Origin of the sequence: Polynucleobacter sp. CS-Odin-A6 (assembly GCF_018882095.1) — a bacterium.
Lineage (GTDB): Bacteria > Pseudomonadota > Gammaproteobacteria > Burkholderiales > Burkholderiaceae > Polynucleobacter.
Genome location: NZ_JACVPD010000001.1, coordinates 509,694 through 623,506 on the forward strand (window position 1 = coordinate 509,694; position 113,813 = coordinate 623,506).

Consider the following 113,813-nt stretch of genomic DNA (forward strand, 5'->3'; position numbering starts at 1 on the left):
GCTGCCTACCCCTCGTGAGATGCGTCGATAACTGAGGGGGTTGGTCCAGAAGGTGCGCTCAATGGATTCTCCGGTACTGGTATAGAAGCCTCCCGGAATGTCATTGCGCTCAACCCAAAATGCGCTGGAAAATACTTCCTTAGATGCGGGATCAATAATTTCTGCTGCCCAAATTTGTGCCCAACGCTCTTTGTCACCAAAATCAACAATCAGGCGAACAATGCTATTCGTATTTTCAAGGGCATTATTTTCTTCCGGATAAATTTGTTTAATCACGGAATTTAATTCCCAAATTAACTCTACCGGTAATTTATCTCCTACCTTTTTAGGGTCATATAACACATCACTGAGCTTTAGCTGTACTTCAGTAAAACGCTTGGATTCGTCTTTTAAGTAGTCTTGCTGAAGGAGGAAGCTACCTGCAGCCGAAGGAGTAAATGTCCAAACCTCTGTCTTGGCATCCTGTAAGGGACCATTCATTATGCTCAGTGATTCAAAGCGATTGCGACTGCCTAGGGCTAAGGCGAACGGAATACAGCTACCACGCATACGTTCAAAAAAGCCTTTCGTCTGGGCTCTGAAAAAGTCGCTGAAATTACGATCTTCTAAGCCGATATTAGCCGGTAGATTTTCTTCATTGAAACTACGACGGATGCAACCTCGTTGAACGCGGTAGTCGAGATTTTCTCCGCTGTCATTGGTATGTTCGCCATCGAGCCTTTTGAAAAGATTGGGATCAAGGCTCAGATTCTTTGAGGCTTTATTGATTAAGCTGTCTTTAAACTTAATGCCAGACTGATTGCTGCTTGTAGCAGTAGTCTTTTGTTTGACCTTTGGCGTCTTATTCGTTTTATTAATTTGACTAGCTTGTTGCGCTTGTGTGTTTGAGGTGAAAGAAAGCACTGTTAATACCATTAGCGTAATCAGGGAGAGCCCAATTAATTGCTTGGCTTTATTCAGCCAGTAAGGCTGTTGGCTTGATTTTTTCTTCACAGCCCAATTATCCAATATTGTTGCCGGGTAATTCGATATTTATGTTGTAACGCAGCAATGTTCTATTGAAGTGGGTCAAGAAAAGTGACAAAAGTTCTAGATACAATCATTTTTTGAGTTAAGGAGGTCATATGCCCATAATTGAATCAGTATCCGTCGCAGCAGTCGCAGTTCCTTTAGACAAGGTCACCTCTTTTTCTACTCGCACCGTTTCAGAGCGACACTATTGCTTAGTAAAGGTACGCGGCAAAGATGGTAATGAGGGTGTTGGTTTCTGCTATGTTGGGAGTGCTGGCGGAGACATCGCCAAAATCGCTGTAGAGCAATTACTCGCACCAAAACTCATTGGTCAAAATAGCCACCGCAGCGAAGGTTTGTGGATGGAGATGTATAACGAGTCAATTCTGCAGGGGCGTGCAGGTGCGGTCATGCGCGGAATTTCGATTTTGGATACGGCGCTTTGGGATTTAAATGCCCGTGCCGCTAATTTACCACTGCATCAATACTTGGGATCGGTTGTGGATGATCGCGTTCCAGCCTATGCCAGTGGTGGCTACTATCTAGATGGAAAAACACCTGCTAAGTTAGGTAAGGAGATGGAGTCTTACGTTAAACAGGGCTTTAAGGCCGTCAAAATGAAAGTAGGACGTCTCTCGCCAAGAGAGGAAGAGGCACGCGTCAAGGCTGCCCGTAAGGCGGTAGGCGAGGATGTTTTGCTAACGTTAGATGCAAACAATGCTTGGCGGGATTTACCTACTGCTCTGGAATACATTCGTCGCTTTGAGGCCTACAACCCTTATTGGATTGAGGAGCCTTTTTCTCCAGACGCTATTGATTTGCATGCAGCATTAGCTCGCCAAACCAAAATCAATGTGGCGACTGGTGAGATGGAGGCGGGGCGCTGGCGTTTTAGGGAGTTAATCGATGCTGGCGGCGCAGCCATTCTGCAATCAGATGCAGCAGTATGCGGCGGCATAACAGAATGGCGCCGCATCTCAGCTTATGCAGACCTAAAGGGTGTGATTGTTTGTCCGCACTGGATGCACGACTTACATGCTCCTCTGGTAGCCGCCACTCCGAATGCCCGTTTTGTCGAGTTTTTCTTAGATGATCAGGTCTTGAACTTCCGCAGATTGATTAACAAGCAGCTCACCTTCAAGAATGGTGATTTAATCTTGCATCAAACTCCAGGTTTAGGCTTTGAATTTGATGAGGCAGCGATTAAGAAATATGCAGGTAAGGCAGCTTGGACAAAAATTGTCTAGAGGATTCATTTAATGACTGAGTAGCTTCTAGTGAAAAATAATCCCGCTCATGTGCGGGATTATTTTTTTTGGTTCGTTTGCCTTACTGCTTTAACAGTAGTGCCTCAACAGCACTTAACTGGATCGAGGATGTAATTTGAAGTGGGTAATGGATTGGGTGATCAGCACTAAACCAAAGCCAACAAACCCAATCAGATCTGCCTCAGTCGATGGGTAGGCAAGTGCAACACCTGCGATCACCATAATGACGCGCTCAAAGGTTTTTGTTTTCTCAATAAACCAACCTTGAAGACCGCCAGCTAAGCAGATAATGCCAATCACCGCTGTAAATGAAACCCAAGCAATTTGCATCCAATCAGCATTCTCTAGAGCGGTTGTTGAGCCCATCAAGAGTAGGCTAACGCCCGACTTATCGAGCACAAACATGAAGGGCACCAAAATGGCAGGAGCTACGTACTTCCAAGTTTGTAAGGTTGTTTTATAGGGATTGCCTTTACAAATCGCCGCTGCCGCAAAAGGGGAGAGGGCTGTTGGAGGGGACACCTCTGAGAGTACGGCGTAATAAAAGATGAACATATGGGCGGCAAATTCTGGCACACCGAGGTTAATCAGGGCAGGCGCTGCGATCACGGCACAGATGATGTAGGAGGCGGTGACAGGAACCGCAAGACCGACTACCCAGACTACCAATCCGGTAAAAATCGCCGTGAGTAATAGTGAGCCACCCGCATATTGAATCACGATAGAACTGAACTTCAAGCCCAGGCCAGTCAAGGTCACTGTGCCTACGATTAGCCCTGCACCGGCACAGGTGACGGCAATCGCCAGTACGCCAGTAGATCCGGATGCAAGGGCTTTAGTGAGATTGGAGTTATAGAGGCCTGAAAATATTTTCTCTTTGCCTTGGAACCATTCCCAGGGAATGATGGCAGTATCACGGCGTAGCATGCTGGACAGCGCTGACACCACAGTTGCCCAGAACACTGACATCACTGGCGAGAAACCAAATAGCATAAATACGACGATCGAAATCAGGGAGAAGAAATGGAACCAATATTTTTTAGTGAGTTGCCAAGCACTTTCGGCAGCCTTGAATTGGATATTCTTCATGCCATATTTGCGCACGTCGATTTCTACCATGACCAGTAAGCCAAGGTAAAACAGAATCGTTGGGATCGTTGCCATCAGCAACACATCTAAGTAAGAAATCTTCAGGAAGTCAGCAATCAAGAATGCTGCTGCACCTAGAACGGGAGGAGAGATGATGGCGCCTAAACCACCAGCCGCCAATAAACCACCAGCCGCATTTTTCTCGTAACCCACTTTTTCAAGCATCGGCGCTGCTACAGAGCCGACAGTGACCGTAGTGGCGACACCAGACCCTGAAGGACCACCCAATAAAAACGAGGAGAGCACAATGGTTCTGCCAACACCAGAGGATTTACCGCCCATGGCGGCAAAAGAGAAGTCGATAAAGAATTTACCTGCCCCAGTGAATTGTAGAAAGGCACCAAAAATAGTAAAGAGAATGATCAGGGTTGCTGAAACATCCACCGCCGTGCCATAAATGCCCTCAAGGGTCATGTACATATAGCCCACTAAGCGGTCGAGACCATAGCCTTTGTGCGTCCATGGTGCTGGCAAATAGTTACCAAACAGGGCGTATAGCAAGAATAAAGCGGTTACGACAACTAAGACCATGCCATTAGTTCTGCGAACACTTTCTAAAATCAAGGCAATGAGGAAGACGCCAACCATCACATCGGTTGAATTTGGGGCAGTATTGCGATCAAACAGATCATCCCCACCGCTCAAGATGTAATAGGCAACAGCGACAGATCCTATTGCAAACAAGATATCCCACCACATCAAGCGGTTTTTAAACCGGGCTGCAATTGGAAAGCTGAGGAAAACTAAGAACAGTACTAAGGCGACGTGGATTACACGTAGCTGCTGGGTTGGAACAATGGAGTACGCGGCATATAGGTGAAAGAGTGACATGCCAACAGCCACTAGGGTAATAAACTTCGCCAGGAGACCTTTGTAGTCATTGGAGTCGCCCTCTTCTTGCTTAATGAAGGCATCTAATTTTTCTTGAGTTTCGTTGTCAATTACCGCTTGCGTCATGTCACTGCCTATGGTTATTTACTGCTGTAAATAAAAACTCAGGAGTGCTTTGCAGGCACCCCTGTTGTTGCTATTAATTTACTTTAATATTTTTTTCTTTGAAATACTTCAGTGCACCCGGATGGTATGCGATCGGAGTGGACTTCTGCTTTTGATTCTCAAGGGTAACGTTGATGTATTCCTTGTGAGTGCGAACCAATTCCAATTTGTTATCAAATACTGCTTTGACAATCTTATAGGCTTCATCGTTCGGCATGTTCGCGTTCACCACTAGGATGTTCGCTACACCAGATACTTTGTTGTCTTTAGTCATACCGCTGTAGGTTTCTTTGGGGATATCAGTAGCAAAATAAAGATTGCCATACTTTTTATTCATGGCAGCGACTTCTGCGGCATTATCGATCATCACAATTTTCATGCCAGGACTATTAGCAAGATCAGTAACCGCAGCAGTTGGCAAGCCACCAACCCAAAAGAACGCATCGATTTTGCGATCCTTAACAGCATTAACGGATTCAGCAACGCTCAAGCGCTCGCGCTTCACATCTTTGTCTTTATCAAGGCCAGCGGCTTCTAGCAAGCGAAAAGCCATCACTTCAGTTGCGCTACCTGGGGCACCAGTGCTAATACGCTTACCTTTTAAGTCCTTCATAGACTTAATGCCAGTAGACTCTACAGTGACAACGTGCATCAGATTTGGATAGAGCACCAATAGCGTGCTGAGATCTATTTTCTTATTAACAAATTTACCTTCACCGTCTTTCGCGTCTTTGGCAGCATCGGCCATAGAAAAGCCAACATAAGGCTTGCCTGTACCGATGAGGTTGAGGTTGTCCACAGAACCGCCAGTTACTTCAGCGGTAGCAGACATTCCAGGTACTTTGTTAGAGAGCACAGAGGCAAGTCCACCACCCATAGGGTAGTAAACGCCACCAGTACCGCCAGTTGCAATAGAAATGTTTTGCGCTTGTGCTGCGCCGAACATCATGGCGAACGATACGGCAATTATTTTGATTAGTTTCATTGAGTTATCTCCTCTGATGCGTCTATTAAATTAAAGGCCCGGCATACTAAAATTCATTTTTTGCAATTCACCTAATAACTTCGCTTGCTGATCTGCACTTAGCTGCATGAGTGGTGGCAGCACGCGCAACCACTCAGCATCTTTGCTGTAATGTGCAACAGCAGTTTTCATACCAGCAATCATTTGATATTGAGCAAAAACTGAGCGTACTTGATCTAGCGTAGCTTGGCGTTGATCTGCGTCAGATTCCCTCCAATGGGCGGCTAATTCTGCAATCGCCCTAGGGTTTACGTTAGCAGTAGCTGAGATACAGCCAACACCACCCGCACGGAGGGTGCGCATGAGGAACACTTCACTACCAGCGTAGACTCGGAAGCCTGAGGGCGCCAAGAGTTTAATTACGGACTCGGTATATGCCCAATCACCAGAGCTATCTTTTATACCAACCACAGTCTTTGAGTACTCTTTATGAAGTCGCTCCAATAAAGACAGGCTCAGATTAATTTTGGTCACTGGTGGGATGTTGTAGATGTAAATCTGTAATCCTGCATCACCCACTTTTTGGATTACTTCTGAGAAAAAGGCGAAGAGACCATCATCAGTCACATCTTTGTAGTAGAACGGTGGCAACATTAATACCCCGGCGCATTTGTATTGCAAGGCATGTTTAGTCATTTGCACAGTGCCATGAATAGAGGTTGTCCCAGTTCCAGGCATCATGTGCGCTGGGTTTAAACCACCCTCGATGAGAGTGCTTAATGTAGCCATCTTTTGTGAATTAGACATCGAGTTTGCTTCAGAATTCGTGCCATAGATAGCTTGGCCAACACCACTTGCTTCAAGCCACTGACATTGCTTTAGTAATTTTTGGGCATCTGGGCTGCCATCTTCCCTAAATGGAGTCAAGACAGGTGAAAGCACTGCAGGTAGCGTGGATGGGTGTTGGGAAATTGTCATGCTTACTCCGGTTTAATTGATAACTTCGGTCAGAAGTGGCTGTTGATTATAAAAAGCTTCTAGATTATCTATTGCTAAATTAGTCATTAATTGTCGCGTTTCGGTAGTTGCACTGCCAATATGCGGTGTTAGTAAGACATTATCAAGAATTAAGAACCCCGGGTTTGGATTTGGCTCATTTTCGAATACATCGAGCGCTGCACCAGCAATCTTTTTTTGCTGCAGTGCAACTAAAAGTGCGCCTTCATCTACGACGCTTCCTCGAGCAATATTGAGGAGGTAACCTGATGACCCTAGAGCATCTAAGACTTCAGCATTGACCATCTTGTCAGTCTCTGGAGTAGCAGGGCACGCGAGGATAAGAACATCAGATGCGTTTGCCAAGGACTTGAGATCGGGGTAATAGTCATAAGTAAGTGCTTTTGGGGATGGCCCCGTATAGGCGATTTTGACTTTAAAGGGTTCAAGGCGCTTTGCGAGGTCCTGTCCAATGCGACCCATTCCGGCAATTCCAACCCGTTTTCCTGCCAAAGTGCTTGTCACTGTGAATAAGCCTTTGGACCAAGCCTTATTCTGAACGAACGCATGAGCCTCAGGGATACGGCGAACCAGGCTAAACAGCATGCCTATCGCTAGTTCACAAACGGCATCATTGAGAACACCCGGAGTATTGCTGGCTTTAATCCCGCTTGCCTTTAGATAGTCCAGGGGGAGGTTGTCATAACCAACCCCACAAGTAGCGACCAGGCCTACAGAGGGCAGTTGCTCCAATAAACCTTGGGGTATTTGGGTGTTTGAGCGAGTAATGATGGCAGTGAAGCTTCCCTCAGGAGGCTTACTCTTGGGGTCTGGCATTTTGGTGGCGCTTAGTCGCTTATCAATCTCCATCTGCATGATGTCTGGAAATTGACCGACCTGCAGCACCGAATTGACTGGGATCATGAGTCTCTTACTTTTTTATTGGAATAATGGAAGCATTGTAAGAGGATTTGTAATCCGTATCTTGCCCCCTAAGGAGAAATCAGATGTTGTTTACCCCAGCAGAAACCAAAGTCGTCATCGTCGGTGGCGGTACTATGGGCGCCGATGTGGCAGCCGTATGCGCGCGGGGTGGCTGTGCAGTTCAAGTCGTAGAACCCACTACAGAACGCCTTGCGCTCCTGCCAGATTACTTTGCCAACACGATGATTGAACTGGGCTATGAACACCGCCTGCATTTGCTCACCACTGCTGGCTCCTTGGAAGAGGTCGACTGGTCGGAAGTGGATTTGGTGATTGAATGCGTGCCTGAGCGTTTGGACATTAAGCAAGCGTTATTTGCTAAGCTCGAGCAATATGCCAAACCAGAAGCAGTCTTAGCAAGTAATAGCACTAGCTTTCCGATTAGCGACATCGCAAGCGGTTTAAAAACACCGGCGCGCATGATTGGATTGCATTTCTTTATGCCTGCGCATTTGGTGCCTTGCGTAGAGGTAGTCTACGGAAAGAAGACATCGCCCATGGTGGGTGAAAGTCTCTCGCGCCTGATGACCGCCTGCGGGATGGTGCCAGTGACTGTGAAAAAAGATTTACCGGGTTTCTTGGCGAATCGTTTACAGCATGCTTTATCGCGCGAAGCTTTTGCTATGGTCGACGCCGGTATAGCTAGCTTGGAAGATATTGATAAGGCAGTTCGTTTTGGTTTTGGCTTTCGTTACATCGCAGCTGGGCCGATCATGCAGAGAGAGCACGCGGGGCTAGATGTGCATGGCGCTGGTGGAACGACGATTTATCCAACCCTGAATAATTCATCCGAGATTGCCAAATGCTTAAGCGAGCGTGTTGCTAGCGGTAAGCTCGGCATGAAAACCGGTGAAGGTTTTTATTCTTGGACTCCCGAGACAATAAAAGCAGAGCGGGAGCGCTATCAAGAAGCTCTTCGCGCTGGCTTAAAAATTATCCAAAAAGATATTCCAAAGATTCAATAAGCCAATCTTGAGTTAACTCAGCCAAACCTAATTTAAGTCAGATCCTTAAGATGGAGTTTTCGTAGTTGGGGAGCGAGTTGATACGTGAGTAGAACAACAGCAATCGTTGCAGCTCCACCAAACACAATGGACGGCACAAGCCCAATGAGGCTGGCAGCAATCCCTGACTCAAGCGCACCTAATTCATTGGAAGAGCCAATGAATATGCCATTGATGGCACTAATTCTGCCCCGCATTTGATCTGGAGTCGTGAGCTGCATGATGCTGCCGCGGATCACGACTGAGACTGAGTCGCAGCAACCTGAAATAAACAGAAAAAGAGCGCAAAGCCACAGATTGTTAGAGAGTCCAAAGGCAATAATCGCAAGGCCGAAGCCGCCTATCGATAAGAGTAAATATTTTCCAGAGTTTTCTAATAGGGGGCGACGTGCCAAATAAATGCCGATGATGACTGCACCAGCTGCAGGAGCCGCTCTTAAAATCCCCAGAGTTTCTGGACCCGCATTGAGTACTTCTTTAACAAACGCAGGCAAGATCGAGACAGCGCCACCGAAGAGTACGGCGAACATATCGAGCGCCATAATACTGATAATTAATTCATGCTTGCGCACATAGTGAAAGCCTTCTAAAAAGCTTTTTAGAAAATTAGGATTTAAAACTGCTGGTGTTTCCTGCTTGATCTGAATGAAGGTAATCCCATATAAACCAATGGCGGCACTAAACGCTGCTAAAGCATAGGTCCACTCTAGTCCGGCAAAGCCAATCATCAGGCCGCCAAGACCTGGACCCGTGACGACGCAGATCTGAAATGCAGAAGAGGCATAAGCCGTGTATTTGGTGAGTTGATCTCGGGGAATGATTTGACCAAAGATGGCTTGATAGGAGGGGCGTAATAGGGCGCGTGCCAAACCTAAAAAAGCCACTGCGGTATAAATTAAAGGTACTGGGGGAGCAAGCCAATTCAAAGCGATGGCCACCAAGAACAATCCCACGCCCACATGAAGTAAGCAGGCAATGGCCGCAATCAACTTACGAGAATGGTGATCTACTGCATGTCCCGCATATAGCGCTAGGATGAAATACGGAACAAGCTCTGCTAGCCCGATTAAGCCAAGCGAAATCACGCTGTTGGTGATCTCATATAAATGCCACCCTACGGCAACCATCATGATTTGGTAGCTCAGAGTCGCGCCGATACGGTAAAGCAAGAGGGTTCTAAAGGCTTGACTGGTTTTCATGAATTTGTCTCATTTTAAGGGCGTGAGTGATTTATCCTTATGGAATGAAAAAAATCATTCGCGTTTGGGATCTACCTATTCGTTTGTTCCATTGGCTTTTAGCCGTCTGTATTCTGATCAGCTTTATTACCGTCAAGATTGGCGGTAATGCTATGGAGATCCATGCGCGAGTGGGTTATTGCGTGCTAGCTTTAATTATTTTCAGGATTTGCTGGGGTCTGATGGGCTCTTACCATGCCCGTTTTATCAATTTTGTGCCCAGCCCCCAAAGTTTGTTTAGCTATGTATTGGGTAAATCTCAAGGGGGTATTGGACACAACCCTTTGGGCGCTTTATCTGTTATTGCCTTAATTTCCTCGGTTGGCGTGCAGGCGGTTACTGGTCTGTTTGCAAATGACGACATTTCCTTTGAAGGCCCCTTCGCAAAGTATGTTTCGAATAGTACGGTTTCTCTCTTGACTTCAATCCACCATTTCAATGAATACGTGCTCCTGATCTTGATCGCACTCCACCTCTGCGCCATCTTGTATTACTACAAATTTAAAGGTGAAGATTTGGTCAAGCCGATGATCGTGGGCGATAAAGAAATCGACCCAAGCAAGGAGGCGAAAAATCTGCCTGCTGACTTGGGTCTAGCCTCCAAGGATGGAGGTCTACAACGCGGCCTTGCTTTATTGCTGCTGAGCCTAATTGCAGCAGTTCTAGGTTACTTGATTACGGCCTAATTACTTTTTCTTGAAGTCATCATGGCAACCTTTGCAGGTCGCTCCTGTTGCACCAAAGGCTTTCTTAATAGCCTCTAAATCGCCAGACTGCGCAGCAGTATTGAGATTAACTGCAGCTAGTTGTAATTTTTCTGAAGCTGCTTTGAATTTAGCATTCTCTGACCAGACAGCTGGTAGTGCATTGCCACCCTCAGTGCCCGGACCAAATGCTTGCCATGGCAAGGTGGAGATCATTGCAACAACTGCTGCGTTCTTGGCCACATCATCTTTGTTAAAAGATGCTTCACCTTTAACTACTGCATTAATCTTTCCGAAAGAGTTAGCCATTACGGTAAACGCACTCTGACGATACTTGATTGCGTCTTCTGGTTTTTGGAATTGGGCAGAGGCTACGCCTGCACTTGCGAGTAATGTGGGTGCAAGAACGGTCAAAACAATGTGCTTGAGTTTCATTGGGACTCCAGTAGTTTTTGTGGATTAAGTAAGGGGTAAAACCATATTGGTGAGCATACACGCGAATAATGACTTTTGCAGGTTGGAAGTCCTCAGAAAATCATCCTCAAAGGGCTGGTGATCAGTAGGATAAGCCACTCAAAAAAGGCTATCAAGGGGGTCATCCAAAGGCTGCCAATAATGCCGGTAAATACCAAGCCGAGCACGATAAAAAAGCCCCAGGGCTCCAGTTTTCCGAGTGCGATGGATTGGCGAGCTGGCAATAGTCCTGCTAGGATCCGGCCCCCGTCTAGGGGAGGTAGAGGGAACAGGTTGAACACAAGCAGTCCTAGATTCCAGGTAATACCAGCTTGAGACATTGAGATTAAAAACTGTTCTTTAATGCCAAGTCCAACCAGCCCTATCAGCAGGGTGAGCCAAATCAAAGCCTGAATAAAATTAGACCCTGGCCCAGCTAAAGCTACCCAAATAGAGTCAATACGGGGGTTACGAAGGCGTCCAAAGTTGACGGGTACGGGTTTGGCGTAGCCCACTAAAAACGGGGATCCGGTCAAAATCAACAACAGGGGGATGAGGACCGTACCTACAGGGTCTATATGTTTAATGGGATTCAGGCTGACTCGACCCAGCATATAGGCTGTATTGTCACCCAATCTGCGGGCGGCGTAGCCATGGGCTGCCTCATGGATCGTAATAGCAAAAATCAAAGGAATCGCATTAATGGCTACAGCTTGGATAGAATAGTCAGTAATCATGGCAATATGATATCTATAGGAGCAAAAAAGTGACTGAAGACAAGAAACCTGAATCAAAAACCCCAGCTAAGCCGGTAGTTGCCAAACCTGTGGCCCGTCCCCCAGCCCCTAAGGGTCCATCAGGTCCTGGTGGAAGGCCTCAAGCGGGCTTTGGCGGTGGAAAAGCCATGATGCGTAAGGCCGGCCGCGGCCGATAGTGGATAATTACTCTATTGCAATGTATTCACTAAGGATTGACCATGAACGAATGGCATAAAGAGTCGAAAGAAGAAATTAATAAAAAGATCATCACCTTGACCGTGATGTTGGCTGGCGCCACCAGCCTGGCTATTTTATTTGCATTAGTTGCAGCTCATATTGGTTACGTATTTGGTTAATCGGTATCAATGACCAGCCATCGCCAACCTGCAGTATTTGCTGGCCATGGCAGTCCAATGTTCGCCATTGAGCCCAATCGTTACACGGCTGCTTGGGCAACACTCGGTAAATCGTTAAAACGACCCGACGCTATTTTAGTTATCTCGGCTCATTGGGTCACCCGTGGGGTTTGGGTGACTGCAATGACTAAGCCCAAAACAATTCATGACTTTGGCGGATTTCCGCAAGCCTTGTTCGATATTCAATATCCTGCACCAGGAAGTCCTGCGCTTGCGGATCGCGTAAAAGAATTGCTTGATGTTCCTGTAGTGCTTGAAGAGAACGAATGGGGCATTGACCATGGCGCTTGGTCTGTTCTGAAATACCTCTATCCGGATGCTGATGTCCCTGTGGTGCAACTCAGTTTGGACGGTTCCCTATCTGCGAGTGAGCATTATGAGTTGGCGAAAAAATTGCGCCCCTTACGTGACGAAAATATTTTGATTCTGGCCAGTGGCAATGTTGTCCATAATTTACGAACGATTCACTGGGAAGAGGGCGCGACACCCTATCCTTGGGCTAAAGAGTTCAATGATTTTTTTGTTTCTGAGATGAGTGCAAATCACTATGAGAATTTAGTGCATTGGGAACAAATGGGCAATTCCGCTCATTTATCCATCCCGACCCCTGAGCATTATTGGCCCGCCTTGTATACGCTTGCCCAGCAAGAGTTTGGGGAAGAACCCAGAGTGTTGGTTGATGGCTTAGAGATGGGTTCCATTAGTATGCTGACATTCTCAATTCAATAAATATCTATCTATGTGGCTATCTATTTTTGCAATTTTCTGTGGTGCTGGTCTCGGCGCATTATTGAGAGCGGGATTTAATCTTGCAACGGTCAACATTGTCTCAACACTCCCTCTCGGGACCTTCATCGCAAATATGGTGGGTGGATATATGGTGGGTATTGCTGTAGCATTTTTTGGCAATAATCCAAGTCTATCTCCCGAGTGGAGGTTGTTGGTAGTTACTGGTTTTCTAGGAGGCCTCACTACATTCTCTAGTTTTTCAGCTGAGGTGGTGGGATTTATGCAGCGTGGTGAAGTCACTTGGGCGCTGGGAACTGCACTCTTACATTTAGTCGGCTCCCTAGTCCTCACCTTCTTAGGTATTCTGACTTACCAGGCCCTTAAGTAAGCCCTTAAGTTAGCACTTTAGTTCAGATTACTCAGGCTTGATTATTCAGGTTTAATGTTTCCGGCTTTGACTACCGCACTCCATTTGGTAGCTTCAGATTTAATCAAGGCCGCGAAATCAGCTGGTGTGCCACCTCCAATTTCATTTCCTTGGGAAAGCATGAGCTCTCTGAGTTGGGGATCTTTGAGAGCCTCATTAGCTGCTTTATTGAGTTTCTCAATAATGGGCTTGGGTGTCCCCGCTGGCGCAATGAATCCCTGCCAATTTAGAACTTCAACTTTCGGGTAACCTAGCTCCGCAAAGCTAGGCACATTCGGGAAGAGGGGAGACCGCTTCTTACTAGTAATCGCAATGGGACGTAACTTATCTGCTCTAATGCTGGGGACAGCTGAGTACATCTGATCAAACATCATATCGACATTACCAGCCATTAAATCCGTTAGCGCTGCAGAGCCACTCTTATAAGGCACGTGAATCATTTGGATTCCGGTATTTTGCATAAAGAGTTCTGCTGAAAGTTGATGGCTGCCTCCAATACCACCCGAAGAAAAGGTGAGTGTGCCTGGCTTTGCCTTGGCTGCAGTCACAATATCTTGAATCGTTTTATATTGTGAATTCGGGTTTACTACCAACATCAATGGACCCTTTTCAATCAATATGATTGGGGCGAGATCCGTTTCTGGGTCATAACGTAGCGTGCCAAAGAGTGTTTTGTTCACTGCCAATGGCGCAAAATTTCCCATGCCAATGGTATAGCCATCTGGAGCAGCTCTGGCTACAAATTCTGTGCCAATATTACCGCCAGCACCTGGTTTGTTATCGACAATAATCGGTTGCTTTAGCAGCACGCTCATGCGGACCGCTAGTTGCCTACTCCGAGAATCAGCGCTACCACCGGCGCCATACGGCACGACTAAATTAATGGGTTTATTAGGGTAGGTCGTTTGTGCTTGCAGGGTTGGCACCGATACTAGCGCCAAGCCTATCATCGACCTGCTGAGAAGTGTAGAGAGTTTCATATGAATCCCATGGTTCCAAGGGCTGCGCCCAGTGCAATTAAGTATAAGGGGTGCCAGCGAGTAAACACTGTCAATCCAATGGTGAGTATCGTGAGTCCATAGGCAGCATAACTATGATTGATTTGCAATGCAATCTGCCAGGCTGAAGAAAGCACTAGGCCAATAGCCAATGCAGCTGCCGCATATTGGATCATCCTCTTTTTATGTTCGTCGGTCATGCTCAGAATCAGCCGTTGCAAAAAGTACACCAAAATGGAAGATGGCCAGGCAATCGCAAAAGTAGCGAGAAGAGCCCCAATGACACCTCCAACATGCCAGCCAATTAAGGTGACAGTCATGAAGTTTGGACCAGGAGCGGCCTGAGCAATGGCAAAGTAATCTGCAAACGTTTGCAGGTCAATCCAATGCTCTTGGTAGACAGATAAATTTAAGAGGCTAGGAAGTAGCGCATTAATACCACCAAAGGCAATCAGAGAAAAGGCTGAGAGCTTTAGAAATAAGCTGATCAGGATGCTCATCGTTTGCGCGCTTTTTGGTGGGCTAAAAACAAAGCAAGTGGGGAGATCATGAGCACTACCCAACCCAGATCCAGGTGAAAGTAGCTTGCAGCGATCACTGTAGCAACCACCACCAAAAGCATTGCGGGATATCGAAACTCATCGCGCATCATTTTGATACCAGTAGAGGCAATTAGGCCTACGCCAACTGCAGAGATGCCTCTGAGTAAGCCTTGCACGCTCTCTAAATTACTGTAATGTTGGTAAAGGACTGCGAGCAACATGACAATACAGATAGGTCCGAGTGTGAGACCAAGTGCTGCAGCAAAAGCTCCCTTGGCCCCGCAGAGACGAGAACCAATACATACAGCAAGATTCAGAATATTCGGCCCCGGAACAATTTGACATATCCCTAGAATGGCGCTGAATTCTTCAGAGCTGAGTACCTTATCTTGCTCTACTAAAGTACGGCGAGCCCAAGGGAGAACTCCACCAAAACCGGACATCCCAATTTTGCTAAAGCAAATAAATAACTCCGTTGGGGTGAGTGCTTTCAAAAGAATTAGATCTTAAAGGGGTGTGGTACAGGTTTTTGATCGAGCCACGCTTCTAAAGTTTGGGTAATACCTTTTGAGAAAGCTTCAAAAATAGGTTCTGCAATAAAGCCCAAATGAGGAGTGGTTAATAGATTCGGAGTATTGCGCAGTGGATCATCTTTTGGCAATGGTTCAATATCAAAGACATCAATTGCAGCTTGTCCAGGACAGCCCTTTTTAAGTGCAGCACTTAAATCTGTCATATTAATGAGCGCTGAACGGGAAGTGTTTACTAAAATAGAATCCGCTCGCATCAAAGCAAGTTGATCGGCGCTGATAATTCCCTTAGTGCCTGGTCCAGCTACTAAATGCATCGTCACTACTTTGGAAGTGCTGAGTAATTCATCAAGGCTAACGGATGTCGCATTTTCTGCGGCAGCGCGTTCGGGTGTCATGCGTGGACTCCAAGTCACCACCTCCATACCAAAAGCGTGACCAACTCTAGCAACTCGGCTACCAATTGCACCTAAACCCATGATGCCGAGCCGCTGACCAGAAAGCATTGGAAGTACGGAGAGCTCATCACGCCAGCCACCTGAGGCAATCAGTTTGTGCTCTTCAATTAAACGCTTGGATGCGCCCAAGATTAAAGCCCAAGTCAGTTCGGCAGTGGTTTCTTTAGATGGACCGCCGGGCGAACAAGCTATGGGGATATTTCGTGCGATCAATGCAGCTGCATCCAAGGTGCCATTACGCTCGCCTGTGAACATCAGGAACTTGAGCTTTGGCAATCTAGCGATCATGGCTTCATTAAATGGAGCCCGATCACGCACGATGGCAATGGCATCAGCATCTTTTACGGCTTCATACAAGGCCTCGTCACGAAGGGGCTCGTGGTGAAAGGTGAGGTTAGCGCGCTGTTCCAGATTCTCCCACTGGGAGAAACGACGCAGAGCACATTCGTAGTCACCTAAGATAACGATATTGGATTTTGTATTCATAGTCTTTTCTTTGGAGTGGGTTTAATCTGGCGTGCAAAGGCTCAAGATCTTCTTGAGGTCAGGCGCACTTCCGATACTCCACAAAGCAGAAATTAACTGGCGAGTTTTTTCTTTGCCAATGACTGGCTCAGTCAAGCCAATAAATTTCTGTTCTAAATTGCTATCGCTCATAGGGTTCTCGACAGATCCAATCGCATTTTGAATGAAGATATGAACCTCTTGGCCATCTTTCAGAATTGCCTTAACGTCAATAGATGCTTCGCTGATAGAGGTATCCGTTGTAGCGTTTACTTTGGCGCGCAAAGCAACGACATCAGGACGGTTCACAATCTCATCAGCATATTCACCTTCGCCAGCCTGACCAAAAATCAGACCAACGGCACAACCATGGTAGACACTAAACTTGCCTTCTAGGCCATCTTTGGGTGTTTTTTTACCGGTTAATTCAAGTACTAGCGGGTGAGCGCGTAATTCAATTCGCTCAACCTCTTCTGCCTTAACCCCTTGTGCACGTAATTGAGCACAAGCATCAATAGCTGGATGAATCACAATTCCGCAAGCAAATGGTTTATAGGTATTTAAGGAAATCTCAAATGATTTACCAAGCTCTCGATCAATTTCTGACCAATCACATTTGGTGGAGACGGTTTGCATATAGCCACGACCAGCTTCCAGGGCTTTAGAGCTAGCAGTAAAACCATGTTTAGCTAATAGCGCAGAGAGTTGTCCGGCGCGAGCTGCGCCTCCTGGGTGAAAGGGTTTGGTCATGGTACCAAATTGCTCGCGCATACCCACTGGCTGAGAAGCGGCAATACCTAAAGCCATGGTAGTTTTCTGCACATCAAGCCCCATGAGACGTGCGCAGGCTGCAGCAGAGCCTAGCATTCCGGTAGAGCCGGTAATATGCCAACCACGATGGTAGTGGTCGGGATACATCGCATTACCAACACGACATGCAACATCAATTCCTAAAACGAGTGAGTCAATAATTTGACGGCCAGTGACATTCGTATGTTCGCCTAAGGCGAGGATGGCGGAAGCTACGGGTCCCGCTGGGTGAATGACGGTCTTCAGATGAGTGTCATCAAAGTCAAAAGTGTGTGAGCTGATACCGTTAATGAGTGCTGCACCGCCCATATCAACTCGGTCCTTCCTGCCCAAAATGCTGGCTTGAGGTGCCGGCTGAAACTCGCGAATGGCAGCTAATGAGGATTCAACACTTTCATGGTTTGCTGCACCAATTGCACAGCCTAGCCAATTTAAAAACGTACGATGCGCCTCATGATCTACTTCCGGACTCCAACCTTGACTGGCATGTGAGGTAACAAACTCTGCCAGTATTTTAGTCACCGGTGGTGCATTCATATCCGCTGCTGCTTGTATCGCTTGTGACATAGTATTTCCTGTTTTTATAAGTATTGAATGTAATCAGAATGGGTTAAAGAATTTATTCCAGCTCAATATTGCGTACCTTGGCAACCTTGACCCAGCGTGCAATATCTTCTTTTATGTAGTTAGAAAACTGCTCAGGCGTCATTGGCATCAGGGTCATCGCCTCGTTTGTCATCTGCTCAGAAAACTCGGGCATTGCTAGTACTTTGTTTAATTCGACATTCAGTTTTTTTACAATGGCATCTGGCATATTGGCTGGGCCTGAAAGACCGTACCACTGTTGACCATCAAATCCTTTGTAACCCAATTCTTTAAAAGTCGGGATATTCGGTTCTGCTGAACTCCGCTTATCACCAGTCACAGCTAAGGCCCTCACTCGATTCGACTTGAGGTAGGGCATCGCAGCATACAAGGTAGGTAACATTGCTTGAGTTTGACCTGCGAGGAGATCGGTATAAGCAGGGCCTATGCCACGATAAGGAACGTGAACCATAAAGATGTTCGCTGCTAATTTAAATTGTTCCATGCCGAGGTGGGTTAATGTTCCTGGTCCAGCTGAACCATAACTTAACTTGGCAGGATTTTTCTTGGCGTACTCTACAAATTCTTTTAGATTCTTAATCGGCAAATCTGGGTTAATGACGAGTGCATTCGGTGTAGCACCGATCATGCCAATTGCGGTGAAATCTTTGATGGCATCGTAGGGTAGTTTGCGTACAGCTGGGTTGGTGCCGTGGCTTCCTACATAAGAAATCATCAGAGTGTAGCCATCTGGAGCTGCCTTTGCAATGGCTTGGGACGCAATTACACCACCCCCGCCCCCAATGTTTTCAACAATAATGGTTTGACCTAGATTTTTGGATAGCCGTTCGGCAACCTTACGTGCTAAGTTATCAAGCCCCCCTCCAGCCGCCACTGGAGCAACTAATTTAATGGGCTTGTTAGGATAGTTTTGCGTTGATTGCGCGGTAGCATTTAAGCTCACAATGAAACCCAGACTTAAAAAAATGAGGGTAGATAAAAAAATCGGCACTTGCCGATTGAGGGTATTAGACATGTCTGGAGTCCAGAGGAGATTTAAGATTAAGTTTCTTTGATGGATGGATTTTACTATTGAATCGACCCAAGTCAGCATGCTGGGTTTGGTGGATAAGTCAGCTTAAGCCCCCTTATTTAGGCAGTGAGCTTTTTTCTGATGGAGCGTTCCATGGGAATGGTATCCAAACTAGGTTCTAAAGCTTCTCGTTCATCAAATACAAAGCAGCTGCCGGTGTAATGCGCTGAGCCCACTTCCTCGAAGTATTTTAGGATGCCCCCTTCTAATTGATAGCTGTGTTGCATGCCAATTTCACGCATGTAGAGCCCAGATTTTTCACAGCGGATTCCGCCAGTACAAAAGCTCACCAAAGTTTTATCTGCTAATGTTTCTTTTTGTGCCGTAATAGCTTCAGGAAATTCGGTAAATTTATTGATATTGAAGTGCAGGGCATTTTCAAAAGTGCCATACTCCACTTCAAATGCATTGCGTGTATCAATCATGACAACGGGGCGACCTAAATCATCGGTGCCACGGTCAAGCCACTCTTGTAATTTCTTTGGAGAAATGAAATTCGCGCGACCTTCTTCTGGTCGAATCATCGGGTGATTCATGCGAATAATTTCATTCTTGATTTTGACCAACATCTTTTTGAATGGCTGGGTTTCAGACCAGCTCTCTTTGACTTGAATTGGTTTAAAGCGAGGGTCATCACGTAGCCAATCTAAGAAGCTCTGTAACTCTAATTCCTGACCAGCTAGAAATAGATTAATGCCTTCGCCGGTTAGCAAGATTGTCCCTTTGAGTTGGTGAGAGTGACATTGATCCAATATGTTGGTACGTAGCTCTGTTAAGTTGTCTAAGCTGACAAATAAATAGGCGGCTATGTTCAAAATGGGCTTCATGTTCAATCTTTTTTGGCTATGGGCTCTATTATCAAACAAGCCGCCGAGAGGGTGGTAATCTTGCACTCTTAAGCGAAGGAGACCTAGCAATGCAGATTCTATTGAAAATGGCTAAAAAAGCCTTGTTATTAAGCATATTGTTCATGACTAGTTACTCTATTGTGAGTGCTCAAACAGCTGGAGCTGGAGCTTGGCCTACCCAGAAGCCGATTCGCCTCATTGCGGTATTCCCGCCTGGCGGCTCTGTCGATCAAGTGGCGCGCACTTTAGCCCCAGCCTTGCAGGCGGAATTGAAGCAAAACGTGATTGTCGAGAATATTGGGGGCGCATCAGGCGTCATTGGCACTGCAGCCATGACTAGATCAGACCCAGACGGTTATACCTTTGCAGTGGTATTTGATACTCACGGAGTCAATCCAAGTCTAAAAGATAAGCTCCCCTACGATACGATTAAAGATATTGCGCCGGTCACTCTGATTGGTACCTCCCCGATGGTAATCGTTGCCAGTAAAAACTCTGGGATCACCAGCTTTAAGCAACTGGTAGAGCAATCGAAGGCTGGTAAGCAATTTAGTTACGGCTCTATCGGGGTTGGCAGTCTCGGACATTTAGCGATGGCTCGTTTGGCTAAACAGGCTGGCTTTGATTGGAATCACATCCCTTATCGCGGCGGCGGCCCTTTGATGCAAGATATTCTTGGTGGTCAAGTCCAGCTAGCCATTGGCTCAGAATTCCTGGTTAAGCCCCATGTTGAAAGTGGCGGCATTATTCCTTTAGCAATCACTACTACCAAAAGATCTGCTGAGTTACCCAATGTTCCCACGATTGCTGAAAGTGGCTATCCTGGATTTAATGCGCCAGCGTGGTGGGCAGTATTGGCACCAGGAAAAACGCCCCCTGCCATTGTGAATGCCATGAATGCAGCAGTAATTAAAGCACTTAAGACGCCTGCTGTTTCAGCGAAATTAAAGACCCAAGGAATTGAAATTATTGCTGGTAACCCAGAGACTTTGCGCGATTTTATCGGCAAGCAAATCGGTATCTGGGGTAAGTTTGTGATTGAAAACAATATTAAAGAAACCCAATAAAGGTGAAGTATGACTGAGCGTTTAATTCCTTATCAGCCAATGGATCTAGCGGAGCCCGCCGAGCTGGTGGCAGCAATCCGCAAAAGGCGCGGTGGTCAATTTATTAACTTAGATCGGATGTTGTTGCACAGTACCCCTATTGCAGAGGGCTGGAATCATTTCATTGGTGAGATACGCAACAACCTCTCTTTAGATCCGAAGTTGCGCGAGCTCGCCATGTGCGGCGTTGCTGTTCTCAATGGCGCTGAGTATGAGTTCTTTCATCATGCCCCTCCTTTTATCAAGGCTGGCGGTACCGAGGAGCAGGTTCAGGCGCTACGTTTAATTGGTCAAGATAGTTTTCCTGCTCAACTTTTTAGTCCGGTGGAAAACGATGCGGCAGCATTGACATTTCAGATAACGCGCAATATTCAAGTGGATGGTGCTTTGATGAAGCGCTTACAACTTCTTTTAGGTAATACGGATACGGTTGAGTTAGTAACAGTCATCGCTGCATATAACATGGTCTCTCGATTTTTAATTGCGCTCGATGTCAATCCTGAGGAACATCCTCCCGGATAAGTCATGATCCAAAATACTTCCATTCATTGGAATGAGAATGATCAACCCCGTGAAGCAATTTGGCATTCTGAAAATGGCATCGCTCCACACAAAAAAGTAGTGACTGGAGATGACACCCTGACAGCGGATGATGCGTATCATTTGGCATGCGAAGGTACTGCGATTCTGTGGAAGGGTGATTTTCAGAATGCGCGCCAGTTATTGCAGGCATTGGTTCGGCGGATTGATAAACCCTCAAAAAAATCAAAACGTGCAGGTAAGAGGGCTGTTAAAACAGATGAAGTTGCTGTCCAAAAAACGGCCCAAGATATTTTTAATCAACATCGTCTCGCACAATCCCAGCGAGCACGAACGCTGGGTATGTTGCTCATCCAGTGCAACCCTGATCACACTATCCCCTTACGTCGTGCACCAGATATTACTCAGGCTTGCCAAGAGGCGTATGGAATTGTCAGCGAGTCTTATGTAGTTTCATTGCGTGAGCTATTGGGGGTGATCAGTGCTCATGAATGGCGTAAGAATGGATTGCCTATTTTGGCTGATGGTGATGGCGAACCTATTTTTGTTCATCCTCATTACGGTGTTTTTTCGCCCGTTCGAGGTGAGTATATTGAGTTGGTTTGTAATGCGCCATTGCCAAAGTCATGGAATAAAGACTCTGTTGCTTTTGATATCGGCGCTGGCACCGGCGTGCTGTCTATTATTTTGGCCATGCGGGGTGTGCAGAAAATGATTGCTACCGATCTAGATGATCGCGCACTTGCTTGTGCCAAAGAAAATATTGCGCTATTAAATTTAGGTTCTCAAATAGAAGTGCTTAAGGCCAATTTATTTCCACCAGGCAAGGCCTCCTTGATTATCTGTAATCCACCTTGGATACCCGCCAGACCCAGCTCACCTTTGGAACACGCGGTATATGACCCCGAGAGTCAAATGCTCAAAGGATTTTTATCTGGGTTACGAGATCACCTTTTACCTCAGGGTGAGGGCTGGCTGATTCTGTCAGATCTAGCTGAGCATCTTGGACTCAGAACTCGACCAGAATTGCTTGCGTGGATTGAAGAGGCTGGCTTAGAGGTAGTCGGTCGCATGGATACTAAGCCTAAGCATCCTAAAGCGTTTGACGAATCTGATCGGTTGCACTTCGCAAGAGCAGCTGAAATTACATCGCTATGGCGCTTAAGCTCAAAGTAAAGCTTGCTTAGGAGCAAACCTTACTTTGCAAATAATTGGCTTGGGTCTTCAAATGCTTTGAACTCTAAAGCATTGCCAGCCGGATCTAAAAAGAACATCGTCGCTTGCTCGCCCACTTTTCCCTGAAACCGGATCTGTGGTTCTATGATGAATTTCATGCCGCTGTTACGCAAGCGATCTGCTAAGACATGCCAATCTGGCATGGTCAGAACAACCCCAAAATGTTTTACGGGAACTTGATGCCCGTCAACCTCGTTTGAGGCTGCATGACCGCATTCTTGAGGGGCAAGATGGGCAACCAATTGGTGTCCAAAGAAATCAAAGTCAATCCATTCATCCGAGCTTCGTCCTTCGGCGCAACCTAAAGTGCTACCGTAAAAACTGCGGGCTGCTTCCAAATTGTCGACTGGAAATGCGAGATGAAAGGGTTGAATGGTAGACATGACGTTCCTTGGCAATGATCCTAGACTGAGCTTAGCACGCTCAAAGGTGTGTATTGCTAAAGTTTAGTATATTGAGACCATCAAAATAAAGCTGTTTAACGGAGACAACATGATTACTTTTCAATTCAAGCTTTGGCATTCTATTGCTCGGGCGTTAATCATTCTGAGCTTTTCTGGTTTAGTTCATGCCGCTTATCCAGATCGACCCATCAAGCTGGTTGTTCCTTACCCTCCAGGTGGCGCTACGGATGTGATTGGTCGTATTTTGGCTAAGAATTTAGGTGACTCTTTGGGGCAGCAAGTGTTAGTTGAAAACCGTGGTGGGGCTGGTGGCAATATTGGTGCGGAAGCAGTAGCCAAGGCTACGCCGGATGGCTATACACTCTTAATGGGTGCGGTGACATCCCATTCCACTATGGCAACCCTTGAAAAAGGAAAGTTGCGTTATGACATTTTGAAGGATTTCACGCCAGTCATGATTGTGGGCTCGGTACCGTTGGTGGTAGTTGTGAATCCCAATGTTCCAGTGAGAACCTTGAAAGGTTTGGTTGATTATGCAAAAGCCAATCCAGATAAATTAAATTACGCCTCTTCTGGTGCTGGCGCTCCTCAAAGAATGGGCGCAGAAATTTTCCAAAAAGAAGCAGGCATTAAAATCACGCATGTGCCCTATAAAGGGAGTGGACCAGCCATGACCGATTTAGTTGCCGGTCAAGTGAACATGATGGTTGAGACTGTTCCAGCAGCACTACCGTTCATTACCGCTGGTCAGTTACGTCCTTTAGCGGTCACAACGGCAAAACGGATTTCGATGTTGCCAGATGTACCGACTACGGCTGAATCGGGCATGCCCGCTCTCGAGGTGAGTTCAACATTTGGCGTTCTTGCCCCAGTGGGTACACCCATGCCCATCATTGATCAATTAAATAGCGCTATCGCTAAACTATTAGTTAATCCGGAGGTAAAAGAGGCTTTTCTAAAGCAAGGTGTCTATGCCGCAACGCCAACAAAGCCTAAGCAATCCGCCGAATTGCTAGCTGGTGAAGTAAAGCGCTGGGAAAAAGTCATTAAAGAAGCCGATATTAAAGCTGAGTAATTACCATTTAATTTTTAAGTTAAAGAATTTTCATGACCAACAAAGACAAAAAACCCGCTGCCGAAACTGGCTTGCGCAAAGGCTTAACGAGTTACGGTGATAAGGGCTTTTCTTTGTTTTTGCGTAAAGCATTTATCAAAGGGGCTGGCTATACCAATAGCGCCCTAGATCGTCCTGTGATTGGCATTATTAATACGGGAAGCGCCTACAACCCTTGTCACGGCAATATGCCGCAGTTAATCGAAGCGGTTAAACGGGGTGTGATGTTGGCTGGTGGGTTGCCGATGGATTTCCCTACGATCTCAATACATGAAAGCTTTGCTGCGCCAACCAGTATGTATTTGCGTAATCTGATGTCGATGGATACCGAAGAGATGCTGCGTGCACAACCGATGGATGCGGTGGTCATGATTGGCGGTTGCGATAAAACGGTTCCTGCACAGATGATGGGCGCTGCTTCAGCAGGTATTCCTGCGATTCAGTTAATCACTGGTTCCATGTTAACGGGTTCGCATCGCAGTGAGCGAGTTGGCGCCTGTACTGACTGTCGTCGTTATTGGGGGAAATTCCGTGCCGGTGAAATCGACGAAATTGAAAAAGATGAAGTGAATGACCAATTGGTAGCCAGCGTTGGGACTTGCTCCGTTATGGGAACTGCTAGCACGATGGCCTGTATATCTGAGGCATTGGGACTGACCGTACCGGGTGGCGCAACTCCACCAGCAGTCACGGCTGATCGAATTCGGGTCGCGGAAGAAACGGGTACACGCGCTGTACAAATGGCTAAAGATGGTTTGACGATCGATAAGGTGTTGACTGCCGATGCTTTTGAAAATGCAATGCGAGTACTGTTAGCGATTGGTGGATCAACCAATGGGATTGTCCACTTAGCAGCGATCGCTGGACGAATGGGTCTTGAGATTGATTTAGATGCCCTGGATAAGATGGGTGATGAGACTCCAGTCCTAGTTGACCTCAAGCCATCAGGGGATCATTACATGGAGAACTTTCATGATGCTGGTGGTATGACAACCTTATTGCGTGAGTTAAAGCCCTTACTAAAACTCGATGCAATGACAGTGACAGGTCGTACCTTGGGTGAAGAAATTGATGCCGCTCCACCAAGCTTTCCGCAAGAGGTAGTGCGTAAGTTTGATAACCCCATTTATCCCCGCGGCAGTATTGCGGTCCTGCATGGCAATTTAGCTCCTGGCGGCGCCATCATTAAGCAATCTGCAGCTAATGAGAAATTAATGGAGCATGAAGGTCGAGCAGTGGTCTTTGAAAATAGCGAAGATCTTGCAAATCGTATTGATAGCCCTGACCTTGATGTCACTGCTGATGATATTTTGGTATTAAAAAATATTGGCCCCAAGGGCGCACCGGGTATGCCAGAGGCGGGATATATTCCGATTCCCATGAAGCTGGCTCGAGCAGGGGTGAAAGATATTGTGCGCATCTCCGATGGTCGTATGAGTGGTACCGCGTTTGGAACGATCGTGTTGCACGTCACCCCAGAAGCTGCAGTGGGCGGCCCACTGGCGCATGTCCATAACGGTGACCGCATTCGTTTGAGTGTGAAAAATCGGGAGATCAGTCTGCTTGTCTCGGATGCGGAACTAGCAAAGCGTGCACAAGAAAATCCGGTAATCGAACCTACTGCAGAGCGTGGTTATCTCAAACTCTTTTTAGATACTGTGACGCAGGCAGATAAGGGTGTGGACTTTGATTTCTTAAGAGCAGCCAAGATGGTGGGTAAAACACCTAAACGTTGATGCAGTCAAAGTAAAAAAAGAAAAAGAAATAAAGAAAAAGAAACAAAGAAAAACGCCACCTGAAGAGGTGGCGTTTGACTATTGAGCGTATCAATTTACTTCAAAATGGTGGAGTCGGCGGGAATCGAACCCGCGTCCGCAAATCCTCTACAGCAAGTTCTACATACTTAGTCATATCATTTAATTTAGCTAGCTAGGCACAGACTGACATGTTCCACGCTGGCGATTCACTTAGTTTTCGAATCATTCCCCGTGACATGAAATGATCTTATCTCTTGTAAATGACCCTGACCTAGCTTTCGCTAGCTGACCCAAGAGAGAATCAGTTCAGGGGCAACCGCAATTAAGCGGCTAGTGCGAAACGTTCGTCGTTTGCAGTTATTACATTCCCATTGATTTACGAGATAACGGGTCCTCGGTATGCCCTTGATGCTTTGTAATCCACGTCGAAACCATGTCGACCCCGGAGTTCATGCATTGGAGGTCCTATTTTAAGGCTCTTAGGCTTAAATTGTTAAATATCTTCCGAGTGACGAATTAAGCCCTACTAGGAAAGATGATTTCCAGTAGCTCAAGGGGGTGGCTTACTAGGTAATCTGCGCCCCAAGACTCTGGAGGCTCTTCACAACCACAATAACCATATGCAGCTGCAATGGTTTGCATGCCTGCCGCCTTACCCGCCACAATGTCTCTCATATCATCACCAACATAGAGCGATTTGGCCGGGTCAATATTGGCGATTCTGGCAGCATGCAAAATCGGCTCAGGATGAGGTTTTGAGTAAGGAGTGGTATCGCCAGAGACTGTCGATATTGCTCTCTGACGCAACCCCATCAACTCCGTTAAGGGGTTAGCAAAGCGCTCACTCTTATTGGTCACGATGCCCCAAGGCAGCCTTGCGCTATCCAACTGATCTAGTAAGTGATCAACACCTTCAAAAAGGACGCTGTTTACCAGTAAAGCATTCTCATAGTTGAGATAGAACTCATCTCGCAAGGCAATAAAGTCAGGATGCTCAGGGCTCATTCCAAAAGCGCAGCCAATTAACCCTCTAGCACCAGCAGATGCATGTGGGCGAAGTAGCTCATATTGCTTGGGAGCAAGATTACGGGTAATCAGGAGCTGGTTGGCAGCCGCTACAAGGTCAGGGGCGGTATCCGCAAGCGTGCCATCCAGATCAAAAAAGACCCCCTTGTAAGGGCTTACTAGCCCACTACTCATTTATGTACGGCAATCATGTAATTCACGTCCACATCTTCACCAAGGCTATAGATCTGGGTGATCGGGTTGTAAGTCATTCCCTTCATACCAATCATTTCCAATCCAGCTTCGCGGGTAAATGCCACTAATTCAGATGGCTTTATGAATTTAGCGTATTCATGAGTCCCTTTGGGAAGTAGTCGGAGGATGTATTCAGCACCAATAATCGCAAATAAATAGGACTTGGGGTTACGATTCAAGGTGCTAAAAAAGAGGGTGCCTCCAGGCTTGCACAAGGTTGCACAGGCACGCACGACGGAAGCTGGGTCAGGCACATGCTCAAGCATCTCCATGCAAGTAACCACGTCATATTGCCCCGGCTCTTCCTCTGCTAGCGCTTCAGCTGAGATGGATCGATATGTGAGAGATGCGCCTACCTCTAGTGCATGTAATTCAGCAACTTTGAGGGCTTTTTCAGATAAATCGATGCCACAGGTATCGGCGCCAGAACGAGCTATGGATTCAGCGAGAATGCCACCACCGCAACCGACGTCCAAAACCTTCTTGCCATTGAGGTCAACAATAGACTTGATCCAATTGAGGCGCAGGGGATTAATGGCATGCAAGGGCTTGAATTCACTATTGGGATCCCACCAGCGGTGGGCTAGAGCGCTAAATTTAGCGATTTCGGACTGATCAACATTCATGGTTTTTGCGGTCAAGTAGATTGCTTGTGGATGATTAAGTTACAAATATAGCGGAAATAAAAAAGCCCGCCAGAAGCGGGCTTTTTTACAAGTAAAAAGAATTACTTAACAGCAGCTGTACCAACTACTTCGATGTCAGTGCGGCGGTTCTTAGCGCGGCCTTCATCAGTTGCATTGCTTGCAACTGGATTGCTCTTGCCTTTTGATTCTGTGTAAATACGGCTACCGTCAACACCTTTGCTTACCAAGTAAGCCTTAACGGACTGAGCACGACGCTGGCCAAGAGCCATGTTGTAAGCATCAGTACCAACGCTATCGGTGTTACCAACAGCAATAATCACTTCTAATTTGATCTTATTCAGGTCATTAGCAACTTTAGCCAAAGTAGCCTTGCCTTCTGGCTTCAAGTCAGACTTGTTGAAGTCATAAAGTGTGTCAGCTTGCAATGTGATCTTGCTTTGGCTAATAGAAGGAGTAGCAGCCTTAGGAGCTAACCAGCCATCGCAGTTCTTAGCTGCAGTTGCTGGAGTCCAGCTATTGTCACGCCAGCACAATGTGCCGTCATTGTTTTTCCAGTTAAGGGCGCCATCGCCGTTTTGCCAGTTATCAGAAGCCATTGCTGCAGAAGCAGAAACAGTAACAACAGATGCGAGCAACACTTTTAGGGTTTTGTTCATTTTTAGTCCTCAAAAATCTCTTTTTTAATTAAAGTCAAACTTAAATGTAATTCGCCCTACCTTGAAGCAAAAACTGCAAAGCGACACATCTCAATTTCATACAAACTGACAGAATATTAGCATAGGGGCTATCAGTCATCAAAATGATATTATTTCTAAATGGAACAAGCCGCTAAAGAAACACTACCAATATCCCTAGAAGACGAAATGCGACGGTCCTATTTGGACTACGCAATGAGCGTCATTGTCGGCAGAGCCCTGCCAGACGTGCGTGACGGCCTCAAACCGGTTCATCGACGGGTCTTATTCGCGATGTATGAATTAAACAACGATTGGAACCGAGCTTACAAAAAATCTGCCCGTATAGTTGGCGATGTGATCGGTAAATATCACCCGCATGGCGATTCTGCGGTGTATGACACGATTGTTCGTATGGCCCAAGATTTCTCTCTGCGCTATATGCTGATTGATGGTCAGGGCAACTTTGGCTCTGTAGACGGCGATAACGCTGCTGCGATGCGATATACCGAGATCCGACTCCGCAAGATCGCCCATGAGTTATTGGCCGATTTGGACAAGGAAACCGTCGATTTTGGGCCAAATTACGATGGTAGCGAGAAAGAACCCCTGATTCTTCCTGCAAAAGTGCCTAATCTATTGATTAATGGTAGTTCTGGCATTGCGGTGGGTATGGCAACCAATATCCCGCCACATAACTTGGATGAGGTTATTACGGCCTGTTTGCATGTACTCCACAACCCAGAGTGCACGATTGATGAGCTCATTGAGATCATTCCTGCGCCGGATTTTCCGACCGCCGGCATTATTTACGGGGTTCAAGGCGTTCGTGAAGGCTACCGCACCGGCCGCGGCCGAGTAGTAATGCGTGCCAAAACCCACTTTGAAGATCTCGATAAAGGGGCTCGTCAGGCCATCATCGTTGATGAATTGCCCTATCAAGTAAATAAAAAGAACTTGCTTGAGCGTATTGCTGAGTTAGTGAATGAGAAAAAAGTAGAAGGTATTTCTGATCTGCGCGATGAGTCTGATAAGTCAGGTATGCGGGTGGTAATCGAGCTTAAGCGTGGCGAAGTGCCAGAGGTTGTCTTGAATAATCTCTACAAGAGCACTCAGCTACAAGATAACTTCGGTATGAATATGGTGGCCTTGGTAGACAACCAGCCGCGCCTCCTGAACTTAAAGCAAATGCTCGAGTACTTCTTACAGCATCGCCGCGAAGTAGTCACACGTCGCACGATTTTTGAATTACGCAAAGCACGCGAGCGTGGCCATGTCCTTGAAGGTTTAGCTGTTGCATTGGCGAATATTGATGAATTCATTGCCATCATTAAAGCTGCTGCGAATCCAGTAGTCGCTAAACAAGAATTAATGAGCAAGGCATGGGATTCCTCTATGGTGCGTGAGATGTTGGCACGTGCGGAGACTGATACTCCCGGTGGTCGCAATGCGTATCGTCCTGAAGGTTTATTGCCAGAGTACGGCATGCAAACTACGGGTTTGTATCGCTTATCCGATAGCCAGGCGCAAGAAATTTTGCAGATGCGTTTACAACGCTTGACTGGCCTTGAGCAAGACAAGATTGTGAATGAATACAAAGACGTAATGGCAGAAATTTCTGACTTACTCGACTTGCTCGCTAAGCCAGAACGAGTCACCCAAGTGATTGAGTCCGAGTTAAAAGAAGTTCAAGCAGAGTTTGGCATTGCTGGTGGTGACAGTGGTCGTCGTTCATTCATTGAGATGAATGCCACTGAGCTGTTTACGGAAGATTTGATCACGCCGCAAGATATGGTGGTGACGCTTTCTAATACGGGTTACATGAAGAGTCAGCCTCTAAGTGAATATCGTGCCCAAAAGCGTGGCGGTCGTGGCAAACAAGCTGCAGCCACCAAAAATGAAGATTGGATTGAAACACTCTTTGTTGCAAATACACACGACATCATTCTGTGCTTCTCTGATCGCGGCCGAATGTATTGGCTCAAGGTATGGGAAGTGCCGCAAGGTAGCCGTAACTCACGCGGTAAACCAATCGTCAATATGTTCCCATTGATCGAAGGTGAAAAAATTACCGTCATTCTCCCGATCAAGGGATACCAAGATGATCATTACGTCTTCATGGCAACAAGTTTAGGTACAGTGAAGAAGACGCGTTTATCTGACTTCTCCAATCCTCGTAAGGCCGGAATTATTGCGGTGGACTTGAACGAAAACGACTTTTTGGTTGGCGCTGCCATTACCGATGGTCAGCATGATGTCATGTTGTTCTCTGATGCGGGTAAGGCAGTTCGCTTTGATGAGAATGATGTGCGTCCAATGGGTCGTACAGCGCGCGGTGTGCGTGGTATGAATTTAGGCGTAGGTCATCAAGTGATTGCGATGTTAGTTGCGCCAGCTGAGGCTGCTGAAGGTGCTGAGGCAGCAGTGGTTGACGAGAATGGCCTAGCTATTCCAGCTATCCCAAGCAGCGTTCTCACTGCAACGGAAAATGGTTTTGGTAAGCGCACTCCGATTGGTGAATACACCCGTCATGGTCGCGGTACTAAAGGCATGATTGCGATTCAGACAACGGAGCGAAACGGTAAAGTAGTTGCTGCCTCATTAGTATCTCCTGAAGATCAAATTATGTTGATTACGACTGGTGGCATTTTGGTCCGTACCCGTGTTTCAGAGATTCGTGAGATGGGACGCGCTACTCAGGGTGTTACTTTGATCAACGTTGATGAAGGTACCCGTTTATCTGGTTTACAGCGGATTGCTGAAAGCGATTCTGATGATGAAAACGATCTTGATGAGGGCGAGGAAGTTGAGGGTGGTGATGTCTCCGCTGATCCAGCAGTCGACTCAAGTTCTAATGAAGCTGGCGATGCCTAATTGGCATTCATACAAGGTCGATTAACACGCCATGATGTTTGACCGCCGCATTTTTAATTTCGCTGCGGGGCCTGCTACTGTTCCTGAAGAGGTATTGAAGCAAGCTGCTGCAGAGATGTTGAATTGGCAGGGTTTAGGTGCTAGCGTCATGGAGGTCAGTCATCGTGGCAAAGAGTTTATGGCTCTTTATGAGGAAGTGTTGCAAGACCTCCGAACGCTGATGAATATCCCTGAAACGTATGAAATTTTGCTACTGCAAGGCGGTGGTCTCGGCCAGAACGCAGCTATTCCGATGAATCTCATGGACCTCGGTAAGAATGGACCTAAGGCAGACTTCTTGGTGACTGGCATTTGGTCCGAAAAATCCTTCAAAGAAGCGGATAAGTACGGCGTTGCCCATCTAGCGGCATCGTCTGCGGCAGAAAAATTCAATACGATTCCAGCGCGATCGACTTGGCAATTATCGGATGATGTAGCCTATGTGCACTACTGTGCCAATGAAACGATTGGTGGCGTAGAGTTTCCCGATGTACCAGAGGTAAACGGCAAGCTTTTAGTAGCCGATATTTCCAGCAATATTCTTTCCAAAGAAATGGACGTCACGAAATGTGGTGTTTGGTTTGCTGGTGCCCAAAAAAATATTGGCCCTTCTGGCGTGACGATTGTGGTCGTGCGCAAAGATTTAATGGGTCATAGCATGAAGATCACCCCTTCCATTTGGGATTGGGCTAAGCAAGCAGCAACGCAATCGATGTTAAACACCCCGCCAACATTCTCCATTTACATGGCTGGTCTTGGATTCAAGTGGTTACTCAAGCGCGGGGGCGTGAAAGCGATTGAGAAAGTCAATCAAGAGAAATCAGCCCTACTTTATGACTTCTTAGATCAAAGTAGTTTGTATGAGAGTCGCGTCAACAAAGCATATCGTTCTAGAATGAATGTGACTTTCTTCTTGAAAGATGAGAACCTAAACGCAGAATTTTTGGCCCAATCGAATGACGCTGGATTGGTTGCATTGCGGGGCCACAAGGCGGCGGGTGGAATGCGTGCGAGTATTTACAACGCAATGCCACTCGAGGGTGTCAAAGCCTTAGTGGAATTTATGCGTGACTTTGAAAGGCGTGCCTAATGAGCTCCAAAGACCCGAGTACTGAAGAACAGCGCTTAGCGCCAATACGCGACAAGATTGATGCACTGGATGCAGCAATTTTGGACTTGCTGACTCAGCGTGCCAAGGCTGCGCAAGAGGTAGGTCACATCAAAGGTGGTTTCGCCTCACCGGTATTTAGGCCGGAGCGTGAGCGTCAAGTTGTTGCCAGGCTTCAGGAAATTAGTCAGGGCCCATTGTTGCCGGATGGGATTGCCGCAATTTGGCGTGAAGTGATGTCAGCATGTAGGGCGCTTGAAGCGCGTCAGACGATTGCTTATCTTGGGCCTGTAGGTACATTCTCAGAACAAGCAGCCCAAACCTATTTCGGTCACTCCATCGCGGGCTTGCCTTGCAACAGCCTCGATGAAGTATTTAAAGCTGTAGAGAAGGGGGCCGCTCAATTTGGCGTGGTTCCCGTCGAAAATTCCAGCGAAGGTGCGATATCCAGAACATTGGACTTGCTTCTGGATTCTTCCATGCGCATTAGCGGCGAGATCGTTCTTCCCATTCGACACCATCTCTTAACTAAGAGCGGTAATTTAGATGGTGTGACTACGGTATGTGCTCACGCCCAGGCTTTAGCGCAATGTCAACAATGGTTGAGCTTGCATGCCCCGCAACTCAAGCGTCAAGCTGTGAGCAGCAATGCTGAAGCCGCTCGGATGGCATCAGTGGATTCGACTTTGGCAGCGATTGCTGGCGACCCTGCACAAGAGGCTTATGGCTTACAGGCAGTTGCTGTGCAGATTCAGGATGATCCTCACAACCGTACTCGATTTGTAGTGGTTGGGACTTATGAATGTCAGCCTACTGGCAAAGACCAGACTTCCTTGGTACTTTCCGTAGATAACCAACCTGGTGCCGTACATCGCCTCTTGGAGCCGCTAGCAAAGCATGGTGTCTCAATGAATCGTTTTGAGTCTCGCCCTGCACGTAAGGGAACTTGGGAGTATCACTTTTATATTGATGTGGCTGGTCATGCTGAAGATGCAAAAGTAGCCAAAGCATTGGTAGAGCTGAAAGCAAGTGCAGCCTTTTATAAAAATCTGGGTTCATACCCCCATTCAGCATGAGTGCTCGGATTGGTTTAAAGCATATTCAAGCGATAGCGCCTTATGTTGGTGGGCGACCTATTGGCGAGGTTGCACGCGAATACGGTCTAGACGAAAGCAAGATTGTGAAGCTGGCATCCAATGAAAATCCTTTGGGAATACCACAGTCTGCTAAAGAAGCGATGCTCAAGGCTGCTAGTGATTTAGGGCGTTACCCTGATTCCAATGGCTTTGAGCTCAAACAGGTTTTATCTACCCGCTTAGGTGTCCCAGTGGACTGGATTACTTTGGGTAATGGTAGCAATGACATCTTAGAGCTGGCAGCACGGGCAGTGGCCCAATTTGGTGACGAGGTCATTTTTTCTCGCCATGCATTTGCTGTTTATCCCTTGGCTACCCAAGCTGTTGGGGCTAAGGCGATTGAGGTTGCTCCCACTGCTACTTATGGCCATGACTTAGCTGCGATGTTACAAGCGGTTAAAGCATCCGGCGATAAAGCAAAGTTAGTCTTTGTTGCCAATCCCAATAATCCCACTGGTAGTTATTTGTCGGCAAAAGAGATCGAAGATTTCTTGATGACTGTTCCTGCTCATGTGGTGATAGTACTGGATGAGGCTTACAACGAGTACCTTGCCCCTGAACAGCGTTATGACGCCATTGCCTGGATCAAACGTTTCCCGAATATGATTTTGTCTCGTAGCTTCTCTAAAGCCTATGGTCTGGCTGGCCTACGAATTGGTTACGGTGTAGCGCAACCACCGTTAACGGATCTACTCAATCGTATTCGTCAGCCTTTTAATGTGAATAGTCTGGCTCAAGCCGCAGCCATTGCTGCATTTCAGGACTCCGCTTTCTTGCAGCAAGGTTTTGAATTGAATCGTGCGGGGCTTACTCAGCTCACTCAAGCATTTGATAGTCTCGGCCTGACATATTTACCTTCCGCTGGTAACTTTGTCTTGGTAAAAGTGGGCGATGATGATCAAGCGGGCGCACGCATCAATTTAGAGTTATTGAAGCACGGCATTATTGTTCGTCCGGTAGGTAATTACGGTCTGCCACAGTGGCTTCGAATCTCCATCGGTTTGCCAGAAGAAAACGCGGCTTTTATTGGGGCTTTAAAAGCAATTCTGGCGCAACAGTAATTACAGAATAAAAAAGAATCATCAATGACCATTATTAATCCAAGCAGTAATTACGGTACCGTCACCATCGTGGGTGTTGGACTGATTGGCGCTTCATTGGGATTAGCGCTCAAGCAAGCTGGGGTGGTAACTCAAGTTTTAGGCGTTGGTCGTAGCAAAGAAAATTTAGATCAAGCGCTGAAGATGGGCGCGATTGATGGTGTGGTGGATTTAGTTGAGGCTGCCAAGCAATCGGACGTGATTGTTCTTTGCATCCCGGTAGCGCAAATGCGCGCCGCATTCGAAACGATTGAGCCACATCTTGAATCTCGCACCATGATCACGGATGCTGGGAGTACTAAGGGAGATGTGATTTTGGCGGCCAAGGAAGTGTTGGGCAAGAAGGCCTGTCAGTTTGTACCCGCTCATCCTATTGCTGGCGGCGCGCAACATGGTGCTAGCGCCGCTAAGGCCGATTTATTTCAGGGCAAGCAAACCATTATTTGTCCTCTGCAAGAAAATTCTCCGCAAGATACCGATTTAATTGAAGGTTTCTGGCAGTCTGTTGGTTCTATAGTGAAGCAGATTTCTAATGTACAGCATGATGCTATTTATGCTGCCGTATCGCATTTGCCGCATATTTTGTCTTACGCATTGATGGCTAGCGTGGTGAATTCCGAAGATGCCGATCAAAAGCTAAGTCATGTGGGCGCAGGATTTAAGGATTTCACACGCATTGCGGCCTCAAGTCCTGAGATGTGGCGTGATATTTGTTTGGGTAATCGCACTGCGGTTCTCAAGGAGTTGGATCAATATCTCTTAATCGTGACTCACATGCGCAAACTCATTGCTGAGAATGATGGCGCCGGCTTAGAGAAATTATTTAACAAGGCAAGCAAAGCACGTCAAGATTTGGATGTGTTGTGATGGGTGGAACGCCTGATATAAAAGTAGGGCCATATAAGCGAGCACAAGGCTCGATTGTATTGCCAGGCTCCAAGAGTATTTCCAACCGCGTTTTGTTATTAGCAGCGCTATCTAGCGGAACTACGACTCTTAAAAACTTACTGGATGCTGATGACACGCAGGTGATGCGCAATGCTTTGCGAAAACTGGGTCTGACGGTAACCGATCAAGCAAATAATGTGTGTGTGGTGCAAGGTTGTGGTGGCAAATTTCCGGTGAAAGATGCCGATCTCTTTATGGGTAATGCCGGTACAGCCATTCGTCCGCTGACTGCAGCGCTGGCGATGCAGGGTGGTAACTATCGTTTATCGGGCGTGCCGAGAATGCATGAACGCCCAATCCGTGATTTGGTGGATGGCTTGCGTCAGGTTGGCGCAAAAATTGATTACGAATTACAAGAAGGTTATCCGCCCATTCAGATTCTGGCATCTGATATTGAAATCAAAGATGTTGTTCAGGTTCGCGGGGATGTGTCTAGTCAGTTTCTGACGGCCTTGCTGATGGCTTTACCTTTAGTGGCTAAAGAGCCTGTCAAGATTGAGGTCATCGGTGAATTGATTTCTCGTCCATATATTGAGATCACTCTGAAGCTCATGGCTCGCTTTGGTGTAAATGTCACCTGCCCTGACAATCAGTTATTCATTATTCCTGCAAAGACCTCTAATGCTGTTTACAAGAGCCCAGGCTCATTGTCTGTAGAAGGAGATGCCTCTTCGGCTTCTTACTTCCTTGCCCTTGGCGCTATTGGCGGCGGTCCCGTGAAAGTATTGGGTGTTGGCAAAGATAGCATTCAAGGTGATGTTGCCTTTGCCCATGCGCTGGCGCTCATGGGTGCCAACATCACTACGGGCGAGGATTGGATTGAAGTTGCTGGCGTGAAGAATGCCAATGGCAAGCTTAATGGCATCACGCTGGATTGCACAGAAATCCCTGATGCAGCGATGACTTTGGCTGCCCTCGCTTTATTTGCCGAAGGCCCAACGCGCTTAAACAATATTGCCAGCTGGCGCGTGAAAGAAACAGATCGTATCGCCGCAATGGCAACAGAGTTAAAAAAGTTAGGCGCTAGCGTTGAAGAGGGTGCTGACTATATCGAGGTTCAAGCGCCTCAATCACTTGCCGATTGGAAATCACCCAGTGAAGGTATTGATACTTATGATGACCATCGCATGGCGATGTGTTTCTCATTAGCGGCTTTTGGCCCAAACGCGTTGCAGATCAATGATTTCAATTGCGTAGCAAAAACCTTTCCAACTTACTTTGCTGAATTTGCAAAGATTGTTTCCTAGAATCCTCTTTTAATGAATTTTCCTCCAGTTATCGCTATTGATGGACCTACTGCCTCAGGCAAAGGGACTGTGGCCTCATTGGTGGCGGAAAAGTTAGGCTTTCATTACCTGGATAGCGGGGCGCTTTATCGTTTAGTGGCTTTGGGCAGTCAAAAAGCGTCCATTGACCCTCAAAATGGCTCAGAACTCGGTATTTTAGCTAAAAACCTCGTGATTTCCTTCAAAAATGGCCAAATTCTGCTGAATTCTGAGGATGTAACTGAGGCTATTCGCACTGAAAGTGTTGGTTTATGTGCCTCAATCATTGCGGCTCATCCAGAGGTTCGGCAGGCTTTAGTAGGGGTTCAACGCAGTTTTCGTCAATCTCCAGGTCTGGTGGCTGATGGCCGAGACATGGCCAGCGTCCTATTTCCAGATGCAGCGCTGAAGGTTTTCTTGACGGCGACAGCAGAAGCGAGAGCCGAGCGTCGGTATAAGCAATTGATAGCTAAGGGAATTTCTGCTAAACTAGTTGACTTATTGCATGATTTGCAGGTGCGCGATGCCAGAGATAGTAGTCGAGGCGCAGCGCCCCTGATAGTTGCAGCAGACGCCAAAGTGCTAGAAACATCTGAATTATCGATAGATCAAGCAGTTAAGACGGTTTTAGATTGGTATCAATCAAAAGCAGCTTAGTTTTATTTGGTGGGAAGTCAAAAGCAGGAGTAGAAGTAGTTTTGGTGTCTTGAGGAACTCTACAACGCGATTTTCTAATTGAGCGTGTTTCTTGGGACTTTTTTAACCTAACCCGTCGGGCCTTCTGACGGCACAAAGTGAATATATAAAATGTCTGAATCATTTGCAGAATTATTTGAAGAATCATTAACCCGATCGAATATGAAGACCGGCCAAGTTATTTCGGCTGAAGTCCTTCGCATCGACCATAACTTCGTCGTTGTTAACGCTGGCTTAAAGTCTGAAGCGTTTATTCCTGTTGAAGAATTCCATAACGACGCTGGCGAGATTGAAGTCGCTCCTGGCGATTTCGTTTCTGTTGCGATTGACGCTCTTGAGAACGGCTATGGCGACACCATCCTTTCCCGTGACAAAGCAAAACGCTTGGCATCATGGATGAATTTAGAGAAAGCGCTCGAGCAAGCTGAAATCGTTACTGGTACTGTTACCGGTAAGGTTAAGGGCGGCTTGACTGTCATGGTTAACGGTATCCGCGCATTCTTGCCTGGATCACTCGTTGATACACGCCCAATCAAAGACACCAGCCCTTACGAAGGTAAGACGATGGAGTTTAAGGTTATCAAGTTGGATCGTAAGCGCAACAACGTGGTGTTGTCACGTCGTGCGGTAGTTGAAGCTAGCCAAGGTGAAGAGCGTGCGAAGTTGATGTCTAACCTCAAAGAAGGTAGCGTTGTTCAAGGTATCGTGAAGAACATCACTGACTACGGCGCGTTCGTAGATCTCGGTGGTATCGATGGCCTCTTGCATATTACCGATTTGGCATGGCGTCGTGTGCGTCACCCAAGCGAGATGTTGACTGTTGGTCAAGAAGTAACAGCAAAGATTTTGAAGTTTGATCAAGAGAAGAACCGTGTGTCACTTGGCGTGAAGCAACTTGGTGATGATCCATGGGTTGGTATCGCACGTCGTTACCCACCGAATACCCGTTTGTTCGGTAAAGTAACTAACCTGACTGACTACGGTGCGTTCGTAGAAATCGAATCCGGTATCGAAGGTTTGGTACACGTTTCTGAAATGGACTGGACCAATAAAAACGTTGCTCCAAGCAAAGCTACTGCATTAGGAACCGAAGTTGAAGTCATGGTTCTCGATATTGATGAAGACAAGCGCCGTATTAGCTTGGGCATCAAGCAGTGCAAAGCCAATCCATGGGAAGAGTTCTCACGTGGCCAACAAAAAGGCGATAAGTTAACTGGCGCAATTAAGTCTATTACTGACTTTGGTGTATTCATTGGCTTGCCTGGCGGTATCGATGGTTTAGTTCACCTCTCAGACCTCTCATGGAATGAGCCTGGTGAAGAAGCGGTTAAGCGATACAAAAAAGGCGACGAAGTGGAAGCCACTGTATTGGCCATTGATGTTGAGAAAGAGCGTATCTCTCTCGGTATCAAGCAATTGTCTGGTGACCCATTTAATAACTACACATCGGTTAGCGACAAGGGTAGCCTCGTCACTGGTACTGTGAAGGCTGTTGATGCCAAAGGTGCAACGATTCACTTAGCTGATGAAGTTGAAGCTTACTTACGTGCTTCTGAGATCTCAACAGATCGCGTTGAAGATGCACGCAATGTACTGAAAGAAGGCGATAGCGTTACTGCCATGATCATTAACATTGATCGTAAGTCACGTGTTATCAATCTTTCAATCAAAGCAAAAGACAGCTCTGACCAACAAGATGCAATGAGCAAGCTCCAAGGTGATGCGCAGTCTGGCACGACCAACTTGGGCGCTTTGTTAAAAGCCAAGATGGATAATCAAGGTTAAATCAATATCGCCGCTTTCCACTAGGAGAGCGGCGGTTATTTATTGATAGATCATGTCAGATCAAGAGCAACAAGCAATTACTCGCTCCGAACTTGTGGAGAGCTTGGCGGAACAATTCCCCCAACTTCTTCCGAGGGATGTCGAGTTAGCAGTAAAAACATTGCTAGATACAATGACTCACGCTTTAGCCGAAGGTAAGCGAATTGAGTTGCGTGGGGTTGGAAGCTTTGTTTTGCATCACCGTCCTGCACGCGCTGGTCGTAATCCAAAATCTGGTGAGAAAGTATTGATTCCGGAGAAGCGGGTCCCGCATTTCAAGCCTGGTAAAGAATTACGTGAGCGGGTTGATTACAAGCCTTTAAAGCAAGTGAGCCCTAAAGAGGGTTCAGGTGCCTAGTCACATAGCGCACATCCATTGGTCCATTCGGACCATTTTTTTATTGAAGTTCTGCACATCATGATTCAGATTGCAACTTCCTGGTTACTCCTATTGCCAGTGATGTTCGGCATTGGCTGGTTAACCTCGCGTTGGGATTTGCGTCTAGAGAGTCGGACGGATGAGCTTGAGCGCATGCAACAACAGCGTTCTACATTCAAAGGCTTAAGCCTTCTGTTGAATGAGCAGCCAGATCAAGCGATTGAAACTTTGGTCAAAATTGCTCAGCTTGATCCTGAAACGATTGAACTCCATTTCGCCCTAGGCAGCTTATTCCGTCGCCGCGGTGAAACTGAGCGCGCCATTCGGGTGCACCAGCATTTAGCTAATCGCGATGACTTAAAGTCACGAGATCGAGATCATGCCGCCTATGAGTTAGGCCGGGATTTTCTGCGTGCTGGTTTATTGGATCGCGCCGAAGCTTCTTTAAATCGTGTTGGAGAAGGTAAATTTGCTGCGCCCGCCAAAGAGAGTCTGCTCGAGATGTATCAAGTTGAACGAGACTGGAGTAAGGCGATCACTGCCGCTAGTGAGCTAGAAACCTTGCAGGGTAAATCTCATCGTATTGAGATTGCACAGTTTCATTGTGAGCTGGGTCAGGAAGCCCTGTATCGCAAAGATTTACCTGCAGTAGAGCAGTCTATCCAATTAGCGCTCCAGGCTGTTCCAAATCATGCGCGAGCACTAATTTTGCAGGGTGACTATTTGATGGCGATGGATAGTCCCGCTCAGGCGATTGAGGTTTGGAGTGTGATTTCTAAAACCCATCCTGCGTATATGCATCTACTTGCCGACCGTTGGATGGCGGCGCATTCTGCATTAGATAAAGCGGATATCGGCCTGAGTGCCCTGTGTGAGTTGTTAAAAACCCAGGCCTCTGGTGAGCTGCTTGATATTGTGCAAAAGCAGATGACCCAAATTCGTGGGGCTCAAGCTGCAGAAGCCATGTTGGTTGAGGTCATGCAGCACTCGCCCAGTTTGAGTGCACTCTCGAAGTTGGCAGAGACCCGCTTGGTACTGGCGGAGAGTAACGGTACGCCGGAGAGGGTGTCTGATTTGCAGGCAACGCTGAGTTTATTGAAGCAAAGAACCACGGCTCTAGCCCGTTACACATGTGGCAATTGCGGTTTCCGGGCGCGACGTTTTTATTGGCAGTGTCCAGGATGTAATCATTGGGAGGCTTATTCCCCACGACGAACTGAAGGTGCAGTACCTAGCGGTCCATCGATGTAGATAAATAAATTAACTAAACCGTCATCAAATAGTTTTCTAATGGTGGTGTTGAATAATAGATATTTGGAGATCCTTTGAAAGTTACGATTATTGGCAGCGGTTACGTAGGTCTTGTCACAGGCGCTTGCCTAGCAGAGCAGGGTAACAACGTCTTTTGCGTTGATGTCGATCCTAAAAAGATTGAGATCCTTAATTCTGGTGGCGTTCCCATCTACGAGCCTGGCTTAAAAGAAATGATTGCGCGCAATCGCGCAGCAGGGCGATTACAGTTCTCCACTGATATTGCTGCTTCTGTGGCCCATGGGGATATTCAATTTATTGCTGTTGGCACTCCCCCGGATGAAGATGGTTCGGCAGATTTGCAATATGTCGTCGCTGCTGCGCGCAATATTGGTCTTCATATGACGACTCCTAAAGTGATTGTTGACAAATCTACGGTACCCGTAGGCACGGCCGATAAAGTTTCTGCAGCAATTACGGAAGAGTTGACTAAGCGAGGCCTTGCTCCAGAGCTGTGCTCAGTAGTCTCTAATCCCGAGTTCCTCAAAGAAGGCGCTGCGGTAGAAGACTTTATGCGTCCTGATCGGATTGTGATTGGAACGCAGAACACGCCAGCAGGATTGCGGGCTAAAGAGCAAATGCGCAAACTCTACACTCCGTTTAATCGCCATCATGAGCGTACCTATTACATGGATGTCAAAAGCGCTGAGCTCACTAAATACGCTGCTAATGCGATGTTAGCAACCCGCATCTCCTTTATGAATGAATTAGCTAACTTGGCCGATTTGGTGGGCGCGGATATTGAAGCGGTACGTCAAGGCATTGGTTCAGACTCTCGTATCGGCTATGGCTTTTTATACTCTGGTACAGGTTATGGTGGTTCTTGCTTTCCAAAAGATGTGTCCGCCTTATCTAAGACTGCCATTGAACATGGTCGGGATCTGAAAATCCTTGATGCTGTAGAAGCGGTCAATGAGGCTCAAAAATACATCCTCGTTGAGAAGATTGAAAAACGCTTTGGCAAAAACCTGTCGGGCAAAAAGTTTGCCATATGGGGTCTTGCTTTCAAACCCAATACCGACGATATGCGTGAAGCCCCTAGTCGGGTGATTATTCAAGAGTTGGTTCAGCGTGGCGCACAAGTCATAGCCCATGATCCTGTAGCAATGCCTGAGGCTAAGCATTGCCTAGACATGGACTTTAAGGATAATCCCGAGGGTCTTAAACAGGTCAGCTTGGTCGATGATCCCATGTCAGCAGTCGATGGCTGCGACGCTCTGGTGATTGTGACCGAGTGGAAAGCCTTCCGTAGTCCTGATTTTGATTTACTTAAGACAAAGTTGAAGAACCCAATCATTTTTGATGGCCGTAATCTGTACGAGCCCCAAGCGATGCAAGAATTAGGGATTGAGTATCAGGGTATTGGTCGTCATAATTAAAAAAGTACTGCAAAAAAACTAAACAAGAATCCCTTAGAGAGATCAGTGCCCTGTGGAAAAAGCGAATCGAGAACAATTTTCTAAAGCCCGCTTGTTGGTGGTGGGTGACGTCATGCTAGATCGCTACTGGTTTGGTGACACTCATCGGATTTCTCCAGAAGCACCGGTACCAGTAGTTCAGGTCAGTAAGATGGATGAGCGTTTAGGTGGTGCTGCTAACGTGGCTCGTAACGTAGCAGCCTTAGGTGCTAAAACGACTATTTTGGGCGTGATTGGTGACGATGAAGCAGGTCGTCATGTCTCTGAGTTGCTTGAATTGAGCGGGGTCAATAACCAGCTTGAAATAGATGGAAAAGTTCCTACTACTGTAAAGTTGCGTGTCATTGCAAGACAGCAGCAACTCATTCGCTTGGATTTTGAAGAAGCGCCTAGCGAAGCTGCTCTAGCGCATAAACTGGAGCGTTATGAAAAGCTCATCAGTGATGCCGATGTTGTGATTTTGTCGGATTATGGCAAAGGTGCATTGGGTCAGGTGGCTTTAATGATTGAGCAGGCTCGAGCCCAAAATAAAATGATTCTGGTTGACCCTAAGGGTGATGACTACGCTAAATATCGTGGAGCTACTGTCCTCACCCCAAATCGCAGTGAACTACGCCAAGTAGTGGGTCAATGGACCAGCGAAGAAGATTTGATTAAGAGAGCGCAAGATCTGAGAAAGTCACTCAATATAGAAGCTTTACTTCTGACTCGCTCTGAAGATGGCATGAGTTTATTTACTGAAGCAGGTGTGAGTCATGTAAAAGCCCAAGCGCGCGAAGTATTTGATGTTTCAGGTGCGGGTGACACGGTGATTGGCACTCTAGCAGTTGCATTGGCAGCAGCATGGCCATTAGAAAAGGCAATGGCTTTAGCTAATCGTGCTGGCGGCATTGTGGTGGGTAAATTAGGTACTGCCACTGTTACTTCTGAGGAGTTGCAATGACTATTATCGTAACCGGCGCCGCTGGATTTATTGGTGCCAATCTCGTTCAAGCGCTCAATGCGCGAGGTGAGAAAAATATTATTGCCGTAGATGATTTGCGTCCTGCGGATAAATATCGCAATCTAGCTGATCTCGACATCATTGATTACCTAGATAAAGATGAATTTTTAGAGGCTTTTAGAAGCGGTCGTTTTGGCAAAGTAAGGGCAGTGTTTCATGAAGGTGCTTGCTCCGATACGATGGAAACGGATGGCATTTTCATGATGGCGAATAATTATCGCTACAGCATGGATTTACTGGATATTTGCACAGAGCAAAAAGTGCAATTACTCTATGCCTCTTCTGCAGCGACTTATGGCGGTTCAGATGTCTTTGTTGAGAGTCGTGAGCATGAGAAGCCTTTAAATATTTACGGCTACTCAAAATTCTTATTTGACCAAGTAATGCGTAAACGCTTCACTGGAAATGCCAATTCCGCTCAAGTTATTGGTTTTCGTTATTTCAATGTCTATGGCCCACGTGAGTCCCACAAAGGCCGTATGGCTTCAGTAGCTTTTCATCAATATCACCAATACAAAGCCAATGGCAAAGTAAAGCTCTTTGGTGAATATGGTGGTTATGGTCCAGGAGAGCAAAGCCGTGACTTTGTTTCTGTTGAGGATGTGGTTAAAGTGAACCTCTATTTCTTAGATCATCCTGAAATCAGTGGCATCTTCAATCTCGGTAGTGGCCGTGCACAACCATTTAATGATGTTGCTCATGCGGTAACTAATGCGATGCGAAAAGTCGATCATGCTGACCCCTTAAGTCTAAAAGAATTAGTAAAAGAAAAGGCGATTGAATACATCCCATTCCCGGAAGCACTCAAAGGCAAGTACCAGTGCTTTACTCAGGCAGATTTAACCAAGCTCCGCGCTGCCGGCTATACAGAACCCTTCTTGGATGTAGAGCAGGGTGTCAGTCGTTATATTACTTGGCTATCAGCTAATACTGATTTCTTAGCAAGCCCACTTTAGGCTAATATAAACAGTCAACCAACAGGATTTCCATTCGTTGTAACTAATCCACTTGCACTTTGTGTCAGTGGATTTTTTATTAACCAATGGAGATCATATGAATCATTTATTAAAGTCTTTGTTATTTTTGGCAGTAGTCGCTGTTTCGGGCTTGGCTATCGCCTCTCCGATTAATGTCAATACTGCTACCCAAACGGAGTTAGAGAGCATTAAGGGTATCGGTCCTTCTAAGGCAAAAACCATCATTGCTGAGCGTTTGGATGGCGGCCATTTTCAGGATGCGAATGATTTACAAAAGCGGGTGCGCGGCATTGGGATGAAATCCGTAGAAAAGATGGTGGATAACGGTTTGACGATTGAGGCCCCCAGTTCTTTTCGTGAGCCCAATGGTCGGACCAATAAGGAGGGTTCCAGTGCTAGTAGACGCAGTTCGCGTGGTCAAAGCAGTTCTCGTAATAATCCGGACCGTGCGGGGCCAAATCGCCGAAATTAAGCCCTTTTACGTTTAGCTTGGCTTATGGCTAAAATAGTTTCATGAGCATACCTTCTTACTTGACTATTTCGCAGACCGTGGGTAATACGCCCTTGGTTCGTTTACAACGCATTCCTGGTGCTGATAACGATTCCAAAAATAATCTGATCTTAGGAAAGTTAGAAGGTAACAATCCAGCGGGGTCAGTAAAAGACCGTCCTTCGCTGTCGATGATCCTGCGCGCTCAAGAGCGAGGTGAAATCAAGCCTGGCGATACCCTGATTGAAGCGACCAGTGGCAACACTGGTATTGCTTTGGCAATGACCGCCGCGATGTTGGGCTACAAGATGGTTTTAGTCATGCCTGAAAACCAAAGTATTGAACGCAGACAAAGTATGGCTGCCTATGGGGCAGAGTTAATTCTCACGGCAGCTTCTGGTGGCATGGAGTTTGCACGTGACTATGCATTGCAGCTACAAAAAGAAGGTCGTGGTAGATTGCTAGATCAATTTGCCAACCCAGATAATCCACGGGCTCACATTGAAACCACGGGACCAGAAATCTGGCGTGATACCGATGGCCAAGTAACCCACTTCGTTTCATCGATGGGTACCACTGGGACGATTACTGGAGTCTCTACTTACCTCAAGTCGATGAACCCCAATATTCAGATTATTGGCGCACAACCAGAAGAAGGTTCGCAGATTCCTGGCATTCGTAAATGGGCTCCTGAGTATTTGCCGAAGATTTACCAGAGTGATAAGGTCGATCGCATTGAGTACGTGAGTCAAGCGGATGCCGAAGAGATGGCTCGCAGGCTTGCTGCTGAAGAAGGGATCTTTTGCGGTATCTCTGCCGGTGGCGCCCTAGTGGTTGCTTTACGTATTGCTCGCCAGGTAGAAAACGCCACGATTGTCTTTATCGTTTGCGATCGTGGGGATCGTTATCTCTCTACCGGAGTTTTCCCAGCCTAAGACTTTAGTTTATTGAGGTCTACGGAGATTTTTTCTTGCGAGTAGATTTCTTAGGTTTGGTTTTGACGGGCTCAACTGAATTTTTTTCTAATTTTGTTTCTTTAGTGTTTGCTTGGGATGATGTTGGTGGCACTACACTTTGGTTTTTATAGCCTAAGGCCTCTGCAAATTCGGCAACACTTTGTGCGTAAAAATAGCTACGGTTGTATTGCACAATGGTGAGAAAGTTATTGAGACCCACTACGTAGCGCGCTTGATCGTTGCCATCTTTATCGGGGTAGGGGAGATCAACAATGAGTGCTTTGCTTTGCGGTTCAACGCCCCCCATTTGAAGATCGCCCTGATCTTTAGTCAGAATGCCTTTTTCAATGAGTTCTTGAATAGTGTATTTCAGCTGAGGCTCGCCATCAGCCAGCGCTTTTGCTTCACTTACTGCGACTTCTTGTACTGGGAAGTAAATTGGCATACCCGGTTGCCAGCCGTGCTTACGCATAAAGTTGGCAACACTGGCTATAGCATCTTTAGGACTTTGTTTTAAGTCAATATGACTATCTCCATCTCCATCGACAGCAAAGCTACGAATACTGCTTGGCATAAACTGCGGCAACCCGATTGCACCGGCATAGGAGCTATTTTGATTTAGGCAGGCATTGAAGCGGACGGTATTCAAATCTTGACTACTATTGTTAGCCGGTAACTTCCCGCCACCTTCTGACCAACATAAGAGAATTAAATCTTGCAACTGATCCTTAAATAGCTGTTCACGAGCTACTTTGTTGGCTGTCTCCGGATAACTAAAGGCAAGGGTAGCGAGTACATCTTTCGCCCGAAAGTTCCCGGTTTGACGACCATAGATGGTTTCAATACCAATAATGGCCACAATAATCTCCGCTGGGACCCCAGATTCCTGTTCCACTTTACTGAGGAATGCTTGGTTTTGCTCCCAAAAGACCTTCCCAGCCTTGAGTCGAATCGGCTCAACAAAGCGCTTACGATAGGCAATCCAATTCTTCTTAAAGTTGCCCGATGGGGGTAACACCAATTTTCGAATGGAGGGAATCGTTTTAGCATCAAGGAAGGCTGCCTCAAGCGTCGCCTGAGGAATCCCTTGGGTTTGGGCTATTTGTATGATGAGTTGTTCAAGATTTTGGCTAAAACGGACTTCTGTGGCGGCATCCTCGGACTGGTTTACGATAGGCTCAGGGCTTACTGGCTGAGTCGGGGTGCTCGAGCAGGCGCTTAAAAGTAGCGCACAGAGCAGTATTAAAGTGAGGTTGGAAATACGAAAATTCATGAATTAAAGAATGGGTTTTTAAGGGTTTGGCGGGTTTTATTAAATTATAAAAATAATCGTTTTGTTATTGAGGATTACTAGTAATGACAACAGGATACATAACTCACCCCGATTTTCTCAAACATGAGATGGGGGGTCACCATCCCGAGTGCCCAGAGCGGATTCAGGCTATCAATGATCAGTTAATCCGCAGTGGTGTCGATCGCTTTTTGCATCATCTAGATGCGCCCCTTGCAACCGAAGAGCAGCTTGAGTTGGTTCATAGTCCGGATCATATTGCTTTCGTTAAAGAACGCTCTCCAGAAAGTGGTTACTTCATGCTTGATGGTGACACTATTATGAACCCCCATACTTGGAATGCTGCGCTCCGTGCAGCTGGTGCGGCTATAGCCGGCGTTGATGCTGTAATGAAGGGCGAGGTTGAGAATGTGTTTTGTGCAGTTCGTCCACCTGGACATCACGCTGAGCCAACGCGCTCAATGGGCTTTTGCGTCTTTGATAGTGTGGCAGTAGCAGCGCGTTATGCAATTGAAGAGTATGGCATCCAGCATGTAGCCATTATTGACTTTGATGTTCATCACGGGAATGGTACTGAGGCTGCATTCTTTAATGATCCAAATGTGCTGATGTGTAGCTTCTTTCAGCATCCGTTTTATCCGTATAGCGGCTTGGATGGGGCAAATAATATGGTGAATGTACCCCTTCCCGCTTCTACCCGCGGAGATGTAGTGCGCTCGATAGTAGAAGAACAGTGGTTACCCCGTCTACGTGATTTTGAGCCGGAACTGATTATTATCTCAGCCGGATTTGATGCTCACCGTGAGGATGATTTGGGGCAGATGGGCTTGGTAGAGGATGACTATGCTTGGATCACCAAGCAGCTCAAGACAGTCGCAAACCAATATGCCCAAGGTCGTATCGTCAGCTGCCTAGAGGGTGGATATAACCTATCTGCTCTGGGCCGAAGTGTGGTCGCGCATGTCAAAGCACTTGCGGATATTTAAGCGCAATCAGAAATATCGATTTTAAGAGATCAAGATCAAGGAACACATGAGTAATATTTTTGAACAAGGTTTAGATCGTAATCCAGCAAACTTCACTCCGATTACGCCACTCTTGTTTATAGAGCGGTCCGCCGAAGTGTATCCGGCACGCTTGGCTATTGTGCATGGCAAGTTACGCCAAACTTGGGGTCAGACCTACGAACGTTGCCGTCGCCTAGCAAGCGCGCTGCAACAGCATGGAATCGGTTTTGGAGATACGGTGGCTGTGATGTTGCCTAATACTCCTCCGATGGTGGAAGCGCATTTTGGTGTTCCGATGGCTGGAGCGGTATTAAATGCCTTAAATACGCGTCTTGACCCAGAGTCGATTGCTTTTATGCTGAACCATGGCGAAGCCAAGGTGGTGATCGTTGATCCTGAGTTTTCTAAAGTCATGAAGGCAGCACTCGAGATCGCTAAAAAAGAAAGTGGCCGTGAGTTCTTGGTAATTGATGTTGAAGAAAAAGAGTTTGATGTGCCTGGTGAACGGCTCGGTAAGCTAACTTATGAACAGCTTTTAGTCCAAGGAGATCCTCAGTTTGCATGGCAAGTACCAGCGGATGAGTGGCAGGCGATTTGTTTGAACTACACCTCGGGCACCACCGGAAATCCAAAAGGTGTGGTGTACCACCATCGTGGTGCAGCGATGAATGCGATATCAAATATTTTAGATTGGGATATTCAAAGGCATCCCACTTATCTTTGGACGCTCCCTATGTTCCATTGCAACGGCTGGTGCTTTCCTTGGACAGTAGCGGCGCGCGCGGGCGTGAACATTTGCCTACGTCGTGTGGATGCACAGCATATCTTTGCTGCAATCAAAGAGCATGGTGTGACGCATTACTGCGCTGCCCCTATTGTGCACAGCCTATTAGTGAACGCCCCCGATGAATTAAAAGAGGGTGTACCCAAAGGCGTGAAGGGCTTAATCGCTGGTGCTGCGCCTCCCGCAATGATTATTGAGGGAATGGAAAAACTGGGTTTTGATCTCACGCATGTCTATGGATTAACAGAGACTTACGGACCAGCAGCAGTCTGTGTCAAGCAGGATGAGTGGGATGAGTTGGATATTGGTGAGAGAGCTCGTCTCAATGCACGTCAAGGTGTTCGCTATCACTTACAGCAAGCGATTGCCGTTCTGGATCCCGTAACTCTTGAGCCGGTTCCCGCTGATGGTGAGACTATGGGTGAGATTATGTTTAAAGGCAACATCGCCATGAAGGGCTATCTCAAGAATGAGCGGGCGACCCGAGATGCATTTGAAGGCGGCTGGTTTCATTCGGGTGATTTGGCGGTGATCAACCCCGATGGTTATGTAAAGATGAAAGATCGGAGCAAAGACATCATTATTTCTGGCGGAGAAAACATTTCCTCAGTAGAGGTAGAGGATGTGCTCTATCGCCATCCAGCAGTAATGGCGGCTGCAGTGGTTGCTAAACCCGATCCCAAATGGGGCGAGACACCGTGTGCCTTTTTAGAAATCAAGCCAGGCATGGCAGTAACACCAGCCGAAATCATCACCCACTGTAAACAGCATCTTGCTGGATTCAAGGTGCCCAAGGCAATTGTGTTTTGTGAGCTGCCAAAGACCTCGACTGGCAAGATTCAGAAGTTTGAACTTCGCAAGCAGGCTGGCTCGGCTTCAGCAATCGACGTTTAACCAGAGATGCCCCTAGGCGGATAAAATAGTAGAGTTACTCAAAAAAATAGAGAATGAAGCATGAAAATCTTGGTGGCTGTAAAACGGGTAGTTGATTACAACGTCAAAATTCGGGTGAAATCAGATCACTCTGGCGTTGATCTCGCAAACGTCAAAATGAGCATGAACCCCTTTGATGAAATTGCGGTAGAAGAAGCAGTGCGTTTAAAAGAGGCCGGTGTTGCCACTGAAGTCGTGGTGGTTTCAGCGGGTCCTACCCAATGCCAAGAAACACTCCGGACTGCTTTAGCAATTGGCGCAGATCGCGCTATCTTGGTAGAGTCCGATGCTGAATTACAACCTTTAGCAGTGGCAAAAATTCTGCAGGCGCTTTGTGAAAAAGAGCAGGCGCAAATCGTGATCTTAGGTAAGCAGGCAATCGATGACGATAGCAACCAAACAGGGCAGATGTTGGCTAGTTTGATGGATATTCCACAGGCAACCTTTGCTTCAAAGGTGGTGATTGCCAATGGCAAAGCCAATGTGACGCGTGAGGTTGATGGTGGCTTAGAAACGATCGCGATAACATTGCCAGCTGTCATTACAACGGACTTGCGTTTGAATGAACCACGCTATGTGACTTTACCCAACATCATGAAGGCGAAGAAGAAAACGCTGGAAATATTGAAGCCTGAAGAGCTTGGCGTTGACATCACACCACGTCTTAAAACAATCAAAGTAGAAGAGCCTCCGAAGCGCTCTGCTGGTGTAATGGTGGCAGATGTAGCGGCCTTGGTAGATAAACTTAAAAATGAAGCGAAGGTGATTTAAATGACCGCACTTGTCATTGCTGAACACGATAATCAATCTTTAAAAGGGGTCACGCTCAATGTGATTGCGGCTGCCTTGCAATGCGCTCCCGAGGTGGATGTATTAGTAGCTGGTAGTGGCGCCGATGCCGTTGCTGCCTCAGCGAGTCAAATTGCTGGCGTTCGCAAAGTAATCCAAGTGGATGCCCCAAGTTTGGCAGATCAACTGGCTGAGCCCTTAGCGGCTCAAATTCTCGCTTTGACAAGTAGCTATAGTTACATATTGGCAGCAGCAACTGCAAATGGTAAGAATGTGCTGCCTCGTGTTGCTGCCAAGTTGGATGTCGCTCAGTTATCGGACATTACCAAGGTGGTTAGTGCGGATACCTTTGAGCGTCCAATTTATGCTGGTAATGCCATTGCTACTGTTCAATCCAGCGATCCTATCAAAGTCATTACAGTGCGGACAACAGGTTTTGATCCTGTTGCTGCAACTGGTGGCTCCGCAACAATTGATAAGCAAGCCATTGCTGTCGCTGCGGGTAATTCTGCATCGTCTGCCTTTGTGGGCCGTGAACTGACTAAATCAGATCGCCCAGAATTGGCTGCTGCCAAAATTATTGTGTCTGGTGGGCGCGGTTTAGGCTCTGGTGAAAAGTATCAAGAGATCATTACTCCCTTAGCGGATAAGTTAGGCGCGGCATTGGGTGCATCACGCGCAGCTGTCGATGCTGGTTACGTGCCTAATGACTATCAAGTAGGTCAAACTGGCAAGATTGTGGCTCCACAACTTTATGTCGCTGTTGGTATCTCTGGTGCTATTCAGCATTTAGCAGGAATGAAAGATTCTAAAGTGATTGTGGCAATTAATAAAGATCCTGAGGCCCCAATCTTTAGTGTGGCTGATTATGGCTTGGTGGCTGATTTGAATACTGCTGTGCCTGAGTTAATCAATTCACTGCCGTAGGGCTTTTGCTTGCATTACCTTGCCTGATTAATAGGAGTCTTATGCCGTATGTAGCCCCCGTGAAAGAGATGCTATTTGTGATGAACGAATTAGCGGGGTTATCTGAGCTTGTTTCTTATCCATCCTATGTTGAAGCCGGTGCAGATGTGGATTTGGCATCAGCCATTTTGGAAGAGTCTGCTAAATTCAATCAAGATGTTGTGGCGCCGCTAAATTGGCCTAGTGATCAAAACCCAAGTTCATTTAAAGACGGCGTGGTCACTACCAGCCCAGGATTTAAAGAAGCATTTCAACAGTTTGGTGAGGTCGGCTGGCAAGGCGTCATGCATCCTACAGAATTTGGTGGTCAAGGATTGCCAAAGTTGATTGCCACCGCTTGCTTTGAAATGGTCCATTCCGCAAGTCTCTCATTTGCCTTGTGCCCCATGTTGACGGATGGCGCAATTGAAGCTTTATTGACTGCAGCTAGCCCACCATTGCAAGAGCGCTTTGTTCCCAAGATGATTTCTGGTGAGTGGACTGGTTCAATGTGCCTCACCGAGCCTCAAGCAGGTTCAGATTTGTCGATGGTCCGTTCACGGGCTGTGCTGGAAGATGCGGGTGTATACAAGATTTTTGGCACTAAGATTTATATCACTTACGGTGAGCACGATATGGCAAAGAATATTGTCCATCTCGTATTGGCCAGAACGCCAGATGCACCGGAAGGTGTCAAGGGCATCTCTTTATTTGTAGTACCCAAGTTTTTAGTCAATACAGATGGTTCTTTGGGTGAGCGAAATGATGTTCATTGCGTATCCATCGAGCACAAGCTGGGTATTAAGGCCAGCCCAACAGCAGTCTTGCAGTTTGGTGATCATGGCGGCGCTATTGGCTATTTGGTAGGTGAAGAGAATCGTGGTCTGGAATACATGTTTGTCATGATGAATGCCGCCCGCTTTGCAGTGGGTATGCAAGGCGTCGCCGTTGCCGAGCGCGCCTATCAAAAAGCGGTGCAGTATGCAAAAGATCGCGTACAAAGTCGGGATCTTGCTGGCTCCCCAGACCCCGTAGCGATTATTCATCAACCAGATGTGAAGCGGATGTTGATGACGATGCGAGGTTACATAGAGGCGTCTAGGGCCTTGGCTTATTACGCTGCCGCTGCCGCTGATACACAGCATGCCTCTCCAGATGAAACGGCTCGTCAACAGAGTCAAGCTATTTATGAATTTCTAGTGCCGATCGTAAAAGGCTTCTCCACCGAAATGTCAATTGAGGTTGCCAGTTTGGGTATCCAGATTCATGGGGGAATGGGTTTCATTGAAGAGACTGGTGCTGCGCAACACTATCGTGACGCACGCATTCTGACGATCTATGAAGGTACAACAGCAATCCAAGCAAACGACTTGCTTGGCAGAAAAACGGTGCGTGATGGCGGTGCAACTGCTAAGGTGTTCGCTGAAAAGATCAAGCAAACTGAAGCAGATCTTGCTAGCAGCGGTAGTGCCGATGCAAAAGCGGTATTAAAGCAATTGACCTTTGCACGTGAAGCATTTGAGTCCGCTGTGACTTATATTGTGGCCAATGCTAAAATGAATATCAAAGCCGTCTATGCAGGAAGTGTGGCCTACTTGCGTTTGTGTGGCTTAGTGTTCAGCGCATGGCAAATGGCTCGCGCATTATTGGCTGCCCAAGCATTGCGTGCCAGCGATCCCAGTTTCTTTGATGCCAAGATTACGACCGCACGCTTCTTTGCAGAAAATCTATTGCCACAATCTCAGGCATTAGCAATTTCGATACTAGAGGGCGGTCAATCTACCAATGCACTGACCGTGGAGCAGTTCTAGCAGTATTTATTGAGACAGCTTTTTCGCTTCTTGCAGTTGCGAGATAAAGAATTGCTCAAATGCAATCGCTAAGAATGTCATCATCACCCCCGCACCCAATACCAGTGAAAAAATCACGGTGAGCACTACTGGCCACCCAGATCTGGTGGCTCGACTAGGATCTATCCCGGGATTAAATTGCGCATCCCATTTTTCATCGGCACGTAAGCCATAAGTGATGGTGGTTAGCCAACTAGCCTCCAGCGTAATGAAGCCGAAGGTGATGAGAACCCAGCCAGGTGCAGAGTGAAAGTGTGCATCTTTGAGAATCATCCAGCCAGCAATGCCGCCAATAAAAGCCAATAATTGCGCCCATCCCCAAAAGGATTTCAATCCCTGTAAGTAAAAACAATTCAAACCGGTACCTGGAAAAAATAATCCCAGTGAACAGAAAAGCAGTTTGTATTTTTTCATTCAGACTTTCGATAAGGAATTTTTTAATATTGAAATTGTTTATTTTGCGGAATTACTTTTTTGCATAAAGCTCAATACTTCACGATCGGCACCAATCATGAGTAGCTGATCGCCATTACGCACAATCGTGCGGTAATCATTGAGTTCATAAAGGAAGTCATTTTCTAACTCCATGCGCTGTGGAGCGCAGGCCATCCTGGTGCTCACAATTTGATCCAGGGTAAAGCCTCGGGCATCCTCGGTAATGCGTGCCGTAAAACGATTACAACCTGTTGATCCACTGAGGCGTTCACCATTGGCATCAAACACCATTTGAATGGGGTTGCTGTTCTCACCTTGGGGAATTTGTCGGGAGCGCACCTCGCCCCTAGCATTGGGTGCCAGATTCCAGCGAACCAGCTCCCATTTGGTATTGCGGAATTCGCTGCTGGGAGGACTAGTTTTGGCAGCGCAGGGCGGAATCACATTGGCGCAGGCTGTCAAAAATCCCAATCCAAGGCAAGAAATCAGTAGAAATAAGCTGTTAAAGGGACGTTTAGAGGATCTGAAAATGACTAATTTAGCGTGCATATTTCTATAAGTAACTGTTTTTAATGGTTATTTTTTAACCTACTGCACTCCATTCTACTGTTGAAGCTAAATACGCGGGCGCTTAAATAGGTGGATCAAGTAGGGGTTTTCGTCTAGAATATGAGGTTTTCCGCTACACCGTGCATTTGTTTTGAATGTCCAGTGAGTTGGAGCCCAATACTTTTTGTAGTAATTTCATTGGGTTGAAATCAACCTGTTTTCATTTTAGATTTTAAGGAATAAGTATGGTCGTCATTCGACTGGCACGCGGCGGTTCAAAGAAACGCCCTTTTTATAGCATCGTGGCTACAGACAAGCGTAATCGTCGCGACTCGAACTTTATCGAGCGCATTGGTTACTTCAATCCACAGGCAGCAGAGACAGAGCAAGCCATGCGTATTGCTCAAGATCGCTTGACCTATTGGACTGGTGTTGGTGCACAGATCTCTCCAACAGTGGTTCGTTTGATCAAAAATAATCCTGCAGTCTAAAGACGTCAAATCCAAAGACTTTCTCTTCACGACAAAGTCTTTGGTAGCAGAATTTTTCTGTAGCGTTTTCTTTAGCATTACTTAGGGAATCGAGGTCGCTTCAATATGAATACGCCTTCCCTAGATGATTTGATTGAGCTCGGCGCAGTCCAAGATGCTCAAGGTTTACAGGGTCAGATTAAGGTTCGCCCTCACTCATCCGATCCCGTAGCCCTCCTATCTAGTAAAGCACTTTGGCTATCGCTCATTCCTCGTCGGAGTGCGGGTGTCGCTAACTCTGTCGAGCAGGCTTCGCTCACTCTGTATCAAGTGAAGCAAGCAAAGATGCATAGTGGTACCGTAGTCATCGCCTTAGAGGGCATTACTGATCGTGATCAGGCAGAAGCTTTAAAGGGTGCACGCATTCTCGTTGGTCGTGATGTATTTCCAAAGACGGATACTGATAGCTACTACTGGGTTGATTTGATCGGTTGTAAGGCAGTCAATCTTCAAGGCGAGAGTTTGGGTGAAGTGATTGACGTCAACGATAACGGCGCCCATGGGATCATTACGCTTGGTGACCTAGAAACTAAAACAGTGAAGCAGTTGGTCCCTTTTGTAAAAGAAGTGGTGCAAGACGTGGACTTGCCAAATAGGCTCCTGACGCTGGACTGGCAAGCTGACTGGTAGTCTGCACTAACGGTAAAAAGTAATTGATCCTTCATTTCCAATATGCGCTTTGATGTAGTCACTTTATTCCCTGAAATGTTCTCCGCACTAACGCAGTGGGGCATTACTGGTCGCGCCTGTGAGCAGGGACTTACTAGCGTCAATCTTTGGAATCCCCGCGACTATTGCTCTGATCCTCGGAAGACGGTTGATGATCGTGCCTATGGAGGCGGCCCAGGCATGGTGATGATGGCAAAACCCCTGGAAGATACGATAGCTGCTATCAAGGATGGCCATCAAAGTCAGAATGTCGTTTCTGGACCAATATGCCTATTAGCACCTCAGGGGGAAATTTTTTCACAGAAAATCGCAAAAGAAATCCTTCAACATGGAAATATCACCTTCATTTGCGGTAGATATGAGGCGGTAGACCAACGTTTTATCGACCGAAATGTGGATTTACAGCTTTCTATGGGCGATTTTGTCGTTTCTGGCGGTGAATTGCCGGCCATGACCATGATGGATGCCGTCATCAGACTCATTCCAGGGGTCCTTGGCGATAGCGAATCTGCCGTCCAGGATAGCTTTATTAACGGTCTTTTGGACCATCCGCACTATACCCGTCCGGAAATATATGAAAATTTATCTGTCCCGGACGTGCTTTTGGGCGGACATCACGCTAAAATAGCGGATTGGCGTCGGCAGAAGTCTTTAGAGCTGACGCTAAGGCTTAGACCTGATTTAATTAAATCAGCAAGGGCCAACGGGTTGCTAAGTAAAGAAGATGAGCAGTTTCTTCGTACTCTGTGAGTAATTACAGTTTCGAATAGATGTTGATGTTCTGATTTAGTGAAATGGTTTTAACTGCATCCTCTGTCTGGTCCGTCGATGAAAATCTCGGGATTAAACGCTGACAAGATGCTTAAGGATGAATAATGAATTTGATCGAAAAAATTGAGCAAGAAGAGATTGCTCGCCTAACAGCCAACAAAACACTGCCAAGTTTTGCTCCTGGCGATACCGTAGTAGTTGGTGTCAACGTAGTTGAAGGTACACGTAAGCGTACTCAGGCCTTTGAAGGCGTGGTGATTGCAAAGCGCAATCGTGGACTGAACTCTAGCTTCATCGTTCGTAAGATTTCATCTGGCGAAGGTGTAGAGCGTACATTCCAAACATACTCACCATTGATCGCTAGCATTGAAGTGAAGCGTCGCGGTGATGTCCGTCGTGCAAAGTTGTATTACTTGCGTGATCGTTCAGGCAAGTCTGCACGTATTAAAGAGAAGCTTCCTGCCCGTAAGGTCAAAGCAGTTGCCGAGATAGCAGCGGAATAAGGTTTGCTTTAATGCAAAAAGAAGGCGGCCTAGGCTGCCTTTTTTATTACCTTAAAATCACTCTATGACTCAGCAAGAAAACCCTCAAGACCAGGCATTGAGTGTTGCTGCGCCTGTTGGTTTTGATGCGCAAGCCATTCCTATCCATCGGGTATGTGCTGACCAACCTAAAGTAGCAAGACAGCATCTCAATCCCCTGAATTTAAAGGCGCGTTTTCAGAATCCGCCTGCTTGGGGACCAGAAATCACGGATGAGAATCGACACGTCATCGCCGCGGACATCATTTTTAAACGGCAAGCCGCCGGTAAAGTGACACGCGCTGCCGTACTCATTCCTCTTCTTCTCAAGAGCGATGGTCTCTCGGTGTTATTGACTCAAAGGACAGATCATTTACATGATCATGCTGGCCAAATCAGCTTCCCAGGAGGGCGGATGGATCCTGGCGACGCCGATCCCAATGACACCGCTTTGCGAGAAAGTGAAGAGGAGATTGGCTTGGATCGGCGAGGTGTGGAGATCATTGGTCATTTACCTCAGTATTTAACCGTTTCGGGCTATAGTGTGACGCCGGTTGTGGCATTGGTGCTTCCTCAGGCAGAATATGTTCTAGATACTTTTGAAGTGGCAGATGTTTTTGAGGTGCCGTTACATTTTTTAATGGATCCTGCCAATCATCAAGTCAGGGTTTGGGAGAGTGATCAGGGCGGTCGCCAGTTTTATTCAATGCCCTATGAGGGCCGCTTTATTTGGGGTGCAACTGCTGGAATGTTACGAAACCTATATCATTTATTAAAAGTATGACTTTCTTTTCTATTCTCTTCGCCCTTATTGCTGAGCAATATCGCCCAGTAACTTCTACGCATTGGATTGCGCGGATGAGTGCTCGCTGGTTAGATTGGGTTGCTGGTGAATTCGGTGGCAAAACTGAGCAGGGAGCTAGTCCGATCGGTGCGCGTATGGCTTGTTTGGTTGCTTTCATTCTGCCAACCTTCCTGGTATTTGTAATTTACGTTGTTTGCATGGTGACCTATCCGATCCTGGGCTTTTTATGGAATGTATTGATTGCCTATTTATTTTTTGGTTTTCGGCAATTTAGCCATTCATTTACAGTGGTGCATGAGGCCATTGCCAATCATGACTTACCAGCAGCGCGCTTGGCGATAGCGCAATGGTATGGCCCAGAATTAGATGCTTCCAATCTCACAGAGACTGAAGTGATTTCCTTAGCTTTGGAGCGTGCAATTATCGGTTCACATCATCACGTATTTGGTGTGCTGTTCTGGTTCTTAATGCCAATGGGGCCTGCAGGAGTTGTGTTGTATCGCCTGGCCGATACTGCTGCTCAGCGCTGGTCAGACAAAGGTGATTTCAATTTAAGTGAAGCAGCACGCCATTTCTTCTATGTATTGGACTGGATTCCTGCGCGTATTACCGCGATGGGCTTTGCAATTGTGGGTAACTTTGAAGGCGCAGTCTATTCATGGCGCTATCTTTCTGGTAAGTGGTCAGACTCCTTGTCGGCAGTGATCTTGGCATCCGGTAGCGGCGCCTTGGGTGTGCGCTTGGGTGAACCCATGAGCGAGCCTGATAGCAGTGAAGCCTTGCGCATGGCTGAAGCTGGTGAGCCAGTCATTTACGAAGTGGGTCTTGAGCCTACCGAACGCACAATGCGCTCTGCTATTGGCTTAGTGTGGCGCCTAGTTATCGTTTGGATGGCTTTATTGTTAATGCTGACCATCGCTCTTTGGCTTGGCTAATTCCCTGAATCTGCGTATCGGCGGTTTTGGAGTCCGAACGCAATTGCCTAAATAGCGCCAGTCTTTCTGGCGCTATTTCATTTCTGTCTACCGCTGCGCGAATTGCGCAGTCTGGTTCAGACTGGTGCGCGCAATTATGAAAGCGACACTGGCCCAGCAAGTCCTGAAACTCTCTAAAGGCATGTTCTAGTTCACTGACTGACATATGTGCGAGACCAAACTCCTGAAAGCCTGGGGAATCAATTAAAGCACCCAATTTACCGTTAGCATCACGACCCCAGGCTTCTGGCAATTCAAAGTAGCGACATGCGGTTGTCGTGTGCTTACCGGTATCTAAACGCACTGAGTATTCTTGAGTAATCGCTGCTGCATTCGGAACCCAAGCATTGAGTAGGCTCGATTTCCCCATCCCGGATTGACCCACAAATACCGATACCTTGCCGCAAATAGCAGGCCGCAAGGCTGCGATAGAGTCTGCATCAAACTTCGCTGATACCTCGGTGACGGGGTAGCCCATGCGTGCATAGGGCGCGATGATTTTACGAGCGTGTTCTAGATTGTCCTTGAGGTCGCATTTATTGAGCAGAATATGTAAGCCAATTTGATTGGTCTCTGCTGCAACCACAGCCCTACCCAAAAGATCTGGTGAGAAAGCCGGCTGAGTCGCGAGTACGACCAAAATTTGATCGACGTTTGAAGCAATCAATTTGCTCTTAAAAGCATCGGAGCGGTAGAGTAAATTTTCTCTAGCCTCAATGCGAATAATGCGTGCTTGATCGACTGAAGTCATTTCTAGCAGCATCCGATCACCAACCGCTCCAATATGTTGCTTAGCTGGCGTGCTGACTTGGATTAATTCACCACCGGGGGATTCATTTCCGCGCTCGTCCGTGATTAAGCGCTGCGCTAAGTAATGCCTTCCATAGGAAGCAGTCAGTAGCGCATGAAATTGTTCCATTGACTAGATTAGAAACTAAGGTTCTTAGTTAAAACGTTTGAGATTGGCAATGCGTAATGGAGCAGGCGGATGCGAGCTATAAAAAGCGGTGTAGATTGGATCAGGCGTTAAGGTAGATGCATTGTCTTGATAGAGTTTGACTAAGGCGGAAATCAAGTCAGTGGCGGAGGATTTATCTGCTGCAAATCCATCTGCTTCATATTCATGCTTACGTGATGCCAAGCTAGACAATGGGGTCAGGAAGAAACTAAATACCGGCGATACCAGTAGGAAGAGCGCCAATGCTAAGCCACCGTTATAACCATTTGGGTTGGGCATTACACCCAGATCGTTATAGAACCAGGGCTGCGTGCTGACCCAGCCTAAGAGTGCAAATGTCACAAAACTCAGACCAAAAGAAACGATTAAGCGCTTACGAATATGGTTGCACTTGTAATGTCCCAACTCATGCGCAAGTACAGCCTCTACTTCACCGGGATTGAGCTTTTCAATCAAGGTATCAAAAAAGACAATGCGTTTCGCCTTACCCATTCCGGCAAAAAAGGCATTGCCATGAGCGCTACGTTTGCTCCCATCCATGACAAAGAGGCCTTGGCTTGCAAAATCACAGCGGCTTAACAGCGCCTCGATTTGGATTTTCAATGGACCCTCATCTAGGGCTTTGAACTTATTAAACATGGGGGCGATAAATGTGGGGAATATCCACTGCATGAGCAGACTGAAGCCGGTAAGAACTCCCCAAGCCCAAAGCCACCAGAAATCACCTGCTTGTGCCATGAGACTCAGGATGATCCAAAGTAGGGGGACGCCAATAGCGCCGCCAATACCCAAGCCTTTGAACATATCACTGAAGAAGAGTTTCGCATTCATCCGGTTAAAGCCAAAACGTTCCTCTAGATAAAACTGTTTGTACCAAGAGAAAGGTAAATCAATGATTCCGGAAATCAAAACAACAGAGACGAGTAGGGCGATTTGCTGGGCAATCCCTTCTCCTAGTAATTGTAGGAGGCTGATATTCAGAATCTGTAACCCGCCCAAGAGAGTGAAGGTAATCAAAATAATGGCGCTGACCCCATTCTCTAAAATACCGAGGCGAAGTTTGGCAATCGTATAGTCGGCAGCCTTTTGATGCTCTGCCAAGGTGATCTGAGAACTAAACTCTGCAGGCACTGCATCGCGGTTGATGGCGACGTGACGAATTTGGCGTTGGGATAACCAGTGGCGTAGACCAAAGCTGGCGATGAAGGCGATTAGAAAAACAATTGTGAATGTCATGAGATGATTATAGATATGAGTGAAAAAACAGTTCCCCCAGCAGTAAAAACCCCGCCAGCCAATGAACACCTTATTTGGGTGGATATGGAGATGTCAGGCCTAGACCCTGAAAAAGAGCGCATTTTAGAAATTGCCGTGATTGTGACCGATGCGCATCTCAATACCATCGCAACTGCCCCAGTTTGGGTGGTTCACCAGGATGATGTCTTATTAGATGCGATGGATTCCTGGAATAAGGGTACGCATGGACGCTCAGGCCTGATTGATAAGGTCAAGGCCTCAACAACCAGTGAGGCCACAGCAGAGGCAGAATGCATCGCCTTTCTAAAGCAATACATCAAACCTGGGATTGCTCCCATGTGTGGCAATACGATTGGTCAAGACCGACGCTTTATGGCCAAGTACATGCCACAACTAGAAGCCTTTTTTCATTATCGGAATATTGACGTTTCTACTCTCAAAGAGCTTTGTAAGCGTTGGCACCCTGAGTTGATCAAAGGATTCACAAAGAACCAAGCCCATACCGCTTTGGCTGATATTGAAGAATCGATCGAAGAGCTCAAGTACTATCGCGACAAATTTATTGTTCCCTTGCCGGAGTAATCCTAGTTTTTATTTCTTCAGGGCGCTCTTGGGTCTAAAAACCTTGATGATGGATTCATCAGTCTCAATATAAGGTCCGCCAATCAAGTCAATGCAATAGGGAACGGCAGCAAAGATGCCGGGCACAAGGGAATTACCTTCAGCATCTTTCAAGCCCTCTAAGGTTTCTTTGATTGACTTTGGCTGGCCTGGGAGGTTAATAATGAGGGCGGCATGCCCCTCGATTTCTCGCAAAACTGCCGTCTGACGAGACAAAATGGCGGTAGGCACAAAGTGCAGGCTAATTTGACGCATTTGTTCGCCAAATCCGGGCATTTCACGGGTTCCCGAGTCTATTGTTGCCTCAGGGGTCACATCTCTGCGGGAAGGGCCCGTACCGCCTGTAGTGAGGATTAAATCGCATCCAAGCTCATCACAGAGCTCTACGATGGTCTCAGTAATGACCTCCTGTTCATCCGCAATCAAGCGCTCATGAAAGACGCAAGGGGTACTAATAGCGGTCTTTAACCATAATTGCAAGGCTGGAATGCCCTCATCCGAGTAAACGCCCTTGCTCGCTCTATCCGAGATGGATATTAGGCCGATCTTAGTTTCGTTCGGGGAGGATCTTTTCCAAGCTTCGGTATGGTTCATATTTATATTCTAGCTATTATTAGGGTATGTTTACATACACATCAAACCAGTTTCAAGAAATCATTGATTTCATGCTCAAAGAGGCCAAAAGAAGAGGTGCCTCAGATGCTGTGGCAGAGATTTCTGAAGGCCAAGGACTATCGGTCACCGTGCGCAAGGGTGAAGTCGAGACGATCGAGCAAAGCTTGGACAAACAAGTCGGAGTGACCGTCTTTTTAGGCCATCATCGCGGTAATGCCAGCACTAGCGATTTTTCAAAAGAATCTTTGAAGGCCACCGTCGAAGCTGCTTATCATATTGCTCAACACACGGCAGAAGATCTCTGTGCTGGTCCTGCCGAAAAGGCGCTCCTTGAAAAGCACCCACTCGATCTTGATTTATTTCATCCATGGGATTTAGATTCTGCGACGGCGATTGAAATTGCTCGTAGCGCAGAAGGTGCTGCCTTTGCGGTTAGCAAGCAAATTCAGAACAGTGACGGCGCCTCAGTCTCTGCACATCATGCGCATTTCATGATGGGGACAAGCCTTGGTTTTATGGGAGGCTACCCATTTTCACGCCACTATATTTCTTGTGCACCAATAGCTAATGAAGGTGGCAAAAAAGCCCGCATGCAAAGGGACGACTGGTACTCCAGCTCACGTATTCCCGAAGAGTTGGCTAACCCAGCGGCGATTGGTAAGTACGCAGCGGAGCGAGCGCTCTCTCGCCTTAAAGCACGATCCTTAAGTACGCGTCGTTGCCCCGTTATTTTTGAGGCTCCCTTGGCAGCTGGCATATTAGGTGGATTAGTGCAGGCAGTATCTGGAGGCGCCCTGTATCGTCGCTCTAGTTTTTTATTAGACAGTTTGGGCAAGCAAGTACTTCCAAGGCATCTCAGTCTGTTTGAAAATCCCCATTTAAAGTCCATGACGGGAAGTGCCCCTTTTGACGAAGAGGGTGTGAAGACCTCGGCTAGAACGGTGGTTGATAAAGGGATATTGCAAGGTTACTTCTTATCTACTTATTCTGCTCGTAAGTTGGGTATGAAGACAACCGGTAATGCAGGTGGTTCACATCACTTAACCCTACAAAGCAAAAGGACGCCAAAGGGTGGATTGCCTGCGCTATTAAGAGAAATGGGGACTGGTCTGCTAGTCACTGAGCTCATGGGCCAGGGAGTGAACTATGTTACGGGCGATTACTCTCGTGGTGCCTTTGGTTACTGGGTTGAAAACGGTGAGATTCAAAATCCGGTTGAAGAAGTGACTATTGCTGGTAACTTACGCGAAATGCTGCTGGATATTCAGATGATTGGTAGTGACACGCTGATTCGGGGTACGAAAGAAATAGGATCTATCTTGATTGGATCTATGACCGTTGGCGGTAAATAAAACAGAAACAGTTTATTTCGGAGGAAAAAAATGCAAAGACGTTCCTTTTTAAAGAAAGCCACTGTTGGCGTAGGCGCTGCTGCATTGGCTGCCCCATCCATTGCGCAGAGCTTACCCACATTGAACTGGCGCTTAGTCTCCAGTTTCCCCAAATCATTAGATACCTTATTTGGTACCCCAGAAGTATTTGCTAGCGCTTTGCGTAAGGCAACGGATGGAAAGTTCAATGTCAAAATATTTGCTGCTGGCGAAGTGGTGCCGGCGTTGCAGGTATTAGATGCAGTTCAAAACGGAACAGTAGAGTGTGGGCATACCGCCAGTTATTACTACCTAGGCAAGAACAGTGCATTTATTTTTGACACGGCCGCACCATTTGGTATGACAGCACGTCAGCAATCTGCTTGGATGTTGCATGGCAATGGCATGAAGCTCATGCGAGAGCTCTACGCTAGCTACAACATTGTGAATTTCCTAGGCGGCCAAACCGGTACCCAGATGGGGGGTTGGTTTCGTAAAGAGATTAAGTCGCCTGAAGATCTAAAGGGGCTCAAATTTCGGATTGCTGGCTTTGCAGGACAAGTACTCGCTAAGTTGGGAGTGGTCCCGCAACAGTTACCTGCTGGTGAAATTTATTCCGCTCTAGAAAAAGGAACCATTGATGCCGCTGAATTTGTTGGCCCTTACGATGATGAGAAGTTGGGTTTAGCCAAGGTCGCAAAAAATTACTATTACCCGGCTTTTTGGGAAGGTGCCGCTGGCCTCTCATTTTTAGTCAATAAGAAGCAATGGGATTCTTTGCCACCGTCCTATCAGGCAGCATGGGAAGCCGCTTGCTTCGAAGCGCATACGGATATGTGCGCCAAATACGATGCTTTGAATCCACCAGCATTACAGCGTCTACTTCAAAATGGAGCTGTGCTGCGTAAGTTCAATACTTCGGTAATGGACGCCTGCTTTAAAGCAAGCCAAGAGACATATGCAGAAGAGTCAGCAAAAAATCCCCAGTTTAAGAAAATCTTCGAAGACTATCGGGCTTTCAGAAACATGGAGGCTCAGTGGTTCAGTGTCGCTGAACAGGCATTTGCTCAATACAGCTTTGCAAAGAAGCTGTAATGTTTCGCTTTAAAAAGTCTCTTTAGCGCAGCTGATCTTCCCTGATTTAATAGAGCGCAAAAAGGTATCGTAGTCCACTTCATTTTGCTTGCTATAGGCAATCGAGAATTTGACCAGCGCATCATCGAGTGCCTCACCTCTTCCGCAGTATCCTGCAAGCACAGCAGGATCTCCAGAGCGTGCATGGGCATTTGCTAGGGCCCAACCAAAGAGTTTTGCAAAATCAGGAAATACCTCAGTATTAATACCATCACCACCTACTGAAATCCCTCCCTTCATGTCGCGTAACTGTCTGATATAAAACTCTTGTTCAGATGTTTTTCCAAAGCCTAAAAAGAGATCTGGCGCACCTTGAATTAAGCATTGACCATGCACAACCCGCTCTCCTTCTGAGCCAAATTGCGTATTCGGAAAAAAGGGCGCTAGAACAGATGGTTGCGCTTGTTTGGCTTGCAGAAAAAGGGGGTCATTCACATCATGACCTTCAAGGTAAATAACTGAGCAAGAAGTGCCTACGCTACCTACCCCAACTATTTTTCGTGCCCAGTCAATCCATTTATAGCGTAATAGTAAATTGACTCGATCGGGTGACAAAGACTTTATGTAAGAATTTACACCTTCATCATTGAGTTCTGATATCTTTCCTCCGTGATAAGAGCGTTCGAGATGCTCTACAAACGGAGGATTGTTGATGAGTCGAATCCCTGCGGAAGTCACCTCTGTTAACTTACCAAGCACACCTGAATTATTATTTTTTCGTGCCTTATCCAATAATTTTTGTAAGTATTTTTGACTTACCGGGTCGCCGTACTGGAGTGTCGCACTTTTTAAAACTTTCTCATCAATATAAGTGCGTTTCAGGTCAACATAGGGAAGAGTCGAGTAAATGTGCAGTTGATTTCGATAGATCCTAACAATATTGCGGACAATCATTTCTCCATAGGCTTGATCTTGTCCTAGTTGCTGAGCGGCAATCATCGCACTCGCCGTGAGCCGCTTTAGATCCCAGTCAAAGTTACCGGGAAGGGTTTCATCAAAATCATTAATGCCGAAGACCAATTGATGCTCAGACGTAGAGAAGAATCCGAAATTACTCACATGCATATCACCGCACAGTTGGACGCTAATAGGGGGGCTTGGAATGCCGGCGAGGTCTTTTGCCATCATTGCAGCGCCCCCGCGAAAAAATGCAAATGGATCAACTGCCATACGCGCATGACGAATCGGGACGTATTCTGGAATTCGAGTTTTTCCTTGCGAAATTAAGATATCAATGGGGTCTTGACGCTTACCCTTGATCTTGAAATCACCTATTGAAGTTCGGCTGACCTCTTTGCGTACTGATTTACCAAGCTCTTGGCGTTCTTTGGGGCTGAGGTTTTTGCTAAGAAAAGATTGGTATAGATCACTTGCCATGGCTTGATGATGCTCTAATTCTATTTCCGCTCAAGCGTAATGAAGTTAAACGTGATGTCTCCCTCAGAGGCAGGGGTACGTTCCACCTCTTTCCATTCGGATGGATTAGGTACCTCAAAAAAGGTATCACCACCTGCTACGTCGATATCGATTTCGGTAAGGTAAAGGCGGTCTGCTTTTGGGAAAGATTGAGTGAAGAGTTGCTCTCCACCAATCATAAATACGCGAGGAAAATCGCTCAGAGCACTAAGTGCTGCATCAAGCGAGTGAACTACTTCAGCGCCTATCAGTTGCAAGTCAGTATTACGACTCACGACGATATTGCGACGTCCTGGTAGGGGGCGGCCAATGGATTCCCAAGTCTTGCGTCCCATGATGACAGGATGACCCATCGTCACTTTTTTGAAGAACTGCAAATCTGCAGAAATCTTCCAAGGCATTTGATTATCTTTGCCGATGACGTGATTGCGTGAGCGGGCAACAATCATGGAGATGGCGGGGTGTGTTGCTAGAGTCATAAAGGAATCGATTGTTTTAAATTGCTGTTAAATTGCCACAGGAGCTTTGATGGCTGGATGAGACTCGTATCCAGCAATTTCAAAATCTTCGAATTCATAATCAAAGATCGAGTCTGGTTTGCGTAAAATATTGAGCTTAGGCAGAGGATAAAAGTCTCTCGACAACTGGAGATCGACTTGCTCTAAATGGTTGCTATAGAGATGGCAGTCACCACCGGTCCACACAAAGTCACCCACTGCTAGATTGCACTGTTGCGCCATCATATGTGTCAATAAAGCATAGCTAGCGATATTAAAAGGCACGCCTAAGAAAATATCGGCACTGCGTTGATACAGTTGGCAGGATAATTTGCCATCGGCCACATAAAACTGAAAGAAAGCATGGCAAGGTGCCAAAGCCATGCGGGGGATATCCGCCACATTCCAGGCTGAGACAATCATGCGACGAGAGTCTGGATTCTCTTTAAGAGCCTTGATGACCTCGGCAATCTGATCGATATGCTCACCATTAGGGGTCGGCCAAGAACGCCACTGATAGCCATAAATTGGGCCCAGATCACCATCTTCCGCTGCCCATTCATTCCAAATGGAAACACCGCGCTCTTTAAGCCAATTGTTGTCGGTACTACCTTTAAGAAACCACAGCAATTCGAGAATGATGGACTTGAGGTGCAGTTTCTTGGTAGTCACCATTGGAAAGCCATCGGCCAGATTAAAACGCATCTGGTGCCCAAAGATGGAGAGAGTGCCGGTCCCGGTTCTGTCGGCTTTGTGGACGCCCTTTGCAAGGACTTCCTTCATGAGATCGTGATATTGATGCATCAGTTTATTTAGTCAAATAATTCAGTGATAAAGAGAGCTTACTCGAATGTTGCAGGACTCACCCCGAGTGCTTTATGAAGCTTAGGGGAGGTGGTGGTGTACTGGAGTTGAATCTGCTTTTCTGGAGCTAAGTAAGCTGCTGCAGCAAAAGCGGCCAAAGCTGCCTCATGAAAGCCCGACAAAATCAGTTTTTTCTTGCCGGGGTAGATATTGATATCCCCCACAGCAAAGATACCGGGGGCACTGGTTTGAAAGCAGGCAGTGTCCACAGCGATTTGTTTACGATCAATTTCTAGACCCCAGTCTGCAATCGGGCCTAATTTGGGCGAGAGACCATAAAAGAGTAAGAGTGAATCTAGTTCAATCTGATGAACTTCGCCATCAATATTAGTGACGGCAATCCCAGTGAGAAGCCCATAATCCGATTCTAGGCCAGTAATTTGGCCAATCAATAATTGCATTTCGCCTGCAGCACAAAGGGCGCGCATCTGAGCAACGGATTGAGGTGCTGCTTTGAAATCATCCCGACGATGGATGAGGGTGACACTGGCGGCAATGCCAATAAAGTGCAATGCCCAATCAAGTGCTGAATCTCCACCACCACAAATTACAATACGTTTGTTTTTGAATTGCTCTGGGTCTTTAACTCGATAGAACACCTGCTGATTTACAAAAGCCTCAATCCCCTCCAGATTCAGAGTTCTTGGTTGAAATGCACCAACTCCAGCTGCAATGAAGACGGTTTTAGTGAGGAACTGTTGATCCAGGGATGTGCCAATCAGAAAGCGCCCATCCGCTTGCTTCTCCAGGGTGGAGACCTCTTGGTTTAGATGAAACTGTGGCGCAAATGGCTTGATTTGTTTTAAGAGATTGCATACTAACTCTCGGCCCGTGCAAACTGGTATTGCCGGAATGTCGTAGATTGGTTTATCTGGATAGAGCTCAATGCATTGCCCCCCAATTTCAGGGAGGGAATCAATAACATGCGTTTTAATGTCAAGGAGCCCAAGCTCGAAGACTTGAAAGAGCCCCACTGGACCGGCACCAATAATGATTGCATCGGTTTCAATGGGAGAATGCAATTTACCTTACCAGTTGATCAAGTTTATTTTTGACGTCTTTCCATTCTTCCGCTTCCGGTAACGAAGCTCTGGACTTGGTGATGGATGTCCATGAGGCTGATAAATCCGCATTTAATTGAATAAATGCTTGTTGATCGCCAGGCACATCATCTTCTGCGTAAATAGCGTTGACTGGGCACTCTGGAACGCATACGGCGCAATCAATACATTCATCAGGATCGATCACTAAAAAATTAGGACCTTCGCGAAAACAGTCGACAGGGCAGACATCAACACAGTCAGTGTATTTGCAGCGGATACAAGCTTCAGTAACAACGTAAGTCATGATGGTTTAAAGGTGTAGAGCCCAGATAAATGGACTTCAGGTTGTAAAAGGACGATTTTAGCTGAATCAGCTCCTTTTTTCAGGCATAAAGTTCAATTTAGTTGAGGTAAAGTCTCGTTATGACTACCCAACACAACACCACCAATCCAGCCCATAAACCCAAAATTCTGGTTGCTAGAGCCATATTTCCTGAGGCGCTAGCTAAACTAGAGGAATCTTTTGAGGTGCGCTCTAACCAGTCCGACAAAATTTTCACCCCCGAAGAGCTTCAAAAGGCACTTTCAGATGTGGAGGGTGCCCTTGTTGCCGGTAGCGAACGAATTGATGCCATCGCCCTCTCCGAGGCTAAAAATTTAAAGATAGTGGCCAATATCTCAGTGGGATACAACAATTTTGATGTTCCGGCTATCACTGCCGCTGGGGTGATGGCTACTAATACTCCTGATGTTCTTACCGACACTACTGCTGATTTTGGGTTTGCTTTACTGATGGCCACCGCCCGACGGATTACTGAATCTGAGCATTGGGTGAGAGCGGGAAAATGGGATCAGTGGTCGATTGTGAATAACCCATTAGGTATGGATTTGCATCACAGCACTGTGGGCATTATTGGCATGGGGCGGATTGGCCAAGGCATTGCAAAGCGCGCACTTGGTTTTGGTATGAAGGTGGTGTATCACAATCGTAGCCGCTTATCTCCCGAGGATGAAAAAGCATGTGGAGCAAGTTATGTCTCCAAGGAGGAATTACTCCGTACCGCGGATCATGTTGTCTTAGTTTTGCCTTACACCCCTCAAAATCATCATACGATTGGTGCATCAGAAATTGCCCTGATGAAGCCCACTGCGACCCTGATTAATATTGCTCGCGGTGGCATTGTGGATGATCTCGCCTTAGCCAACGCATTACAAGGCGGTAAGATCTTTGCTGCTGGCTTAGATGTTTTCGAGGGCGAGCCTCAGGTGCACCCAGAATTACTCAAGTGCAGCAATATCGTGTTGGCCCCTCACATTGCGAGCGCTACAGAGAAAACCCGCAGAGCGATGGTGGACCTCGCCATTGAAAATTTACAAGCCGCGTTGGCAGGCAAGAAACCCCCAAGCTTAATTAATGCGGAAGTGTTTCAGGATTAAAAGCGGACTACAGAAACCAATCGAAGTCGACTAAAAAATTAGTCAGCTTCGATTTCTTCTGGAAGCTCTCTCAGGGCGAGTTCGATGCCACCAAATCTGCCCGCAACCCAGTTGTAGACTTTACAAGCAATCCAGAGCAAAGCAAAACCGAGTAGGGCATTGAGTATCAATGCTGAAAGTACTGTAAATCCCGGGATAGAGCCATCACGAATGAAGGCTACAAATAGGGCTAACAAGACAATGGGAAAAGAGAAGCAGAGATAAACCAAAACCAGGGTTTTGGCGGTATGCATTGGATCTACGAAGGTAATTTCTTTTTTGGTGAGTTTCATGGAGTGCAATCTTAAAGCAGTCCGTCAAAAAGTGCTACATCTACCCACTCTCCCTCAGCAACATTGCCTTGGTCATGAGGCAGGATGACGAAGCAATTTGCTTCACTCATTGATCGCAGAATTCCAGCACCCTGACTACCAGTGAGTTTGACTGTGGGCTTTCCGTCTATCCCGCGACCCAAAATAGCCCGCTGAAATTCCGTACGACCGGGCTTTTTGCGAATCGCCACCTCAGAAATGGCCTGGGTCAGCGGTGGTTCGGTCTGATTTGCACCATTCAGCTGTAACAGGGCGGAGCGCACAAATTGGTAAAAGGTCACCATCACTGCTACTGGATTTCCAGGTAAACCAAAGAAGAGGGTTTTTCGGCCGGAGGGTTGGGCTGGCTTCAACATTCCGAAAGCCATAGGGCGTCCCGGCCGCATCGCAATTTTCCAAAAACCCACATCGCCCAGTTCTTGCATGATTTGCTTAGTAAAGTCTACCTCACCAACCGACACACCGCCTGACGAGATGAGCACATCTGCTTTGGAAGCTGCCTCTAAAAATGCCGCCTTAAGAGAGGCAGGGTCATCGCGCACAATGCCGCAGTCTATGATTTCTAGATTCAGTCGGTTGAGAAGGCCAGTCAGACTGTAGCGATTGCTGTCATAAATGCTGCCCGCATCTAAGGCTTGCCCTAGAGGGCGCAATTCATCTCCTGATGACAGAATGGCTACCTTGAGTTTGCGGCGTACTTGAAGTTTGGCAATACCTAAGGAAGCGGCGAGACCAAGATCGGAAGGTCGCAATAGCCGACCTGCAGTAATGGCTGCTTTATCTCTGGTTAAATCTTCGCCGCGTAAACGTCGGTTTTCACCGCGCTTCACTTGATTTTGTTTGAGGCTGACAATTGAATCATCTGCAGATTTGGTTAATTCCTGAGGAATCACGGTATCGCAGCCATGAGGCATGAGTGCGCCAGTCATGATCTTAAGGCATTCGCCCTGAGCAATTTTTCCTTCATAGGGCTTACCGGCATAGGCAGTGCCCACTACCTTGAGGGTCATGATGTTCTCACTCTCACTCAGGCAATCCCCATTCAATGCAAAGCCATCCATCGCGGAGTTATCAGCTGCAGGGACGTCGATAGGGGAAAGCAAATCTTCTGCCAGAATGCGGTTAATTGCCTGGTCAAGCGGAATAGATTCAATGTCACTCGCATGATTGAGTTTGCAAGACTCTTGCAGTATTTCATTGACGAGATTAGAGATGGCCTTGCGAGCTTCATCGACATGAAGTGAGGCTGTCAAGAGAATCGGGCTATTCGGAGAGTGTTTGATTAAATCAGTCATGACGATACTTCTTCTAGGGCGGCTAACTCTTCTGGCGTATTCACATTCGCAAATGCTAGTGGATGGTCGAACACCACCGTTCCAGACTGCACTGTTTTAAACCAGCGATCAATCTTTAGATCACCCTTGCTTAAAAAAGCATTCAAGGAATCTTGAAGATCATTGCGCATTAAACAGAAAACCGGTTGAGCCCAAATCTTTCCATCAGCCTCTCTTGAGGATGCGTAAACTAATTCTAAATTCTGTTGTTCTAGTTCCGCTGCCATCTTTTCTGCAAGATTAGTTGGCAATAAAGGGGAGTCACAAGGGGAGGTTAGCAAGTAGGGTGTCTGGCAATGCTTCAGACCGACTGAGAAGCCGGCTAATGGACCAGAGAAATCAGGGGTTTCATCCATCAGTACTGGGTAGCCGTAATGTGAGTACTTCGTAATGCTGCGGTTCGCATTAATCAGAATCGTGCTGACTTGAGGTTTCAAACGATTAATAGCTAACTCAATGAGTGGCTTGCCATGAAAAGGAATTAAACCTTTATCGATACCACCCATTCTCTGAGCGCGGCCACCCGCCAAAATGAGTCCAGTGATTTGATTTGCAGTAATCATCAGCCGCCGATATAAGACATCTCTACTTTTCGGGTATTTGACATTGCCGTGTTGGATCCCCGAATTTCTGAATAGTGATCATCGCGGACTGCCCAGGTACTCATAATGACATTTGCAATTTCTAAATCACTTTTGTTTGCGCGCAGCAGTGTTTTGAAATCAAACCCTTTATTTGCAAACAAGCAAAGGTACATCTGCCCATCTGTTGAAATGCGCGCACGCGTGCACTCATGACAAAAGGTTTGGGTGACGCTGGAAATAAAACCAATTTCTCCAGAGCCGTCGACGTAGCGCCAGCGTTGAGCAACTTCACCAGGATAATTCGCCTCGAGAGCTTCTATCGGAAAGACGGCATTAATTCGGGCAACTACGTCTTTTGAAGGAAGAACTTGTGACATATCCCAGCCATTAGAGCTGCCCACATCCATAAATTCAATAAAGCGCAATGTAATGCCAGTGCCTTTAAAGTGCTTGGCCATCGCAATAATTTCTTGGTCGTTAGTACCCTTCTTCACAACCATATTCACTTTGAGATTGGTAAAGCCAGCCTCTTGGGCTGCGGCAATGCCATCGAGTACATCGGTTACTGGAAAATCCACATCATTCATCTTTTTGAAGATGTCATCATTAAGACCATCAAGGCTGATAGTGAGTCGATGCAGGCCTGCAGCTTTTAATGCAAGAGCCTTCTTACGCAAAATGCTGCCGTTGGTAGTCAGTGTTAAATCTAGAGCTTGATCTGAAGTCGTCCGAATCTTTGCCAGCATTTCGACAAGCACCTCGAGATTTTTTCGAAGCAAAGGTTCGCCACCGGTAAGGCGAATTTTCTCAACCCCAAGTGAGGCGAAGATACTAGTTAACCGAGTGATTTCCTCAAAGCTGAGTAACTCTTGATGAGCAAGGTAAGGGTAATTCGTATCAAAGATTTCCTTTGGCATACAGTAAGTGCAGCGGAAATTACATCGATCGGTGACGGAGATACGTAAGTCACGCAGTGGTCGTCCACGACTATCTCTAGTGGAGGCACTAGCGGGCATGAGCTGTCCCGGAATAGACGGTGTCAGGCCTTTGCCTTCATCTAAACGGATGGGGATGACTTTTTCAACCATGAGTAATTATGGCTGTGAAACGGTGTTTCTGCCAAACTGCCAAATATCCTTATGAGATAAATAGCAGTCTGGAGAAATCGCTTTATACCGTTTTTTCTTGGCCGCCAGTTTCAACTAAAACCATTGGACCATTTTGTAAGCTTACTGGTGCCTTGGGTGTTCTGCCCATCGGCACAATTTCTGGTTCTGCTTGGATTTGTGATTGTGCTTCCTGGTGCTTGCTAGAGTCTGTTGCTACCCAGACCATACCGGCAGACTGAACTACGCTATGCAACGGTGTTTCCTCTAGCGCCTGGAAGGCAACCTTTGGAAGCTCAGGCATCGGCTTGGCAATCACTTCAATCGCTGGTGTTAGTGCACTTACAGTCTGTGGAGCAGTTTCTGCAGAGTTACTAGCTGGGCGATTACTTTGACGCGGGGCACGTTGCTCTTTAGACTCTCTTGGCTCGCGTGGAGTTCTTTCTCTTACTTCGTTGGTAACTGCTGGTGTAGAAGTTACGGCATTGCCAAAACTCTCAGCAATATTCTGAATGGGCATGGAAGCAGATGCTCCAGCCATTCCTGCTGGTGGTCCAGAGAACGTAGTTACTTCTGAAACAACGGCAGCAATTGCTGCATCACCGTTCGCATCTGTGCGTTCACCACGTTGACCACGACCACGACCACGACGATTACGACCACGACCACGAGGCTCGTTAACATCTGCACCTGGAGCAGTTTCAGAACCCGGTGCAGCCTCAGTAGCTGGAGTTACCGCAGCTTGATTTTCTGGTTTCGGGTTTTGATTATTTTGATTGCGATTACTGTTGCGGTTACGGCCGTCTTGACGGCCTCTACCGGCACCCGCTTCGCGTGGTGTACTTGTACCCTCTGTGCCTGCTGCTGTACCTTCCGCTGGACGCTCACCACGATCGTTGCGTTCACCACGACGACCACGATTGCGGTTATTGCCACTGCTACTGCCATTGCGATTGTTTTGATTGCGACCACGTGGAGCACTTGGAGCAGGCTTTACTTCTGGCGCTGGTGATGAAGAGAACAGGTTCTTAATAAATCCAAAGAATCCGCCAGCGCTAGCAGTTTCGCCGCTTGCTTGCTCAACACGTGCAGGGCGCGGCTGACTTACTGGGGCTGGTGCATTTGGGGTAATGCCTTTTACTGCAGCCTCTGGACGGACTCTAACTTCCGCGTCCTTACGGCTCACGGCAGTATCAGTCTCTAGCTCACGCGCAGCTTCTTCAGCCATTACATAACTTGCCTTTTGATCGTCAAGACGGGGATCATCATGACGTAAACGCTCTAGTTTGTAATGGGGTGTTTCTAAATGCTTATTTGGAACCATTAAGACATTGACTTTGAAGCGGGACTCAATCTTGATCACTTCAGCGCGCTTCTCATTTAATAAGAAAGCAGCTACTTCGACTGGAACTTGTGTGTGAATAGCGGCTGTGTTTTCTTTCATTGCCTCTTCTTGAATGATGCGCAAGACTTGCAATGCAGAGGATTCGGTATCGCGGATATGGCCAGTGCCGTTACAGCGAGGGCAAGTCACGTGACTACCTTCGGACAGGGCAGGGCGCAAGCGCTGGCGAGACATTTCCATCAGACCAAACTTGGAAATCTTACCCATCTGAACGCGTGCACGATCATGACGCAAAGCATCGCGTAAGCGATTCTCCACATCCTTTTGTGCCTTGCTGGATTCCATATCAATAAAGTCGATGACGATGAGTCCGCCTAAGTCACGTAAACGTGCTTGACGGGCAATTTCATCGGCTGCTTCTAAGTTGGTGCGGGTAGCGGTCTCTTCAATGTCAGAGCCACGGGTTGCGCGTGCGGAGTTCACGTCCACTGAAACCAAGGCTTCGGTGTGGTCAATGACGATTGCGCCACCAGATGGCAACGGCACTGTACGTGAGTAAGCTGTTTCAATTTGGTGCTCAATTTGGAAGCGAGAGAACAAGGGCACATCGTCCTGATAACGCTTTACTCTTGGCAAGTTATCCGGCATCACTACCGACATAAATGCAGCAGCTTGTTCGTAGATGTCATCAGTATCGATGAGGATCTCGCCGATATCTGGCTGGAAGTAGTCCCGAATCGCACGGATGACTAAACTGGACTCGAGGTAAATTAATAGTGGTGCAGAGTTGCCTTTGGCGGCTTCATCAATTGCAGTCCACAACTGCATGAGATAGCTTAAGTCCCACTGTAATTCAGTGGCATCACGGCCAATACCAGCAGTACGAGCAATGATGCTCATGCCATCGGGTATGTTGAGTTGGGACATCGCATCACGCAGTTCTTGACGGTCTTCACCTTCAATACGACGAGAAACACCGCCTCCACGGGGGTTATTTGGCATTAATACCAAATAGCGACCTGCCAGGGATACAAAAGAAGTGAGGGCAGCGCCTTTTTGGCCACGCTCTTCTTTTTCTACCTGAACAATGATTTCTTGGCCTTCGCGTAGTGCTTCTTTAATAGAGGCATTACGGACATCAACACCCTCTTTAAAGTAGGTGCGGGCAACTTCTTTAAATGGCAGGAAGCCATGACGTTCTTCGCCGTAATTGACAAAGCAAGCTTCGAGCGAGGGCTCAATGCGAGTAATAACACCTTTGTAAATATTGCCTTTGCGTTGTTCACGACCGGCAGCTTCGATATCGATATCAATGAGTTTTTGACCATCGACGATGGCAACTCGCAACTCTTCTTGTTGAGTTGCATTAAATAACATTCGTTTCATAACACTCTCCTAGTGGGGAGTGCGTCGTTGCGCGCTGCGTTAGGGACAAGTTAGAACCGCTTGGGGCATAACCCATTGGCGGCTTTGGAGTGTGGAACAAACTTATCCAGGCATTTTTTGCCTGGCACACCGAGTTCAATGTAAGTTAAACCGGTGCCACACTTGACGATCGCCGCAGAGACCTCCTTTAGGTCATCAATGCAGGCGCGCGCCTGGAAACTGTCTTCTAATCGCGGGTCGCGGCATACGGCACACTAACCCTGCGCCTCATTACAACGGGGGAGGGGCAACCCCGGGAGTCTATTAAGGGCGACTCCAAGCTCCACGAGCTTAACCTGAATCAGGCCAGTCTCGGGCCAATAAATTGGCTAGAGCGTTGATTATACGGCACAAGTTGAATGACAATGGGGTATTGTTAAGTCCCTTGTCACCCCTTTACTGGTTGGCAAGAGCGTTAAATCATGAAATCCGAACCCACTTTTAAGTCTTTACCGGCAAAAACACCTGCTCCTGCTGCTGTTCATCTTCAGACCATTGGTCCCGAGGAGGCTGGCCAGCGTTTGGATAATTATCTGCTGCGTTGGGCCAAAGGAGTTCCAAAAAGCCATGTTTATCGGATCATTCGTTCTGGTGAGGTTCGGGTCAATAAGAAAAGGGCGGAGCCAACTACCCGCTTAATTGAGGGGGATGTGGTGAGGGTTCCCCCAGTTCGGATTGCTGAGCCCGCTCAAATGGCAGCCGTTAATAACGCCCAAACCAAGTCTCGGGCACAAGGTTATTCAGACAAAATGCCCATTCTGTTTGAGGATGAGGCCTTATTAATAGTGAATAAACCGGCAGGTTTGGCAGTTCATGGTGGATCGGGCATTGCTCTGGGTGTGATTGAAACCCTCCGTATTACCCGTCCAGAGTTGAAGTTTATCGAATTGGTGCATCGCTTAGATCGAGATACTTCAGGCGTTTTATTGTTAGCCAAAAAACGCAGTGCCTTGGTCGAGTTGCACCGGCAGATTCGGGAAGGGCAAACAGATAAGCGTTATTTCTTGCTCGCCCACGGAGAAATTGCTCAAGGCGCTGGTGTTATGCAGTTGAAGTTTGCGCTCCATAAGTATTTATTACCCAATGGAGAGCGTCGCGTGCGCGTGGATCCCGATGGCTTACCAAGTCACACGGCTTTGCGGGTTTTGAAAACAATGAAACGGGATGGGGCTGCGATTACTTTGGCTGAAGCGCAGCTCAAAACGGGACGAACCCATCAGATTCGGGTTCATCTCCAAAAACTCGGCCATGCTATTTTGGGTGATGATAAGTATGGCTTTGAGGATCAAGATAAGCTGGTGAAATCGAAGCGCTTATATTTACATGCCCATTTGGCTGGCTTTACTCATCCACGGACAGGAGAGAAGATGCGCATCGAATCTCCCTTGCCTGCTGAATTTACAACCATGATGAAGCACTTTGAAATACCCACTGAAAAGAACTAAGTAGCGAATACGTACATGATTGAAGAACAAAAACCCGAAAGACGCTATGACCTGATTGTGTGGGATTGGGATGGAACCATTATGGATTCGACGCCGACGATCGTGGATTGCATTCAGCAGGCTTGCCGTGATTTAGGCTTTAAGGAGCCGAGTGATTCCCTGGCCAGCTCAGTCATCGGTTTGGGGATTCAGGATTCGCTGAGAAGGGCAGTACCTTGGATTGAACCGGCCCATTTTCCTAAGTTGACCGAACGATTTCGATATCACTATTTAGCGAAAGACCATGAGTTGGATTTATTTCCGGGAATCCGGGAGTTGTTAGCCAATTTGCGCGAGGATGGTTACCTGTTGGGGGTTGCTACTGGTAAATCCCGCGTGGGATTGAATCGCTCCTTGAAGCATCATCAGCTAGAACAGATATTTCATGAAACACGCACTGCAGATGAGTCCTTCTCTAAACCTCATCCTGGCATGCTCTTAGAATTATCTGATGTGATGCAGGTGCCCATGCGTCGTATGCTCATGATTGGAGACACGACCCATGATTTGGACATGGCAGCCAATGCTGGCGTGGATGCGGTAGCAGTCACTTATGGTGCACACCCCCCAAATACTTTAAAAGAATCAGCCTCTTTAATTCATGTGGATGATGTCTCGCAGTTAGCGGGCTGGTTAAGTCAGAATCTCACTGTCAAAAATAGCTAAATACGCCATACTAAGTATGCATACAAAATAGCAGCCAAGGAGTTAAAAGCAATGGAACAAAATCAGCCAGGTAATTCGAATCAAAACTGGGAGCGTCAAGCCCTAGAGCATTTGCTATTGGAGAACTTAAAAGAGACCCGTAAGACGCGTCGCTGGAGAGCGATATTTAGGGTGCTGACCTTAATTGTTTTTGTGGGCGCAATTCTAGCGATCTTTGATTTTCATCTGCCAGGGCGCGGCATGGGTGTTGAAAAACATACTGCCTTGGTCACACTTGAGGGGGAAATCTCCTCAAGCTCTATGGCGAATGCCTTGGATATCAACTCCTCACTCACCGCCGCCTTTGAAAATGAAAATAGCGCAGGGGTGGTATTGCGTATCAATAGCCCTGGCGGTTCACCAGTACAAGCCGGCATGATCAATGATGAAATTCATCGCTTGCGTAAGCTCTATCCCAGCAAACTGTTTTATGTAGTGGTTGAAGATATTTGCGCTTCTGGGGGTTATTACGTCGCTGTTGCTGGTGACCAAATCCTCGTAGATAAAGCGAGCTTGGTAGGGTCAATCGGCGTGATCATGGAAGGTTTTGGTTTCACAGGCTTGATGGATAAGTTAGGGGTAACGCGTCGCATGATTACTGCGGGATCCAACAAAGGCATGCTGGATCCATTTTCTAAAGAAAATCCAAAGCAAGTAGAGATGATTAAAACCATGATTGATGAAATTCATCAACAATTTATTGCGGTTGTGAAAGCAGGTCGTGGTGATCGCTTAAAAGAAACTCCAGAGATATTCTCTGGCCGAGTATGGAATGGCGAGCAAGCCATCAAAATTGGTTTAGTGGATGGCTACGGATCAGTAGATTCAGTCGCTCGTGATATCTTTAAGGCTCCAGATATTCTGGATTACACCATGAAAGAGAATTTCGCCGAGCGGGTTGCTAAGCGCTTTGGCGCTGAGGTTGGTGCTGCGGCTGGTAAAGCGCTGATCAAGACCCCTGATCTGAAGTAAGCAAACAACGCAGATCAACGCAGAAAAAAACCGAGCAAAACAAACTTAGGCCAGCAATAGAAATACTGCTGGCCTATTTTGTAATAAGGCGCATGCCGCTTCATTTGGATAGCGCTTGCGCCAATCTGCAATCGTAAGCGTAGTAATTAATTCACTGTTCAGGCTGAGATCCATCCCAAGGCAGAGCATGGATTGTGGCGCTAATGTAGCGAGGCAAGCCATGAGCATGGCGGTATTGCGATAGGGCGTCTCAATCCAGATTTGAGTCTGCCCCAATTTTCTAGATTCGACTTCTAGCTGTTTCAGTCTCGCGATACGGTCTTGTGCATCATGCGGAATGTAGCCTTGAAACGCAAACCGTTGACCATTGAGTCCGCTAGCCATGAGGCCCAACAAAATGGAGCTTGGACCAACCAAAGGCTTTACTCTGGCGCCCAGCTGGTGAGCTGCTAGTACCAGCTCAGCACCGGGATCCGCTACTCCAGGAACACCCGCTTCTGACATCAAGCCCATGTCCTTCCCCGCCATTAATGGCTTGAGCAAATCCATCGGTTTAACTGCATCACCATACTTCGCGTTTCTGGCTGCACCACGCCACTCGCTCATTTGCATCTCTTGGATGCTGCAGGCCAAGGGTGAAACGCTATCTACTGCCTTCAGAAAAGCACGTGCAGTCTTGGCATCTTCCACAATCCAATGAGTCAGCTTAGATGTTTGAGTTAGCGTTTCATTTGGCAGAACCCAAGGTAATTGTTCGGCGCGAGCATGATCACCCAAGGTATTGGGAATTAAAAAGAGAGTGCCTAAGGTTGAGCTCATGGAGTTATTTAGTTTCGCTTTTTTGTTTTTATTGCTTTGCTGGAATAACAAAGCCAGCATCCCTTAAAAGACCACTTAACGCAATCAATGGCAGACCAATTAATGCAGTGGGATCATCACTCTGAATGGCTTCTAAGAGAGTAATTCCTAAGCCTTCAGATTTGGCGCTACCGGCACAATCATAGGGCTCCTCCGCATGCAGATAAGCCTCCAAAACGGCATCAGACAGTTTGCGAAACGTAACTTCAGTTGGAACGCTTAACGTCGTTTCAACTTCCCCATGCATCAGACACAACGCCGTATGAAAAGTAACTGTGGCGCCACGCATGAGCTGTAGTTGTGCCAGTGCCCGTTCAAAGTTTCCGGGTTTACCAAGCGCTGCTCCACAAAGGTCTGCGACTTGATCGGAGCCGATTACCCAAGCATCAGGATGATCTTTAGCAACCGCCTTAGCTTTTGCATTAGCCAGTCGTAAAGCTAAGGCTAGTGTGCTCTCACCATTGAGAGGGGTTTCATCCACCTGAGGTGACACCACAGAAAAGGGAATGTGTAGGCGCTCCAAGAGCTCTCGACGGTAGACCGAGGTGGATGCCAAAATTAGTTTTTTTGCAGAATTACTCATCACTTCGTGTACTTTCGCTGAAGCCTTCATTTAGACTGATGTCATGAATCGTAATCAAGTTTTACCTCAAGTTGAGTTATCCGCCGATCCAAATGCATTACGCAGGGTTGATTTCTGCGCACCTCAATCCTATCAAGGGGCTGGTTTTTTAGAGATTGCGGAACTGCCTAGATTGGTTGAAGAGGCTTCTAGTATTGAACCTGGAGATGGTTTTCATTGGCAGATACAAACCCACTTTGCCGATTCTCCAGGCTCAGAACCTCGGCAAATAGTGGAATTAGAGGTAAAAGGTCGCATTCACCTGGTCTGTCAGAGCTGTTTGCAAGACTGCGGCTTTGATCTGGAGCAGAAGAGCCGATTTATTTTGGTTGCCACTGAGGCCGAGGCGGATGCTTTTCCCATTGAGGATGATTTACAGGAACCTTTGGTTGCGAGTCAGCACTTTGACCTTTTGGGGCTGATTGAGGATGAAATTTTGCTTTCTTTCCCCTTGATTCCTAAACATCTAAGGGGCGCCTGCAAACCCCATGCCTCTGCATTTGGGGGGGTCGGGGTGGCGGCTGAGCCTTCAGAAAATCCCCCAAACCCCTTCAACATATTGAAAAATATGAAGAAAAATTGATATTAGGGCATCAAACCCGGCTTGCCTTTGAAGCTTCAATTGCTACTAAATCAAGCATTTAACGAATTTTCCATGTTAGAATATTGCCTTGCTTAGGAGTTCAATATGGCCGTCCAACAGAATAAAAAATCCCCATCCAAACGTGGCATGCACCGTGCGCACGACTTTTTGACCGCACCTGCTACGGCTGTTGAAGCCACAACCGGTGAGGCCCATTTACGCCACCACATTTCACCAAATGGCTACTATCGTGGCCGTAAAGTTGTTAAAACTAAAAACGACTAACTTCTTAGTCTAAAAGATAGAAGCGGCTCCCTAAAAAGCCGCTTTTTTCTTGGATAAACCACTCGCAGCGATTGATCCTTTTATGAGCATCACTCTTGCTATCGATGCCATGGGCGGAGATCACGGGATAGTCGTGACTGTTCCTGCGTGTTGCGATTTCCTTGAAAAATATGCTGATGTGAAGATTATCTTGGTTGGTAATCCAGCATTACTTCAACAGGCATTACGCGAGTTTCCTAAAGCGCCATTGGAGCGTATTCAAATTATTTCTGCCAGTGAAGTTGTTCTGATGGATGATCCCATTGAGGTAGCACTGCGCCGCAAAAAAGATTCTTCGATGCGCGTCGCCATTAAGCAAGTCAATGAAGGCTTAGCCGATGCTGTCATCTCCGCTGGTAATACGGGTGCCTTGATGGCTATTGCTCGCTACATCTTAAAAACATTAGATGGCGTCGATCGTCCTGCGATCGCCGCTTCAATCCCCAATGAAAAGGGCCTTGGTACTACCATGCTGGATCTCGGTGCTAATGCAGATTGCGAACCGATGCACTTGGTGCAATTTGCGCAAATGGCCAACGTGATGCTTCAGGTGATTGATGGCAAACCAAATCCGTCAATTGGTCTTCTCAATATTGGTGAAGAAGTGATTAAAGGTAATGAGGTGGTCAAGCGCACTAGCGAGTTACTGCACCAAGCAAACCTCAACTTTTATGGCAACGTAGAAGGTAATGATATTTTTAAAGGCACTACGGATATCGTGGTGTGTGATGGTTTTGTGGGTAATGCCGTCCTTAAGGCCAGCGAAGGTTTAGCCAAGATGATGAGTGGCTTAATTAAGCAAGAATTTAATCGCTCATGGCTGACTAAATTGATGGGGATCTGCGCCATGGTCCCATTGCTGCGTGTGCGTAAGCGGGTTGATCATCGCCGTTATAACGGTGCAGTACTTCTCGGATTACGAGGTTGCGTCATCAAGAGTCATGGCTCTGCAGATCGCTTTGCATTTGCTTATGCGCTCGATCGCGCCTATGAAGCGTCAAAAAATCGCATGGTAGAGCGCATTGCTCAGGCTTTTGTGGTGGAGACAAAATAATGACGAGTACCTATTCTCGGGTGGCGGGAACCGGAGGTTATCTTCCTGAGTTGCGCTTAACGAATCAAGATCTCGTTGAGCGTTTGGCGAAGATTGGCGTTGAGACTAGTGATGAGTGGATCGTGACTCGCAGTGGTATTTCAGCCCGTCACTTCGCTGCAGACAATGAGTTGACGAGCGACTTAGCGGTGAAGGCGGCTCAGCAAGCATTAGAGATGGCTGGCTGCACTTCGGAAGATCTTGATCTGATCATTTTGGCGACCTCGACACCGGATCATTTAGGTGGTTTCCCAAGCACTGCTTGTGTAGTGCAAGATAAGTTGGGCGCTCACACCCACTGCGCCGCATTTGATGTGCAGGCAGTCTGCGCAGGCTTTACTTACGCTCTTGCGATTGCGGATGCATTTATTCGTACAGGCACTTATAAAAAAGTATTGGTTCTCGGTGCAGAAACCTTCTCTCGTATTTTAGATTTTCAAGATCGTACGACTTCAGTTTTATTCGGTGATGGTGCTGGCGCTGTAGTGCTGGAAGCTTCATCTGAGTCTGGCATTTTGGCAACGGCCTTGCACGCTGATGGCAGTCAACGCGATATCTTGTGCGTGCCAGGACGCGCTAAACAGGGTGGTGTAGAGGGCTCTGCCTACTTAACCATGGACGGCCCAGCCGTATTCAAGTTAGCGGTCAAGGTTCTTGAGCAGGTGGCTCATGAGGTCTTAGAAAAAGCCAATCTGAAGCCTGAGCAAATTGATTGGTTAGTGCCACATCAAGCCAATATTCGGATCATGGAGAGTACCGCTCGCAAGATGGGGATGTCGATGGACAAAGTCATTGTGACGGTGCATGAGCATGGCAATACCTCTGCTGCATCTATTCCACTTGCCTTAGACGCCGGGGTTCGATCAGGTCAAATCCAGCGCGGTCAACATCTTTTATTGGAAGGTGTGGGCGGCGGCTTTGCTTGGGGTGCGGCAATCATTAAGTACTAAATAAGCATTTAAGCAGCAGTAATATCAATAACTCTCATTTGGCGATTATTCCCATGACATTTGCATTCGTATTTCCTGGCCAAGGTTCCCAGTCTGTTGGGATGCTCAACTCGATTGCTGATCGCCCTGAAGTGCGTGCGACATTGCAAGAGGCTTCGGAGGCCCTGGGCGAAGATGTTGCAAAGCTGGTTGCTGAAGGCCCAGTAGAAGTCCTTTCATTAACCACCAACACTCAGCCAGTCATGCTGACAGCAGCGATCGCGTTTTATCGTGCCTGGTTAGCTTCTGGCGGCGCTATCCCAAAAGTCGTAGCAGGCCATAGTCTTGGGGAGTACTCTGCATTGGTTGCTGCGGGCGTCATCTCTTTTAAGGATGCGGTACCTTTGGTGCGTTTTCGTGCAGAGGCTATGCAGACTGCTGTGCCAGTGGGTACGGGTGGTATGGCTGCAATCTTAGGTTTGGATGATGCGATTGTGAAAACAGTTTGCGCTGAAGCTGCTGTAGTCTCTGGTGGCGTTGTGGAAGCAGTCAACTTTAATGCGCCAGGACAAGTGGTCATTGCTGGTGGTAGTGATGCAGTCGCTAAAGCATGTGAAATGCTAAAGGCAGCCGGTGCAAAACGGGCCTTACAATTGCCGGTGTCTGCACCTTTTCATTCTTCTTTGTTGCAGCCGGCATCCGAGAAGCTTCAGGGTTACCTGGCCAATATTGAATTCAAAATTCCGACAATTTCCGTCATTAATAATGTCGACGTAGAAATATTAAATGACCCGTCAGCGATTAAAGATGCCTTAGTCCGTCAAGCTGCTAAACCGGTGCGTTGGCAAGAGACCGTCAATGCGATGGCTCAGTTGGGTATTTCTCAAATAGTGGAATGTGGTCCCGGTAAGGTTTTGGCAGGGCTGGCCAAACGGATTAATGATCAAGTGCTTGGCGTACCTATTTTTGATGAAGCCAGTCTCAATGAAGCCTTGGCTGCAGTGAAGTAGAAACCATCTAGAAATAACGGGAGAAAGATATGAACCTCGACTTAAGTGGACAAATTGCATTAGTTACTGGTGCATCGCGCGGTATTGGTCAGGCCATTGCCGATGAGTTAGTGAAATGTGGTGCCATCGTGATTGGCACTGCCACCTCTGAAGATGGTGCCAAGGCAATCCACACTCGCTTACAAGCCAGTGGCGGACGCGGTGAAGTGCTCGATGTGACTGATCCAAAGGCATGTGAAGATATTATTAATTTGATCGTCAAAGATTTTGGCGGTATTGCTATTCTGGTCAATAACGCGGGCATCACCCGCGATAACCTAGCCATGCGCATGAAAACGGACGAATGGACTGATGTCATTGACACCAATCTGAGCGCAGTGTTTCGCCTTTCTCAGGCAGTAATGCGTCCGATGATGAAGGCGCGCACAGGCCGAATTATTAATATCACTTCCATTGTTGGTCACATGGGCAACGCTGGCCAGGCCAATTATGCTGCTGCAAAAGCAGGGGTTTCTGGTATGACACGCGCTTTAGCCCGAGAAATCGGGAGTCGCAATATTACGGTCAACTGTGTAGCGCCAGGCTTTATTGATACTGATATGACCCGTGCCCTGAGCGAAGAGCAGCAAAATGCCCTAAAAGCGAATATTCCTTTGGCACGCCTTGGCAGTCCTGAGGATGTCGCTCAGGCAGTGGCATTTTTGGCCTCTCCAGCCGCTGGCTACATCACGGGTAACACCTTACATGTCAATGGCGGCCTCTATTTAGCTTAAGGATTCAGCGGGAATTTGATCATTTTTCGGTGGATTTGCTAATTTAGTCCGCCAAGCTGATAAAATTCCTTTCATCGTTTTTTTACAACCCCTGGGGGAATTAATGGATAACATCGAACAACGCGTTAAGAAGATCGTCGCTGAGCAATTGGGCGTCGCAGAAGCGGATATCAAGAATGAATCTTCTTTTGTGAACGACTTAGGCGCAGACTCTCTTGACACTGTTGAGCTGGTAATGGCTTTAGAGGACGAATTTGGAATTGAAATTCCTGATGAGGAAGCCGAAAAAATCACGACTGTTCAGCTCGCGATCGATTTTGCACAGTCCAAAGCTCAGGGTTAATTCCCTAGCCTAGCTTTTAGCTATTACTGTGTCAGCATCAAATGGCCGTCGCCGGGTTGTAGTTACCGGCTTAGGTCTTATCTCACCTGTTGGAAACTCGGTTGATGTGGCTTGGTCGAATCTGCTGGCGGGCAAGTCAGGTATCGCCACGATCACTAAGTTTGACCACAGTCCACTGAGCGTTCATTTTGCTGGAGAGGTGAAGGATTTCAATGTCGAAGATTACGTGTCTGCCAAAGAGGCACGCCATATGGATACTTTCATCCATTTTGGGATTGCGGCTGGTACGCAAGCGATTCGAGATAGTGGTTTACAGATAACGGAAGAGAACGCAGAACGAGTGGGCGTCATGGTTGGCTCAGGCATTGGTGGTTTACCGATGATTGAGGAGACCGGTGCTGAGCTTCTTGCTCGCGGTCCTCGTCGGATCTCCCCATTCTTTGTGCCAGGTTCGATCATTAATATGATTTCTGGGCACCTCAGCATCCTGTTTGGACTGAAAGGTCCCAACGTAGCAGCAGTGACTGCCTGCACCACCGGTTTGCATAGTATTGGATTAGCAGCGCGCCTCATTCAGTATGGTGATGCTGATGTAATGGTTGCTGGTGGCGCAGAATCCACTATTTCTGCTTTAGGTGTCGGTGGCTTTGCCTCCGCCCGTGCCTTATCCACGCGTAATGATGATCCAGCCACTGCTTCACGTCCATGGGACAAAGACCGCGATGGTTTCGTTCTGGGTGAGGGTGCTGGTGTCATCGTTCTGGAAGAATATGAGCATGCAAAAGCCCGCGGGGCAAAAATCTACTGTGAGCTCTTAGGCTTTGGTATGAGTGGTGATGCGTATCATATGACTGCACCGAATATGGACGGCCCACGTCGTTGCATGTTGAATGCCTTGCGCGATGCCAACTTGAATGCAGATCAGATTCAGTACATTAACGCCCACGGTACCTCTACACCTTTAGGTGATCAGAATGAAACTGCCGCTATTAAAGCTGCTCTCGGTGATCACGCCAAGAAGATCTTGATTAACTCTACTAAGTCGATGACGGGCCACCTTTTGGGCGGTGCGGGCGGCTTAGAGTCTGTCTTTACGATTCTGGCTTTGCATCACCAGAAATCTCCACCGACCATCAATATCTTTAATCAGGATCCAGAGTGTGATTTGGATTACTGTGCCAATACTGCTCGTGACGTGAAGATTGATCATGCAGTCAAAAACAACTTTGGCTTTGGGGGTACTAACGGTACCTTGATTTTTGGCAAACTGAACTAATATCCTTAGTAAGCTGTTGCCAAACCCTTTAATTCGTTTTTGCCAAGTAGGTCTATAGGTTCATGAAAAAGTATCTCATTGCGCTCTTCGCTATCTTTAGCTTGGGACAAGTTGCGTTTATTCCTATCGCATCTGCGCAAAATCCGCGCGTGTCCATCCCTGATTTTGCCGACCTAGTTGAGCGTGCTAGTCCTGCGGTAGTGAATATTCGTACCACTGAAAAAGTGATGCAGCAGCAGTCGCAGGGTGGTATTCCAGGAATGCCTGAGGATCAAGCGGAGTTTTTCCGTCGATTCTTTGGTGTACCTATGCCAGGTATCCCTGGCGGCCCAAAGCAAGCGCAACCCAATTCAGGAAAACCGCAAGAGGCTGATCGTGGTGTGGGTTCCGGTTTCATTATTGAGTCCAATGGCTTAATTCTGACCAATGCCCACGTTGTGGAGGGCGCCAATACGATCTACGTGACCTTGACTGATAAGCGGGAGTACAAGGCAAAATTATTGGGCCTGGATAAGCGGACGGATGTAGCCGTTTTAAAAATCGATGCGCGTGATTTACCTAAGCTGCCTCTTGGAGATTCTTCTAGAGTCAGAGTGGGTGAGTGGGTGTTAGCGATTGGCTCCCCGTTCGGGCTAGAAAATACGGTGACTGCCGGAATTGTGTCAGCCAAGAGTCGTGATACTGGCGACTATTTACCGTTTATTCAGACTGACGTAGCGGTAAATCCGGGTAACTCTGGAGGCCCTTTGTTGAATACAGCGGGACAGGCTATCGGCATTAACTCTCAAATCTTTAGTCGCTCTGGTGGATACATGGGTATCTCCTTTGCGATTCCGATTGATGAGGCGATGCGAGTGGCAGATCAGTTACGTACCAATGGAAAAATGACTCGAGGCCGTATTGGTGTCGCTTTAGGTGAAATCACGAAAGAGATTGCTGAAAGCCTAGGCTTGGGTAAACCTCGTGGGGCTTATGTTCGTAATGTTGAGCCAGGTGGTCCAGCAGCTGCTGGTGGAATTGAGTCTGGTGACGTAATTCTGAGCTTTAATGGCCGCGATATTACTAAATCTACCGATCTGCCAAGGGCGGTTGGGGAGACTAAACCAGGTACCAGTGCAAGTGTGCAGGTTTGGCGCAAAGGGGCCACAAAAGATTTAACCGTTACTGTTGTGGATGGAGACGCCGGCCAAGCCGCCGTTAAAAAGTCAGATAACTCCGGTTCAAGCGGTAGTAATGCCAATTCCCTTGGGGTGGCGGTTTCTGAGCCCTCTGACGCGAAAAAGAAAGAATTGAATATCAAGGGTGGCGTAGAGGTAACTGGCCTAGGGGATGGACCCTTGGTTCGGTCAGGAATACGCCCTGGAGATGTCATTATTCGGATAGCAGATGCCGATATTACTGGGGTAAAGCAGTTTGAGAGCTTGGTTAAGGGTTTGGATACCAATAAGTCAGTTCCGGTCTTTGTCCGTCGAGCCGATAGCACCCTGATCATCCCAGTAAAGCCGAAATAAGCTAAAACCCCTCTTTTTTGAGTCAAAAAATGGGTTTTCAGCAAATTTAGCGTCACCCATTACAATCACTTTAAGACGACTTTTTGCAGCGCATCATCGTGGTGCGTTCTGACAAGACGTTTTTTGAAGACCACTTAAGACGCTATGGATTTAATCCGCAATTTTTCTATCATCGCCCATATTGATCACGGCAAATCCACGCTAGCTGATCGCATTATTCAATTATGTGGTGGTCTCTCCGATCGTGAAATGGAAGCCCAAGTGCTCGATTCAATGGACATTGAGCGTGAGCGTGGCATCACCATCAAAGCGCAAACGGCTGCGCTGACTTATAAATCCAAGGATGGGAAGATTTACAACATCAATCTGATTGATACGCCAGGACATGTGGATTTTTCCTATGAGGTAAGCCGCTCCTTATCCGCTTGCGAAGGTGCTTTGTTAGTGGTGGATGCCAGTCAAGGGGTTGAGGCACAAACCGTTGCTAACTGCTACATGGCTCTTGAGTTGGGTGTTGAGGTTGTTCCGGTTCTCAATAAGATTGATTTACCTCAAGCCGATCCCGAGCGCGCTAAGCAAGAAATCGAAGACGTGATTGGGATTGATGCATCTAATGCTGTTACATGCTCAGCTAAAACAGGTTTGGGTGTGGTGGAAGTGATTGAGGAAATGATTGTGCGCGTGCCTCCGCCAGAAGGAAGTGCAACTGAACCACTACAGGCTTTAATCATCGATTCTTGGTTTGACAACTATGTTGGCGTAGTGATGTTGGTGCGCGTTGTAAATGGCACATTGAAGCCAAAAGAAAAAATTACCTTAATGGCAAATGGGTCAAGCCATTTAGTCGAGCATGTGGGTGTGTTTAGTCCGAAGTCTGTCGATCGTCCAGAGCTATCTGCGGGGCAAGTAGGCTTTGTGATTGCAGGAATTAAAGAATTAAAAGCTGCCAAAGTAGGTGACACAGTCACGCATTCTCCTGGACAGCAAGGCCGGGTTCCTGCTGCAGCACCATTGCCTGGTTTTAAAGAAGTCAAGCCTCAGGTATTTGCAGGTCTTTACCCAGTAGAGTCTAGTGAATATGATCAATTGCGCGAATCTTTAGAGAAGCTGCAATTAAACGATGCCTCGCTCTTATATGAGCCAGAGGTATCGCAGGCTCTGGGGTTTGGATTCCGTTGCGGTTTCCTGGGTCTGCTTCACATGGAGATTGTGCAAGAGCGCTTAGAGCGTCAGTACGGCATGAATCTCATCACCACTGCTCCGACAGTGGTGTATCAAGTAGAGCAATCCGATGGCTCAATCTTATCAGTGGACAATCCATCGAAGATGCCAGAGGCTAGCAAGATTAATACGATTCTTGAGCCGATTGTGACGGTTAATTTGTATATGCCGCAAGAGTATGTCGGCGCGATTATTACCTTGTGCGTTGGTAAGCGAGGCATTCAGATGGATATGAATTACCTTGGACGCCAAGTCAAACTCACTTATGAGCTACCAATGGCCGAGATTGTGTTGGATTTCTTTGACAAGATGAAATCCATCTCACGAGGCTATGCATCTATGGATTACGAGTTCAAAGAATACCGCCCAGCCGATGTGGTGAAGGTGGATATCTTGATTAATGCTGAACGGGTTGATGCTTTATCGGTGATTGTTCACCGGAGTAATAGTCAGCATCGTGGGCGCGAAGTCGTTGCGAAGATGCGTGGCATCATTCCGCGTCAAATGTTTGATGTGGCCATTCAGGCGGCGATTGGTAGCAATATCGTGGCTCGTGAAAACGTCAAAGCGTTACGTAAAAACGTATTGGCTAAATGTTATGGTGGAGATATTTCCCGTAAGCGTAAGTTACTAGAGAAACAAAAAGAAGGTAAGAAGCGTATGAAGCAAGTGGGTAACGTGGAGATTCCACAAGAAGCCTTCTTGGCTATTTTGCAGGTAGACGACTAATGAACTTTGCCCTAATCCTTTTTATCTTAGTGGTGATCTCAGGCATTGCTTGGATTGCTGACCGTTACTACTTTGCTCCGCAAAGACGGATGGCTGGCATTGATCGCATGCCATTGTGGTTGGAATACACAGCTGGATTCTTTCCGGTCATTTGCGCAGTATTTGTCTTGCGCTCGTTCATTGTGGAGCCGTTCAAAATTCCATCAGGATCGATGATTCCTACTCTGCAGATTGGTGACTTCATCTTAGTGAACAAGTTCACTTACGGAATTCGTTTGCCAGTGGTTAATCAGAAAGTGGTAGAGCTCGGCTTCCCTCAACGTGGCGATGTGGTCGTATTCCGTTATCCGCGTGATGAATCGGTCGATTACATTAAGCGGGTCGTAGCTTTGCCAGGTGACACCATCACTTATCAAGATAAGCGTTTAACCGTAAATGGACAACCATTGCAATACAGTGGAGGTGAGCCTTACCTTGATCCAGAAAGTATGCGATATGCCAAACTTTTTTCAGAATCGTTTCCTAAAGATCTAGGTGGTAATAAACACGAGATTCTGAATGATCCGGATCGTCCAGCCAGTAGCTTTCCGGCAGAACGTTTTCCTGGGTTTGAAAACTGCCAATATCAAAATGCGGGGCTGACTTGTAAAGTCCCTGCGGGACATTACTTTGCGATGGGAGATAACCGCGATAACAGTGCTGATTCTCGTTACTGGGGGTTTGTGCCGGATAAAAATATTGTCGGTAAAGCCTTCTTTGTTTGGCTTAACCTCGGAAATCTAGGTCGCATTGGCGGTTTCGAGTAAAACCATGAACGCCCGCGCCACTATTGAAACTGCACCGCTACAAGCGCAACTCGGTTATACGTTCAAAAAATTAGAGCTGCTGAACCAAGCGCTCACGCATCGCAGTCATAGCAAGAAGAATAATGAGCGACTTGAGTTTCTAGGCGACTCTATTCTGAATTGCGTTGTTGCTGAAATGCTCTATGAGCGTTATGCCGATTTAGATGAGGGCGATCTTTCCCGTGTCCGTGCCAATTTAGTAAAGCAACAGGCTTTATATGAAATTGCACAAACACTATCTTTATCGGACTACTTGCGCTTAGGTGAAGGCGAGCTCAAGAGTGGAGGGTTTCGTCGTCCATCTATTCTGGCAGATACCCTTGAGGCAGTCACTGGCGCTATCTTTTTAGATGGTGGCTTTGATGCAGCTAAGACATCTCTACGTAAGCTGTATTCAATTATTTTGGCCAACGTTGATCCTAAAACTTTGGGTAAAGACGATAAGACTCTGCTGCAAGAGTGCTTGCAAAGCTATCAATTGCCCTTGCCGACCTATAACGTCACGGGCACTACTGGTGCTGCTCATAACCAGCAATTTGAGGTTGAGTGTTTAATACCGAACTTAAAGGTGGCCGTAAAAGGTGAGGGCGCCTCTCGACGCGCTGCTGAACAAGCAGCAGCAAAGTTAGCCTTAATCGCCGCTCAAAAAGCCTTGTCACAAGAATTGAGCAAGCCTAAAAAGACTCGGTCAGCTAAAAAGAAGGCGGCAAAAAAAGTGGCAACTGAAGAGCAGTTAAATCTTAAGCTGAAGGGCTAATCGTGTTTAGATGCGGCACCATCGCCATTGTCGGGCGTCCCAATATGGGCAAATCGACTTTATTGAACGCGTTGGTAGGTCAAAAGATCAGCATCACGTCTCGAAAGGCGCAAACCACACGACATCGTATTTTGGGGATTCAGAATCGTGAGGCAGCCCAGTTCATCTTTATTGATACGCCAGGTTTTCAGACTCGTTTGATGAATACCCTCAACAAGGCATTGAACCGCACAGTTACTACCGCCTTACAAGATGTGAATGTGGCTTGTTTTGTCGTCGAGGCGGGTTACTTTGGTGAAGATGATAAGAAGGTATTGCGCCTACTGCCGAATGATTTACCGGTAGTGCTGGTACTAAACAAGCTAGATTTATTTAATAGCCGCTTTCAGACTCCATCAGAGCGCGATCAGGCCTTGCTGAATTTCATGAAAGAAATGAGTCAGCCTTGGAGTGAGTTGGGTGGGCATGATGATCAAAGTAAATGCGAATTTACGGAGATCGTACCGATGAGCGCCAAAAGTCCTGGCGATGTGCAAAGATTATTAGATGTTCTCGAAGGCTATTTACCTGAAGCCCCACCGGTATACGATGGCGATACCCTGACAGACCGTAGTGAGCGTTTTCTCGCTGCTGAAATCTTGCGTGAGAAGGTCTTCCGGTTCACTGGTGAAGAGTTGCCCTACACCAGTACTGTTGTGATTGATCAGTTCAAGATGGATGGCAAGATGCGTCGCATTGCGGCAACCATTTTGGTGGACCGCGATAGCCATAAGGCCATGATTATTGGTGCTAAGGGCGAACGTCTCAAAAAGATTTCGACTGATGCTCGCATTGATATGGAAAAGCTCTTTGACGGCAAAGTCTTTTTGGAGACTTGGGTTAAGGTCAAGCGCGGTTGGGCTGATGATCGCGCTGAATTACGGGCGCAAGGTCTAGAGTAAATCACGATGGCCTCGATTCGTGTTGCTGACGAGCCTGCTTTTGTATTGCACAGTATTCCCTATAAGGAAACCAGCTTAATTCTGGATGTCTTTACCCGCCAATATGGCCGTATGGCTTTAATCGCAAAGGGCGCCAAGCGTCCACACTCAGTACTTCGTCCCGTTCTACAGCGTTTCCAGCCATTATTGGTCTCTTGGAGCGGTAAGTCCGAGTTGCGAACTTTAACAAAGTCTGAATGGGTTGGTGGTACCCCGTCCCTTGTTGGAGATGCCTTACTGTGTGGCTTTTACCTTAATGAGTTACTAGTGAAGTTTTTGGCTCGAGAAGACGACTATGAAAAACTGTACGATCACTATACCGATACGATCTCTGCTTTATCGAACCTCGAATTTGAATCTAAGGGTTTAGAAGAAATTCTGCGTCCATTTGAATTAACCTTGCTTCAGGAAACTGGCTATGCGGCAGCCCTTGATCGCTGCGTTGAGACTAATCGTGCTCCTGCCTCAGAAGAGTTGTACGTTTATCAACCAGAGCGCGGTGTTAGGCCTGCCCAAGGAGATGATCCAGGGCATTGGCCAGTCTTGAGCGGTCGATCCCTCTTGGCAATTGCAGCGGGAGACTTTTCTGCTCCCGAGACGCTTTCCGAGAGTAAACAATTGATGCGCTTCCTGCTTGGGCTTCACCTGCAAGATCAAGTGCTGACTACGCGTCAGATTTTGATTGATCTGAAAAAAATCTAGTAAGCTACTTCTATGAATACGCAACCAAAACTTGAGCTTGGCATCAATATTGACCACGTAGCTACTTTGCGAAATGCGCGTGGCACGATTTATCCTGACCCCATCAAAGCGGCTCGCTTAGCTGAAGAGGCTGGCGCAGATCTCATTACCTTGCACTTGCGGGAAGATCGTCGCCATATTAAAGACGCTGACTTATTAGCATTGCGTCCCTTAATTCAGACGCGCATGAACTTAGAATGTGCTGTTACTCCAGAAATGATTCAGATTGCCTGCGAAGTAAAGCCCCATGACGTGTGCTTGGTTCCAGAGAAGCGTGAAGAGGTCACTACTGAAGGCGGCTTAGATGTAGTGGGTCACTTTGATGCGGTCAAGGCAGCAACGAGGAAACTTGTTGATGCGGGTATTCGGGTCTCTTTATTTATTGATCCCGAGGAAAAGCAAATTCAAGCTGCTAAAGAGGTGGGCGCTACGGTAGTAGAGTTGCATACCGGTTGCTACGCAGATCTTTCAGGCGAACAACAAATACATGAGCTAGAACGCATCAGAAAAGCTGCACAGTTTGGGGTGAGTATTGGCTTGAGAGTCAATGCTGGTCATGGTTTGCATGAAGGAAATGTAAAACCGATTGCTGCAATTGGAGAACTCTCTGAGTTGAATATTGGACACGCAATCGTTGCTGAAGCCCTCTTTAAGGGTTGGCAAAAGGCGATTACCGATATGAAGGCCTTGATGGTGCAAGGCAGAGAAAAAATAGATAAACACTAAACATGATCATTGGTATTGGCACCGATATTCTGCAGATTGAGCGCTTACAGGCAGCTTATGACCGCACCCATGGTCGTTTAGCAGAAAAGATTTTAGGGCCGGATGAGATGTTGGTTTTCAAGCAACGCCTTGCCAGAAACCATAAACGTGGAATTGCTTTCTTGGCCACGCGCTTTGCGGCAAAAGAAGCCTTCTCTAAAGCAATTGGCTTAGGAATGAGAATGCCGATGACTTGGCGTTCTTTGCAAACGCTCAATGAGCCTAGCGGCAAACCAGTCACAAGCTACTTAGGAGCTCTGGCTCAATTTATGCAGGAAAAAAATTGGGAAGCTCAGGTTACCGTGAGTGACGAGCAGGATATGGCGATTGCCCATGTGATCGTCACTCAGAAATCAAGCGAACAGTAAATTCAAGTAATTAAGTAATTCAGTAATTCAGAATAACTATTGAGAACGCCATGACTAAATCCACCATGAATCCAGGCCCAATTACCTTAGATGTCGAAGGCCAGGTATTAAATGCAGAGGATCGCCGCCGTATCTTGCATCCCCTGACTGGTGGCGTCATTTTATTTGGCAGAAATTTTTCTAATCGCAATCAACTCACTAAACTCACTGCCGATATTAAGAAACTTCGCCCTGATGTATTGATCTCGATTGATCATGAGGGCGGTAGAGTCCAGCGCTGCAGGACTGATGGCTTCACCCATTTGCCTGCAATGCATCATCTTGGTGATCTGTGGGGCTCAAAAAATCAATCAACACAGAGGCCAAAGTATGCCGCAGAATCCGCGGCCATTGCTATGGCAGCAGCAACAGCCTGTGGATATGTTTTGGCTGCCGAGCTGCGTGCTTGTGGTGTGGACTTTAGTTTTACACCGGTACTGGATTTAGACTTTGGTCGTAGCGATGTCATTGGTGATCGTGCTTTTAGTCGTGATCCGCAGATTACTTTTGCATTAGCTAAGAGCTTGAACGAAGGCTTACGCCTTGCGGGAATGGCGAACTGTGGCAAGCACTTTCCAGGGCATGGCTGGGCAGAAGCAGATTCTCATGTAGCCATCCCGGTGGATGAGCGCTCTTTAGAACAAATCCTGAATGAAGATGCGAAGCCTTATGAATGGCTGGATCTGAGTTTGACAGCGGTGATGCCGGCACATGTAATTTATCCCAAGGTAGATAAAAACCCAGCTGGTTTTTCAAAGATTTGGTTGCACTCTATTCTTCGCCAAGAATTGGGTTTCGAAGGTGTGATCTTTAGCGATGATCTTTCGATGGAAGGCGCCAGTGTTGCGGGTTCTGTGGTGAAGGGCGCTGATATGGCACTTGAGGCTGGATGTGATGCGGTATTAATTTGTAATCGCCCAGATCTTGCAGATCAGTTGTTGAGTCAGCTCAAGGTTTCTAAGGCTAAAAAAGCAGAATCTGCTATCCGTTTAAACCGTTTAATGCCCACTTCAGCAGCTCCTTCTTGGGATGAGCTTCAGGCCGAGGCTCAATATCAGCATGCCAAGGGCTTGCTAAAACAGTGGAAGCTCATTGCCTAAATTATAGGAAATAAAAAAGCCCGGCATGCCGGGCTTTTGCTGATTGAGCGAAATAATTAGTTAGCGCGGCTTCGATATTCACCAGTACGAGTATCAATTTCGATCTTGTCGCCCGTGTTGCAGAACAAGGGAACTTGCAATTCATAGCCAGTAGCTAGTTTTGCAGTTTTCAATACTTTGCCTGAGCTGGTATCGCCTTTCACTGCTGGCTCTGTGTAAATGATTTCGCGAACCAAAGAGTTTGGCATTGCAACAGAGAGCGCTTTACCTTCGTAGAAAACAACTTCACATGGCATGCTTTCTTCGAGGTAATGCAATGCATCGCCCATAAATTCTGCTTCCACTTCATATTGGTTGTATTCAGTATCCATAAATACATACATTGGGTCTGCGAAGTATGAATAGGTGCAATCTTTCTTATCCAAGATCACGACATCAAACTTGTCATCCGCTTTGAATACGCCTTCGTTGGGCGCACCAGATAACAAGTTCTTGAATTTCATTTTCACTACCGAGGAGTTACGGCCTGAGCGGCTATATTCGGCTTTTAAAACGACCATGGCATCAGTGCCGATCATAACTACGTTACCAACGCGGAGTTCTTGTGCTGTCTTCATCTTGCTATTCCTGGGTGCAGAGCGGATATTCTGCGGTTTTTATCAAAAACAAGATTGTAACCGCCCGCGGGCTTATTCCCCAGAAGATCAGGCGACAAACCGCATTAGACGGGTAGCAAGGCCACCATCGGCTTGTTTATTTAGTAAATCAGCATGCCAAGCCTTGGAATGGGTACTCCAGCTATCCATAGATTGAAACCATTCATTAGGCATGGCCCAGGTCATGGCAGCAATCACCGCATGTTTAAGCTCTGAGGATGCCTCTTCAAGATAGAGGTCTAAAAATCCAGCGAGCTTAACTTCATGTGCGCGATCTTCTTGAGGATATATGTGCCAAATAAAGGGTTTGCCTGCCAACTGGGCTCTGATAAAGGAATCTTCGCCGCGGACAATATTGAAGTCGCATTGCGAGAGAGTCCAATCATATTCATCTTGAGAAACAAAGGGAATGGAGATGAGTTGAATGGAGTCAGGTAGCTTGAGAGCTTGAGTGCGATGACCGGTGCTGAGCTGGAGTTGCTCGAGCTGACCATAAGTCAAGATCACATCGATATCTTCACCTAGCGTTCCCAGATCTTGTAGCCACCTTAACAGTGGAGCGCCTGGATAGCAAAATACACTAATGCGTTTTGCATTTGAGCGCATCAGCTCCCAACTGGCGCTGAGACTTGCTGGAATATTAGCGGGGTCGATGTTGGCTAAGTTGGGTATCGGATCAATCAAGATGCCACCCGTTTCCGGCTGAAAGCCAGGGAAGAAAAAGTATTTTGGAATACCGTGCGCCTGAGGTGAGGCTTTCTGATGGAAATCTACAATCCAAGGTTCAGCACTCAAGTACTCTAAATTAATCATGATCGGTTTTTTGGGGGCAATGAGTAGTCCCGCAACATAACGCTCAGGCAATTCGCACCCAAATGCCTCAATCACCACGTCTGGAGTTTGAACAGGGTGGCGGCTATTGCAATAGCTTGCTTCCCAAGGCTGGAGATCGATGCGGCGCAAGATTTCTGGATCGGTGCCAGAAGCGAGTAAATTAAGGGTTGGCAGGTCATCGCAAAAAATGCGTACCTCTTGGCTGTGAAGGCTAGTTAAGCTTCTCGCTAGACGCCAACAAACACCAGCATCACCATAGTTATCGATGATTTGACAGAAAATATTCCAACGCATGAGTAATTCGCTTTTTGAAACCCTTCAGCAGGATGTTAAACGGCTACCCGGATTACCGGGGGTATATCGCTTCTTTGATGAGGCAGGACACATTTTGTATGTCGGCAAAGCACGCAACCTCAAAAAGCGGGTATCTAGTTACTTTCAGCGGACTCAGCTTTCACCACGGATAGAGTTGATGGTGGGAAAAATTGCCCGCTATGAAACAACAGTAACACGCTCAGAAACTGAAGCATTGATTTTAGAGAATAATCTCATTAAGGAGTTAGCCCCTCCCTTCAATATTCTCTTCCGAGATGATAAGTCCTATCCCTATGTGATGCTCACGGGCCACCAGTTTCCGAGATTGGCTTCTTATCGTGGAAAGATTGATAAGCGTAATCATTACTTTGGACCGTTTCCTAATTCTTGGGCAGTGCGTAATAGTGTGCAGATCTTACAAAAAGTATTCCGCCTCAGGACCTGTGAGGACTCGGTCTTTAAGAACCGCAGCCGGCCCTGTTTGCTTCATCAGATTCATCGTTGCAGCGCCCCTTGCGTTGGACGTCTCAGTGTGGAGCAATATGGGCAAGACGTGGCTCAGGCAACACGCTTCTTGGAAGGTGATCACAGTCGCGTATTGACCGAGCTAGAAAAGAAAATGCATGCCTATAGCGATGCAATGGAGTTTGAAATGGCGGCCGTCTTAAGAGATCGCATTGCTGATCTCTCTAGTGTGTTGCAGCAACAATCCATGGATACCGTAGCAGATGGTGAGGGTGATGTCGATGTGATTGCAGTTGCCCAAGTGGAAGGCGTGGTCTGCGTTAATTTAGCGATGATTCGGGGTGGCCGTCATTTAGGAGATCGTGCCTATTTCCCCAAAGGCTTGCGCTCCACTGGCGGTTCGCTGCCACTTCCTACTGAAATTCTAGAGGCGTTTATCGCCCAACATTATCTAGAAGAGAAGGTTGGTGATGGTGAAGCAACAACCAATTTGATTCCACCCGTACTCATCCTAAACCACCCTTTGAAAAAGCTAGGTGATGATGTAACGGCGTTAGAGGAATCTGCTGAAGAAGCTCCACCAGAAGGTTTGCATGATTTATTAAATGCCCAGGCTGGCAAGCGTGTTACTTTCCTTCATCAGCCACAAGGGCAAAGGCGGCATTGGTTGGTAATGGCGGAAGGAAACGCCAAGATCGCAATTGCAAAGCGCCTAGTGGAAACTGGTGGGCAGCTAGCTAGGGCCCGAGCGCTAGCGGATATCCTGGCGCTGGAGTTGGAAAGTCTTGAGCAACTCCGGATTGAGTGCTTTGATATTAGTCATACCTCTGGTGAGGCCACCCAAGCATCTTGTGTGGTGTATGCAAAAAATGCCATGCAGACCAGCGAATATCGCCGGTTCAATATTAATGACATTACCCCTGGCGACGACTATGCGGCAATGCGCCAGGTCTTGCAACGGCGTTATGCCAATTTTCAAGAGTTGCCTGTCGAGAAGATGCCTCAGGTAATTTTGATTGATGGTGGCAAAGGTCAGGTCGAGATAGCAAGGCAAGTACTTTCTGAATTCGGGATGGATATCAGTCTGATTATTGGTGTTGCCAAGGGGGAAGGGCGCAAGGTTGGATTAGAGACACTCATCTTTGCAGACGGTCGTAAGTCGCTCGAACTTGGCATCGATAGTGCAGCCTTATTACTGGTTGCGCAAATCCGTGATGAAGCACATCGCTTTGCTATTACCGGTATGCGCGCTAAGCGTGCAAAAGCGAGAACCGTTTCACAGTTAGAGGAAATTGAGGGTATCGGCGCAAAACGCCGACAAAAATTGCTGGCTAGATTTGGCGGTCTGCGTGGAGTTGCGAATGCCACCCTTGAAGAGCTCTCTAGTGTTGAGGGAATATCTACCGCTTTAGCAGAGCAAATCTACCGGCAAATGCATTGATTTCCCAGTACACGCACATTGGTTTATGCTTGCGCCATGCCTTTTAATCTGCCCATTGCCCTGACTTGGTTACGAGTAGCCGCTATCCCCCTGGTGGTCATCGTGTTTTATCTACCGAGTAACTGGCTCACGGCTTTTGATAAGAATCTGGTAGCAACCATTATTTTTGTCTTGGCAGCGGTAACCGATTGGTTAGATGGCTTCTTGGCTCGCCGTATGAAGCAAGAGTCGGCGTTTGGGCAATTCTTAGACCCGGTGGCTGACAAGTTGATCGTTGCTGCAGCTCTGTTGGTCCTGCTGAATATGGATCGCGTGCAAGTGTGGGTTGCCCTAATCATTATTGGCCGTGAAATTACCATCTCCGCATTGAGAGAGTGGATGGCGCTTTTGGGTGCTGGTAAAAGTGTTGCGGTTCATTTAGTCGGAAAACTCAAAACGACTGCCCAATTGATTGCCATTCCATTTTTATTATTAAACGACACCTTATTTGGCTGGCTCAATTGCGCGCAAGTAGGTACATGGTTGATTTGGATTGCATCCTTTTTGACCCTTTGGTCTATGTTTTATTACATGAAGAAAGCCTTGCCGCAGTTGGTAGATAAGACCTAATAAAGACTGCGAAGCCATTGAAAACAAGGGCGCAGACAATTGATTGCATCCTTGGTTTTTAGACTTGACAACAAATAATGCCTTCCTTTCAATTGTTTGCTAAACTACTGCCCTGTTATGCGGGAATAGCTCAGCTGGTAGAGCGATACCTTGCCAAGGTATAGGTCGGGAGTTCGAACCTCCTTTCCCGCTCCAAGTTCGATGGGAAGCCCTCAAAAGCTTCCCATTTTTGATTATGGATATATGGCGCGTTGGCCGAGTGGTTAGGCAGGAGCCTGCAAAGCTTCGTACGGGGGTTCGATTCCCTCACGCGCCTCCAGTGATTTAGATTGACCCTGGTGGCGTTTCACCTAAAATACCGTGAAGATATTGCGCAGTCAAATTCATTGCTAGGGTACGAACATGAACGAACTGAAAAGACTTATAACCTTCTCATCGGCAGTAATGCTATCTCTCCTTTTAGGTGCTTGCGCATCCTCAGGAGATTCACCAACAGGCACCCCTAGCGAAGTCCAGGAAATTCAATCGCAACTCTTGGGCGACATGCCATTGCCTGCAGCATCGAAAATGATCGGCTCTGAATCGCTCATTATTGGCCGTGGCGATAATTGGGTTGGTCGAGTGGTGCTTTCTGGCGTTCAAACCCCAACTGATATTTATGCCTTCTTCCAAGCGGAATACCCAAAGGCTGGCTGGACTACAGTGAGTGCTGTTAAATCCAAGACTAGCATTTTGGTTTTCACAAAAGGTGATCGCACATCTACTATAGAATTAACTGAAGGTTCATTCTCGGGCCCCAAAACGATGATTACTATTACTGCATCGCCGAAGAATGCAAACGTGGTTGCCCCAAGTAAAAAATAGCACGCTGAAAAAGACGGGTCAATAAAGCTTAGTAATTAAAAAAGGCCTCGCATGGAGGCCTTTTGCTTTTGAGGTTAGGGTTTATAGACCGCCAGCCCTGATGAGCCCAACAGCTTGACCTTCCACTGCGAAATTCGGTTGGCGACTGTCGACTAAGATATTTTTGAAATCTGGATTCTCGGCTTGTAACTCAATCACGGTGCCATTCGCTGTTTTCTTTTGGTTCCAGCGTTTAACGGTGACTTCATCATCTAGGCGTGCAACGACGATATCGCCGTTCCGTACTTCGGAAGTTTTCCTCACGGCGAGATAGTCCCCATCGAGAATACCGGCATCGCGCATGCTCATTCCTACTACCTTTAATAAGTAATCAGCACCTTTACTAAATAAACTGGGGTCAATGGCTACTTGTTTTTCAATATGCTCTACTGCCATGATGGGAGAGCCTGCAGCAACTCGACCAATAAGTGGCAATGTCAGTTGTTGAAGTGCGCCAGAAGGCAAAGACATCTGGCGATATTTATTGGGATTGTGGGTTTGATTAAATCGTTGTGGAATACGAATGCCGCGAGAAGTTCCGGGCGTCAATTCAATATATCCTTTTTTTGCTAAAGCACGCAGGTGCTCTTCAGCGGCATTAGCTGAAGCAAATCCAAGCTGCGTTGCAATTTCTGCACGAGTAGGAGGTGAGCCACTGACCTCTATAGCCTTGGTAATCAATTCCAAAATCTCACCTTGTCTTGAGGTGAGCTTGGGGAGGATAGTCAGCTCCTCCAGAAAATCGACTGTATTTATGTCCATACTGTGATTGTATACAGCACTATTTGAATATTCAAGCAATTTAGGCGTGGATAATGAGATAAATGAGTTCAATTCCCAGCTTTCCAGAAAATACGCCCCATATTTTGGTTTTAGGTATGGGTGGCACTATTGCAGGTCTTGCACCAAACCCTGAAGAGAATCCGCTTCAATACCAGGCTGGCCAAGTAGCAGTGGATTCACTCTTGAGCCAGGTTCAATCCGCAATTCCACAAGGTATCAAGCTGGTTTCACACCAGTTAGCCAATATTAATAGCCGCAACCTGATGGATTCCCACCTCACCGAGATGGGGCTTGCCGTAAGAGAGGCCCTTGCAGACCCATTGGTCAAAGGACTTGTCATCACCCATGGTACCGATACGATCGAGGAGACCGGTCTATTTTTGCAAGCAACTTGTGGAAATTTAGCCCAGACCTGCACTAAAAGAGTGATTTTGACTGGCGCGATGCTCCCAAGTAACGCGCCGGGAGCTGATGGCCCGCAAAACCTGCTCGATGCCCTGCGTTGGGCCTCCATGGCAATTGAAAATTGCCCCGCAGGTATTTATGCCGTCATGGATGGGCGCGTGTGCATGGCCATGGACTTGGCGAAACGTCATGCGACCGCTCTGAATGCCCCTTTGCAGAACTCTCCATCAAGTCCAGTGGGCTTGATCAATCTATCTTGGCTCTCTGGGGTGAAGGCTGTTCAGGCTGCTTGGAATGCAGATTTACCTATTCCCCCAGTAGGCGAGTGGCCATGGGTTGAGGTGTTGACCAGCCATGCGGGAGCCCGCCCTGAAACTGTTATTCAGTGGCTCGCGAGCAATGTTCAGGGCTTCGTCATTGCTGGATCGGGACATGGGGGCTTTCATGATGCATGGGCGGCCCCTTTAGAGCGGGCAATGGCTCAAGGCATCGCTTTGGTGAGAACGACCAGAACGGGTGCTGGCGCCACCTTAGCTAATATCCCCGAGGTAGATGCTGTGGGATGTCGCGCTTCTGGTCCTCTCACTGCGCCTAGAGCACGAATTGCACTTCAATTGGCCCTGTATGCAGCTAAACAAACAAATTTAGCTGGTAAACCCCTGACTTGGCAGGATTTTTTTGCTAGAATAGCGGACTTACCGGAGATTCGGTAAGGAATTAAAAGCAGTAAATACCTGTAGTTAGTTTTACCTACAATTTGTTACTACCTTGTCACACTGGCGCTAACTTTAAAACCATCGGAAGTTAGCAAGACGCTCAGGTGACTTTATCCTTAAGGAGTGTTAGATGCGTCATTATGAAATCGTTTTTATCGTCCATCCGGACCAAAGCGAGCAAGTACCTGCAATGATTGATCGCTACAAAGCGACCTTAGCAGCTGCTGGCGGCAAAGTTCATCGTATTGAAGATTGGGGTCGTCGTCAGATGGCTTACATGATCGACAAACTTGCTAAAGCCCACTACGTTTGCATGAACATTGAGTGCGACCAGAAAACTCTGGAAGAGCTTGAGCATGCGTTCAAATTTAACGATGCTGTTTTGCGTCACCTCATTATCAAGACTAAGAAAGCGGAATCAGAGCCTTCCATCATGATGAAAGAAGTGCAGCGTGAAGAAGCGCGTAAATCTGCTCAAACTGAAGCTCCTGTAGTAACAGCTTAAGTTAGAAATTTGAAGAGGAATATACAGACTAGAAAACGGATCAGAGTGACGGAGCGGCGTTGAATCATTTCACCCTCACTGCATTCTTGGTATCTAAAGACGCGATTCGATTTACACCGGCCGGAATACCCGTGATGCATTGCCAGCTAGAACATAGCGGCGAAGTAAGCGAAGTAGGAGCAGCCAGGAAAATTCAGATGAGTGTTGAAGCCATCGCAATCGGCCCAATACAAAAGGGCTTGGAGCAAATGGATTTAGGTACCCAGGTAGTGTTCGAAGGATTCTTAGCACCCAAGACTTTACGTAATCAAAGACTGGTTTTCCATATCACCCATATTCAATTGAAAAATTAAAGAGGAAATCATCATGGCGTTTGGAAAGAAACCCGATTTCAAAAAGAAACCCGCTCAGAACCCACTGTTCAAGCGTAAGCGTTATTGCCGTTTCACTGTTGCTGGCGTAGAACAGATTGACTACAAAGACGTAGATACATTGAAGGACTTCATTGGCGAGAACGCCAAGATTACTCCTGCGCGTTTGACAGGCACAAAAGCAAAGTATCAGCGTCAGTTAGACACTGCTATCAAGCGTGCTCGTTATTTGGCTTTATTGCCATTCTCCGATCAACATAAGAAATAATTGGGAGCCCTCAATGCAAATCATTCTTCTAGAAAAAGTAATCAACCTGGGCAACCTCGGCGACATCGTTCGTGTTAAAGACGGTTACGCTCGTAATTTCCTAATCCCACAACGTAAAGCCCGTCGCGCAACTGAAACAGCGATTGCTGATTTTGCTGTTCGTCGCGCTGAGTTGGAAAAATTGGCTGCTGAGAAATTGGCTGCTGCAGAAGCGGTTGGCACAAAGCTCAAAGACTTGGTTCTTGAAATCGGTCAAAAAGCCGGTGTTGACGGTCGTTTGTTTGGTTCTGTAACCAACCATGACATCGCTGATGCACTGAAAGCCAAGGGCTTTGTAATTGAAAAAGCCTCTGTACGTATGCCTACTGGCCCATTAAAGATGGTTGGTGATCACCCTGTAGCGGTAGCTGTTCATACCGATGTGGTGGCTGATATCACTGTCCGTGTCGTTGGCGAGCAAGCGTAAGTTTTAGATCGTTGGTTTTTTAATTAATCATTAGCCTCATGGCTGAATCCCGCTCACGCTCTATGATGTCAGCTCCTGGCATGATGGGTTCTGGGGATGCAGTCGTGCAGGCCTTAAAAGTACCGCCGCATTCTGTAGAAGCCGAGCAATCTTTGCTCGGCGGTCTACTGATCGATAACACAGCCTGGGATCGTCTGGGTGGCGTGTTAACTGATAAAGATTTCTATCGTCCTGAACATGCTCTGATCTATAAGGTCATTCAGCGTTTAGTTGGTGACAATCATCCTGCTGATGTAATTACTGTCCATGAGGCTGTGAAGTCAGAGCAGGGTGGCGATTTAGTGGGGATTGATTACCTCAATTCCTTAGCGCAAAGCACTCCGAGTGCAGCGAACATTAAAGGCTATGCCGATATTGTGCGAGATCGCAGTATTCTGCGTCGCTTGATCGAGGTCTCTGACAATATTGTGAACTCTGCCTTTGTTCCAGAAGGCCGTTCAGTAAGAACACTGTTGGACGAAGCCGAGTCCCGCATTTTGCAAATCGGTGAAGAGGGTAGTCGAAAAGCCGATTACTTGGAAATTGAACCATTACTCAAAACCGTTGTCGCTCGTATTGATGAGCTTTATAACCGCCAAGGCGGTAGCGATATCACCGGTATTGCTACTGGCTTCATTGATCTTGATAAACAAACTAGTGGCCTGCAAAAGGGCGACTTGGTGATTGTGGCGGGTCGCCCATCGATGGGTAAAGCCCAACCCCTTGATGCCCAAATTAAAACAGTGGATGGTTGGAAGTTGATGGCGGATGTGCGCTTTGGTGATCGGCTTGCTTCTACAGATGGTCGGCACTCCATGGTCACGGGCATTTATCCGCAAGGCATTAAGCAAATATATAAAGTCACTTTTTCTGATGGTCGTTCTGCTGAATGTTGTGATGAACATTTATGGCGTGTGATGTACCGCGATTGGGATGCACCTAAAGTCATTAGCACTGCGCGTTTAATGGAGATGCTCTCCTGCGTTCGCTACCAGAATCGCCTTTGGATAGATCCTGTTTCTGGAGATTTTGGCCATTCCAATAAATTACCAATTCATCCATGGGTGTTTGGCGCTTTATTGGGTGATGGAACTTTAGCGCTGTCTCATGGCAGCGTGATGTTCTCTACCAAATCCACTGAACTCGTAGAGCGTATGAATGCGCTGGCTGGTTATGAGATGGAGTTAGTCCATGCCAGTGCTTACGATTGGCGCTTAGTTTCCAAAGATAGAATCGCTGCCAATGGCCAGCGACAGGCAGTTCCAACTAATCACTTTAGAGCTGCCTTGAAAGATTTGGGTGTTTTGGGCTGTAGAAGTTTTGATAAATATATTCCCACTGAGTACTTGGAGGCGAATAAGACTTCTCGTCTCGCCTTATTTCAAGGATTGATGGATACCGATGGGTGGATTGAAAAGTGGGGCTCCATTCGTTTTTGCACTACTAGTAAACAACTATCTGAAGATGTAGCCACCTTGGCTAGATCCTTAGGCGGCTTTTGCTCGATATCCAATAAACAGTCAAGCTATACCTATCAAGGCGAAAAGAAGCAGGGTCGCTTAGCTTATGTTCTGAATATGAGCTTTGGTCCAGGTTTTCAGGCATTCACTTTGCCTGAAAAGAAAGAAAGACTCAGAGCAAGCTGGGATCGTCAACGCAGACTGTCATTTAAAAGCATTGAACCATCTAGAGTTGCACAAGCGCAATGCATCTCTGTTAGTCATCCTGACAGAACCTACATCACTAATGATTACGTTGTTACCCACAACACGGCATTCGCTCTTAACATCGCAGAGAACGTAGCGCTGGCCGAAGGGTTGCCAGTGGTTGTTTTCTCTATGGAGATGTCGGGTGAGCAATTGGCATCCCGTTTATTGGGCTCAGTAGGGCGCGTTGATCAAAGTCGGATGCGAACTGGCAAGTTACAGGATGACGAGTGGCCCCGAGTGACAGACGCGATTGCCCGTCTAAGTAATACCCAAATTTTGATTGACGAGACTGGGGCACTTTCTAGTCTAGAGTTACGTGCCCGTGCGCGTCGTATTGCGCGTAACTTTGGCGGGACATTAGGCCTCGTTGTCATTGATTACCTGCAGTTGATGAGTGGCTCTGGCTCTGAAAACCGTGCAACCGAGATTTCTGAGATTTCACGCTCACTCAAATCACTCGCCAAAGAATTACAGTGCCCTGTTGTCGCCTTATCTCAGTTAAATCGTGGCCTGGAGCAACGCCCTAATAAACGCCCCATCATGTCAGATCTGCGTGAGTCAGGCGCGATCGAGCAGGATGCTGACTTGATCATGTTTATCTATCGTGATGAGGTCTATCACCCGGATACGACACAAGATAAAGGTATGGCAGAGATCATCATTGGTAAGCAGCGTAATGGCCCCATTGGAACTGTGCGCCTTAGTTGGCAAGGTCCGTATACCAAGTTCGATAACTTGGCCATGGGATCAGTTGGTTATTCCTCTGGTGGATATGAGCCGTTCTAATTCAAAAGAAAAAGTAACAAGCAGCAATAAAAAAGCCTCGCACTGCGAGGCTTTTTAGTTCGAGATGAAAGTAAATTACTTGCCGCTTTCACATTTCTTGATAGATGCAGCTTTAGCAGCGCCATACAAGGGTTTGCCATCCTTGCTCACTGCCTTAGCTTCGCAGCTGGCATCTGCAGCAGCTCCGCTCATACATTTCTTAATAGAAGCATCTTTGGCTGCACCATACAGAGGCTTACCTTCTTTACTGACTGCTTTGGCTTCGCAGGCTGCTTGATCGGCAAAAGCAAAACTAGGAATTGCACAGCTCAGTGCAATACTTAAAGCGATGATGATTTTCTTCATGCGAGTAACTCCCAAGTGAATAATTCATAGAACGCGTTGTTCTAAACGGCAATATAACCAAGATTCCCTGTTTTGTGAACTTAGTGTTAGCGCTATGAGCTGAAGAGCGAAGGATTAGGGTGTTAGCCTTCTCGCCTCAGTAAACCTAGCTGCCCAATAGGGGGTGGTGATGTACTCCAAACGCACGGTTCCACCTGCGCTAGGCGCATGCACAAACCTTCCCTGCCCGACATAGATTCCAGCATGTGAATACTTTTCACCTGTCGTGTTGAAGAACACCAGATCGCCTGGTGCGGGCGGTTCATTCTCCACACTTTGACCTTTGCTGCTCATTTGCTGAATAGTGCGTGGCAGCTTAATCCCAGCAGCCCTGTTGTAAACATAGACAATGAGTCCGCTACAGTCGAATCCGCCCTTGGGGGTGTTGCCACCATAGCGATAAGGCACATCAACTAATCCAACTGCTGCAATCGAAATATCTTCGGTTCCTACGCTGGTGTCTTGCTTAAATTGAGCAACCTTGGATGCGCTAGGCTTGCTACCAAAGTTGCTACAGCCAGAAAGCGTGAGCAGGATGCAAATAAAAATGCCGCACCCCATGAGAGTGCGGCATGAGAAGAAAGGCTTAGAGTGCGTCTGCAGCATGGTCCGCAAGACGTGAACGCTCTCCTCGAGCCAGTGTCACATGTCCGCCATGACGCCAGCCTTTAAAGCGATCTACTACGTAAGTCAGACCGGAAGAACCTTCAGTTAAGTAAGGTGTATCTATCTGAGCGATATTGCCCAAGCAAATAATTTTGGTTCCTGGACCAGCACGAGTCACCAGCGTCTTCATTTGTTTAGGTGTTAAGTTTTGCGCTTCATCGATGATGACAAACTTACTAACAAACGTTCTGCCGCGCATAAAGTTCATGCTTTTGACCTTAATGCGTGAGCGGATTAATTCTTGTGTAGCTGCACGGCCCCATTCTCCAGCATTATCTTCATTGCGATGAAGCACTTCTAAGTTGTCATCAAAGGCACCCATCCATGGCTGCATCTTTTCTTCTTCGGTGCCTGGTAAGAAACCGATGTCTTCACCTACTGGTACGGTTGCTCGCGTAATAATGATTTCGTTATAGCGTTTGCTATCAAGTACTTGCTCTAAGCCGGCAGCGAGTGCTAGTAAGGTTTTTCCAGTACCCGCTTGGCCGAGTAATGTCACGAAATCGACTTCAGGGTTCATCAGCAGGTTTAGTGCAAAGTTCTGCTCACGATTGCGCGCTGTTACGCTCCACACATTATTTTTTTGGTGCGAGAAATCCCTTAATGTTTGTAAGAGGGCAGTCTTACCGTTGATCTCTTTTACCTGAGCATAGAACGGGGTTGAGCCATCCGGATTTTCTTGGTAGACAAATTGATTCACCAACATGCCGAGTACGCTGGGGCCAGTAATCCGATAGAACATCGTGCCGGATTTGCCATCAGCCCAACTTTCCATCGCTTTGCCATGCTTTGGCCAGAAATCTGCTGGTAAGGTCATGACGCCTGAGTACATTAAATCTCGATCTTCTAATACCTGATCATTGAAATAGTCTTCAGCAGGCAAGCCTAAGGCGCGAGCCTTAATCCGCATATTGATATCTTTGGATACCAAGACCACTTCTTGGCCTTTGCGGGACTTTTGCAGTTCACTGACAACGGCCAAAATCAGGTTATCCCCTTTACCTTCAGGTAGACCTTCTGGCAAAGCTTGCGTAGTCAGTTTGGTCTGGAAAAATAGGCGACCAGATACATCTTGATTACCTAATTTATTGAGCGGAATACCGTCATCCAAGGTGCCGCTAGTGCCAGCGACTAACTGATCTAAGGAGCGGCTAACTGTACGGGCGTTGCGGGCAACCTCAGTCATACCCTTTTTATGGTTATCGAGTTCTTCAAGCGTAGTCATTGGCAGGAACAGGTCGTGCTCAGAAAAGCGGAAGAGGGAGCTGGGGTCGTGCATCAATACATTGGTGTCCAAAACGAATAGACTAGGAGGGCCAGTGCGGATCATCCGCTTGGGCTTTTCTGGGGTGATGATGGTTTTGTTCTGAGTGCGCTCATGAGGCCCTGTTACAGGGTGGCGCTCCCCTTTAATCTTTTCAAGCGCCCTCTCAGCAGCAGAGAGATCTTCTTCAGAATCTGTCGCCCAGTCAGACGAATGACTTTCCATCACAACAGACTTTGCTGGGGCGGGACGCTTCTTTAAATTCGGGGTGTCCTTGGTGCTAATGGTTACTTGGCCAGCAATTTGAGTTGGGATTGGGGGCAATGGCATGCAGACTCTCCTAAAAAGAAAAACCGTCAAGCAGATTGCATTGACGGTTTATAACGAAACTGGGTGAAAAACGATCGATAAAACGGAGGGGGTTGTTTGCCGAGCCTGTTTTGAGATATTCAGGCTGATGAGTCAAACGGATTGTCAGACTTTCCCGTCGTTTACGATGCATATCAACAACTTTACCCCAAATTTGCTGCTTTGCAAGCGCCCTAGATTAAATTAATTTAAAAATTATTTGGCGTCTTGGGCAGCTTGTAATACCTCTGTCACATGTCCTGTTACCTTAATGCCGCGCCACTCTTTCACGAGCTTGCCGGAGGAATCAAATAGGAAGGTGCTGCGCTCAACGCCACGTACCTGCTTGCCATACATATTTTTCATTTTCATGACTCCGAACAACTGGCAGAGCGTTTCTTCGGTATCGGCAATGAGCTCAAATGGCAGCTCGAGTTTGCTGCGGAAATTATCATGCGATTTAAGGCTATCCCTCGATACACCAACAATCAAAGTGTTAGCCTTAGTGAAGGCCTCAATATTGTCACGGAATTCACCAGACTCGGCTGTACATCCTGGAGTCATATCTTTAGGGTAAAAGTAAATCACCAGTTTTTTGCCTTTAGCTGACTCAGGCGTAAACATCAATCCTGATGTTGCTGGGACTGCACACTGAGGTATGGGCTTGTTCATTTCTACTGTCATGACGATCTCTCTTGTGGAATTTTTTCTAGCTTACTATTTTTTAACGGCATTACGCTATTTGCAAAATCAGTTCACCGCTGCGGTTGGGGATCTCACCCCAACTAACAGGCTGTACTGCTATTTTATCGAGTTGCTTGGTGACTGCCCAAGATTGATGAAGCTCGCCCATCGTGACTAAGTCATGACCCTGGTTTAGCCAACCCGCTAGTAATTGCTCAAAAGCAGGGAGCAGTTTTTGACCCTCTAGCTCTGCATGCAGAGTAAACACTTGGTCATTGGGATTACTTTGGGTAATTTTGAGAAGCTGTTTGACTGTGCCAAACTCATCGGCATCATCTACCCCAATCAATTCATCAAAAGTGGGTAAAGTTGTGGGGTATTGCACATGCTTTGCTTTTCCAGAGTGCAGGGCAAAGCGGTAAGGCATCAGATTGGGTTCAGCCCGACCATCGGAGGAATATTGAATGCCCCACTGATCCAGTTGTTCAAAGGCGGCCTCATTCATTTGCCAACCAGCAGCACCATAGGTTGCTGGTGGATGTCCAAAGACTTCAACAAAACGATCCCAGCTTTTTTGCATTTGTGCTTTAGTCCATTGAGCATCTCGAGTTCGGACTGCATCTTGCCATGCCACATGGTCCCAAGTATGAATACCGGTCTCATGACCAGCCTGATCGATGGCACGCATTTCAGCGGCAGCCTGTTTGCCAATATCTGGACCAGGTAAGAGGACGCCATAGAGCAGGGTCTTTATACCGTAATGTTCGACAACCGAAGTGCGGCTTACCTTCTTTAGAAAACCTGGTCGGAATACGCGCTTGAGTGCCCAACCAGTATGGTCTGGACCCATGCTAAACAGAAAAGTAGCCTTGAGGCCGAAGCGCTCAAGGGTGCGCGCTAAATTCGGCACACCCTCTTTTGTCCCGCGTAGGGTATCAACATCTACCTTGAGTGCAATCTTTGCCATGAAGCTTAATGCTTATTCGTGATCAACTAAGTGACGTGCTTTTTCCACATCCTGACGGTAGGCTTCAAAGATATTCTTTAACGCATCACTCATATTGGTTGTTGGTTTCCAATTCAATTCACTGATCGTATTGTCAATAGCAGGAACACGATTTTGAACGTCTTGGTAGCCTTCGCCGTAGTAAGCGCCTGAAGTGGTTTCTACTATCTTCACTTCGTTCGCAGTCTTGGCGTACTCTGAAATACTGCGTGCGATTTCCAGCATCTGATTGGCGAGCTCCCGCACGGAGTGATTGTTCTTCGGATTGCCGATGTTATAGATCTTTCCATTGGCAATGCCATCTTTATTGTCAATGATGCGCATGAGGGCATCGATGCCATCATCAATGTAGGTAAAGGCCCGTTTCTGGGCGCCGCCGTCCACGAGGTTGATCGGCTCTCCACGCACGATATGACCTAGGAACTGGGTTACCACCCGTGAGGACCCTTCCTTTGGTGTGTAAATGCTGTCTAGGCCTGGGCCAATCCAGTTAAACGGACGGAAGAGCGTAAAGCGTAAACCTTCCATGCCGTAACCCCAAATCACACGATCCATTAATTGCTTAGAGCAGGCGTAGATCCAACGCGGCTTATTAATCGGACCATAAACCATGGTCGATTGAGCGGGATCAAACTCCGCATCTTCACACATTCCATAGACTTCGGATGTAGATGGAAATACCAAATGCTTTTTGTATTTAACAGCAGAGCGCACGATTGGTAAGTTCGCTTCGAAGTCGAGCTCAAATACTTTGAGTGGTTGCTGTACATAAGTTGCTGGTGTAGCAATCGCTACTAAAGGCAGAATGACATCGCACTTACGGATGTGATACTCAACCCATTCTTTATTAATGGTGATATCACCTTCAAAGAAATGCATGCGAGGATGATTTATTAAATCGCCCAAGCGATCATTTTGCATATCCATGCCATAGACATCCCAGTCGGTTGTCTCTAGGATGCGCTTTGAAAGGTGGTGGCCAATAAAGCCGTTTACACCAAGAATGAGTACTTTTTTCATCTTTACTGCCTCGTTTTTAATCTAATGTGTTTTTGCTGGGAACCACTCCAGTATCTCTACTGCTTTTTGGTTGCCACAAATGCCGAAGACTCGATTATCAACCACTTGGATGCCGGGTAGCTGAAGATCTAATTGGGCTGGAAATGGCGCCTCTAAATTGGTGCGGGCCACGGTCATACGCTGGCCTTGCCAGTCTGTAAAAGCGCCGGGATAAGGGGGTGCTACGGCCCTGACAAGGTCGTGAACTTGTTTGGCAGTCTGTTGCCACAGGATTTCCCCATCTGCAGGTTTACGACCCCCAAAATAACTGCCTTGAGCTAATCGGTTGGGCTTTCTGGGAATATGCCCCTGAATCAACTCCGGAAGTACCTGATTCATCACGGTAACTGCTGCCTGACTTACTTTGCCAAAAACCTCCGTAGCAGTTTCATTGGGCTCTATGGAAACCGCCGACTGCCCCACGATATCTCCGGCATCCGGCTTGGCCTCCATGATGTGCAAGGTAGCACCAGTTTCAGTTTCACCATGCAGAATGGCCCAATTGACTGGTGCGCGGCCGCGATACTTTGGGAGAAGTGAACCGTGCATATTGAGCGCAGCAATTTTGGCGCAGGCTAAGAGCCCTACTGGAATCATGTGACGGTAATAGAAGGAGAAAACATAATCCGGCGCCAGTTTCTGAATCTGTGGAATGAGACCCATTAGCTGATTCGCATTGGGCGTGATGTACGGAATCTGGTGATCTTCACATAGCTCAGAAACGCTCCCGAACCAGACATTCTCATTGGGATCATCTTGATGCGTCACGACCAAATCAATTTTGATATCTGCATGAAGTAATGCTTTGAGGCAGTTGACGCCTACATCGTGATATGCAAAGACGACTGCGTGCAATTATTTTTTCTCTAAAACAGTTTGCACCACATAGCGTGGACGTTCTCTGACTTGTTGGTAGATGCGACCGATATATTCACCAAGTAAGCCGAGACCAAAGAGCATGACGCCAATTAAGAAAAAGGTGAGGGCGAAGAGAGTGAAAACACCTTCAACTTCAGCGCCTAATAAAAAGCGGCGGATCAGGAGATAGATAAACAAACTACCAGCTGCCATTGCTAAGAGCATTCCCAGGATGGAGAAGATCTGCAAAGGCATGACTGAGAAGCCTGTCACTAAATCAAAGTTTAG

117 protein-coding genes, 2 tRNA genes, 1 other RNA gene and 2 pseudogenes (2 of these 122 cut by a window edge) are annotated in these 113,813 nt (G+C 47.1%); 73 read left to right on the plus strand and 49 right to left on the minus strand.

The features are described 5' to 3' along the window. Positions 1–993, minus strand: partial view of a M23 family metallopeptidase gene (locus ICN15_RS02575; protein WP_370625385.1) — the 5' portion only. 471 nt of this gene lie to the left of the window's left edge; only the first 993 of its 1,464 coding nucleotides appear in the window; it begins with the start codon at positions 991–993; the stop codon falls past the left edge of the window. Between the two features lie 131 nt (positions 994–1,124). Between ICN15_RS02575 and ICN15_RS02580 the strand changes: the two genes are divergently transcribed. After that, positions 1,125–2,258 (plus strand): mandelate racemase/muconate lactonizing enzyme family protein, encoded by a 1,134-nt coding sequence (locus ICN15_RS02580; RefSeq protein ID WP_216201065.1) that lies wholly within the window; start codon positions 1,125–1,127, stop codon positions 2,256–2,258. Positions 2,259–2,372: 114 nt separating this feature from the next. Here ICN15_RS02580 and ICN15_RS02585 read toward each other — a convergent pair whose 3' ends face one another. The 4 genes from ICN15_RS02585 to ICN15_RS02600 form a co-directional block, all read right to left on the minus strand. Continuing rightward, positions 2,373–4,385 (minus strand): TRAP transporter fused permease subunit, encoded by a 2,013-nt coding sequence (locus ICN15_RS02585; RefSeq protein ID WP_216201066.1) that lies wholly within the window; start codon positions 4,383–4,385, stop codon positions 2,373–2,375. A 73-nt stretch (positions 4,386–4,458) separates the two neighbouring features. Continuing rightward, complete coding sequence (locus tag ICN15_RS02590; protein ID WP_216201067.1) at positions 4,459–5,409, minus strand: TAXI family TRAP transporter solute-binding subunit; 951 nt, start codon at positions 5,407–5,409, stop codon at positions 4,459–4,461. Positions 5,410–5,439: 30 nt separating this feature from the next. Further along, entirely contained in the window at positions 5,440–6,366 is a 927-nt protein-coding gene (locus tag ICN15_RS02595) for a dihydrodipicolinate synthase family protein (RefSeq protein WP_216201068.1), read from the minus strand. A 12-nt stretch (positions 6,367–6,378) separates the two neighbouring features. After that, positions 6,379–7,308, minus strand: coding sequence for a 2-hydroxyacid dehydrogenase (locus ICN15_RS02600; RefSeq protein WP_216201069.1), 930 nt, complete (start codon positions 7,306–7,308; stop codon positions 6,379–6,381). An 83-nt stretch (positions 7,309–7,391) separates the two neighbouring features. Here ICN15_RS02600 and ICN15_RS02605 point away from each other — a divergent pair, with 83 nt between their 5' ends. Beyond that, the gene (locus ICN15_RS02605; protein ID WP_216201070.1) at positions 7,392–8,333 is read left to right on the plus strand and encodes a 3-hydroxyacyl-CoA dehydrogenase family protein; all 942 of its coding nucleotides are present in this window, start codon (positions 7,392–7,394) and stop codon (positions 8,331–8,333) included. Between the two features lie 32 nt (positions 8,334–8,365). Here the strand turns inward: ICN15_RS02605 and ICN15_RS02610 are convergent, their stop codons facing one another. Further along, complete coding sequence (locus ICN15_RS02610) at positions 8,366–9,571, minus strand: MFS transporter (protein ID WP_216201071.1); 1,206 nt, start codon at positions 9,569–9,571, stop codon at positions 8,366–8,368. A gap of 44 nt (positions 9,572–9,615) precedes the next feature. On the opposite strand from ICN15_RS02610, the gene ICN15_RS02615 reads away from it, so the two are divergent. Then, positions 9,616–10,296, plus strand: coding sequence for a cytochrome b/b6 domain-containing protein (locus tag ICN15_RS02615; protein WP_216201072.1), 681 nt, complete (start codon positions 9,616–9,618; stop codon positions 10,294–10,296). Here the strand turns inward: ICN15_RS02615 and ICN15_RS02620 are convergent, their stop codons facing one another. After that, entirely contained in the window at positions 10,297–10,749 is a 453-nt protein-coding gene (locus tag ICN15_RS02620) for a cytochrome c (RefSeq protein WP_216201073.1), read from the minus strand. Positions 10,750–10,841: 92 nt separating this feature from the next. Further along, the gene (locus ICN15_RS02625) at positions 10,842–11,504 is read right to left on the minus strand and encodes a site-2 protease family protein (RefSeq protein ID WP_216201074.1); all 663 of its coding nucleotides are present in this window, start codon (positions 11,502–11,504) and stop codon (positions 10,842–10,844) included. A 29-nt stretch (positions 11,505–11,533) separates the two neighbouring features. Here ICN15_RS02625 and ICN15_RS02630 point away from each other — a divergent pair, with 29 nt between their 5' ends. The 4 genes from ICN15_RS02630 to crcB are packed head-to-tail and all read left to right on the plus strand — an operon-like array spanning position 11,534 to position 13,058. Next, positions 11,534–11,701 (plus strand): hypothetical protein, encoded by a 168-nt coding sequence (locus ICN15_RS02630; protein ID WP_216201075.1) that lies wholly within the window; start codon positions 11,534–11,536, stop codon positions 11,699–11,701. A 42-nt stretch (positions 11,702–11,743) separates the two neighbouring features. After that, positions 11,744–11,881: a hypothetical protein gene (locus ICN15_RS02635; RefSeq protein ID WP_216201076.1), complete on the plus strand. Its 138-nt coding sequence runs from the start codon at positions 11,744–11,746 to the stop codon at positions 11,879–11,881. 9 nt (positions 11,882–11,890) lie between these two features. Beyond that, positions 11,891–12,670, plus strand: a complete 780-nt coding sequence (gene ygiD, locus ICN15_RS02640) for a 4,5-DOPA dioxygenase extradiol (RefSeq protein WP_216201077.1) — start codon at positions 11,891–11,893, stop codon at positions 12,668–12,670. A gap of 10 nt (positions 12,671–12,680) precedes the next feature. After that, complete coding sequence (gene crcB / locus ICN15_RS02645) at positions 12,681–13,058, plus strand: fluoride efflux transporter CrcB (protein ID WP_216201078.1); 378 nt, start codon at positions 12,681–12,683, stop codon at positions 13,056–13,058. A gap of 41 nt (positions 13,059–13,099) precedes the next feature. Here crcB and ICN15_RS02650 read toward each other — a convergent pair whose 3' ends face one another. From ICN15_RS02650 to ICN15_RS02680, 7 genes are all read right to left on the minus strand, one after another. Next, entirely contained in the window at positions 13,100–14,077 is a 978-nt protein-coding gene (locus ICN15_RS02650) for a tripartite tricarboxylate transporter substrate binding protein (RefSeq protein WP_216201079.1), read from the minus strand. After that, positions 14,074–14,595, minus strand: coding sequence for a chromate transporter (locus ICN15_RS02655; RefSeq protein WP_216201080.1), 522 nt, complete (start codon positions 14,593–14,595; stop codon positions 14,074–14,076). The genes ICN15_RS02650 and ICN15_RS02655 overlap by 4 nt, the downstream gene beginning before the upstream one ends. Beyond that, positions 14,592–15,131, minus strand: coding sequence for a chromate transporter (locus tag ICN15_RS02660; RefSeq protein ID WP_216201081.1), 540 nt, complete (start codon positions 15,129–15,131; stop codon positions 14,592–14,594). The genes ICN15_RS02655 and ICN15_RS02660 overlap by 4 nt, the downstream gene beginning before the upstream one ends. Before the next feature lie 5 nt (positions 15,132–15,136). After that, a complete protein-coding gene (locus ICN15_RS02665; RefSeq protein ID WP_216201082.1) occupies positions 15,137–16,111 on the minus strand; it encodes a D-2-hydroxyacid dehydrogenase family protein in 975 nt (324 codons plus the stop codon). Positions 16,112–16,132: 21 nt separating this feature from the next. After that, complete coding sequence (locus ICN15_RS02670; protein ID WP_216201083.1) at positions 16,133–17,506, minus strand: MmgE/PrpD family protein; 1,374 nt, start codon at positions 17,504–17,506, stop codon at positions 16,133–16,135. 52 nt (positions 17,507–17,558) lie between these two features. After that, positions 17,559–18,560 (minus strand): tripartite tricarboxylate transporter substrate binding protein, encoded by a 1,002-nt coding sequence (locus ICN15_RS02675; protein WP_216201084.1) that lies wholly within the window; start codon positions 18,558–18,560, stop codon positions 17,559–17,561. A 116-nt stretch (positions 18,561–18,676) separates the two neighbouring features. Further along, the gene (locus tag ICN15_RS02680) at positions 18,677–19,444 is read right to left on the minus strand and encodes a sulfurtransferase (RefSeq protein ID WP_216201085.1); all 768 of its coding nucleotides are present in this window, start codon (positions 19,442–19,444) and stop codon (positions 18,677–18,679) included. An 89-nt stretch (positions 19,445–19,533) separates the two neighbouring features. On the opposite strand from ICN15_RS02680, the gene ICN15_RS02685 reads away from it, so the two are divergent. The 3 genes from ICN15_RS02685 to ICN15_RS02695 are packed head-to-tail and all read left to right on the plus strand — an operon-like array spanning position 19,534 to position 22,287. Then, the gene (locus tag ICN15_RS02685) at positions 19,534–20,532 is read left to right on the plus strand and encodes a tripartite tricarboxylate transporter substrate binding protein (RefSeq protein WP_216201086.1); all 999 of its coding nucleotides are present in this window, start codon (positions 19,534–19,536) and stop codon (positions 20,530–20,532) included. Positions 20,533–20,541: 9 nt separating this feature from the next. Further along, positions 20,542–21,093 carry a carboxymuconolactone decarboxylase family protein gene (locus ICN15_RS02690; protein WP_216201087.1) on the plus strand — a complete coding sequence of 184 codons (552 nt, stop codon included), beginning with the start codon at positions 20,542–20,544 and terminating at the stop codon, positions 21,091–21,093. 3 nt (positions 21,094–21,096) lie between these two features. Next, the gene (locus ICN15_RS02695; RefSeq protein ID WP_216201088.1) at positions 21,097–22,287 is read left to right on the plus strand and encodes a class I SAM-dependent methyltransferase; all 1,191 of its coding nucleotides are present in this window, start codon (positions 21,097–21,099) and stop codon (positions 22,285–22,287) included. Between the two features lie 20 nt (positions 22,288–22,307). On the opposite strand, the gene ICN15_RS02700 is transcribed toward ICN15_RS02695, so the two are convergent. Continuing rightward, complete coding sequence (locus tag ICN15_RS02700; protein ID WP_216201089.1) at positions 22,308–22,730, minus strand: VOC family protein; 423 nt, start codon at positions 22,728–22,730, stop codon at positions 22,308–22,310. A 109-nt stretch (positions 22,731–22,839) separates the two neighbouring features. Between ICN15_RS02700 and ICN15_RS02705 the strand changes: the two genes are divergently transcribed. Together ICN15_RS02705 and ICN15_RS02710 are read left to right on the plus strand one after the other, a co-directional pair. Then, positions 22,840–23,826, plus strand: coding sequence for a tripartite tricarboxylate transporter substrate binding protein (locus ICN15_RS02705; protein ID WP_216201090.1), 987 nt, complete (start codon positions 22,840–22,842; stop codon positions 23,824–23,826). A gap of 32 nt (positions 23,827–23,858) precedes the next feature. After that, positions 23,859–25,601, plus strand: a complete 1,743-nt coding sequence (locus ICN15_RS02710) for an IlvD/Edd family dehydratase (RefSeq protein ID WP_216201091.1) — start codon at positions 23,859–23,861, stop codon at positions 25,599–25,601. A 106-nt stretch (positions 25,602–25,707) separates the two neighbouring features. Here the strand turns inward: ICN15_RS02710 and ssrA are convergent. From ssrA to ompA, 4 genes are all read right to left on the minus strand, one after another. Further along, positions 25,708–26,066: a transfer-messenger RNA gene (gene ssrA / locus ICN15_RS02715) on the minus strand. A 72-nt stretch (positions 26,067–26,138) separates the two neighbouring features. Further along, complete coding sequence (locus ICN15_RS02720; protein WP_216201092.1) at positions 26,139–26,822, minus strand: HAD family hydrolase; 684 nt, start codon at positions 26,820–26,822, stop codon at positions 26,139–26,141. Then, entirely contained in the window at positions 26,819–27,508 is a 690-nt protein-coding gene (gene ubiG, locus ICN15_RS02725) for a bifunctional 2-polyprenyl-6-hydroxyphenol methylase/3-demethylubiquinol 3-O-methyltransferase UbiG (RefSeq protein WP_216201514.1), read from the minus strand. The genes ICN15_RS02720 and ubiG overlap by 4 nt, the downstream gene beginning before the upstream one ends. 101 nt (positions 27,509–27,609) lie before the next feature. Further along, a complete protein-coding gene (ompA, locus tag ICN15_RS02730; protein ID WP_216201093.1) occupies positions 27,610–28,185 on the minus strand; it encodes an outer membrane protein OmpA in 576 nt (191 codons plus the stop codon). 159 nt (positions 28,186–28,344) lie between these two features. On the opposite strand from ompA, the gene gyrA reads away from it, so the two are divergent. The 15 genes and pseudogenes from gyrA (at position 28,345) to cysM (ending at position 45,706) form a co-directional block, all read left to right on the plus strand. Beyond that, the gene (gene gyrA, locus ICN15_RS02735) at positions 28,345–31,077 is read left to right on the plus strand and encodes a DNA gyrase subunit A (RefSeq protein ID WP_216201094.1); all 2,733 of its coding nucleotides are present in this window, start codon (positions 28,345–28,347) and stop codon (positions 31,075–31,077) included. A 31-nt stretch (positions 31,078–31,108) separates the two neighbouring features. Beyond that, positions 31,109–32,206: a 3-phosphoserine/phosphohydroxythreonine transaminase gene (gene serC, locus ICN15_RS02740; RefSeq protein WP_216201095.1), complete on the plus strand. Its 1,098-nt coding sequence runs from the start codon at positions 31,109–31,111 to the stop codon at positions 32,204–32,206. After that, the gene (gene pheA / locus ICN15_RS02745) at positions 32,206–33,300 is read left to right on the plus strand and encodes a prephenate dehydratase (protein ID WP_216201096.1); all 1,095 of its coding nucleotides are present in this window, start codon (positions 32,206–32,208) and stop codon (positions 33,298–33,300) included. The genes serC and pheA overlap by 1 nt, the downstream gene beginning before the upstream one ends. After that, positions 33,297–34,421, plus strand: coding sequence for a histidinol-phosphate transaminase (gene hisC, locus ICN15_RS02750; protein ID WP_216201097.1), 1,125 nt, complete (start codon positions 33,297–33,299; stop codon positions 34,419–34,421). The genes pheA and hisC overlap by 4 nt, the downstream gene beginning before the upstream one ends. A gap of 24 nt (positions 34,422–34,445) precedes the next feature. Then, entirely contained in the window at positions 34,446–35,327 is an 882-nt protein-coding gene (locus ICN15_RS02755; RefSeq protein ID WP_216201098.1) for a prephenate dehydrogenase/arogenate dehydrogenase family protein, read from the plus strand. Next, on the plus strand, positions 35,327–36,655 hold the full coding sequence (gene aroA, locus ICN15_RS02760; protein ID WP_216201099.1) for a 3-phosphoshikimate 1-carboxyvinyltransferase: 1,329 nt from the start codon (positions 35,327–35,329) through the stop codon (positions 36,653–36,655). Before ICN15_RS02755 ends, aroA begins: the two co-directional genes overlap by 1 nt. A 12-nt stretch (positions 36,656–36,667) precedes the next feature. After that, positions 36,668–37,330 carry a (d)CMP kinase gene (cmk, locus tag ICN15_RS02765; protein WP_216201100.1) on the plus strand — a complete coding sequence of 221 codons (663 nt, stop codon included), beginning with the start codon at positions 36,668–36,670 and terminating at the stop codon, positions 37,328–37,330. A gap of 150 nt (positions 37,331–37,480) precedes the next feature. Continuing rightward, positions 37,481–39,154 (plus strand): 30S ribosomal protein S1, encoded by a 1,674-nt coding sequence (gene rpsA, locus ICN15_RS02770; RefSeq protein ID WP_216201101.1) that lies wholly within the window; start codon positions 37,481–37,483, stop codon positions 39,152–39,154. 52 nt (positions 39,155–39,206) lie between these two features. Then, positions 39,207–39,503: pseudogene (locus ICN15_RS02775) on the plus strand (integration host factor subunit beta); the annotation flags it as partial. 108 nt (positions 39,504–39,611) lie between these two features. Next, positions 39,612–40,823, plus strand: coding sequence for a lipopolysaccharide assembly protein LapB (gene lapB, locus ICN15_RS02780; RefSeq protein WP_216201102.1), 1,212 nt, complete (start codon positions 39,612–39,614; stop codon positions 40,821–40,823). Between the two features lie 74 nt (positions 40,824–40,897). Continuing rightward, complete coding sequence (locus ICN15_RS02785; RefSeq protein ID WP_216201103.1) at positions 40,898–42,262, plus strand: UDP-glucose/GDP-mannose dehydrogenase family protein; 1,365 nt, start codon at positions 40,898–40,900, stop codon at positions 42,260–42,262. A 52-nt stretch (positions 42,263–42,314) separates the two neighbouring features. Beyond that, positions 42,315–43,244, plus strand: coding sequence for a D-glycero-beta-D-manno-heptose-7-phosphate kinase (gene rfaE1 / locus ICN15_RS02790; protein WP_216201104.1), 930 nt, complete (start codon positions 42,315–42,317; stop codon positions 43,242–43,244). Then, positions 43,241–44,260 (plus strand): ADP-glyceromanno-heptose 6-epimerase, encoded by a 1,020-nt coding sequence (rfaD, locus tag ICN15_RS02795; RefSeq protein WP_216201105.1) that lies wholly within the window; start codon positions 43,241–43,243, stop codon positions 44,258–44,260. Before rfaE1 ends, rfaD begins: the two co-directional genes overlap by 4 nt. Before the next feature lie 97 nt (positions 44,261–44,357). Continuing rightward, complete coding sequence (locus ICN15_RS02800) at positions 44,358–44,753, plus strand: helix-hairpin-helix domain-containing protein (RefSeq protein ID WP_216201106.1); 396 nt, start codon at positions 44,358–44,360, stop codon at positions 44,751–44,753. A gap of 41 nt (positions 44,754–44,794) precedes the next feature. Next, positions 44,795–45,706 carry a cysteine synthase CysM gene (cysM, locus tag ICN15_RS02805; protein ID WP_216201107.1) on the plus strand — a complete coding sequence of 304 codons (912 nt, stop codon included), beginning with the start codon at positions 44,795–44,797 and terminating at the stop codon, positions 45,704–45,706. A 19-nt stretch (positions 45,707–45,725) separates the two neighbouring features. Here the strand turns inward: cysM and ICN15_RS02810 are convergent, their stop codons facing one another. After that, on the minus strand, positions 45,726–47,000 hold the full coding sequence (locus ICN15_RS02810) for a lytic transglycosylase domain-containing protein (RefSeq protein WP_216201108.1): 1,275 nt from the start codon (positions 46,998–47,000) through the stop codon (positions 45,726–45,728). An 83-nt stretch (positions 47,001–47,083) separates the two neighbouring features. Between ICN15_RS02810 and ICN15_RS02815 the strand changes: the two genes are divergently transcribed. From ICN15_RS02815 to ICN15_RS02835, 5 genes are read left to right on the plus strand one after another with little or no spacing between them, the layout of a single operon-like run. Further along, complete coding sequence (locus ICN15_RS02815) at positions 47,084–48,004, plus strand: histone deacetylase family protein (protein WP_216201109.1); 921 nt, start codon at positions 47,084–47,086, stop codon at positions 48,002–48,004. Positions 48,005–48,050: 46 nt separating this feature from the next. After that, on the plus strand, positions 48,051–49,703 hold the full coding sequence (locus ICN15_RS02820; protein ID WP_216201110.1) for an acyl-CoA synthetase: 1,653 nt from the start codon (positions 48,051–48,053) through the stop codon (positions 49,701–49,703). A 60-nt stretch (positions 49,704–49,763) separates the two neighbouring features. After that, on the plus strand, positions 49,764–50,513 hold the full coding sequence (locus tag ICN15_RS02825; RefSeq protein ID WP_216201111.1) for an electron transfer flavoprotein subunit beta/FixA family protein: 750 nt from the start codon (positions 49,764–49,766) through the stop codon (positions 50,511–50,513). After that, positions 50,514–51,458, plus strand: coding sequence for an electron transfer flavoprotein subunit alpha/FixB family protein (locus ICN15_RS02830; protein ID WP_216201112.1), 945 nt, complete (start codon positions 50,514–50,516; stop codon positions 51,456–51,458). Positions 51,459–51,499: 41 nt separating this feature from the next. After that, positions 51,500–53,287, plus strand: coding sequence for an acyl-CoA dehydrogenase (locus ICN15_RS02835; protein WP_216201113.1), 1,788 nt, complete (start codon positions 51,500–51,502; stop codon positions 53,285–53,287). 6 nt (positions 53,288–53,293) lie between these two features. Here ICN15_RS02835 and ICN15_RS02840 read toward each other — a convergent pair whose 3' ends face one another. Beyond that, the gene (locus ICN15_RS02840; protein WP_216201114.1) at positions 53,294–53,740 is read right to left on the minus strand and encodes a hypothetical protein; all 447 of its coding nucleotides are present in this window, start codon (positions 53,738–53,740) and stop codon (positions 53,294–53,296) included. Positions 53,741–53,779: 39 nt separating this feature from the next. Continuing rightward, complete coding sequence (locus ICN15_RS02845; protein ID WP_255532838.1) at positions 53,780–54,310, minus strand: META domain-containing protein; 531 nt, start codon at positions 54,308–54,310, stop codon at positions 53,780–53,782. A 245-nt stretch (positions 54,311–54,555) separates the two neighbouring features. Here ICN15_RS02845 and rpsP point away from each other — a divergent pair, with 245 nt between their 5' ends. From rpsP to ICN15_RS02875, 6 genes are all read left to right on the plus strand, one after another. After that, complete coding sequence (gene rpsP / locus ICN15_RS02850; protein ID WP_215325477.1) at positions 54,556–54,801, plus strand: 30S ribosomal protein S16; 246 nt, start codon at positions 54,556–54,558, stop codon at positions 54,799–54,801. Between the two features lie 105 nt (positions 54,802–54,906). Further along, positions 54,907–55,470, plus strand: coding sequence for a ribosome maturation factor RimM (rimM, locus tag ICN15_RS02855; protein WP_216201115.1), 564 nt, complete (start codon positions 54,907–54,909; stop codon positions 55,468–55,470). A gap of 42 nt (positions 55,471–55,512) precedes the next feature. Beyond that, positions 55,513–56,259, plus strand: coding sequence for a tRNA (guanosine(37)-N1)-methyltransferase TrmD (gene trmD / locus ICN15_RS02860; RefSeq protein ID WP_216201116.1), 747 nt, complete (start codon positions 55,513–55,515; stop codon positions 56,257–56,259). Positions 56,260–56,384: 125 nt separating this feature from the next. Beyond that, positions 56,385–56,783: a 50S ribosomal protein L19 gene (rplS, locus tag ICN15_RS02865; protein WP_216201117.1), complete on the plus strand. Its 399-nt coding sequence runs from the start codon at positions 56,385–56,387 to the stop codon at positions 56,781–56,783. A gap of 64 nt (positions 56,784–56,847) precedes the next feature. After that, positions 56,848–57,585 (plus strand): CoA pyrophosphatase, encoded by a 738-nt coding sequence (locus ICN15_RS02870; RefSeq protein WP_216201118.1) that lies wholly within the window; start codon positions 56,848–56,850, stop codon positions 57,583–57,585. After that, the gene (locus tag ICN15_RS02875) at positions 57,582–58,541 is read left to right on the plus strand and encodes a CobD/CbiB family protein (RefSeq protein WP_216201119.1); all 960 of its coding nucleotides are present in this window, start codon (positions 57,582–57,584) and stop codon (positions 58,539–58,541) included. Before ICN15_RS02870 ends, ICN15_RS02875 begins: the two co-directional genes overlap by 4 nt. Here ICN15_RS02875 and rsgA read toward each other — a convergent pair. Together rsgA and ICN15_RS02885 are read right to left on the minus strand one after the other, a co-directional pair. After that, positions 58,486–59,499, minus strand: a complete 1,014-nt coding sequence (gene rsgA, locus ICN15_RS02880) for a ribosome small subunit-dependent GTPase A (RefSeq protein WP_216201120.1) — start codon at positions 59,497–59,499, stop codon at positions 58,486–58,488. The two genes, ICN15_RS02875 and rsgA, sit on opposite strands and share 56 nt — an antisense overlap. Before the next feature lie 24 nt (positions 59,500–59,523). Next, positions 59,524–60,774 carry a M48 family metallopeptidase gene (locus tag ICN15_RS02885; RefSeq protein WP_216201121.1) on the minus strand — a complete coding sequence of 417 codons (1,251 nt, stop codon included), beginning with the start codon at positions 60,772–60,774 and terminating at the stop codon, positions 59,524–59,526. A gap of 15 nt (positions 60,775–60,789) precedes the next feature. Between ICN15_RS02885 and orn the strand changes: the two genes are divergently transcribed. After that, positions 60,790–61,377, plus strand: a complete 588-nt coding sequence (orn, locus tag ICN15_RS02890) for an oligoribonuclease (protein ID WP_216201122.1) — start codon at positions 60,790–60,792, stop codon at positions 61,375–61,377. A 9-nt stretch (positions 61,378–61,386) separates the two neighbouring features. On the opposite strand, the gene mog is transcribed toward orn, so the two are convergent. Then, entirely contained in the window at positions 61,387–62,010 is a 624-nt protein-coding gene (gene mog / locus ICN15_RS02895) for a molybdopterin adenylyltransferase (protein WP_216201123.1), read from the minus strand. Positions 62,011–62,036: 26 nt separating this feature from the next. On the opposite strand from mog, the gene pmbA reads away from it, so the two are divergent. Both pmbA and ICN15_RS02905 read left to right on the plus strand, forming a co-directional pair. After that, positions 62,037–63,383 (plus strand): metalloprotease PmbA, encoded by a 1,347-nt coding sequence (pmbA, locus tag ICN15_RS02900; protein ID WP_216201124.1) that lies wholly within the window; start codon positions 62,037–62,039, stop codon positions 63,381–63,383. Between the two features lie 30 nt (positions 63,384–63,413). Next, positions 63,414–64,496, plus strand: a complete 1,083-nt coding sequence (locus tag ICN15_RS02905; RefSeq protein WP_216201125.1) for a TRAP transporter substrate-binding protein — start codon at positions 63,414–63,416, stop codon at positions 64,494–64,496. Between the two features lie 9 nt (positions 64,497–64,505). Here ICN15_RS02905 and ICN15_RS02910 read toward each other — a convergent pair whose 3' ends face one another. The 5 genes from ICN15_RS02910 to fdxA are packed head-to-tail and all read right to left on the minus strand — an operon-like array spanning position 64,506 to position 68,659. Next, the gene (locus ICN15_RS02910) at positions 64,506–65,912 is read right to left on the minus strand and encodes a DUF2252 domain-containing protein (RefSeq protein ID WP_216201126.1); all 1,407 of its coding nucleotides are present in this window, start codon (positions 65,910–65,912) and stop codon (positions 64,506–64,508) included. A gap of 20 nt (positions 65,913–65,932) precedes the next feature. Continuing rightward, on the minus strand, positions 65,933–66,430 hold the full coding sequence (locus ICN15_RS02915) for a dihydrofolate reductase (RefSeq protein ID WP_216201127.1): 498 nt from the start codon (positions 66,428–66,430) through the stop codon (positions 65,933–65,935). A 27-nt stretch (positions 66,431–66,457) separates the two neighbouring features. After that, the gene (locus tag ICN15_RS02920) at positions 66,458–67,252 is read right to left on the minus strand and encodes a thymidylate synthase (RefSeq protein ID WP_216201128.1); all 795 of its coding nucleotides are present in this window, start codon (positions 67,250–67,252) and stop codon (positions 66,458–66,460) included. A gap of 38 nt (positions 67,253–67,290) precedes the next feature. Next, complete coding sequence (locus ICN15_RS02925; RefSeq protein WP_216201129.1) at positions 67,291–68,334, minus strand: NAD(P)/FAD-dependent oxidoreductase; 1,044 nt, start codon at positions 68,332–68,334, stop codon at positions 67,291–67,293. A gap of 1 nt (position 68,335) precedes the next feature. After that, a complete protein-coding gene (gene fdxA / locus ICN15_RS02930) occupies positions 68,336–68,659 on the minus strand; it encodes a ferredoxin FdxA (protein ID WP_216201130.1) in 324 nt (107 codons plus the stop codon). A gap of 119 nt (positions 68,660–68,778) precedes the next feature. On the opposite strand from fdxA, the gene ICN15_RS02935 reads away from it, so the two are divergent. Further along, a complete protein-coding gene (locus tag ICN15_RS02935; protein WP_216201131.1) occupies positions 68,779–69,792 on the plus strand; it encodes a D-glycerate dehydrogenase in 1,014 nt (337 codons plus the stop codon). A gap of 38 nt (positions 69,793–69,830) precedes the next feature. Here ICN15_RS02935 and ICN15_RS02940 read toward each other — a convergent pair whose 3' ends face one another. The 5 genes from ICN15_RS02940 to ICN15_RS02960 all read right to left on the minus strand — a co-directional run bounded on the left by ICN15_RS02940 (position 69,831) and on the right by ICN15_RS02960 (position 75,918). Beyond that, positions 69,831–70,124, minus strand: coding sequence for a hypothetical protein (locus ICN15_RS02940; RefSeq protein ID WP_216201132.1), 294 nt, complete (start codon positions 70,122–70,124; stop codon positions 69,831–69,833). 11 nt (positions 70,125–70,135) lie between these two features. Further along, positions 70,136–71,458: a gephyrin-like molybdotransferase Glp gene (glp, locus tag ICN15_RS02945; protein WP_216201133.1), complete on the minus strand. Its 1,323-nt coding sequence runs from the start codon at positions 71,456–71,458 to the stop codon at positions 70,136–70,138. After that, positions 71,455–72,060 (minus strand): molybdenum cofactor guanylyltransferase MobA, encoded by a 606-nt coding sequence (gene mobA / locus ICN15_RS02950; RefSeq protein WP_216201134.1) that lies wholly within the window; start codon positions 72,058–72,060, stop codon positions 71,455–71,457. The genes glp and mobA overlap by 4 nt, the downstream gene beginning before the upstream one ends. After that, positions 72,060–73,169 (minus strand): GTP 3',8-cyclase MoaA, encoded by a 1,110-nt coding sequence (moaA, locus tag ICN15_RS02955; RefSeq protein ID WP_216201135.1) that lies wholly within the window; start codon positions 73,167–73,169, stop codon positions 72,060–72,062. Before moaA ends, mobA begins: the two co-directional genes overlap by 1 nt. An 82-nt stretch (positions 73,170–73,251) precedes the next feature. Then, positions 73,252–75,918 (minus strand): Rne/Rng family ribonuclease, encoded by a 2,667-nt coding sequence (locus ICN15_RS02960; RefSeq protein ID WP_216201136.1) that lies wholly within the window; start codon positions 75,916–75,918, stop codon positions 73,252–73,254. Between the two features lie 461 nt (positions 75,919–76,379). On the opposite strand from ICN15_RS02960, the gene ICN15_RS02965 reads away from it, so the two are divergent. The 3 genes from ICN15_RS02965 to ICN15_RS02975 are packed head-to-tail and all read left to right on the plus strand — an operon-like array spanning position 76,380 to position 79,118. Further along, positions 76,380–77,402, plus strand: coding sequence for an RluA family pseudouridine synthase (locus tag ICN15_RS02965; RefSeq protein ID WP_216201137.1), 1,023 nt, complete (start codon positions 76,380–76,382; stop codon positions 77,400–77,402). 15 nt (positions 77,403–77,417) lie between these two features. Continuing rightward, positions 77,418–78,107 carry an HAD-IIIA family hydrolase gene (locus ICN15_RS02970; protein WP_216201138.1) on the plus strand — a complete coding sequence of 230 codons (690 nt, stop codon included), beginning with the start codon at positions 77,418–77,420 and terminating at the stop codon, positions 78,105–78,107. Between the two features lie 51 nt (positions 78,108–78,158). Beyond that, on the plus strand, positions 78,159–79,118 hold the full coding sequence (locus ICN15_RS02975; protein WP_216201139.1) for a S49 family peptidase: 960 nt from the start codon (positions 78,159–78,161) through the stop codon (positions 79,116–79,118). A 45-nt stretch (positions 79,119–79,163) separates the two neighbouring features. Here ICN15_RS02975 and ICN15_RS02980 read toward each other — a convergent pair whose 3' ends face one another. Then, positions 79,164–79,937, minus strand: a complete 774-nt coding sequence (locus tag ICN15_RS02980) for an SAM-dependent methyltransferase (protein WP_216201140.1) — start codon at positions 79,935–79,937, stop codon at positions 79,164–79,166. A 28-nt stretch (positions 79,938–79,965) separates the two neighbouring features. Beyond that, entirely contained in the window at positions 79,966–80,559 is a 594-nt protein-coding gene (locus ICN15_RS02985) for a Maf family nucleotide pyrophosphatase (RefSeq protein ID WP_216201141.1), read from the minus strand. Positions 80,560–80,602: 43 nt separating this feature from the next. Here ICN15_RS02985 and ICN15_RS02990 point away from each other — a divergent pair, with 43 nt between their 5' ends. The 17 genes from ICN15_RS02990 to nagZ all read left to right on the plus strand — a co-directional run bounded on the left by ICN15_RS02990 (position 80,603) and on the right by nagZ (position 95,985). Next, positions 80,603–81,181 carry a DUF177 domain-containing protein gene (locus ICN15_RS02990; RefSeq protein WP_216201142.1) on the plus strand — a complete coding sequence of 193 codons (579 nt, stop codon included), beginning with the start codon at positions 80,603–80,605 and terminating at the stop codon, positions 81,179–81,181. A gap of 105 nt (positions 81,182–81,286) precedes the next feature. After that, the gene (gene rpmF, locus ICN15_RS02995) at positions 81,287–81,466 is read left to right on the plus strand and encodes a 50S ribosomal protein L32 (RefSeq protein ID WP_011902241.1); all 180 of its coding nucleotides are present in this window, start codon (positions 81,287–81,289) and stop codon (positions 81,464–81,466) included. 82 nt (positions 81,467–81,548) lie between these two features. Next, positions 81,549–82,559 (plus strand): phosphate acyltransferase PlsX, encoded by a 1,011-nt coding sequence (gene plsX, locus ICN15_RS03000; RefSeq protein WP_216201516.1) that lies wholly within the window; start codon positions 81,549–81,551, stop codon positions 82,557–82,559. Beyond that, positions 82,559–83,548 carry a beta-ketoacyl-ACP synthase III gene (locus tag ICN15_RS03005; RefSeq protein WP_216201143.1) on the plus strand — a complete coding sequence of 330 codons (990 nt, stop codon included), beginning with the start codon at positions 82,559–82,561 and terminating at the stop codon, positions 83,546–83,548. The genes plsX and ICN15_RS03005 overlap by 1 nt, the downstream gene beginning before the upstream one ends. 53 nt (positions 83,549–83,601) lie before the next feature. Continuing rightward, positions 83,602–84,537, plus strand: a complete 936-nt coding sequence (fabD, locus tag ICN15_RS03010; protein WP_216201144.1) for an ACP S-malonyltransferase — start codon at positions 83,602–83,604, stop codon at positions 84,535–84,537. 29 nt (positions 84,538–84,566) lie between these two features. After that, entirely contained in the window at positions 84,567–85,310 is a 744-nt protein-coding gene (fabG, locus tag ICN15_RS03015; protein WP_216201145.1) for a 3-oxoacyl-ACP reductase FabG, read from the plus strand. A gap of 103 nt (positions 85,311–85,413) precedes the next feature. Beyond that, positions 85,414–85,653 carry an acyl carrier protein gene (acpP, locus tag ICN15_RS03020; protein ID WP_015421596.1) on the plus strand — a complete coding sequence of 80 codons (240 nt, stop codon included), beginning with the start codon at positions 85,414–85,416 and terminating at the stop codon, positions 85,651–85,653. Positions 85,654–85,681: 28 nt separating this feature from the next. Next, positions 85,682–86,929 carry a beta-ketoacyl-ACP synthase II gene (fabF, locus tag ICN15_RS03025; protein WP_216201146.1) on the plus strand — a complete coding sequence of 416 codons (1,248 nt, stop codon included), beginning with the start codon at positions 85,682–85,684 and terminating at the stop codon, positions 86,927–86,929. A gap of 62 nt (positions 86,930–86,991) precedes the next feature. Then, the gene (locus tag ICN15_RS03030) at positions 86,992–88,440 is read left to right on the plus strand and encodes a DegQ family serine endoprotease (protein WP_216201147.1); all 1,449 of its coding nucleotides are present in this window, start codon (positions 86,992–86,994) and stop codon (positions 88,438–88,440) included. A 144-nt stretch (positions 88,441–88,584) separates the two neighbouring features. After that, complete coding sequence (lepA, locus tag ICN15_RS03035) at positions 88,585–90,390, plus strand: translation elongation factor 4 (RefSeq protein ID WP_216201148.1); 1,806 nt, start codon at positions 88,585–88,587, stop codon at positions 90,388–90,390. Next, complete coding sequence (lepB, locus tag ICN15_RS03040) at positions 90,390–91,196, plus strand: signal peptidase I (RefSeq protein WP_216201149.1); 807 nt, start codon at positions 90,390–90,392, stop codon at positions 91,194–91,196. Before lepA ends, lepB begins: the two co-directional genes overlap by 1 nt. A gap of 22 nt (positions 91,197–91,218) precedes the next feature. Then, a complete protein-coding gene (rnc, locus tag ICN15_RS03045) occupies positions 91,219–91,992 on the plus strand; it encodes a ribonuclease III (RefSeq protein ID WP_370625413.1) in 774 nt (257 codons plus the stop codon). 44 nt (positions 91,993–92,036) lie between these two features. Then, the gene (gene era / locus ICN15_RS03050; RefSeq protein ID WP_216862783.1) at positions 92,037–92,933 is read left to right on the plus strand and encodes a GTPase Era; all 897 of its coding nucleotides are present in this window, start codon (positions 92,037–92,039) and stop codon (positions 92,931–92,933) included. 6 nt (positions 92,934–92,939) lie between these two features. Next, complete coding sequence (recO, locus tag ICN15_RS03055; RefSeq protein WP_216201152.1) at positions 92,940–93,674, plus strand: DNA repair protein RecO; 735 nt, start codon at positions 92,940–92,942, stop codon at positions 93,672–93,674. 12 nt (positions 93,675–93,686) lie between these two features. Continuing rightward, positions 93,687–94,439, plus strand: coding sequence for a pyridoxine 5'-phosphate synthase (pdxJ, locus tag ICN15_RS03060; RefSeq protein WP_216201154.1), 753 nt, complete (start codon positions 93,687–93,689; stop codon positions 94,437–94,439). Positions 94,440–94,441: 2 nt separating this feature from the next. Further along, entirely contained in the window at positions 94,442–94,846 is a 405-nt protein-coding gene (gene acpS, locus ICN15_RS03065; RefSeq protein WP_216201155.1) for a holo-ACP synthase, read from the plus strand. Positions 94,847–94,896: 50 nt separating this feature from the next. After that, the gene (gene nagZ / locus ICN15_RS03070) at positions 94,897–95,985 is read left to right on the plus strand and encodes a beta-N-acetylhexosaminidase (RefSeq protein WP_216201156.1); all 1,089 of its coding nucleotides are present in this window, start codon (positions 94,897–94,899) and stop codon (positions 95,983–95,985) included. Between the two features lie 56 nt (positions 95,986–96,041). On the opposite strand, the gene efp is transcribed toward nagZ, so the two are convergent. Continuing rightward, the gene (gene efp, locus ICN15_RS03075) at positions 96,042–96,602 is read right to left on the minus strand and encodes an elongation factor P (RefSeq protein ID WP_173960723.1); all 561 of its coding nucleotides are present in this window, start codon (positions 96,600–96,602) and stop codon (positions 96,042–96,044) included. An 87-nt stretch (positions 96,603–96,689) separates the two neighbouring features. Further along, positions 96,690–97,769, minus strand: coding sequence for an elongation factor P maturation arginine rhamnosyltransferase EarP (gene earP, locus ICN15_RS03080; RefSeq protein ID WP_216201158.1), 1,080 nt, complete (start codon positions 97,767–97,769; stop codon positions 96,690–96,692). Between earP and uvrC the strand changes: the two genes are divergently transcribed. The 5 genes from uvrC (at position 97,768) to ICN15_RS03105 (ending at position 101,169) form a co-directional block, all read left to right on the plus strand. Continuing rightward, positions 97,768–99,696: an excinuclease ABC subunit UvrC gene (gene uvrC, locus ICN15_RS03085; RefSeq protein ID WP_216201159.1), complete on the plus strand. Its 1,929-nt coding sequence runs from the start codon at positions 97,768–97,770 to the stop codon at positions 99,694–99,696. The genes earP and uvrC overlap by 2 nt on opposite strands. 36 nt (positions 99,697–99,732) lie before the next feature. Further along, positions 99,733–100,305, plus strand: coding sequence for a CDP-diacylglycerol--glycerol-3-phosphate 3-phosphatidyltransferase (gene pgsA, locus ICN15_RS03090; protein ID WP_216201161.1), 573 nt, complete (start codon positions 99,733–99,735; stop codon positions 100,303–100,305). A 119-nt stretch (positions 100,306–100,424) separates the two neighbouring features. After that, a tRNA-Gly gene (locus ICN15_RS03095) sits at positions 100,425–100,500 on the plus strand. Positions 100,501–100,550: 50 nt separating this feature from the next. After that, a tRNA-Cys gene (locus tag ICN15_RS03100) sits at positions 100,551–100,624 on the plus strand. An 83-nt stretch (positions 100,625–100,707) separates the two neighbouring features. Continuing rightward, positions 100,708–101,169, plus strand: a complete 462-nt coding sequence (locus ICN15_RS03105) for a hypothetical protein (RefSeq protein WP_216201162.1) — start codon at positions 100,708–100,710, stop codon at positions 101,167–101,169. Between the two features lie 81 nt (positions 101,170–101,250). Here the strand turns inward: ICN15_RS03105 and lexA are convergent, their stop codons facing one another. Beyond that, the gene (gene lexA / locus ICN15_RS03110; protein ID WP_216201163.1) at positions 101,251–101,970 is read right to left on the minus strand and encodes a transcriptional repressor LexA; all 720 of its coding nucleotides are present in this window, start codon (positions 101,968–101,970) and stop codon (positions 101,251–101,253) included. A 62-nt stretch (positions 101,971–102,032) separates the two neighbouring features. Here lexA and ICN15_RS03115 point away from each other — a divergent pair, with 62 nt between their 5' ends. The 6 genes from ICN15_RS03115 (at position 102,033) to dnaB (ending at position 107,256) form a co-directional block, all read left to right on the plus strand. Further along, positions 102,033–103,109: an asparaginase gene (locus ICN15_RS03115; RefSeq protein ID WP_216201164.1), complete on the plus strand. Its 1,077-nt coding sequence runs from the start codon at positions 102,033–102,035 to the stop codon at positions 103,107–103,109. Between the two features lie 133 nt (positions 103,110–103,242). Then, a complete protein-coding gene (rpsF, locus tag ICN15_RS03120) occupies positions 103,243–103,617 on the plus strand; it encodes a 30S ribosomal protein S6 (RefSeq protein ID WP_216201166.1) in 375 nt (124 codons plus the stop codon). Between the two features lie 59 nt (positions 103,618–103,676). Next, on the plus strand, positions 103,677–103,970 hold the full coding sequence (gene priB, locus ICN15_RS03125) for a primosomal replication protein N (protein ID WP_216201167.1): 294 nt from the start codon (positions 103,677–103,679) through the stop codon (positions 103,968–103,970). 13 nt (positions 103,971–103,983) lie between these two features. Continuing rightward, complete coding sequence (rpsR, locus tag ICN15_RS03130) at positions 103,984–104,256, plus strand: 30S ribosomal protein S18 (RefSeq protein ID WP_011902267.1); 273 nt, start codon at positions 103,984–103,986, stop codon at positions 104,254–104,256. Between the two features lie 13 nt (positions 104,257–104,269). Further along, a complete protein-coding gene (gene rplI / locus ICN15_RS03135; protein WP_216201169.1) occupies positions 104,270–104,722 on the plus strand; it encodes a 50S ribosomal protein L9 in 453 nt (150 codons plus the stop codon). Between the two features lie 83 nt (positions 104,723–104,805). Continuing rightward, complete coding sequence (dnaB, locus tag ICN15_RS03140; RefSeq protein WP_370625414.1) at positions 104,806–107,256, plus strand: replicative DNA helicase; 2,451 nt, start codon at positions 104,806–104,808, stop codon at positions 107,254–107,256. Between the two features lie 75 nt (positions 107,257–107,331). Here dnaB and ICN15_RS03145 read toward each other — a convergent pair whose 3' ends face one another. The 8 genes and pseudogenes from ICN15_RS03145 to ICN15_RS03180 all read right to left on the minus strand — a co-directional run. Further along, complete coding sequence (locus ICN15_RS03145) at positions 107,332–107,601, minus strand: hypothetical protein (protein ID WP_216201170.1); 270 nt, start codon at positions 107,599–107,601, stop codon at positions 107,332–107,334. Between the two features lie 117 nt (positions 107,602–107,718). Next, positions 107,719–108,201, minus strand: a pseudogene (locus ICN15_RS03150) (C40 family peptidase); the annotation flags it as partial. 25 nt (positions 108,202–108,226) lie between these two features. Further along, on the minus strand, positions 108,227–109,900 hold the full coding sequence (locus tag ICN15_RS03155; RefSeq protein WP_216201171.1) for a PhoH family protein: 1,674 nt from the start codon (positions 109,898–109,900) through the stop codon (positions 108,227–108,229). Positions 109,901–110,134: 234 nt separating this feature from the next. Continuing rightward, positions 110,135–110,602: a peroxiredoxin gene (locus ICN15_RS03160; RefSeq protein WP_216201173.1), complete on the minus strand. Its 468-nt coding sequence runs from the start codon at positions 110,600–110,602 to the stop codon at positions 110,135–110,137. A gap of 49 nt (positions 110,603–110,651) precedes the next feature. Continuing rightward, complete coding sequence (locus ICN15_RS03165) at positions 110,652–111,569, minus strand: polysaccharide deacetylase family protein (RefSeq protein ID WP_216201175.1); 918 nt, start codon at positions 111,567–111,569, stop codon at positions 110,652–110,654. Between the two features lie 12 nt (positions 111,570–111,581). Then, positions 111,582–112,628 (minus strand): bifunctional UDP-4-keto-pentose/UDP-xylose synthase, encoded by a 1,047-nt coding sequence (locus ICN15_RS03170; RefSeq protein ID WP_216201176.1) that lies wholly within the window; start codon positions 112,626–112,628, stop codon positions 111,582–111,584. Between the two features lie 21 nt (positions 112,629–112,649). After that, positions 112,650–113,522 (minus strand): formyltransferase, encoded by an 873-nt coding sequence (locus ICN15_RS03175; protein ID WP_216201177.1) that lies wholly within the window; start codon positions 113,520–113,522, stop codon positions 112,650–112,652. Further along, positions 113,523–113,813, minus strand: the final stretch of a protein-coding gene (locus ICN15_RS03180) for a glycosyltransferase (protein WP_216201179.1). Its footprint extends 681 nt past the window's final position; only the last 291 of its 972 coding nucleotides appear in the window; its start codon lies beyond the right edge, outside the window; the stop codon is at positions 113,523–113,525. It abuts the gene before it with no gap.

Coding starts and splice junctions, on each gene's coding strand:
- ICN15_RS02935 (WP_216201131.1), top strand. CDS start 68,779: ATGACTACCCAACACAACACCACCAATCCAGCCCATAAACCCAAAATT.
- ICN15_RS02655 (WP_216201080.1), bottom strand. CDS start 14,595: ATGAGCATCCTGATCAGCTTATTTCTAAAGCTCTCAGCCTTTTCTCTG.
- rpsF (WP_216201166.1), top strand. CDS start 103,243: ATGCGTCATTATGAAATCGTTTTTATCGTCCATCCGGACCAAAGCGAG.
- ICN15_RS02650 (WP_216201079.1), bottom strand. CDS start 14,077: ATGAAACTCTCTACACTTCTCAGCAGGTCGATGATAGGCTTGGCGCTA.
- ICN15_RS03115 (WP_216201164.1), top strand. CDS start 102,033: ATGAGTTCAATTCCCAGCTTTCCAGAAAATACGCCCCATATTTTGGTT.
- trmD (WP_216201116.1), top strand. CDS start 55,513: ATGCGCTTTGATGTAGTCACTTTATTCCCTGAAATGTTCTCCGCACTA.
- fabD (WP_216201144.1), top strand. CDS start 83,602: ATGACATTTGCATTCGTATTTCCTGGCCAAGGTTCCCAGTCTGTTGGG.
- ICN15_RS02985 (WP_216201141.1), bottom strand. CDS start 80,559: ATGAGTAATTCTGCAAAAAAACTAATTTTGGCATCCACCTCGGTCTAC.
- crcB (WP_216201078.1), top strand. CDS start 12,681: ATGTGGCTATCTATTTTTGCAATTTTCTGTGGTGCTGGTCTCGGCGCA.
- ICN15_RS02670 (WP_216201083.1), bottom strand. CDS start 17,506: ATGTCACAAGCGATACAAGCAGCAGCGGATATGAATGCACCACCGGTG.
- fabG (WP_216201145.1), top strand. CDS start 84,567: ATGAACCTCGACTTAAGTGGACAAATTGCATTAGTTACTGGTGCATCG.
- ICN15_RS02800 (WP_216201106.1), top strand. CDS start 44,358: ATGAATCATTTATTAAAGTCTTTGTTATTTTTGGCAGTAGTCGCTGTT.
- era (WP_216862783.1), top strand. CDS start 92,037: ATGGGCAAATCGACTTTATTGAACGCGTTGGTAGGTCAAAAGATCAGC.
- recO (WP_216201152.1), top strand. CDS start 92,940: ATGGCCTCGATTCGTGTTGCTGACGAGCCTGCTTTTGTATTGCACAGT.
- mobA (WP_216201134.1), bottom strand. CDS start 72,060: ATGATTACTGCAAATCAAATCACTGGACTCATTTTGGCGGGTGGCCGC.
- ICN15_RS02975 (WP_216201139.1), top strand. CDS start 78,159: ATGGAACAAAATCAGCCAGGTAATTCGAATCAAAACTGGGAGCGTCAA.
- ICN15_RS02965 (WP_216201137.1), top strand. CDS start 76,380: ATGAAATCCGAACCCACTTTTAAGTCTTTACCGGCAAAAACACCTGCT.
- ICN15_RS02635 (WP_216201076.1), top strand. CDS start 11,744: ATGAACGAATGGCATAAAGAGTCGAAAGAAGAAATTAATAAAAAGATC.
- rpsP (WP_215325477.1), top strand. CDS start 54,556: ATGGTCGTCATTCGACTGGCACGCGGCGGTTCAAAGAAACGCCCTTTT.
- rplS (WP_216201117.1), top strand. CDS start 56,385: ATGAATTTGATCGAAAAAATTGAGCAAGAAGAGATTGCTCGCCTAACA.
- ICN15_RS02905 (WP_216201125.1), top strand. CDS start 63,414: ATGCAAAGACGTTCCTTTTTAAAGAAAGCCACTGTTGGCGTAGGCGCT.
- rimM (WP_216201115.1), top strand. CDS start 54,907: ATGAATACGCCTTCCCTAGATGATTTGATTGAGCTCGGCGCAGTCCAA.
- ICN15_RS02595 (WP_216201068.1), bottom strand. CDS start 6,366: ATGACAATTTCCCAACACCCATCCACGCTACCTGCAGTGCTTTCACCT.
- ICN15_RS02885 (WP_216201121.1), bottom strand. CDS start 60,774: ATGACATTCACAATTGTTTTTCTAATCGCCTTCATCGCCAGCTTTGGT.
- ICN15_RS02920 (WP_216201128.1), bottom strand. CDS start 67,252: ATGCATCAATATCACGATCTCATGAAGGAAGTCCTTGCAAAGGGCGTC.
- dnaB (WP_370625414.1), top strand. CDS start 104,806: ATGGGTTCTGGGGATGCAGTCGTGCAGGCCTTAAAAGTACCGCCGCAT.
- ICN15_RS02625 (WP_216201074.1), bottom strand. CDS start 11,504: ATGATTACTGACTATTCTATCCAAGCTGTAGCCATTAATGCGATTCCT.
- glp (WP_216201133.1), bottom strand. CDS start 71,458: ATGACTGATTTAATCAAACACTCTCCGAATAGCCCGATTCTCTTGACA.
- ICN15_RS02580 (WP_216201065.1), top strand. CDS start 1,125: ATGCCCATAATTGAATCAGTATCCGTCGCAGCAGTCGCAGTTCCTTTA.
- hisC (WP_216201097.1), top strand. CDS start 33,297: ATGAGTGCTCGGATTGGTTTAAAGCATATTCAAGCGATAGCGCCTTAT.
- ICN15_RS02825 (WP_216201111.1), top strand. CDS start 49,764: ATGAAAATCTTGGTGGCTGTAAAACGGGTAGTTGATTACAACGTCAAA.
- ICN15_RS02615 (WP_216201072.1), top strand. CDS start 9,616: ATGAAAAAAATCATTCGCGTTTGGGATCTACCTATTCGTTTGTTCCAT.
- ICN15_RS02685 (WP_216201086.1), top strand. CDS start 19,534: ATGCAGATTCTATTGAAAATGGCTAAAAAAGCCTTGTTATTAAGCATA.
- ICN15_RS02665 (WP_216201082.1), bottom strand. CDS start 16,111: ATGAATACAAAATCCAATATCGTTATCTTAGGTGACTACGAATGTGCT.
- ICN15_RS02835 (WP_216201113.1), top strand. CDS start 51,500: ATGCCGTATGTAGCCCCCGTGAAAGAGATGCTATTTGTGATGAACGAA.
- ICN15_RS02695 (WP_216201088.1), top strand. CDS start 21,097: ATGATCCAAAATACTTCCATTCATTGGAATGAGAATGATCAACCCCGT.
- ubiG (WP_216201514.1), bottom strand. CDS start 27,508: ATGAATGTTGATCAGTCCGAAATCGCTAAATTTAGCGCTCTAGCCCAC.
- aroA (WP_216201099.1), top strand. CDS start 35,327: ATGGGTGGAACGCCTGATATAAAAGTAGGGCCATATAAGCGAGCACAA.
- ICN15_RS02600 (WP_216201069.1), bottom strand. CDS start 7,308: ATGATCCCAGTCAATTCGGTGCTGCAGGTCGGTCAATTTCCAGACATC.
- ICN15_RS03170 (WP_216201176.1), bottom strand. CDS start 112,628: ATGAAAAAAGTACTCATTCTTGGTGTAAACGGCTTTATTGGCCACCAC.
- ICN15_RS02680 (WP_216201085.1), bottom strand. CDS start 19,444: ATGAAGCCCATTTTGAACATAGCCGCCTATTTATTTGTCAGCTTAGAC.
- ICN15_RS03005 (WP_216201143.1), top strand. CDS start 82,559: ATGACGAGTACCTATTCTCGGGTGGCGGGAACCGGAGGTTATCTTCCT.
- lexA (WP_216201163.1), bottom strand. CDS start 101,970: ATGGACATAAATACAGTCGATTTTCTGGAGGAGCTGACTATCCTCCCC.
- ICN15_RS02845 (WP_255532838.1), bottom strand. CDS start 54,310: ATGCACGCTAAATTAGTCATTTTCAGATCCTCTAAACGTCCCTTTAAC.
- ICN15_RS02815 (WP_216201109.1), top strand. CDS start 47,084: ATGACAACAGGATACATAACTCACCCCGATTTTCTCAAACATGAGATG.
- ICN15_RS02700 (WP_216201089.1), bottom strand. CDS start 22,730: ATGTCTACCATTCAACCCTTTCATCTCGCATTTCCAGTCGACAATTTG.
- earP (WP_216201158.1), bottom strand. CDS start 97,769: ATGCGTTGGAATATTTTCTGTCAAATCATCGATAACTATGGTGATGCT.
- rfaD (WP_216201105.1), top strand. CDS start 43,241: ATGACTATTATCGTAACCGGCGCCGCTGGATTTATTGGTGCCAATCTC.
- ICN15_RS03030 (WP_216201147.1), top strand. CDS start 86,992: ATGAAAAAGTATCTCATTGCGCTCTTCGCTATCTTTAGCTTGGGACAA.
- lepB (WP_216201149.1), top strand. CDS start 90,390: ATGAACTTTGCCCTAATCCTTTTTATCTTAGTGGTGATCTCAGGCATT.
- plsX (WP_216201516.1), top strand. CDS start 81,549: ATGAGCATCACTCTTGCTATCGATGCCATGGGCGGAGATCACGGGATA.
- ompA (WP_216201093.1), bottom strand. CDS start 28,185: ATGAACAAAACCCTAAAAGTGTTGCTCGCATCTGTTGTTACTGTTTCT.
- ICN15_RS02820 (WP_216201110.1), top strand. CDS start 48,051: ATGAGTAATATTTTTGAACAAGGTTTAGATCGTAATCCAGCAAACTTC.
- pgsA (WP_216201161.1), top strand. CDS start 99,733: ATGCCTTTTAATCTGCCCATTGCCCTGACTTGGTTACGAGTAGCCGCT.
- ICN15_RS02590 (WP_216201067.1), bottom strand. CDS start 5,409: ATGAAACTAATCAAAATAATTGCCGTATCGTTCGCCATGATGTTCGGC.
- rpsA (WP_216201101.1), top strand. CDS start 37,481: ATGTCTGAATCATTTGCAGAATTATTTGAAGAATCATTAACCCGATCG.
- ICN15_RS02585 (WP_216201066.1), bottom strand. CDS start 4,385: ATGACGCAAGCGGTAATTGACAACGAAACTCAAGAAAAATTAGATGCC.
- rplI (WP_216201169.1), top strand. CDS start 104,270: ATGCAAATCATTCTTCTAGAAAAAGTAATCAACCTGGGCAACCTCGGC.
- ICN15_RS03145 (WP_216201170.1), bottom strand. CDS start 107,601: ATGAAGAAAATCATCATCGCTTTAAGTATTGCACTGAGCTGTGCAATT.
- rsgA (WP_216201120.1), bottom strand. CDS start 59,499: ATGGAACAATTTCATGCGCTACTGACTGCTTCCTATGGAAGGCATTAC.
- pheA (WP_216201096.1), top strand. CDS start 32,206: ATGAGCTCCAAAGACCCGAGTACTGAAGAACAGCGCTTAGCGCCAATA.
- ICN15_RS03105 (WP_216201162.1), top strand. CDS start 100,708: ATGAACGAACTGAAAAGACTTATAACCTTCTCATCGGCAGTAATGCTA.
- ICN15_RS03165 (WP_216201175.1), bottom strand. CDS start 111,569: ATGGCAAAGATTGCACTCAAGGTAGATGTTGATACCCTACGCGGGACA.
- ICN15_RS02810 (WP_216201108.1), bottom strand. CDS start 47,000: ATGAATTTTCGTATTTCCAACCTCACTTTAATACTGCTCTGTGCGCTA.
- lepA (WP_216201148.1), top strand. CDS start 88,585: ATGGATTTAATCCGCAATTTTTCTATCATCGCCCATATTGATCACGGC.
- uvrC (WP_216201159.1), top strand. CDS start 97,768: ATGAGTAATTCGCTTTTTGAAACCCTTCAGCAGGATGTTAAACGGCTA.
- ICN15_RS03155 (WP_216201171.1), bottom strand. CDS start 109,900: ATGCCATTGCCCCCAATCCCAACTCAAATTGCTGGCCAAGTAACCATT.
- mog (WP_216201123.1), bottom strand. CDS start 62,010: ATGAACCATACCGAAGCTTGGAAAAGATCCTCCCCGAACGAAACTAAG.
- gyrA (WP_216201094.1), top strand. CDS start 28,345: ATGGAACAAGCCGCTAAAGAAACACTACCAATATCCCTAGAAGACGAA.
- ICN15_RS02840 (WP_216201114.1), bottom strand. CDS start 53,740: ATGAAAAAATACAAACTGCTTTTCTGTTCACTGGGATTATTTTTTCCA.
- ICN15_RS02620 (WP_216201073.1), bottom strand. CDS start 10,749: ATGAAACTCAAGCACATTGTTTTGACCGTTCTTGCACCCACATTACTC.
- ICN15_RS02690 (WP_216201087.1), top strand. CDS start 20,542: ATGACTGAGCGTTTAATTCCTTATCAGCCAATGGATCTAGCGGAGCCC.
- nagZ (WP_216201156.1), top strand. CDS start 94,897: ATGACTAAATCCACCATGAATCCAGGCCCAATTACCTTAGATGTCGAA.
- cysM (WP_216201107.1), top strand. CDS start 44,795: ATGAGCATACCTTCTTACTTGACTATTTCGCAGACCGTGGGTAATACG.
- ICN15_RS02875 (WP_216201119.1), top strand. CDS start 57,582: ATGACTTTCTTTTCTATTCTCTTCGCCCTTATTGCTGAGCAATATCGC.
- ICN15_RS02720 (WP_216201092.1), bottom strand. CDS start 26,822: ATGAGTAGTGGGCTAGTAAGCCCTTACAAGGGGGTCTTTTTTGATCTG.
- ygiD (WP_216201077.1), top strand. CDS start 11,891: ATGACCAGCCATCGCCAACCTGCAGTATTTGCTGGCCATGGCAGTCCA.
- acpS (WP_216201155.1), top strand. CDS start 94,442: ATGATCATTGGTATTGGCACCGATATTCTGCAGATTGAGCGCTTACAG.
- rpmF (WP_011902241.1), top strand. CDS start 81,287: ATGGCCGTCCAACAGAATAAAAAATCCCCATCCAAACGTGGCATGCAC.
- orn (WP_216201122.1), top strand. CDS start 60,790: ATGAGTGAAAAAACAGTTCCCCCAGCAGTAAAAACCCCGCCAGCCAAT.
- ICN15_RS02830 (WP_216201112.1), top strand. CDS start 50,514: ATGACCGCACTTGTCATTGCTGAACACGATAATCAATCTTTAAAAGGG.
- ICN15_RS02915 (WP_216201127.1), bottom strand. CDS start 66,430: ATGACTCTAGCAACACACCCCGCCATCTCCATGATTGTTGCCCGCTCA.
- acpP (WP_015421596.1), top strand. CDS start 85,414: ATGGATAACATCGAACAACGCGTTAAGAAGATCGTCGCTGAGCAATTG.
- ICN15_RS02705 (WP_216201090.1), top strand. CDS start 22,840: ATGATTACTTTTCAATTCAAGCTTTGGCATTCTATTGCTCGGGCGTTA.
- cmk (WP_216201100.1), top strand. CDS start 36,668: ATGAATTTTCCTCCAGTTATCGCTATTGATGGACCTACTGCCTCAGGC.
- ICN15_RS02980 (WP_216201140.1), bottom strand. CDS start 79,937: ATGAGCTCAACCTTAGGCACTCTCTTTTTAATTCCCAATACCTTGGGT.
- ICN15_RS02755 (WP_216201098.1), top strand. CDS start 34,446: ATGACCATTATTAATCCAAGCAGTAATTACGGTACCGTCACCATCGTG.
- ICN15_RS02940 (WP_216201132.1), bottom strand. CDS start 70,124: ATGAAACTCACCAAAAAAGAAATTACCTTCGTAGATCCAATGCATACC.
- ICN15_RS02870 (WP_216201118.1), top strand. CDS start 56,848: ATGACTCAGCAAGAAAACCCTCAAGACCAGGCATTGAGTGTTGCTGCG.
- efp (WP_173960723.1), bottom strand. CDS start 96,602: ATGAAGACAGCACAAGAACTCCGCGTTGGTAACGTAGTTATGATCGGC.
- pmbA (WP_216201124.1), top strand. CDS start 62,037: ATGTTTACATACACATCAAACCAGTTTCAAGAAATCATTGATTTCATG.
- ICN15_RS02990 (WP_216201142.1), top strand. CDS start 80,603: ATGAATCGTAATCAAGTTTTACCTCAAGTTGAGTTATCCGCCGATCCA.
- ICN15_RS02605 (WP_216201070.1), top strand. CDS start 7,392: ATGTTGTTTACCCCAGCAGAAACCAAAGTCGTCATCGTCGGTGGCGGT.
- moaA (WP_216201135.1), bottom strand. CDS start 73,169: ATGGTTGAAAAAGTCATCCCCATCCGTTTAGATGAAGGCAAAGGCCTG.
- ICN15_RS03160 (WP_216201173.1), bottom strand. CDS start 110,602: ATGACAGTAGAAATGAACAAGCCCATACCTCAGTGTGCAGTCCCAGCA.
- lapB (WP_216201102.1), top strand. CDS start 39,612: ATGATTCAGATTGCAACTTCCTGGTTACTCCTATTGCCAGTGATGTTC.
- ICN15_RS02960 (WP_216201136.1), bottom strand. CDS start 75,918: ATGAAACGAATGTTATTTAATGCAACTCAACAAGAAGAGTTGCGAGTT.
- ICN15_RS02910 (WP_216201126.1), bottom strand. CDS start 65,912: ATGGCAAGTGATCTATACCAATCTTTTCTTAGCAAAAACCTCAGCCCC.
- ICN15_RS02610 (WP_216201071.1), bottom strand. CDS start 9,571: ATGAAAACCAGTCAAGCCTTTAGAACCCTCTTGCTTTACCGTATCGGC.
- rpsR (WP_011902267.1), top strand. CDS start 103,984: ATGGCGTTTGGAAAGAAACCCGATTTCAAAAAGAAACCCGCTCAGAAC.
- ICN15_RS02675 (WP_216201084.1), bottom strand. CDS start 18,560: ATGTCTAATACCCTCAATCGGCAAGTGCCGATTTTTTTATCTACCCTC.
- fdxA (WP_216201130.1), bottom strand. CDS start 68,659: ATGACTTACGTTGTTACTGAAGCTTGTATCCGCTGCAAATACACTGAC.
- ICN15_RS02970 (WP_216201138.1), top strand. CDS start 77,418: ATGATTGAAGAACAAAAACCCGAAAGACGCTATGACCTGATTGTGTGG.
- serC (WP_216201095.1), top strand. CDS start 31,109: ATGATGTTTGACCGCCGCATTTTTAATTTCGCTGCGGGGCCTGCTACT.
- pdxJ (WP_216201154.1), top strand. CDS start 93,687: ATGAATACGCAACCAAAACTTGAGCTTGGCATCAATATTGACCACGTA.
- ICN15_RS02710 (WP_216201091.1), top strand. CDS start 23,859: ATGACCAACAAAGACAAAAAACCCGCTGCCGAAACTGGCTTGCGCAAA.